The sequence below is a fragment of the Thalassospira sp. A3_1 genome, from assembly GCF_017744215.1.
Lineage (GTDB): Bacteria > Pseudomonadota > Alphaproteobacteria > Rhodospirillales > Thalassospiraceae > Thalassospira > Thalassospira lucentensis_A.
The window spans coordinates 230,686-316,350 of record NZ_JAGHQQ010000004.1 but is presented as its reverse complement, the minus strand read 5'-3'; the positions used below and the strand labels follow the sequence as shown (position 1 = coordinate 316,350).

79 protein-coding genes and 1 pseudogene (1 of these 80 only partly in view) are annotated in these 85,665 nt (G+C 54.7%); 34 read left to right on the top strand and 46 right to left on the bottom strand.

The window, feature by feature from the left end:
• Positions 1–260 precede the first annotated feature (260 nt).
• The 8 genes from J7395_RS18105 to J7395_RS18070 form a co-directional block, all read right to left on the bottom strand.
• Positions 261–1,196, bottom strand: a complete 936-nt coding sequence (locus J7395_RS18105; RefSeq protein ID WP_209222951.1) for an FAD:protein FMN transferase — start codon at positions 1,194–1,196, stop codon at positions 261–263.
• 8 nt (positions 1,197–1,204) lie between these two features.
• Positions 1,205–1,807 (bottom strand): nitrous oxide reductase accessory protein NosL, encoded by a 603-nt coding sequence (locus J7395_RS18100; protein ID WP_209222949.1) that lies wholly within the window; start codon positions 1,805–1,807, stop codon positions 1,205–1,207.
• Positions 1,804–2,625 (bottom strand): ABC transporter permease subunit, encoded by an 822-nt coding sequence (locus J7395_RS18095; protein ID WP_209222947.1) that lies wholly within the window; start codon positions 2,623–2,625, stop codon positions 1,804–1,806. Before J7395_RS18095 ends, J7395_RS18100 begins: the two co-directional genes overlap by 4 nt.
• The gene (locus J7395_RS18090; RefSeq protein WP_209222945.1) at positions 2,622–3,512 is read right to left on the bottom strand and encodes an ABC transporter ATP-binding protein; all 891 of its coding nucleotides are present in this window, start codon (positions 3,510–3,512) and stop codon (positions 2,622–2,624) included. Before J7395_RS18090 ends, J7395_RS18095 begins: the two co-directional genes overlap by 4 nt.
• Positions 3,484–4,821 (bottom strand): nitrous oxide reductase family maturation protein NosD, encoded by a 1,338-nt coding sequence (locus J7395_RS18085; RefSeq protein ID WP_209222943.1) that lies wholly within the window; start codon positions 4,819–4,821, stop codon positions 3,484–3,486. Before J7395_RS18085 ends, J7395_RS18090 begins: the two co-directional genes overlap by 29 nt.
• A 5-nt stretch (positions 4,822–4,826) precedes the next feature.
• The gene (gene nosZ, locus J7395_RS18080) at positions 4,827–6,773 is read right to left on the bottom strand and encodes a TAT-dependent nitrous-oxide reductase (RefSeq protein WP_209222941.1); all 1,947 of its coding nucleotides are present in this window, start codon (positions 6,771–6,773) and stop codon (positions 4,827–4,829) included.
• Complete coding sequence (locus J7395_RS18075; protein WP_209222939.1) at positions 6,773–8,965, bottom strand: NosR/NirI family protein; 2,193 nt, start codon at positions 8,963–8,965, stop codon at positions 6,773–6,775. The genes nosZ and J7395_RS18075 overlap by 1 nt, the downstream gene beginning before the upstream one ends.
• A gap of 79 nt (positions 8,966–9,044) precedes the next feature.
• The gene (locus tag J7395_RS18070) at positions 9,045–9,425 is read right to left on the bottom strand and encodes a hypothetical protein (protein WP_209222937.1); all 381 of its coding nucleotides are present in this window, start codon (positions 9,423–9,425) and stop codon (positions 9,045–9,047) included.
• Positions 9,426–9,533: 108 nt separating this feature from the next.
• On the opposite strand from J7395_RS18070, the gene J7395_RS18065 reads away from it, so the two are divergent.
• On the top strand, positions 9,534–10,022 hold the full coding sequence (locus tag J7395_RS18065; protein ID WP_209222935.1) for a hypothetical protein: 489 nt from the start codon (positions 9,534–9,536) through the stop codon (positions 10,020–10,022).
• 406 nt (positions 10,023–10,428) lie between these two features.
• On the opposite strand, the gene J7395_RS18060 is transcribed toward J7395_RS18065, so the two are convergent.
• The 3 genes from J7395_RS18060 to J7395_RS18050 are packed head-to-tail and all read right to left on the bottom strand — an operon-like array spanning position 10,429 to position 13,049.
• Positions 10,429–11,346 (bottom strand): U32 family peptidase, encoded by a 918-nt coding sequence (locus tag J7395_RS18060; protein WP_209222933.1) that lies wholly within the window; start codon positions 11,344–11,346, stop codon positions 10,429–10,431.
• A complete protein-coding gene (locus J7395_RS18055; protein ID WP_209222931.1) occupies positions 11,343–12,320 on the bottom strand; it encodes a peptidase U32 family protein in 978 nt (325 codons plus the stop codon). Before J7395_RS18055 ends, J7395_RS18060 begins: the two co-directional genes overlap by 4 nt.
• A 24-nt stretch (positions 12,321–12,344) precedes the next feature.
• Positions 12,345–13,049, bottom strand: a complete 705-nt coding sequence (locus J7395_RS18050; RefSeq protein ID WP_348541245.1) for an SCP2 sterol-binding domain-containing protein — start codon at positions 13,047–13,049, stop codon at positions 12,345–12,347.
• A gap of 255 nt (positions 13,050–13,304) precedes the next feature.
• Between J7395_RS18050 and J7395_RS18045 the strand changes: the two genes are divergently transcribed.
• The 7 genes from J7395_RS18045 (at position 13,305) to J7395_RS18015 (ending at position 19,951) form a co-directional block, all read left to right on the top strand.
• Positions 13,305–14,012, top strand: coding sequence for a DUF542 domain-containing protein (locus J7395_RS18045; protein WP_209222929.1), 708 nt, complete (start codon positions 13,305–13,307; stop codon positions 14,010–14,012).
• A gap of 185 nt (positions 14,013–14,197) precedes the next feature.
• Complete coding sequence (locus J7395_RS18040; RefSeq protein ID WP_209222927.1) at positions 14,198–14,650, top strand: cytochrome c; 453 nt, start codon at positions 14,198–14,200, stop codon at positions 14,648–14,650.
• A gap of 27 nt (positions 14,651–14,677) precedes the next feature.
• The gene (locus tag J7395_RS18035; RefSeq protein WP_209222925.1) at positions 14,678–16,021 is read left to right on the top strand and encodes a cbb3-type cytochrome c oxidase subunit I; all 1,344 of its coding nucleotides are present in this window, start codon (positions 14,678–14,680) and stop codon (positions 16,019–16,021) included.
• Between the two features lie 128 nt (positions 16,022–16,149).
• Positions 16,150–16,959, top strand: a complete 810-nt coding sequence (locus tag J7395_RS18030) for a CbbQ/NirQ/NorQ/GpvN family protein (RefSeq protein ID WP_209222923.1) — start codon at positions 16,150–16,152, stop codon at positions 16,957–16,959.
• A 13-nt stretch (positions 16,960–16,972) separates the two neighbouring features.
• On the top strand, positions 16,973–18,943 hold the full coding sequence (locus tag J7395_RS18025) for a VWA domain-containing protein (protein WP_209222921.1): 1,971 nt from the start codon (positions 16,973–16,975) through the stop codon (positions 18,941–18,943).
• A 14-nt stretch (positions 18,944–18,957) separates the two neighbouring features.
• A complete protein-coding gene (locus J7395_RS18020; protein WP_247742263.1) occupies positions 18,958–19,578 on the top strand; it encodes a cytochrome c oxidase subunit 3 family protein in 621 nt (206 codons plus the stop codon).
• A gap of 7 nt (positions 19,579–19,585) precedes the next feature.
• On the top strand, positions 19,586–19,951 hold the full coding sequence (locus J7395_RS18015) for a cytochrome C oxidase subunit IV family protein (protein ID WP_209222919.1): 366 nt from the start codon (positions 19,586–19,588) through the stop codon (positions 19,949–19,951).
• Between the two features lie 16 nt (positions 19,952–19,967).
• On the opposite strand, the gene J7395_RS18010 is transcribed toward J7395_RS18015, so the two are convergent.
• The 10 genes from J7395_RS18010 to J7395_RS17965 all read right to left on the bottom strand — a co-directional run bounded on the left by J7395_RS18010 (position 19,968) and on the right by J7395_RS17965 (position 28,984).
• Positions 19,968–21,578: a nitrite reductase gene (locus J7395_RS18010; protein ID WP_209222917.1), complete on the bottom strand. Its 1,611-nt coding sequence runs from the start codon at positions 21,576–21,578 to the stop codon at positions 19,968–19,970.
• A complete protein-coding gene (nirJ, locus tag J7395_RS18005) occupies positions 21,575–22,819 on the bottom strand; it encodes a heme d1 biosynthesis radical SAM protein NirJ (protein ID WP_209222915.1) in 1,245 nt (414 codons plus the stop codon). Before nirJ ends, J7395_RS18010 begins: the two co-directional genes overlap by 4 nt.
• Complete coding sequence (locus J7395_RS18000) at positions 22,807–23,340, bottom strand: Lrp/AsnC family transcriptional regulator (RefSeq protein WP_209222913.1); 534 nt, start codon at positions 23,338–23,340, stop codon at positions 22,807–22,809. Before J7395_RS18000 ends, nirJ begins: the two co-directional genes overlap by 13 nt.
• On the bottom strand, positions 23,337–23,789 hold the full coding sequence (locus J7395_RS17995) for an Lrp/AsnC family transcriptional regulator (protein ID WP_209222911.1): 453 nt from the start codon (positions 23,787–23,789) through the stop codon (positions 23,337–23,339). Before J7395_RS17995 ends, J7395_RS18000 begins: the two co-directional genes overlap by 4 nt.
• Positions 23,776–24,348 carry an Lrp/AsnC family transcriptional regulator gene (locus J7395_RS17990; RefSeq protein ID WP_209222909.1) on the bottom strand — a complete coding sequence of 191 codons (573 nt, stop codon included), beginning with the start codon at positions 24,346–24,348 and terminating at the stop codon, positions 23,776–23,778. The genes J7395_RS17995 and J7395_RS17990 overlap by 14 nt, the downstream gene beginning before the upstream one ends.
• A complete protein-coding gene (locus J7395_RS17985) occupies positions 24,339–24,800 on the bottom strand; it encodes a helix-turn-helix domain-containing protein (RefSeq protein ID WP_209222907.1) in 462 nt (153 codons plus the stop codon). Before J7395_RS17985 ends, J7395_RS17990 begins: the two co-directional genes overlap by 10 nt.
• A 9-nt stretch (positions 24,801–24,809) precedes the next feature.
• Positions 24,810–26,033 carry a cytochrome D1 domain-containing protein gene (locus J7395_RS17980; RefSeq protein WP_247742262.1) on the bottom strand — a complete coding sequence of 408 codons (1,224 nt, stop codon included), beginning with the start codon at positions 26,031–26,033 and terminating at the stop codon, positions 24,810–24,812.
• On the bottom strand, positions 26,030–26,368 hold the full coding sequence (locus tag J7395_RS17975) for a cytochrome c (protein ID WP_209222905.1): 339 nt from the start codon (positions 26,366–26,368) through the stop codon (positions 26,030–26,032). Before J7395_RS17975 ends, J7395_RS17980 begins: the two co-directional genes overlap by 4 nt.
• Positions 26,352–27,182 carry a uroporphyrinogen-III C-methyltransferase gene (cobA, locus tag J7395_RS17970; RefSeq protein ID WP_209222903.1) on the bottom strand — a complete coding sequence of 277 codons (831 nt, stop codon included), beginning with the start codon at positions 27,180–27,182 and terminating at the stop codon, positions 26,352–26,354. The genes J7395_RS17975 and cobA overlap by 17 nt, the downstream gene beginning before the upstream one ends.
• A gap of 74 nt (positions 27,183–27,256) precedes the next feature.
• A complete protein-coding gene (locus tag J7395_RS17965; RefSeq protein ID WP_209222901.1) occupies positions 27,257–28,984 on the bottom strand; it encodes a nitrite reductase in 1,728 nt (575 codons plus the stop codon).
• A 223-nt stretch (positions 28,985–29,207) separates the two neighbouring features.
• Here J7395_RS17965 and J7395_RS17960 point away from each other — a divergent pair, with 223 nt between their 5' ends.
• The 5 genes from J7395_RS17960 (at position 29,208) to J7395_RS20935 (ending at position 32,488) form a co-directional block, all read left to right on the top strand.
• Entirely contained in the window at positions 29,208–29,975 is a 768-nt protein-coding gene (locus J7395_RS17960) for a hypothetical protein (RefSeq protein ID WP_209222899.1), read from the top strand.
• Positions 29,962–30,630 carry a Crp/Fnr family transcriptional regulator gene (locus J7395_RS17955; protein ID WP_209222897.1) on the top strand — a complete coding sequence of 223 codons (669 nt, stop codon included), beginning with the start codon at positions 29,962–29,964 and terminating at the stop codon, positions 30,628–30,630. The genes J7395_RS17960 and J7395_RS17955 overlap by 14 nt, the downstream gene beginning before the upstream one ends.
• Before the next feature lie 108 nt (positions 30,631–30,738).
• Complete coding sequence (locus J7395_RS17950; protein WP_181850583.1) at positions 30,739–31,476, top strand: Crp/Fnr family transcriptional regulator; 738 nt, start codon at positions 30,739–30,741, stop codon at positions 31,474–31,476.
• On the top strand, positions 31,454–32,149 hold the full coding sequence (locus tag J7395_RS17945) for a Crp/Fnr family transcriptional regulator (RefSeq protein ID WP_209222894.1): 696 nt from the start codon (positions 31,454–31,456) through the stop codon (positions 32,147–32,149). Before J7395_RS17950 ends, J7395_RS17945 begins: the two co-directional genes overlap by 23 nt.
• A gap of 192 nt (positions 32,150–32,341) precedes the next feature.
• Positions 32,342–32,488 carry a hypothetical protein gene (locus J7395_RS20935; protein ID WP_247742273.1) on the top strand — a complete coding sequence of 49 codons (147 nt, stop codon included), beginning with the start codon at positions 32,342–32,344 and terminating at the stop codon, positions 32,486–32,488.
• Between the two features lie 83 nt (positions 32,489–32,571).
• Here the strand turns inward: J7395_RS20935 and J7395_RS21030 are convergent.
• A pseudogene (locus tag J7395_RS21030) lies at positions 32,572–32,670 on the bottom strand (alcohol dehydrogenase catalytic domain-containing protein); the annotation flags it as partial.
• A gap of 299 nt (positions 32,671–32,969) precedes the next feature.
• On the opposite strand from J7395_RS21030, the gene J7395_RS17935 reads away from it, so the two are divergent.
• The 5 genes from J7395_RS17935 (at position 32,970) to J7395_RS17915 (ending at position 39,501) form a co-directional block, all read left to right on the top strand.
• Positions 32,970–33,488 (top strand): RNA polymerase sigma factor, encoded by a 519-nt coding sequence (locus tag J7395_RS17935; RefSeq protein WP_209222892.1) that lies wholly within the window; start codon positions 32,970–32,972, stop codon positions 33,486–33,488.
• A gap of 124 nt (positions 33,489–33,612) precedes the next feature.
• Entirely contained in the window at positions 33,613–34,572 is a 960-nt protein-coding gene (locus J7395_RS17930; protein WP_209222890.1) for a FecR domain-containing protein, read from the top strand.
• Between the two features lie 120 nt (positions 34,573–34,692).
• The gene (locus J7395_RS17925) at positions 34,693–37,140 is read left to right on the top strand and encodes a TonB-dependent receptor (protein WP_209222888.1); all 2,448 of its coding nucleotides are present in this window, start codon (positions 34,693–34,695) and stop codon (positions 37,138–37,140) included.
• Positions 37,141–37,144: 4 nt separating this feature from the next.
• On the top strand, positions 37,145–38,362 hold the full coding sequence (locus tag J7395_RS17920) for an MFS transporter (RefSeq protein WP_209222885.1): 1,218 nt from the start codon (positions 37,145–37,147) through the stop codon (positions 38,360–38,362).
• Positions 38,363–38,364: 2 nt separating this feature from the next.
• A complete protein-coding gene (locus J7395_RS17915; protein WP_209222883.1) occupies positions 38,365–39,501 on the top strand; it encodes an ABC transporter substrate-binding protein in 1,137 nt (378 codons plus the stop codon).
• A 183-nt stretch (positions 39,502–39,684) separates the two neighbouring features.
• On the opposite strand, the gene J7395_RS17910 is transcribed toward J7395_RS17915, so the two are convergent.
• The 6 genes from J7395_RS17910 to J7395_RS17885 form a co-directional block, all read right to left on the bottom strand.
• Complete coding sequence (locus J7395_RS17910; protein ID WP_209222881.1) at positions 39,685–40,542, bottom strand: fumarylacetoacetate hydrolase family protein; 858 nt, start codon at positions 40,540–40,542, stop codon at positions 39,685–39,687.
• 38 nt (positions 40,543–40,580) lie between these two features.
• The gene (locus J7395_RS17905; RefSeq protein WP_209222879.1) at positions 40,581–42,188 is read right to left on the bottom strand and encodes a GMC family oxidoreductase N-terminal domain-containing protein; all 1,608 of its coding nucleotides are present in this window, start codon (positions 42,186–42,188) and stop codon (positions 40,581–40,583) included.
• A gap of 22 nt (positions 42,189–42,210) precedes the next feature.
• A complete protein-coding gene (locus J7395_RS17900; protein ID WP_209222877.1) occupies positions 42,211–43,539 on the bottom strand; it encodes a TRAP transporter large permease subunit in 1,329 nt (442 codons plus the stop codon).
• Positions 43,532–44,131, bottom strand: a complete 600-nt coding sequence (locus J7395_RS17895; RefSeq protein WP_209222875.1) for a TRAP transporter small permease — start codon at positions 44,129–44,131, stop codon at positions 43,532–43,534. The genes J7395_RS17900 and J7395_RS17895 overlap by 8 nt, the downstream gene beginning before the upstream one ends.
• 73 nt (positions 44,132–44,204) lie before the next feature.
• A complete protein-coding gene (locus J7395_RS17890) occupies positions 44,205–45,221 on the bottom strand; it encodes a TRAP transporter substrate-binding protein (protein WP_209222873.1) in 1,017 nt (338 codons plus the stop codon).
• Between the two features lie 86 nt (positions 45,222–45,307).
• Complete coding sequence (locus J7395_RS17885; RefSeq protein ID WP_209222871.1) at positions 45,308–46,345, bottom strand: C-terminal binding protein; 1,038 nt, start codon at positions 46,343–46,345, stop codon at positions 45,308–45,310.
• Between the two features lie 175 nt (positions 46,346–46,520).
• On the opposite strand from J7395_RS17885, the gene J7395_RS17880 reads away from it, so the two are divergent.
• Positions 46,521–47,216, top strand: coding sequence for a GntR family transcriptional regulator (locus J7395_RS17880; protein WP_062951909.1), 696 nt, complete (start codon positions 46,521–46,523; stop codon positions 47,214–47,216).
• Positions 47,217–47,468: 252 nt separating this feature from the next.
• On the opposite strand, the gene J7395_RS17875 is transcribed toward J7395_RS17880, so the two are convergent.
• The 5 genes from J7395_RS17875 to J7395_RS17855 all read right to left on the bottom strand — a co-directional run bounded on the left by J7395_RS17875 (position 47,469) and on the right by J7395_RS17855 (position 51,771).
• The gene (locus J7395_RS17875) at positions 47,469–47,798 is read right to left on the bottom strand and encodes an NIPSNAP family protein (RefSeq protein WP_209222869.1); all 330 of its coding nucleotides are present in this window, start codon (positions 47,796–47,798) and stop codon (positions 47,469–47,471) included.
• Between the two features lie 27 nt (positions 47,799–47,825).
• Positions 47,826–48,248, bottom strand: a complete 423-nt coding sequence (locus J7395_RS17870; protein ID WP_209222867.1) for a TRAP transporter small permease — start codon at positions 48,246–48,248, stop codon at positions 47,826–47,828.
• A 77-nt stretch (positions 48,249–48,325) separates the two neighbouring features.
• Complete coding sequence (locus J7395_RS17865; RefSeq protein ID WP_062947850.1) at positions 48,326–49,618, bottom strand: TRAP transporter large permease; 1,293 nt, start codon at positions 49,616–49,618, stop codon at positions 48,326–48,328.
• 99 nt (positions 49,619–49,717) lie between these two features.
• Positions 49,718–50,719 (bottom strand): TRAP transporter substrate-binding protein, encoded by a 1,002-nt coding sequence (locus J7395_RS17860; protein ID WP_209222865.1) that lies wholly within the window; start codon positions 50,717–50,719, stop codon positions 49,718–49,720.
• Between the two features lie 95 nt (positions 50,720–50,814).
• The gene (locus J7395_RS17855) at positions 50,815–51,771 is read right to left on the bottom strand and encodes an NAD(P)-dependent oxidoreductase (protein ID WP_280634668.1); all 957 of its coding nucleotides are present in this window, start codon (positions 51,769–51,771) and stop codon (positions 50,815–50,817) included.
• A gap of 188 nt (positions 51,772–51,959) precedes the next feature.
• Here J7395_RS17855 and J7395_RS17850 point away from each other — a divergent pair, with 188 nt between their 5' ends.
• The 3 genes from J7395_RS17850 (at position 51,960) to J7395_RS17840 (ending at position 55,965) form a co-directional block, all read left to right on the top strand.
• Positions 51,960–52,658, top strand: a complete 699-nt coding sequence (locus J7395_RS17850; RefSeq protein WP_209222861.1) for a FadR/GntR family transcriptional regulator — start codon at positions 51,960–51,962, stop codon at positions 52,656–52,658.
• 60 nt (positions 52,659–52,718) lie between these two features.
• Complete coding sequence (locus J7395_RS17845) at positions 52,719–54,383, top strand: thiamine pyrophosphate-binding protein (protein WP_209222859.1); 1,665 nt, start codon at positions 52,719–52,721, stop codon at positions 54,381–54,383.
• A gap of 67 nt (positions 54,384–54,450) precedes the next feature.
• The gene (locus J7395_RS17840) at positions 54,451–55,965 is read left to right on the top strand and encodes an aldehyde dehydrogenase (NADP(+)) (protein WP_209222856.1); all 1,515 of its coding nucleotides are present in this window, start codon (positions 54,451–54,453) and stop codon (positions 55,963–55,965) included.
• 594 nt (positions 55,966–56,559) lie between these two features.
• Here J7395_RS17840 and J7395_RS17835 read toward each other — a convergent pair.
• Both J7395_RS17835 and J7395_RS17830 read right to left on the bottom strand, forming a co-directional pair.
• A complete protein-coding gene (locus tag J7395_RS17835) occupies positions 56,560–57,657 on the bottom strand; it encodes a glycoside hydrolase family 88 protein (protein WP_209222854.1) in 1,098 nt (365 codons plus the stop codon).
• Between the two features lie 50 nt (positions 57,658–57,707).
• On the bottom strand, positions 57,708–58,682 hold the full coding sequence (locus tag J7395_RS17830; RefSeq protein WP_209222852.1) for a TRAP transporter substrate-binding protein: 975 nt from the start codon (positions 58,680–58,682) through the stop codon (positions 57,708–57,710).
• Between the two features lie 443 nt (positions 58,683–59,125).
• On the opposite strand from J7395_RS17830, the gene J7395_RS17825 reads away from it, so the two are divergent.
• From J7395_RS17825 to kduD, 3 genes are read left to right on the top strand one after another with little or no spacing between them, the layout of a single operon-like run.
• Positions 59,126–59,629, top strand: a complete 504-nt coding sequence (locus tag J7395_RS17825) for a TRAP transporter small permease (protein WP_062959114.1) — start codon at positions 59,126–59,128, stop codon at positions 59,627–59,629.
• 1 nt (position 59,630) lies between these two features.
• The gene (locus J7395_RS17820) at positions 59,631–60,953 is read left to right on the top strand and encodes a TRAP transporter large permease (protein ID WP_247742261.1); all 1,323 of its coding nucleotides are present in this window, start codon (positions 59,631–59,633) and stop codon (positions 60,951–60,953) included.
• Positions 60,954–60,993: 40 nt separating this feature from the next.
• On the top strand, positions 60,994–61,734 hold the full coding sequence (kduD, locus tag J7395_RS17815; protein WP_209222850.1) for a 2-dehydro-3-deoxy-D-gluconate 5-dehydrogenase KduD: 741 nt from the start codon (positions 60,994–60,996) through the stop codon (positions 61,732–61,734).
• Between the two features lie 37 nt (positions 61,735–61,771).
• Here kduD and J7395_RS17810 read toward each other — a convergent pair whose 3' ends face one another.
• Positions 61,772–62,794, bottom strand: a complete 1,023-nt coding sequence (locus J7395_RS17810) for a LacI family DNA-binding transcriptional regulator (RefSeq protein ID WP_209222848.1) — start codon at positions 62,792–62,794, stop codon at positions 61,772–61,774.
• A 192-nt stretch (positions 62,795–62,986) separates the two neighbouring features.
• Between J7395_RS17810 and kduI the strand changes: the two genes are divergently transcribed.
• A complete protein-coding gene (kduI, locus tag J7395_RS17805) occupies positions 62,987–63,817 on the top strand; it encodes a 5-dehydro-4-deoxy-D-glucuronate isomerase (protein ID WP_209222964.1) in 831 nt (276 codons plus the stop codon).
• Between the two features lie 3 nt (positions 63,818–63,820).
• Entirely contained in the window at positions 63,821–66,289 is a 2,469-nt protein-coding gene (locus J7395_RS17800) for a hypothetical protein (protein WP_209222846.1), read from the top strand.
• Positions 66,290–66,406: 117 nt separating this feature from the next.
• On the opposite strand, the gene J7395_RS17795 is transcribed toward J7395_RS17800, so the two are convergent.
• Both J7395_RS17795 and J7395_RS17790 read right to left on the bottom strand, forming a co-directional pair.
• A complete protein-coding gene (locus J7395_RS17795) occupies positions 66,407–66,880 on the bottom strand; it encodes a DUF6644 family protein (RefSeq protein ID WP_209222844.1) in 474 nt (157 codons plus the stop codon).
• A gap of 3 nt (positions 66,881–66,883) precedes the next feature.
• Positions 66,884–67,273: a DUF6152 family protein gene (locus J7395_RS17790; protein WP_247742260.1), complete on the bottom strand. Its 390-nt coding sequence runs from the start codon at positions 67,271–67,273 to the stop codon at positions 66,884–66,886.
• Between the two features lie 241 nt (positions 67,274–67,514).
• Here J7395_RS17790 and J7395_RS17785 point away from each other — a divergent pair, with 241 nt between their 5' ends.
• Together J7395_RS17785 and J7395_RS17780 are read left to right on the top strand one after the other, a co-directional pair.
• Positions 67,515–68,492 carry a 2-dehydro-3-deoxygalactonokinase gene (locus J7395_RS17785; RefSeq protein WP_348541244.1) on the top strand — a complete coding sequence of 326 codons (978 nt, stop codon included), beginning with the start codon at positions 67,515–67,517 and terminating at the stop codon, positions 68,490–68,492.
• Between the two features lie 32 nt (positions 68,493–68,524).
• Positions 68,525–69,184, top strand: a complete 660-nt coding sequence (locus J7395_RS17780) for a 2-dehydro-3-deoxy-6-phosphogalactonate aldolase (RefSeq protein WP_209222840.1) — start codon at positions 68,525–68,527, stop codon at positions 69,182–69,184.
• 28 nt (positions 69,185–69,212) lie between these two features.
• Here the strand turns inward: J7395_RS17780 and J7395_RS17775 are convergent, their stop codons facing one another.
• Complete coding sequence (locus J7395_RS17775; RefSeq protein WP_209222838.1) at positions 69,213–70,832, bottom strand: inverse autotransporter beta domain-containing protein; 1,620 nt, start codon at positions 70,830–70,832, stop codon at positions 69,213–69,215.
• A 196-nt stretch (positions 70,833–71,028) separates the two neighbouring features.
• Entirely contained in the window at positions 71,029–71,964 is a 936-nt protein-coding gene (locus J7395_RS17770; protein WP_209222836.1) for an AraC family transcriptional regulator, read from the bottom strand.
• Positions 71,965–72,320: 356 nt separating this feature from the next.
• On the opposite strand from J7395_RS17770, the gene J7395_RS17765 reads away from it, so the two are divergent.
• The 3 genes from J7395_RS17765 (at position 72,321) to J7395_RS17755 (ending at position 73,864) form a co-directional block, all read left to right on the top strand.
• Positions 72,321–73,103, top strand: a complete 783-nt coding sequence (locus J7395_RS17765; protein WP_209222835.1) for an SDR family oxidoreductase — start codon at positions 72,321–72,323, stop codon at positions 73,101–73,103.
• Between the two features lie 80 nt (positions 73,104–73,183).
• Positions 73,184–73,438, top strand: coding sequence for a GIY-YIG nuclease family protein (locus J7395_RS17760; protein WP_209222833.1), 255 nt, complete (start codon positions 73,184–73,186; stop codon positions 73,436–73,438).
• Between the two features lie 78 nt (positions 73,439–73,516).
• Positions 73,517–73,864 (top strand): hypothetical protein, encoded by a 348-nt coding sequence (locus J7395_RS17755; protein ID WP_007091369.1) that lies wholly within the window; start codon positions 73,517–73,519, stop codon positions 73,862–73,864.
• Between the two features lie 47 nt (positions 73,865–73,911).
• Here the strand turns inward: J7395_RS17755 and J7395_RS17750 are convergent, their stop codons facing one another.
• Both J7395_RS17750 and J7395_RS17745 read right to left on the bottom strand, forming a co-directional pair.
• Positions 73,912–75,006: an ABC transporter substrate-binding protein gene (locus J7395_RS17750; RefSeq protein WP_247742259.1), complete on the bottom strand. Its 1,095-nt coding sequence runs from the start codon at positions 75,004–75,006 to the stop codon at positions 73,912–73,914.
• Between the two features lie 156 nt (positions 75,007–75,162).
• Positions 75,163–75,798 (bottom strand): CDP-alcohol phosphatidyltransferase family protein, encoded by a 636-nt coding sequence (locus tag J7395_RS17745; RefSeq protein ID WP_209222829.1) that lies wholly within the window; start codon positions 75,796–75,798, stop codon positions 75,163–75,165.
• Positions 75,799–75,966: 168 nt separating this feature from the next.
• Between J7395_RS17745 and J7395_RS17740 the strand changes: the two genes are divergently transcribed.
• A complete protein-coding gene (locus tag J7395_RS17740) occupies positions 75,967–77,163 on the top strand; it encodes a pyridoxal phosphate-dependent aminotransferase (protein ID WP_209222827.1) in 1,197 nt (398 codons plus the stop codon).
• Here the strand turns inward: J7395_RS17740 and J7395_RS17735 are convergent.
• From J7395_RS17735 to nirB, 4 genes are read right to left on the bottom strand one after another with little or no spacing between them, the layout of a single operon-like run.
• Entirely contained in the window at positions 77,160–78,179 is a 1,020-nt protein-coding gene (locus J7395_RS17735) for an NAD(P)-dependent oxidoreductase (protein ID WP_209222825.1), read from the bottom strand. The genes J7395_RS17740 and J7395_RS17735 overlap by 4 nt on opposite strands.
• Positions 78,151–80,886 (bottom strand): nitrate reductase, encoded by a 2,736-nt coding sequence (locus J7395_RS17730; protein ID WP_209222823.1) that lies wholly within the window; start codon positions 80,884–80,886, stop codon positions 78,151–78,153. The genes J7395_RS17735 and J7395_RS17730 overlap by 29 nt, the downstream gene beginning before the upstream one ends.
• Entirely contained in the window at positions 80,876–81,226 is a 351-nt protein-coding gene (nirD, locus tag J7395_RS17725) for a nitrite reductase small subunit NirD (RefSeq protein ID WP_071240479.1), read from the bottom strand. Before nirD ends, J7395_RS17730 begins: the two co-directional genes overlap by 11 nt.
• Before the next feature lie 5 nt (positions 81,227–81,231).
• Entirely contained in the window at positions 81,232–83,700 is a 2,469-nt protein-coding gene (nirB, locus tag J7395_RS17720; RefSeq protein WP_209222821.1) for a nitrite reductase large subunit NirB, read from the bottom strand.
• Positions 83,701–84,393: 693 nt separating this feature from the next.
• On the opposite strand from nirB, the gene J7395_RS17715 reads away from it, so the two are divergent.
• On the top strand, positions 84,394–85,665 hold the 5' portion of the coding sequence (locus J7395_RS17715; RefSeq protein ID WP_231858269.1) for an MFS transporter. Its footprint extends 120 nt past the window's final position; only the first 1,272 of its 1,392 coding nucleotides appear in the window; its start codon is at positions 84,394–84,396; its stop codon lies off the right edge, out of view.

The window sequence follows — 85,665 nt, the reverse complement described above, 5'->3', positions numbered from 1 at the left end:
TAACCTGAAGGTCGTAGGTTCAAATCCTGCCCCCGCAACCAACTTTAAAAAAGCCTGCCCTCGTGGCGGGCTTTTTTAATGTTCGTTTGCCAGGTGGATGTGGATTGGAAGATCGCAAACAGGCCAAGCCTGTTGGCTAAGGTTCTTTGCGGAGCCCACAAGGGCGGAGCTGAGCGAACAAAGTGAGCGCTAATCCTGTCCCCGAAACCTGTAAAAAGATCCTCTCGCTTATCATTCCGGACGCATCAGGGTGTCCCGTATCAAACCAGTCGTGCGCTCGGAAACTGTTTGAGCAACATCTCGCATTCTAAGTCATTCATCAGGCACATTGCGGTCGTCAGGCCATCCGCCAGGGCGGCTTTCGGGGCCGTGACACTGATGCTGTCACGGCGGCTTTTTGCCGGAAGCCCTGTTCGCGGATTGAGGATATGTCCGATCAGGCCATCCTGATCAAAGAATGTCCCGTTTGGCAATGAGGTTGCCAATGCGTTGTCCCGCAACATCACAGCATCTTTTTTGATCTGTGACCCGGTATTGATGGCAACAGCCCATGGCTTGTCGTCGGGGTGACCGCCAATTGCAGAAAACTCGCCGGTATTGATCAGAACATTCGTCAGTCCTGCGCCGCGCAAAAGGGTGGCGATCCGGTCCGCAATATAGCCCTGCGCAACGCCGTTCAGGGTAATTGCCATGCCCGATTGCGTAAATGATATCTGGTTCGAGGTTATCGAAATCCTGTGCCATCCGGTCTGATTCAGGACCTGTTTGATCAAAGCGGGGGCCGGGGCATGCCCGTTGGCATAGCTTTCGGCATATAGTTGCCAGATCGGCTGAATGGTTGGATCAAAAAGGCCGTTGCTGGCCTGATGGATAAGGCCGCACATGCCAAGACATTCCAGCAGCTCGAACGGTGGGGTATCGACCCTTCCGGTGGAGTTTAACCGAAACAGGGCTGAGTGGGGCCGATACAGGCTGAATATATTCTCCAGCCTGTCAAGTTCGCTTCGCGCACGGTCAAGGATACTGTCTGCATTCGGGTGTGATAGCGTGATCGAGGCCGCAGCCCCCATTGCGACCCCCGTCCAGCTTTGGAGAGGGTGTTTTGCCGGTGTGGCCCACGCGGCAAGGGGAACACTGCCAAGAACACCGGCAGCCGCAGAAATACTTAAAAACCGACGTCGTGAAATGGTGGGCATGGCGAACCTCATTCTGTGCGAAGTTTTTCAAGGCGGGAGCGATAATCTTCGTCATCTGGCAGGGTCGCTGTTTCATTGACCCGCGCAGATGGTGCGGCCGACGCATTGCCCAGAACCAGTGCATCGCTGATATCGGTCAGCATCATGACCCGGCCGCCATGCTGGCGGGCAAATGTCATGGCATCTTCCTGCCCTGAGAACGGGACGAGTTCGGCGGACCCCATGCCGCCCGATTTGTTCGATCCCACCACATAATAGGCCGATATCGCCGGTATCCAGTTATCCGGACCGACATTGTTCCATTCCGACGCCTTGGACATATCGGTTACGTAAACGGCGCGGATTTTATAATTCTGTTCGGGCATGCGTTCATAAGCCACACCATCACGCACCTGACTGAAAAACAGTGGATAGGGCAGCCCATCCAGATGGATCTGTGCCTTGGGACCGGCATGTTCCAGAATATTCATCTGGCAAAAATGTCCAACGGCTTCTTCTGTCAGGGCGACCGGTGGCGGCATGTCATCCGTGATCTGATCCTGACAGCCAGTCAGGATCAAAAGACTACCTGCAATCAGCAGCCACGATGCGTGCTTTGATCGGGTTATCATGGCGTTACCTTCCGGAATGTCAGCCAGGCAATGGTTGTTGCGACGATGGGCCAGACAAGGATGGAGATCAGGGCGTGAACAGGCGGGATGCTGTTGGCTGCGCCTGTCAGGCCGGTGGCGGCGGCAGCGGCGTCCGATACGGCAAGATTATAAATCCGGAAGGCATCAGCCGGATTGCCGAGCAACAGCAAGGGGAAATAATCGGTGGTGAATTTCCCGCCGTCATCCGCAACAATTGCCGTCAGAAGACCGAGGTCATAAAGTACAATCAGCACCAGCCACAGACCGATCACCAGACCTGCGGCAGCACCCGGACGACGGGCAAAGGCCGATATGCCATATCCAATGCCGATGAACGTCGCGCCCAAAAGGATGGATGTCCAGAAAAGACGCAGCAATGCCGGTACGCCCCTGATTGCATCGGGGTCGGCGGCCATTGCCGTAATGGCGGCAATACCGTACCCGGCAGCAACCGCGATGGCGAGGATCGCCAGATGGGCCGTGAATTTTCCAAGGATAAGGGCCGCGCGCGACACGGGATAGGTCAGAACAAGTGACAGGGTGCCACGTTCGATTTCCCCGGCAATCGCATCAAAGGACAGCAAAAGTGCGACCAACGGGACAAGATACACCGTAAGCGAGGTCAGGCTGGCGACTGTCACCGAAAGTTTGTCTACCCCGAGTGCCCCGGTTGGCGCACTTCCGGCAGCAGACAGAACAAGCGAGAACAGCACCATCATTGCCACGGCAATCGTGATCCAGCGGTTGCGGAAGGCAATGACAAATTCGGTTCGGGCCGATGCCATAATACGGTTCATGCGCCACCCCCTTTACTGAAATGGCTGTAAATGTCTTCCAGACTTGGCGGGATAATGTCGACATCATCCACCAGTGACCCAAGTGCGGAAATATCCCCCAGCCGGGCAAGCTTTTCATCGGAACGACAGACCAGATCGACCATGACGCCGTTGCGCCGTCCTGCCGAAAGTTTCCGGGCAACCTCATCGGCCTTGCCGTTTTGTACTGATATCTGCAGGCGGATAGGCAGGGATGCCCGCCGTCGCAGACTTGCCAGCGTATCGTTGGCCACCATGACCCCAGATGAGAGGATCACAATCCGGTCGGTTCGGGCTTCAACTTCGGTCAGGGCATGGGAGGAAAGCAGGATCGCGGTTCCCTGAGCGGCAAGATCATCCAGAATGGTATAGAAATCCCGCCTCGAAACCGGGTCCAGCCCGCTTGTCGGTTCATCAAGGACCAAAAGCCGCGGTGTTCCGATCAAGGCCTGTGCCAGGCCGACGCGTTGGCGCATGCCTTTGGAATATGTTCCGATCCGTCGTTTTGCCGCGGCCCCCAAGCCGACACGCTCCAGAAGGGGCATCGCCTGGCTGGTGCTTTCACCGCGTAAACGAAGGTAGTGACAAAGTTGCTCCTGCCCGGTCAGGGCCGGATGAAACGCAGCGTTTTCGGGCAAATAGGCGGCGCCGGTTCTGGCTGTGTGGCTGCCCGGGGCTGCGCCAAGGACAGATGCAGACCCCAGATCGGCCGGGATCAGTCCGAGGATGATCTTCATCAATGTCGATTTGCCGGCCCCGTTATGGCCGAGCAATGCAACACGTTCTCCGGCGTTTACATCAAAGCCGACCGCATCAAGAACGGTATGGTTCCCGTAACGTTTAGTGACCTGCGAGAGTGTCAGACACATTTTCAGTCCTTTCAGGCAGCCATATGGGGGTGGTGCGGGCAGCAGCTTCTAGTGTGACGATATTGTCGGGAACGGGAATGCTGATCGGTTCCATCAGCGGGAAGCTATCGATAACCCCGCCGGGCAGAATGGCCGGGAAGTGTGCCTGGCTCCAGCGGATCAGTTGAACCGCCGGTGAGCCCAGCAGCATTCCGGCAGCCGGTTGTGACCACAGGATATGGTCCATAAGGTCATTGGGACGGAACCGGCTATCGGTGATGCCATTGCCATCAAGATCGAATGCCGGATGATCCGACCAGAAATTGCCCCGGCCATCGAAGCTCCACTCCACATTACGGGTACCGACATACTTGACCTGGGTCTGGTTGGCGATGAAGGCATTACCGGTCATTGCATTGCTTTCCGAACCGGCGGTGAAATGAATGCCGATACCACAGCCTTCAAACCGGTTGTCGCCGATCAGGTTGTGATGCGCGTTATAGATAAACAGGCATTTCCCGCCGGTTCCACGCACCATGTTCCCGACCAGATCGGATTTGTTGGTGTAATTCAGCATCAATCCCTGATCGCGGTCGGCGAGTGAAAGGTTGTCGCGCACTATAATGCGGTTGGAATACATCAGGGCAAAACCAAGATGATTGCCTACCGATACATTCCCCGAGATTTCTGAGTCATGGGCATACATGTAATGCACGGCAAATCGCAGATCGTGCATCAGGTTATTGCGGAAAATTCCGCGTTTGGATGTGTTTACGAAAATACCGTCACGGCCATATTGGATATCGTTTTTTTCGACCAGCGTGCCGGGCGCGTTCCAGACATAAATACCATTGCCCCGGGAGTTGATTCTGTGATCACGCCGCCCGACGATGATATTGTTGCGAACCGTGGCATCCGTGGCACCGTGAATATCAACACCATACAGGTTGCCGAGGAGTGTGTTCCCCTCGATCAGGATGCGTGCGGCGGTGCGGTGCAACTGAATACCGGAATCAATGGTTTCGTGCGATGACCCCGACCCGGTGATTTCAAGGTTGCGAATGGTAATGTCCGAGCCGGTTATGGTGATGACACTTCCGGTCCCGTTGCCGATAATTGTTGCCTGGTTTCGGCCATCAATCGTAATTGGTTTGTTCAGTTCAACCGGCCCCTGATGGTAGCCGGAATCAAGAAAAAGCACATCGCCGGGGGCCGCCCCGGCGATGGCTGCGGCGAGCGCGCCGTCTGTTGACGGCACGGATTGCGTCGCGGCAAAAACCTGCAGCGGCAAAACAATCAGGGCCAGAATCATCAGGACGGAGCGCATCATGATCATCAGCTCCGCGGTTCGACAAACATGCGCCCGCGCATTTCCATGTGCAGGGCATGGCAGAACCACTGGCAGTAATACCAGTAGACACCGGGTTTGGACGCAACAAAGGTTGCCGATGCCGTGGCTTGTGGCGCGATTTCAAAGGCCACACCGTGATCACCCATGGTGAAGCCGTGAGTCAGATCGTCGATGTCATCCATGTTGGTCACGATTACCGTGACCTCATCCCCTTCCTTGACGGTAAAGGATTCAAGGCTGAATGTCGGTGCGCTACTGGTCATGTAGACACGCACCTTGTTGCCATCGCGGATAACCGTTTCGGCCCATTCGTCGATATTGACGCCATCGGCCTCGGCCTGTGCGCGGGTTTTTGCCCACATCGGGTCCTGACGGTTCCATACACTGACCGGATTGACCACAGAACGGTGCACAATGATCGAATCATGGGGTTCAGCGAAGGTCGGGCCGTCATGAACCAGAACAAGGTCGTCACCCTGCATCGAGAAAAGCTGTTCGTTTTCCGGTTTCAGCGGACCGACATTCAGGAACCGGTCCTTCGAGAACTTGTTCATCGAAATGAACCATTTCCCGTCTGCTTCCAGGGTTTCACCCATCGAGGTGGAGTTGTGACCTGGCTGATAATGCACATCGACCTTCTTGATGATTGGGTCGACCTGCTCGCCAGCATAGGCACGCACGGCATTTTCGATGTTCCATTTGACCACCTGGCTGTCAAGGAACAGGGTGGTCAGCGCGTTGCCCTTGCCGTCAAATGCGGTATGAAGCGGACCAAGGCCAAGTTCCGGTTCGGCAACAACAGCAGAGCGGGGTTCCGCACCGTCATAGAACACGGCATCAAGCTTGGTGACATCGATCACCGACACCGTCGGGGACAGCTTGCCTGCGATACACAGGTGTTTCCTGTCTGGTGCCATGTTACAGCCATGCGGGCTGTTGGGGATCGGGATGTAACGGGTATAGTTCTTGTTCTTGCCCTTACGACCGTCGATGACTTTGACGCCATTGAGCTCGATGTAGTCGCCGGCGGCGATACCTTTTTCGATCTCCTTGAGGTTAAAGACGACGACGTGATCAAGCTCGGATGCGGTCATTTCCGCAAGGTTCATGCCCATTTCCGAGTTGTAGCTGGTGGAAAACGCGTATTTCCCGTCGTAGTCGGCATCGGTGTTATCCAGGTTGCCCGATACCATGACCTGCCAGGCAACCTGCATTTCATCTGCATCGATTGCCGTATAGAAGTTCACATATTGTGATGGATCATTCAGTACCTTGCCGTCATTGACCATCGGGGTTTCGTCCTCGCCATTGGCAAAGACATAGTTGGTGCGCGGCCATTTTTGCGGACGGAGGCCATGAATGGCCTTGGCGTTCGGGATTTCAAGGATTTTGTCGGTTTTCATGACGTCGCAACGGACACGTGCTACACGTGTGTTTGCCTTGTCATTCATGAACAGGTACCGCCCGTCATATTTTCCTTCGGTAAAGGACATATGCACGTGGTGAAGATCACCGTTATCATGGACTTTCTTGCCGTTTGCGGCCAGATAATCCCTGGTTTTGGGCAACATGTTTTCGGTCAGGACATTCAGGCTTTCATTGGTTTGCCCCCAACCGGTTGCCGAACAGCGGTTAAAGACAGGAACGCGCATCAGTTCGCGCATGGACGGGATGCCCAGAATGCGCATTTCACCTGTCTGGCCCGATGACCAGAAGCCGTAATACTCGTCAAGCTGTCCGGGGGCGAGGCTTGCCCCGGCAACGGTGGAGGCCTGCGCACTTCCAGCAGAAAGTGCGGTTGCGGCACCCGTCACCCCGCCAACCATGGCCAGGCGTGCAGCGCCAGCAGCACCGGCAAAGGCAGCGCCACCAGCTGCTGCAGTCAGCAGACCACGACGGGTAACACCGGTTTTTTCGGTATTGTCAGACATCACGATTTCTCCTTGGGATTGTGCTTTGTTGTCTGGGTCCGGTTCAGCGCTTTTTGTGCGCCTTCCATGCTTGCCAAAAGGCTTTCCTGCCGCTTGAGCTTCTTAATCACGACCGGACAGATTTTTTTGCTTTGATACAGCACTTGGCAGTGAAGACAGTTGTGACACTCGTTCGGGTTGATTTCTCCTGTTGGGTGGATGGCCTGGACCATGCATTCATGCGCACAGGTCTGGCACGGGCTCCCGCATTCCTTGTAGCGTTTGAGCCAATCAAACATGCGGATACGCGCCGGGATCGCCAAAGCTGCGCCCAGCGGGCACAGATACCGGCAATAGAATCGTTCGACGAAAAGTCCGGCGCCAAGAAGGGCAAGGGCATAGAGAATAAACGGCCAAGCCCGGTCGAATTTAAGGATGATGGCGGTCTTGAAAGGTTCGACTTCGGCCAGTTTTTCGGCTTGGTCAATGCTGGCCAGCATGGTGCCGAAAAGACCAAGGAAGATGATGTATTTCACCGCCCACAGCCGTTCATGCAGCCCCCAAGGCAAAGTCCATTGCGGAATGTGGAAAAGCTTTGCAATTCGGTTGGTCAATTCCTGCAGGGCGCCGAATGGGCAAAGCCAGCCGCAATATGCCCCGCGACCCCAGAAGATCAGGGCGGCTGCGACCGAGAACCACAAGATAAAGGTCAGCGGATCAAGCAGGAAAGCTTCCCATGTAAATCCGGTCACGAGTGAATTGGTCAGCGCCATCAGGTTCACGACTGAAAGCTGAGCATTGGCGTACCAGCCCAGGAACACCAGTGTCACGGTCAGGAATGATATACGGAACCAGAAGGTGAATTTTGCCGAACGTGTCAGGATGTTCTGGAAGAAGAATGCGAGCGTCAGGGTAAAGAGCATGATGCTGAGCACCACGATCTCGATCGTTTTGTCGTGCCAGATGCGTTGCCACAGTGCGGTTTTTGCTGCCTGTTCATCCGTTTCAAGTGTTGACGGGGCTTGAGAGGCGGCCTTCTGTTCCGGTTTCACCACCTTTTTCAGGTATGTTGCAGGCGGTTGCCAGCCCATATCAAACGTGGTGTAAAGACGTTCAACCGCACCGATATCGCGATGGACCAGAAGTTCCAGACGCCATGGCTGTGTCGGATCGAAATCGTTCGACGCCGGAATCTTGAACAGATCCATTTCTGTCAGTTCCGGGGCTCCGCCGACCATGATATCGCCAACGCGCCGGTGGTTCCGGTCGCGGAAACGCACGGACATGTCGCCCTGAATCAACTGAATGCGGTCGAACAACCCGCCACGGACATAGCCCGATCCCTTGAAGGAATATTGCCCCCGTCCAGCGACAAGAATGGCTTCTTCACCTTCCTTGAGCCATGATTTGAGGTTGTTGTAGCCGCGCTCACCAAGTGTTGCCCTGCCAATTGCCGGAATGCTGACAAGGGTGGCATACATGTCGATGAAGGTTTCTGCAGGGTCGGCTGTGATCGGGCGTTCGGTAGCCCGCGGGTCATCCATGGCGGCAAAGGCATCATTGACCTGCCCGACATCAAGCGACATGCGCCGCAACGTTCCGTCCCCGACCATTGTCTGCCAGTCGGCCGGGGCCGAAGCGTCCGGATTAATCTTGAACTGCGGTCCGGTTGTTGCCGTCGGGGTGCTCAACCCGCCAAGGCCAAGGGCCCGCGCCACCTTGATACCCGATCTGAGGATCGAGTCATCAATAACCATAATGGTCACGGTGGCACCGGAAATAATGTTCAGCTCATGGTCCGCGCCCTTGGCTGCCTGGACCAAATCAAAACCGATATACCCCTCGGTCAGTGCGGCGATACGCTCTTCGGGAATACCGATCAGGACAATCGGTTCTGAATGTTTGACCAGTTTGACGCCGATGACCTTGGCATCGTCGTCAACCGCAGCCATCACATGGATTGGTTTCCCGGAATAGCCGGTGGTGCCGACAAAATCGGATGTGATAAAGGCCCAGCCGATCCTGGTGCCGTTCTTAAGTACCGGGGCGACCGGATTGTGTGCATCAATCGGACCATAGCCATCTGCCCCATCAACCAGCGATGCGGCGGGAACCTTGCCAATGAATTGTGCCAGAACCGGGTTGTTCTGGGCGTGTGCGTCAGATGGCGCGAACAGAACCGGAAACAGGATGCCCATTGCAAAAAGCAACATGCCAGACAGGATGTACCGGATTTGCAAGAAGTGCCGAGCTGACAGAAAAGACACTGGAACAGATGGCGTTTTCATGATGTCAAACCTTGTGCGGGGGCGCGCGTGCCGACGCAGGCGCCCGGATGGTGGCGTCTGCAACGTCGAATGATTGCGGGATGTCGGTCAGGATGATTGCGCGCTCATGCCCGATGGAGCGTATCGCATCGGGAAGGCTGAAAAACGTGCTGTTGATGCAGTTCGGGCAGGCGGGGCAATCGCATTTATCCGGTGCGGGGACCTGATTGCCATTCTGGTCGATCAAGATCGTTTCTGGTTGCTGACCGGCAACACATATCGTGATTTCAATAATGTCGCTGCTGATCGAATGCTTCGTCGTCTGTGCAAAAGTTTGACCGGCATTTGTCCCGATCAGGGAAAATGCGATCCAGAATGACAGGAATATACGAAGCATATTTTTCATAATGCTTCTTTATTCCATGTCGGGCAGACCTTGCTTGATAGAGGTCAAGTGCCCGAAATGAATGGGATTTAAATGAGCAGTCGGCCATGAAAAAATCACGAGGCGTTCATGATTTGGTTGCGCATGGTCGGCGCCGTTTATCTTGATGGCACAATAGATTGGGCAGCTTCTACAACAAGCGGGGCAATTTCTGCTTCTGCACGTTCGATGGGCCAGCGGATCGACGGCAGAGAACAGTGGATGGCGCCAACCGGTATTCCGTCAAAGGCCGGTAACCCGGAAAAACCGGTCAATGCGATCTCTCCAGAAGCCATTGCGCATTGCCAGTTGCGTTATGTGGTCGGCACGGATGCGGATGGCATTCTGCCGGCTTTGCGCCGCCAACTTGATAAGCATGGCTTTACTGACGTTGAAATCATTCCCTCGGCAAAGGGGTTCTTCCGGGCAACGCGGCTTGATCCGTCCCATCCGTGGGTCACGCGTGTGCGCGATTCAATCATCCAGACCACCGGAACCAAACCGGCAATCCTGCCCAATCTTGGCGGGTCGCTGCCCAATGATACATTTGCCTATATCCTTGATTTACCGACCGTCTGAGTGCCGCACTCCTATGCGTCATGCTCTCAGCATGCGCCCAACGAACACATCTTGCAAAGCCTCAGCCGACAGGCCCTGCAAATGATGGCCGGTGTGTTCTGGGATATCGGCGATACGGCTTGAAGCCGATTATGACGGGGGTTATCCAGTGCAACCCGATCTTACCGACGCGAGGATGAGCAATATGGCACGATATCGTTCCATCAGAACGGTGTCGTATCCGCTGAAGGCAGTCCTGATTGACGACCGTCAAGGAGTAGCAAGGCAAATCAGGTATACTCCAGCCATCGTCAATACATTGAGCTGTCCACTCCCCTGCACAATGTATCGAAGGGCCACAGTTCATCAGGCTGTGGCCCTTTTCATATCTGTATTCCGGATATGGATATTTGCGCGGTGGGGAAAATTATTCAGCCCGGGAACCAAGCGTTTCCCGGAGGTCCGCACCCGGAAGGCTGTGCAGGAAGCCATCCGCGAAGGCCAGATCGTTTTGCATTTCCTGCAATGATTGCCTGACCTCGTCAGACGAGGTTTCACCATCGATCAGACGACGGTAGAGATTGGCAACGCGCACCATATCAAGAGTGTGCGGTGAAATCCGGAAGGCGTTAACACCGGCATCTTTCAGATCATCAATAGCGGTTGATAATTCCAGATAGTGACTGGACAGGGTTTGCAGACCATTGACGGCAAGAAACGGTGTGTGATCCAGCGTTTCGACATCCATGCCATCAAGTGCCTCGCCACAGACATATCGGCAGCCGTCCTTGTGCAAGCCATGTGCGCGTGCAGAGTAACACCGGGCTGATATGGCAAGCGGGACACGACCGAATATCTGGACTTCGATCTCGGCCGTTTTACGCGCGCTGCAAAGGGCGTTAATCGATGGCATCGGCAATTCCCACGGAAGGGAGACGCGATGTGCACCATTGGCAATCAGATAGTCCAGGGTGCTTTCGTTATATGTATTGATATACGGCCCGACGACATGGGGGCGGCCGGAAAGCAGGCCGATGGAAGATATGTCGTTGGCTTCGATCAGAAGATCCGGCATCTCGGCAATTTCACGAAGCTGGGCGATCTCGCGTTCATTCATGACGAGGGCCAGTGTCGAGAAGACGACTTCCTTTCCGGCATTCTGAAGCCGTTCGATGATGTCGGGCAGATGTTTGTCAAAGAACGGCATGCGTTTGGCACAGACGACTTCACCAACATGGACTGTATCAACATCGATTTCATCGGCAATGCGGGCATAGAAATCCCGTTTGCGGTTTTCATCCCAGTGAAAAAGAATGGGCCCCATGACCAGTCTTGATTTCGTCATTGCCAGCTTCTCCGATAGGCACCTGTTGTATCTGCCTGACCTTCGCTAAGGGCGGCCAGATTGCCGCGTGCGCCGGTTTGCCCGTTTGCAATGCGGTCAAGGGACGCGCGGAACGCGCCGACTACCTGCGAGATATAGGCCTTGCCGCGCTGTCGCCCTTCGATCTTAAGCGCCGTTACACCGGCATCGGCGAGTTCGGGCAGGATGGCCGTGACGTCAAGGCTGGTGGGTTCTTCGAACAGATAACCGGCCTTGTCCATAGCGCGGAACCGGCCCTTGCACAGGGTGGGATATCCGACCTTTTCATCATTGCCGTAAACATTGATTGTAAAATTGCCAAGGCGGGAAACGGTGCTGTCGCCGCGTTCCTCGTAATGGACGTGGGCTGCTGGTGAACAAACGCCATTCATATTGGGGCTTTCCCCCGTGGCATAGGACGATAGTGAACAGCGGCCTTCGGCCATGACACACATGCCGCCAAAGGCGAAAACTTCGGTTTCCACCGAAATGCGCCGGTTCAACATCCGGATTTCTTCAAGCGACAGGACACGCGGCAGAACCACACGACGCACGCCAAATTCGCGGTGGTAAAAACGAATGGCTTCCTCGTTCGAGGCCGATGCCTGTACGGACAGATGCAGGCGCGCATCGGGATGTTTATCGCGCGCATAGCGCAGCAATCCGATATCAGCCAGAATGACTGCATCAACACCAATTGCAACCGCATCATCGACAGCCTTGTGCCAGATATCCTCGGAACCGGCATGCGGATAGGTGTTGCAGGCCAGATAGACATGCACGCCATGTTTATGCGCGAATGTAACGGCCTCGGCCAGCTCGGGTCGGGAAAAATTCAACCCCGGAAAGTTGCGGGCATTGGTCGCATCGCGGAAACCGCAATATACAACATCCGCACCGGCCTCGACGGCGGCACGCAGACTGGCGGGGGTTCCTGCCGGGCAAACTAGTTCCATGAAATCCCTGTATGTGTTTGTCGGTTATGAAGGATCAGGCAGGGCGAAATCATCACCCGCCAGCGCGATCTGAGCGGTGCGGTGCGTGCGACGTTTGATGGATTTCTGAAGCCCTGAAATGTTTTCCGCATGTCCGCTCAGACGCCGGTCAAGTCCGCCCAGACGTTTTTCAATCGGGGAAATCAGGGTATCGGCCACGCGGTCCATGTCCGATTGCATCTGGCGATATGCCGCTTCGGCGGCGCGCAGTGCCAGACGTGCAGCAGGTCCCAAGGCGCCGAAACTTTCAATGACGGCTGAACGCAGGTCTATTTCTTCGCCGTCCAGGGCATTGCGAAGGGCAACGACAAGGTCGGTCCGGCCCTCTATTCGTAATGCGCGCGAGAAAAACAGCGCGTCCCCGTCGGATTTTCCTTCGAGCAGTTCCAGAAGGGCCGGAAGCGGGCCGATGATCCGTGCCGCGATGATATTGTCATCCCCTTCATGGGCCGGGCGCAGGACGGGGAGCTCTGGATCAAGGGCAAGGAAAAGGTCGAGATCAAGATCCGTCGGGCATACGAGCAGGGCAAATGTTTCACGTTCGGTGACCCGTTCAAAAACGGGTTTGTGTCGGCGATACATGGTTGCCATGGCGTGCTGGCACAGGCGTTCAAGCGCGAATGCCGGAACATTTCGAACGATGGGGTTCATTAGCAGAAAGGGCGTAAATGACGGGCGTTTGATTGACACGGCGGACTCCGGACCACATTGGTGCCGGAAGTATTGTCCTGTTTGGGTTTTAAGGTGTTGATGTCCGTCAAATCACTGAAAGATTTGAATTTTTACGGTTCTTGATAAGGTGGAAAGGTTCTGCTTTTCCAAGACAGTATCGGGCAAGGGGAATTGCAAAATTCCGGGCAGGGCTACTTGACCATCGTCAACGTGACTTTTGGGAAGGTGCCTAAACTTGGTTGGATCAATATCCGGGGATGGAGGTCCGCCAGCATGCAATCCGATTTCACTCATGATCAGGAAGCTGCCAATTCAGCAAATCTGATCCATCGCAAGATCGGCGATCTGGTCGCAAGTTTTCCGGGGGCAACCCTGGTTTTACGACGTCATAAAATCGGATTTTGCTGTTCAAGCAACAAGTCGCTTGACGAGGTCACCAGTGCGAAAGGACTGGATGCCGGTCTGATTGCCCGTGAATTGTGCGATTTGCCCAAGGGGCCACTGACCTTGCCGGATCCAAATGATATCGATGCGTTCATCGATTTTATTCTGGATCGGTATCATCAGACCCATCGCGATGAACTGGCCGAGCTTATCCTGCTTGCCCGCAAGGTCGAGGCGGTTCACGGAGATCATCCGGAAGCCCCGGCGGGATTGGCCGACGCGCTGTTTGAAATGACGGAGAAGCTTGATTCCCATATGGCGAAAGAGGAAATGGTTCTGTTCCCGGCGATGCGCGAAATGCAACGCAACAGTGCCAGCACAATTCCCCTGATCATGCCGATCCATTGCATGCGCGAAGAACATGACGAGCATGCCGAAGCCATCCATAAGCTGCAAAAGCTGACCAACAATTTCACGTTGCCCGACGGTGTCTGTGGTTCATGGCGGGCGCTTTATTCCGGTACGGCCAAGCTGGTCGAAGACCTGGTGGCGCATATCCATCTTGAGAATGAAATATTGTTTCCGTGTTTTGAATAGCCTGACGCGGTTTGCCTTATCCTTCCTGCCGTGCATTTCCGACCCCACCTGCCCCGCCATCGTGCGGGGCTTTTTTCGTTTGACGGTAGTCAAGGTGGGAAACGTCCAGTCGGGAAATGATTGCCTGACGCCGTTTTGGGGACAGAGCGGCATAGAACTGCCAATCGGAGTGAGGATCCGTTCAAATGTCGGAACGACTGACAAAATCTGCCGCCCGAAACATCTTCTACGGCGGAACGATCTTCTTTCTGGTCATCTTTATCGGACTGACCTTGCACAGCCACAACTATATCGTCAACGAGTCCAGCAATCAGGATCAGCTGACGCCATCGGTTGTCGCCGGCAAGCATGTCTGGGAACGCAATTCATGCATCAACTGCCATACGCTTTTGGGAGAGGGTGCCTATTTCGCACCTGAACTTGGCAATGTCTGGGTGCGGTATGGCGGTAAAGATGATCCGGAAGGTGCGCGCGATATGCTTAAGGCATGGATGGCCGCACAGCCCACAGGCATCGAAGGCCGCCGCCAGATGCCGCAATTCAACCTTACAGATCAGGAGCTCGACGAGCTTGTCGACTTCCTGAAATGGACCAGTGAAATCGACACCCAGAGCTGGCCGCCAAACGAGGCGGGATAATCCGGTGCTGATGGAAACGAGGCTAGAATGAAATATCAATCGCAAAAGGTTGCGCTGTATTACATATACGGCGCGCTGACATTGTTCGCAGCCCAGATTCTGTTCGGCGTGGTGGCGGGCACTGTCTATGTTTTTCCAAACGTCTTGTCCGAACTGCTGCCGTTCAACGTCATTCGCATGATCCACACCAACGCCCTGATCGTCTGGTTGTTGATGGGCTATTTCGGGGCGGCTTATTATTTGCTGCCTGAAGAATGCGAAACCGAACTGCACAGCCCGAAAATGGCGATTATCCAGTTCTGGCTGTTCATGGCGGCAACCGCTGCCGCAGTTGTCGGATACATCCTTGGCTATCACGAAGGACGCGAGTTCCTTGAACAGCCATTGCCGATCAAGGTCGGTATCGTCGTGGTGGCGCTGATGTTCCTTTACAACACCACGCTGACACTGCTTAAGGGGCGGAAAACCGCAGTATCAAACGTACTGATGGTTGCCCTTTGGTTCGTCGCGTTGCTGTTCCTGTTTGCGTTCTATAACCCGTCCAACCTTGCGGTGGACAAGATGTACTGGTGGTATGTCGTGCATCTTTGGGTCGAAGGTGTGTGGGAACTGATCATGGCGTCGATCCTGGCGTTTCTGATGATCAAGATGACGGGTGTTGATCGCGAAGTCGTTGAAAAATGGCTTTATGTCATGGTTTCACTTTCGCTGTTTACCGGCATTCTGGGTACCGGCCATCACTATTACTGGATCGGAACCCCGGGATATTGGCAGTGGATCGGTAACGTGTTTTCGACGCTGGAAGTCGTTCCTTTCTTTGCCATGGTTGTTTTCTGCTTCTACATGGTTTGGAAAGGTGGTCGGGATCATCCGAACAAGGCGGCCCTACTTTGGTCGCTTGGCTGTTCGGTCATGGCGTTTTTTGGCGCGGGCGTATGGGGCTTCATGCATACCCTGTCGTCGATCAATTACTACACCCACGGAACACAGATTACCGCAGCACATGGCCATCTGGCTTTCTACGGGGCCTATGTGATGCTTAATCTGGCAATCTTCACCTATGCGCTGCCTTATCTTCGCGGGCGTGAACCTTATAACCAGCAGCTCAATATGTGGGGCTTCTGGATCACGACCAGTGCGATGGCATTCATGACCTTTACCCTGACATTTGCGGGTGTCGTTCAGACCCATCTGCAACGTGTTCTGGGGATGAATTACATGGAGGTGCAGGATCAGGTTGCCCTGTTCTACTGGATGCGTTTGGGAGCGGGGGTAGTCGTGCTGATCGGTGTCACCATGATCATCTGGTCGCTTGTGGTCGCACCGCGAGGTGGACGCGTAACCGCAGGGGCACGTCAGCCCGCCGAATGACGGCAATCAAGTCTGTGTGTTCGATTTCATGCTCTCTTCCATGACGACACATGGCGGACAACGACCGGTTGGTTCCCGCGACCGGTCGTTGTCATTTTCGGCCTTTCTATTTTCCAAGGAGCATTCACATGCAGACCGCTCTTAAAGACGTACTCCCAGATCAGGACGTTCCTTATTATCAGTCTACCGGCAATGAACAGCAGTTGTTTGAAACGGCTTGGCAGCAGCATCTGCCCTTGTTGCTGAAGGGACCGACCGGTTGCGGGAAAACGCGTTTTGTATCGCATATGGCGGCAAAGCTTGGTGTTCCGCTTTATACCGTTTCCTGCCATGACGATTTGACGGCGGCGGATCTGACGGGGCGCTATCTGATCAAGGGCGGGGAAACCGTTTGGGTGGATGGCCCGTTGACGCGCGCGGTCCGCCACGGTGGGATCTGCTATCTCGATGAGGTGGTGGAGGCGCGCAAGGACGTGACGGTGGTCCTGCACCCATTGACCGATGATCGGCGTCTTTTGCCGCTGGACCGGACGGGCGAGCTTCTGGAAGCGCCGGCCAATTTCATGCTGGTGGTGTCCTATAACCCCGGTTACCAGAACCTTCTGAAGCAACTGAAACCATCGACCCGGCAACGGTTTCTGGCGGTCGAGTTCGATTTCCCGGACGCGAAAACCGAAAAAGCGGTGATCATGCGTGAAACCGGGATCGATGTTGAACGCGCAGCCCTTCTGGTGCGTATCGCTGGCAATATTCGCAAGCTTACCGGGATTGATCTTGAAGAAGCGGTTTCAACCCGGTTGCTGGTTTATTGCGCGACACTTTTGATGGCCAATGTTGCATTTGATGACGCCATCAATGCCGCCATCATCGAACCTCTGTCGGATGATGCGGATATCAAGGCGGGCCTTCGCGAGGCCATCGGGATTATCCGGGGCTGACAGCCGGGAGGCGATGATGAGTTTCGATTTTCTGGAATTCGAAGAACAGGTCGGCATGATCTGGCACCGGATTGCGTCGCGCAATCAGGAAAGCTATCGCGATCATGCTGAGCACGCGATCACGTTTGCCGAATTGCGCAGCCATTTACCGGTGATCTTTCGCACCCTTGGTGGCGATCCGGCGCTGGAATTTGCCCAGATCGATAAACGGGTTTCGGGGCATCGGTTACGCTGGCGGCAGCGGATCGGTCTGGTGGATGAACAGATCACGATGGCCGAAATGAACGAGGCATCGGTAAAGCTGCCCGCGTCCATTTCACTGTTTCCGTCGCGTGACCTTAACCGTGATTTTTATATCTGGCTGATGGCATGGTTCGCGGTTTCGGAGCCGCAAACCATTTCGGCGGACATTGTGCAAAGCCCGTTATTGGCCGATATCATGCGGCTTTCCCGGGCACGACAAACCGATCGGGATGTGTGCCACAATTTCCCCGGTATCATTGGTTTGCGGCAACGCCTGTATGATGCGTTTCTGGCGTTGCGACCGGTTCGTCCCTTACCCCGACGCGAACAGCATATCGAAGAATGTGTTCTGAAGATTCTTGGGGTCACAGGGCAGCCGCATGAAAACGATTTGTGGCCCGTTGTTAACGCTGTCGGCACAGGTGTTGATATTGCGGGAATGATCAATATTGCGGGTTTGCAACCGCATCGTTATGCGCCGTTTCTTCCCGTTCCGCTTTGGGGCGAGGCCATTTGTTCGGGAACGGCCGGTCGTGTTGCCGATACCGACATGGACGAGGATGGAAATTCGTCAGATGGCAGTCAGGAACGCAAAAAGCGCGCCCGCCGGCGCAAGAATGATCAGGCTGGTCGCAATGATCCCCTCGCATTAAACCGGTTTGAAAAAATCCTTTCGATTGCCGAGATGGTCAATGTCAATCGACCGATGGATGACGAGGACGAGCAGGACGCAAAGAAAGCGGCTGACGAGCTTGACGAAATGGAAATTTCCGACTGCAAACGCAAAGCGGCAACCAAATTGCGTTTCGATCTGGATCTGCCGCCCCGCGAAGCCGATGAAGGACGCGTGATTGGTGAATGGACCTATCCGGAATGGGATTACCGTCATCAATCGTATCGCCCGGATTTCTGCAAAGTCATCATGCAATCCGGTGATGAAAAAGTCAGTGAGTGTGATGTTTGGCATCCGGGTGAAACCGAACGACGCCAAATCCGTCAGGTTCGCCGTCAATTCGAAGCGTTTCGGCCGCGCCATGAAACGCTGCGCGCGCAATGTGACGGAAGCGAGCTTGACCTTGAGGCATTGGTGCGCGCCCGCTGTGACCAGAAAGGCAGTGGAGAACTCAGCGACAGGCTGTATCTGAACACGGTTCGACGGGCACGCGATTTGTCGGTTGCGGTACTGGTCGATGTATCATTGTCGACCGATGCCTGGATACAGGATCAACGGGTTCTCGATGTTGAAAAGCAGGCGCTTTCGGTGCTGGCTGGTGGGCTGGATGCCTGCGGGGACGAATTTGGTGTCTTCAGCTTTACATCCCGTCGGCGCGACTGGGTGCGGATCAATGCGATCAAGAATTTCGACGAAGATTGGTCGCCCCGTACCCAGGAACGGATACAGAAGCTTCGGCCCGGTTATTACACCCGGTTGGGGGCTGCCATCCGCCATGTTGGAAAGCTGTTGGGAGATCGACCGCACCAACACCGGTTGATGCTGGTAATCACGGATGGCAAGCCAAATGATATCGACCATTACGAAGGTCGCTACGGCATAGAGGATAGCCGCCGTGCGGTACGTGAATGCCGAAAGGCAGGGCTTGGCCTTTTCGGTGTAACGGTCGATCAAAGGGCACAGGATTACTTCCCCTATATCTTTGGGGCAGGCGGGCACGCAATTGTCAGCAAGCTGGAAAACCTTCCTGCGGCCTTACCACGTATCTATCGCCAACTTGTACGTTGAAAACGGGGTGTCAGATGGGACACGATCAGGACACGGTTACGCAGCATGACGGTTTCGGCCTGAAGGATCATGACCCGCAATCTGCTTCGGATGCTTGGGGTGGGCTTGAAGCCTTGCCCGGGCATCCGTTGATGTGGGTTCTGATCCTGTCGGAACTGGTTGTCTTTGGGGCGTTTCTGTTGACATTTTCGGCGGCAAGAATTGGTGACCCGGCGGGATTTGCCAATGATCAGCTTCACCTTGATCGCGTTATGGGCGGGATCAATACGCTTATTCTTTTGACAAGCGGCCTTTTGGCTGTTTTTGCTGTGCGTGCCATTAAAAAGGATGCAGTTTTGCAATGCCGGGTCTGGCTGGCGGGGACGGCAGCTTTGGGTATCGTTTTTCTGATCGTGAAGCTTATTGAATATGGCACCAAAATCGATGCCGGGATCGGTTTGGAAACCAGCACGTTTTTCACGCTTTATTACCTGATCACCGGCTTTCACGCCCTGCATGTGGTGATGGGGCTTGGGGTGCTGGGCGTTGTTGCCATATGGCCGAACCTGACAAATATCGAAACCGGAACGGCATTCTGGCACATGATCGATATGGTCTGGGTATTGGTGTTTCCTGTGATCTATCTTTTGCGGTGAGGAAACCATGGACCGACATCTTCCAGTCGCGACAGAAACCGACGATATTTCAGCCTCGTCCACGATGCCAAGCGACGGGCATGGGCTTTCGTCGCGCACGGCCATTTTTGTCTGGTTGCTCGCCAGTGGCACGACCGTCATGTCGATGGTTCTTGCCCTGATCGGTGATGATCGTACAGGTGCGATGCTTGGCATTGTGCCCGCCATGACGATCATGATGGTCGGGAGCCTCAAGGCGTGGCTGATTTTGCGATATTATCTTGGACTTGGTCCATCTGCGGGCGGATGGCGGGGATTGTTCATCGCGTTTCTGATCGTGATTTTCGCAGGGGTTCTGGCCGCACAGGCAGCCGTGATTTTAATGAACCGCTAAGCCGTTTGAACCGGTTTTAATGGCTGGTGCCGGCGGAATAAGTGATTTTGTTGAACACGTTATATTTCCCAACCGGTTTTTTCATCGGGATGCGTTTGATTTCTTCGAATGTTTGGGCATCGTAAACAATGATTGCGCCGTCATCGTCCCAGATCGAGAGCAGCGCGTGTTTGCCGCTGCGATCAAATTCGACATGGGCCGCGACCTTACCGGGTTCGGGGCGGAGCGTTTTGACGATTTCGAGTGTGCGTTTATCGATGATATGGACCACGTCCTTGTCCGGGCCAAAGAATACATCGACCCAGGCATAAGGCGTGTTGTCATGGCTGCGGGTGAAAAATCCGGGGCCTTTTGTTGCGATGGTTTTGATGGTTTTCCAGCTTTCCATGTCGATGACGCTGATTTTGGAATCTTTCAGGTGCGGTGTCGCCAGCACCGAATGGCCCTGATAGTCAAAGGTGATGCCTGAACCAAGATGGGGCATGCCTTCCAGTGCGATATCGGCAACCTTTCGGCCGACATTCAGATTGATTACCTGCCCATCGCGGCCATTGCGCGCCGCCCCGATCAGGTGGCGATAATCCTGATCGAAGAAGAAATCATCCAGACCATCATCAAGATGAATACGCCTTACCGGAAAAGGGCCGTTCTGAACATCCAGTGCTTCGACCATATTGGCTTCGTAGTTGTGAACGAAACCGGGATAGACCGGACGTGGATCATCGGCATAGGAAATTTCCCAAACTTCGGGCAGGTCTTTCAGGGCGACGATAAAGCTATGGCGCGGTGGTGCGGTATATACCGCCGAAACACGCGATGATTTGCCATCATCACCGATAACGGCGAACTCGCGTATTGGTGTCAGATCCCGTGCATCCAGCAGAACCAGATTGTGCGGCAGCATGTTGCCCGCCATCACATATCGGCCGTCATCGGATACCGCCACATTTCGCGTATTCAGGCCGACCCGGATTTCAGCAACGGTTTGCAGGGAATAAAGGTCATACATCTGAACCCAGCCATCGCGCGACGCCAGATAGACAAAACGACCGTCCGGAGAATATTTCGCCCCGCCATGCAGGGCAAAGCGGGTCGGGAAACGATCAAGCGGTTCAAACGTGTCACCATTAAGTATCGTGACGTGATGATCGCCCGCCTCGACAATTGTGAACAGGTTTAAAGGATCACCTTCGAATTTTGGTTTGTCGGGCAGTTCCGCCGGATCGATGAAAACATCGTGACTTTGGACGATTTCGGACATGCCCCATTCTGGCGACCTGTCCATCGGTTGTCGCAACCAGTCTGCCAGAAGGGTGATTTCCGTTGCGGCAAGGGTTTCGCCAAAGGCCGGCATCTGCGTTGCCGCGCGGCCATCGCGAATGACATCCGAAATGCCGTTGCCGCGCAGTTTTTCGAGGCTTTCGGGCAAAAGGGCCGGACCCATTCCACCCAGCCGGTCGCCATTGTGACAGGCGGCACAATGCGTTGCATAGAGCGCGTTGGCATCGGCAATCTGGGCAGATGAAAGGGCGGTTTGGCCAAAGGCGTTTGTGGTGCTGATCAAACCGGATACCAATACCGTGCCAAGGCAAATCCGCGCCAAGGCAGCCTTGACGATGGTGGTCATGATGTGACCTCCACCTGACCGTGGCGTTTGGTTGCGGAAAACGGAACGGTTTCAAGACGGTTATGGTCGCCAGTAATGCCAAGTTCGGCATCATCAAGATAACAGCCGGGATCCTCGGCCCATGGATCACCGGTTAGTTGATAGGCGCGCGTTCGCGTGTTGCCGCCGCAAATATCGCGATATTGGCATTCGCCGCAGCGACCATGCACAAGACGGGGGCGTTGCTTTAGACCGGCCATCAAAGGATCGCTGACATCCTGCCAGATTTCCGAGAACGGCCGTTTCAGGACATTGCCCAATGTGTGTTGCCACCACATGGTATCGGGATGGACATTGCCCAGATTGTCGATATTGGCAACATTCACACCCGATGCGTTCCCGCCCCAGCGTTGCAGCATTTTCCCGATCTGGTTGGATGCCGCCGGGTAATGTTCGTCAATCCAGAGTTTCAGGAAAACCCCGTCAGCATCGTTGTTGCCCGTCACATAGTCGCGCGCGATGCCTGCCTTGACGTCTGCCTCGCAACGGGCAAACATCATCAAAAGTGCCTCGCGGGTCATATTGTAGAATGCATGGTCCTTGCGGTTGTGGTTTCCGCGACCGGCATAGTTCAGATGTGAAAAATAGAACTTGTCGATCTTTTCCTGTTCAACAAGGTCAAGAAGGCCGGGTAGGTCCTGATAATTTTCGCGGGTCATGGTGAAACGGATGCCAACCGGCAATCCGGCATCACGGCATAGTTTTGCTCCGCGAAGGGCAAGATCAAACCCGCCTTCAAGACGGCGGAAATAATCATGTGTTGCGCCAAGCCCGTCCAGACTGATGCCAACATAGTCATAATTGGCGGCTGCGATCTGATTGATGTTTTTATCATCGATCAGGGTTCCGTTGCTTGACAGTGCGACATAGAAACCAAGTTCCTTGGCATAGGCCGAAATATCAAAAATATCGGGCCGCATAAGCGGTTCGCCACCCGACAGGATCAGCACCGGAACATTGAAATCGCGCAGATTTTCCATGGTACTGAAAACCTGTTTTGTCGTCAGCTCGCCCGGGAAATCCTTATCAACGGCGGAGGCATAACAATGCCTGCAGGTCAGGTTGCACCGCCGGATCAGGTTCCAGATAACGACAGGCCCACGATTGGAAAGCGGGGCATGTTTGCGCGGGTTAGCAACGGGGATCGCGCCATTTTCGGCAATGTCGATGGCAGCACGGATATACTGGCTTAACCGCAACATTTCTTTTCTCCGCTTTTGCGCCAACGCAGGCCGGTTTTTTTAAGAATTCGGTTGCTGTAAAGAATGCGGTGGTCGCGGACATTCTCGCCCAAACGGTTGCGGATATCCTGAACCTTGGCCTCGACCGTTTCACGTGTCGTACCGTGGACCATGGCAAACAGGTTGAATGGCCAATCGGGCAGGTGGCGCGGCCTGCGATAGCAGTGCGATACGAAATCCAGCTTTCCGATCATCTCGCCCATGGCATCAACGGCTTCATCATTGATGTCCCAGACGCTCATGCCGTTGGCGCGATAGCCCAGCCGGTAATGGTTGGGAATGATGCCGATCCGCCGGATGACACCGACATCGTGCAACCGTTGCAGACGCTGTTCGACTTCATCCGGGCCAAGACCAAGACCCAGCGCGATATCCCCGTAAGGTGACGGCGTTAACGGCAATCCGGTTTGCGTCGCACGGATCAGGGCATGATCGATTTCATCAAGTTCCGGCAGTTCTGGTTGGTTCAGAAAGGAAATCATTGATCGGGAACCTCCAGATGCAATTCAAGGAAATATTCCCGTTCCTTTGGGAAACTCAGCACCCGAAGGCCGGTTGCGTTTTCGATCCGGGTGATGACGTGCTGAAGTTTTTTTTCATCCTCGGCAAGGATCACGAACCACATATTCAGCGCATCTTCACGGGCGTAATTGTGAGCGACTTCGTCAAACGCGTTGACCTGTTCCGCGACCTCGTCAAAGCGATCGGATGGTACGGCAATCGCGGCAAGGGTCACGGCACCACCCAGTCTTTCGGTGTTGTAAAGCGGGCCGAACCGGCTGACATATCCATCCGCGATCAGGTTTTTCACGCCGTCAATAATCGTTTCCTCGTCATAGCCAAGACGGTCGGCCAGAACCTGAAACGGGTGGGCGCAGATCGGGAAACCACCCTGAAGATTATTGATCAGATCGCGTTCAAGCTTGTTCATGGTACTTCCCTGATTTTATCGGGAACGGGATCGTCTGCGTCGATGCAGGTCCGGATGCGGATAGGGATGCTGACGCCGTCGGGGCACCATATTTTCCGGCCCGCTGGGTGAAGCATTGCTTGCTGAACAGAACCTTATGAGGGGTGTCGTAAAGTTCCAGACGTGCCATCAGATGGCGGATTTGTGCCCGGACGGTCAGCCGGTCACGACCATGGATCATGCAATAAAGATTGTATGGCCAGACCCCGGCAACCCGTTCCCGACGATAACACAAGGTGACATAGGGCAGTGTCGCCATGGCCTTGCCAATGTCGGATGCCGCATCATCACCGATATCGAAAACGCACATCGCATTGGCCTGATAACCAAGTGCGCGATGACGGATGATCATGCCAAAACGGTTGATAACCTTGTGGGCGATAAGCTGTTCAAGCGTTTCGATCACCGTTTCCTCGGTCGTGCCGAGGTCATTGGCAATATTTGCGTAGGGACGTTTGCCGATTGGCAAGCCGTCGCGCAGTCTTTTGATCAGCTGGTGTTGAAGCTCGCTCAGTTCCATTTCAACGCAAATCCCAAATCGAGACGGTAATGTTCGATCATCGGCATCCGATATACCGGGAAGCCTGTCTTGGCTTCGATTGCCTTGATTGTCGTGTCCAGACTGGCCTGATCGGCGGTGGTCACGACGAACCATAGATTGAGTTTATCTTCGCGTTCGTAATTGTGATTGATTTCGGTAAAGTGGCTGACTTGGGCGGCAATTTTTTCAAGCTGATCATCTGGAACTTCCATCGCCGCAAGGCTTGATGCCCCTGCGCGCCCGGTCGCATAGGTCGCGCCAATCCGGTCGAGATAACCTTTGTCCTTCAAATCGGAAATGGCGGAAATCACCGTGTCTTCGTTGGTGCCCAGTTCTTTGGCGATGGTTTCAAACGGGCGTGGTGTCGTCGGGAAACCGCGCTGAAAATGTTCGATCAGCAGGGTTTGTAGGCGGGTGAGTTCGGTGCTCATGATGGCCTCCTACAACCCGATCCGACCGGCACGGTCAGACATGAAAATACCACTGGGACTGGGGAGCGGAAGTTCGGCAATCGGCTGGAGCGTGTAGGGATTGTATCCAACGACCTTGTTGTCATCACGAACGGACAGCCAGACCTGATCGCCACGTGGACTGAATTCCATATGCAGGACACCGGTGCCGGGTTTCAGTTCCCCCACGATTGCCAGACTTTCCGTGTCGATTATCTGGACCGTGTCGTAATCCGGGACCGAGAAATTGACCCAGACATGCCTGTTATCGGGATGGGCCATGACGAAAACGGGCTGTCCATGGACGGGAATACGTCCGATCTGCTGCCAGTTTTCGGTGTCAATCACGAGAACTTCGTGGCGACCGATGGCCGGTACAAATGCGCGTTTCCCCGCAATCGCCCAGCCTTCAAGATGGGGCATTTTGTAAACGGGTAAGCGTTCTTCACCCATGCCATAATGATCAAGGATGCGGCGCACGCCATTTTCCGGATGCCAAAGATCAAGCAATGCCATGCCGTCTTCGCCAAACAGACCGGCAATGTAATAACGACCGTCGGATGTGATCAGCGCATCATAGGGCTGTGTTCCGATATCTTTGTAGCGGCTGATCTTTGGTTCGTTGCCGGTTGAGAAGTCGGCTATCCAGATTTCGCCGGAATCCCAAAGGCTGAAAACAAACCGGTTCCCTGGCGCATCAACCAGCCCGATGACTTTTGAACGATCCGAACTGCCGTCAATGCTTGCAGGAATATCGGCCAACAGTTCGAGGGTTTCACTATCGAAAACGCGGACACCGCCGGGTTCGTAATTGGCAACCGCCACCAGTCTGCCGTCCTGGCTGATGGCTCCGCCAATACTGTTGCCCGCTTGCAAGGTTCTAACGACAACTTCATGTTTGAGAATGTCTACCTTGGTCAATCCCCCGTCGCGGCCAAAGACGAATGCGAACCGTCCGTCCCGGGAATAGACGATCGACGCATGTGATAGATCACCAAGGCCTTCAACGATACCGATAAATTGCCGGGTACTGGTGTCAAGGATGACAACTTCGCCAGTGGCCCGGGCAACGACGGTTGCCAGATCAGCCGTCCCGCGAACGGATGAGATATTTGCGCAGCCCGCCAAAAGCAAAATGCCCCCAACAACCAAAAGGTTGCGGGTTGCCTGTAACGCGGTGGAAGGAATGCGGGCCGAAAATGCAATGCGCATCATTCGGGTTCTCCTGTTTTCAGATAGCGGGCCATCCACGTGGCCTCATCGGGTGTCACGATTGCGCGCCAGGGCGGCATGGCTGTTCCTGGCAATCCGTCGAGGATGATGGTTGTCAAATCCTCGACGCTGTAAGCCGCAAGGTTTTCCGGTAAAAGGGGCGATCCCAGACCTCCCTTAAACGTTAGGCCATGACAGGAACCGCAATCCTGACGCACCATTTGCTCCAGCGCATGGGGGCTTCGGGAAGAAGTCGCGTTTTCCGCACTTACTGAATAGGTCCCTGCCAAAGTGAGCGTGGTGATCAGGATCACGAGGGAACTACGCAGTATGGGCATAACGTAGACCCCCATCGGGAAAGTCGGGTGCTGCGTTTTGGTCAAACCGGCTTTCGGATAGAAGTTCGGCCTCGGGCAGTGATAGTCGATCAGCCAGTGAAATGACGCGGCCAATGACGATCATGCAGGGCGGATCAAAATCCAGCCGGTTCAGGTCGTCACAGACATTGCCCAATGTGCTGCGGAAATGTCTTTGATCCGGTGTTGAACCATTTTCGATAATCATCACCGGCGTATCGGTGGGCAACCCATGTTCAAGCAGTTTGCCCGCGATTACCGGCATGGTTTTTACGCCCATGTAAATCGCAAGCGTCGTGTCCGGATCGGCAAGGGAACGCCAGTCATGATGCGGTTCGACATCTGCCTGCATATGGCCGGTGACAAAGCGCACACTGGTTGCCAGACCGCGATGGGTCAGCGGTAGATTAAGTTGTGCCATGCATCCTGCGGCGGCTGTAATTCCGGGAACAACTTCAAACGGAACATCATGCAGGCTGAGCCATTCGGCCTCTTCACCCCCGCGTCCGAAAATATACGGATCCCCGCCCTTCAGACGAACGATGTGGCAATGTTTTCTGGCCATATGAACCAGAAGCGTATTGATTTCGGACTGCTTCAGGCTGTGGGATCCTGTGGATTTTCCGACATAAACGCGTTCTGCAAACGGGTTGGCCAGTTCAAGTATTTCATCGGAGACAAGCCGGTCATAGATAACGGCATCCGCGCGGTCGAGAAGACGTGCTGCCTTTATGGTCAGCAATTCAGGATCGCCTGGCCCGGCTCCGACAAGATAAATACGCCCGGATTTTTGCATGACTTTTCCCCTGTTTTGGCAAGGTTTCAAATGCGGGAAGTCCGGAGGCCGTGAATGGCCTCCGGCTCAGCAGATCAGTAGATGTCGTGTTGGGTGTTGTAGATGTTGAATTTGCCCGTCGGGGTCACAAGGCGATCATCTTTGATGACCTTCTTGAGCTTCCGGGTTTTGTCATCAACAATCACAATGGCTGACTTTTCAGCTTTGCCGTTCCAGACAGAGAACCAGATTTCGGTACCCTGTTTGTTGTATTCACCCTGAACAACGCGCTGGGCACCTTCGTCGCCAAGATCAGCCCATTCGGCAATCGGCAGTGTTTCAACACCGGTATCAAGATTATTAATATCGAGTACACCAACCGAATGATAAATCTCGGCATCCGAGTTCAGCGGTGCATCAACCCACAGATTGGTCGATTTCGGGTGGGTTTTGATAAACAGCGACCCGCCGCCGAGCCCGTCAATGGATGCCGCCATTTTCCACGCATTTTCCGGATGTTTTTCCGGATCGGTACCGATCAATGCAATGGTGTCATCGCCAAGATGGCTGGTTGCCCAGACCGGGCCGAGTTCCGGATGAATAAAGTTCGCCCCGCGACCCGGATGCGGTTTGATACCAACATCGACAATCCCGCTTAGCTTGCGTTCCTTGGTATCAATGACGGCAACGCGGTCCCGTGCGTTGGCCGCGACAAGGAAATACCGGCCCGTTGCGTCAAAACCACCGTCATGCAGGAACCGTTCCGCACTGATCGAGGTGACCTGAAGGGCGTCAAGATCCTGATAGTTGACCAGAAGAACTTGACCCGTTTCCTTGACGTTAACCACGAATTCCGGGTTGTAGTGCGATGCCACGATGGACGCGACACGGGGTTCCGGATGGTATTCCTGTTCGTCATAGGTCATGCCGCGGGTCGAAACGATCTTGAGCGGTTCAAGAGTTTCCCCATCCATGATCGTATATTGCGGCGGCCAGTACGAACCGGCGATGGCGTATTTGTCTTCCCATCCCTTCATTTTGGATGTTTCGACAGACCGTGCTTCGAGACCGACTTTAAGCGATGCGACGACCTGAGGGTCTTTCATCCACAAATCAATCATGTCGATTTTGGCATCACGACCGATAACCAGCAGATATCGACCCGAAGCAGATACACGAGAAATGTGAACAGCATATCCGGTATCGATCACATATTTGATCTTGTAGTCATGACCGTCGATAAGGGCGATCTGACCTGCATCACGAAGTGTTACCGAGAACAAGTTTTCGATATCAAGATCGTTCATCTTCTTGGTCGGACGCTGGTCAACCGGAACGACGACTTTCCAGCTTTCCTTCATGGCTTCCATACCCCATTCCGGCGGCTGGGGCGGGTCCTGCAGGACATAGCGGGCCATGATGTCGACCTGTTCTTCGGACAGTTCGCCCGACGTTCCCCAGTTCGGCATCCCCCCAGGGGATCCATAGGTAATGAAATCATGCAGATATTCGTAACCAAGATCGCGGGTGCGGTCCGTTGTCAGGGCAGGGCCGGTTGCACCATTGCGCAAAACGCCGTGGCAACCTGCGCAACGTTCAAAGAAAATCTTGCGGCCCTGGTTGAATTCATCGGCCGTCATCGTTGGCACACCTTCGTGTGTACCGGGTTGCGACCCATCGGTCGGAAGTGACTCGAGGCTGGGTTCATAGGTGCTTTCGCTTTCAGGATGTTTTTCCTGGGCGATTGCCACCGAGGCAAAGATAAGGCCGAAACCAAGTGCAAGCGGCGCTGCCGACCGTCTCAGCCGAGTTGTGAGTTTCATGCGTCCCTCCATTAGGAAAATGAAAGCCTTCGCTCCCGGTTGCGGAGATTTGATCTTTCGACGCGAGCCAGCCTTGATGATGATCAAATAACCATAAGAACATTATGGTTTTGAGCCGTTCCACTCTTGACGGGAGTCAATACGCTTGGGGGAAAAGCCCGCAAAATGCGTTCAGAGAGAGTGAAACAGGGGAATGGTTATGTCCGTCTGCGATCCGGTTTTGATGATTGTCGCGCATGGAACGCTACGAACTGGTGCCGTGCCCGGCGGGATGTTTTCCGCGCATCTGCAACATCTGTTACCGCATTTCGACATCCGCCTTTCATTTTTGCGATCAACACCATCAGCGGGGAATGTGTTGAAGGTCATGACGCGGAATTCGGCGTCTGACGTGCTTGTCTTTCCCCTGTTCTTTACGCCGGGCGCCGGTTTGGTGGCTGAACTGTCCGCACTTGTTGCCGATGCCCGGTTGGAACAGAAGGCACTTCTGCCGTTTGCTGGGCACTTGCCCGGATATGACCGGATGCTGGCAGCTCGAATTGCTACCCGGTTAAAGGCGGGGGGAAATCAAAAGGATAAAACGGCAATTTTTCTGGTGTCACACGGGCAGAAGAGTGACATCTGCCCGTCGCCCGAAATGCAGCAGTTGCGAGCGATACTTTCGCACCATCTTGATCACGACGAAATCTACAATGTCCAGATTGATGGCCAACCGTCTCTCGCCAACTGGCGAAACATGACAAGGTGCAGAAATGCCCTTTTTGTTCCCCTTATGACGGGGGATGGGGCGCATTGCCGCATTGATATTCCGGCTTCTGTTAATTCCCGGTCTGATGAGAAAGTCGGCATGCTCGCACCGGTTGGCACGTGGTGGGAGTTGTCTTCGCTGTTGGCCGATCATGTGAATTGCGGTCGACATCATCGCAGAATCAGTTTTCAACCATTGCAGTCAGCTCGGACAGAGTTTGGAGCCGATCATGTCACGCCGTAACCTGAATGATGCGGATTTCAGTCTGATGTCGAAGGTAGCAGTTCTTTCTGCCTTCTCGCGCGATGAAATCGTATCGATGACAAATGGTGCGGCCGTTGTGATTTATAACGGCCGCGAATTGCTGTTTAGCGAAGGGGAGCCCGCCGAACAGTTCTTTATTGTCATCAAGGGGCAGGTGCGTCTGTTTCGAATTCTGGGCGATGGGCGGGTAACGCTTTTCCATCTTGTCTCAGCAGGTGAGTCCTTTGCCGAGGCGGTTGTTCTTTCCGGGCAACGTTATCCGGTTTCTGCCGAATGCGATCCCGGCAGCGAGATTATCGCCATCAGCAGGATGCAGCTTGTCAATCGCCTTAGGAATGACAAGGCGATGATTGGTCGGATGATGCAGTCATTGATCGAGAGGGAACGGTTTTTCTACAGGGAGCTCAATGATTTGCGTCAGCGTAGCCCATCGCAGCGCCTTGCGGGCTTTTTGCTGTCGCAGACTGATGATGCCGAAATCGTCCCCAAGCATGTCATCGCAAACCGGATCGGGGTAACGCCGGAAACATTCTCACGCGCATTGCGCAAACTTGAAGACGACGGATTTATTGCCCGGGATACAAGGATGAGCATCCTTGATGTCGAAGGGCTAAGGCAGTTCTCGCGTCGATAAGCGTTTTCCGATCAAAATTGATCTGGAACAAACGTGATCATCTGGGCTGATGTTAGAGTTGTTCCAGTAAATGCATTCTTCCCTTTATCTGTAATGGACGATGCCGTGATGAATGATATCGAACGCATTTCCGGTGTTCTTCGCTTTGCGAATTATTTCCGAACTTGGCCGCAGGAAGATATCCTTGAACTGGCATCCTTGTGCCAATGGGTCAGATTTGACACCGATACAATGATGATTTCGGCAGATGAACCGGCGTCAGCGCTTTATCTGATTGTGAATGGGCATGTCGAATTGTCTTTCAAGGATCAGGACGGTAAAGACGGGGTCATTGATCTTCTGGGGAATGGCCAGCTTGTCGGGGAATGCGCATTGGTGCCCGATGGCTGTTATGCGGTTTCGGTTCGTACCTTGGAGGCAACGACAGCGGTTCGTATTGATGGTGCGGGCTTTGCCGATTTTCTTGCGGCCCATTTCGACCGTGCACTGACCATGATGTCGGCCATGACAGAACGGTTGTGTCAGATGTTGCGACAGGCCGAAGAACTTAAATGCCGGTCTGCGGCACAACGTCTGGCGATCTATTTCCTGGCAGATGCGGTGCCAATTGACGGTGTGCATGAAACACCCCTGACCATTGAAAAGTCTGCCTTGGCCCGCAAGTTGGGAATGACCAGCGAAACGATCTCTCGTGCGCTTAAGAAACTTTCTGAAATTGGTGTTTCGCAACATGCCAATGGTCACATTATCCGGATTGCAGATGCGGAAATGCTGGCCGATTGGTGCGGGTTGTCTGGGAATGATGCCAAGGAAGGGGGCGAAGATGCGTTCAAGACCGCTGTCTGAAATCGATTACGATATCGTCCGACAGGTCCCGTTTCTGTCTGCTCTTGGCGGGGCGCGGCTTGATAATCTGATGGCAAAATGTCGTGTTGAATGCCATTCGCGCGGCGAACATCTGTTTCGTGCCGGTGATGTTGCCAGTAACTTCTATGTTCTGCTTTCCGGACACTTGCGCCTTGTAAAGGTTTCCCCGCAGGGCGAAGAAACCGTCATGCATTTCCTGACCCAATCAGGGGCATTCGCCGAAGCCGTTTCGTTGGCCGGTCGGGCATATCCGGTGGAATGCGAGGTCATGGAAGATTGCGAGATCATCGCCATTCCGCGCGATACCTATCTTTCCGTTTTACGCAGTGCGCCCGATGTCATGGCCGAAGTCCTTGCCGGACTTCTGCGGTGGGAACGATTCTTCCTTGAAGAAATTTTCAAAATTCGCCACACCAAACCGATCCAGAGAATTGCTTCATTTCTGATCGATTTCGAAGAACGCAGTGGTGAGAATCTGGGTGGCGAGGACGAGACGAACTTTCCTGAAAAACGTCAGATCGCAAGCCGGATCGGCATTACGCCAGAAACATTCTCGCGTTCGCTTCGAAAGCTAGAGGCAACAGGCGCAATTGCCGCCGGACCGAAACTGCGCATCCTTGACCGGGCGGTTCTGTACGAGCTTTCGCGATAGAATATGACGGTAGGCCTGATCTCTCGTGACGTAAAAATGTCTGCGAATGGGTTTGCCGCGTCGTAAACAAAAAGGCTGCGGTCCATATGAAGCCACAGCCTTTTTGATGCCGGTTCCGTCGGACTCAATTGGCGAAAGACAATTGAACCTTAACCGATTGACTTCGATCCCGTGCCAGATCAAAGGCTTCCGATGCTGCTTCAAGCGGGAAGGTCGGGTGATGATCGGGTTTACATCAATATCGCCAAAGTCAATCAGGCGCACAGCATCGGCAAATTCCGCATGGAACCGGAAGGTGCTGGTGATCCTGATTTCCTTGGCGACCAGCGGATTGAATAGGACCGGGATTTCGCCGGCAACGCCGGCCCAAAGAACTTCATGTTCAGGCAATGCTGCTGCAGGTTCTGCGGGCAATAACGGCACGTGCCACACGGGTGGCTTGGGTTGATTGCAACCTTTTGCCCGACGCCCAGACTGGTTGCATCCGGGCCAAGTGCAACGATGGTACCCCGCGGCTTCATGTCCAAGGATGATGGGTTCGCGCACGCGGATTTGACCAATCCCGCCTTCGAAATAGTAATGCATGTCCGAACCGCACACACCACCGGCACCAACACGGATAAGGACTTCATCACCAACAGGGGCGGTGGTTGCTTCGGTGTCGAACCGAAGATCGTCTTGGCCATAAAACGTATCAATAATATTGAAAGTGATTATCATTACTGATACGGTCCGCTCGTCACCGTTGTGGGGGCTGTCTGTCGGGGCTCGTAAAACGGGCCGTTTGGCAGGGTTTCATAGGCAATGATAGAACCTGCGCATGAGTTTCTGGAGGAACACACTTGCAAAGCTGTTCGAAGACCATCGGCGTCAGCTTGTCGCGATGGTGGTTCGGCGGATACGTGATCGTGAAGTTGCGGCCGAACTTGTGCAGGATGTCTATGCGCGCCTGATGCAGTCCGGTGATTGCGGGGAACCGGAAGCCAATACAAAGATGCTTTATGCATCCGTACGCAATGCGGTCATCGATCATCACCGCAGCAGCTTTGGCCGTGCGCAGGCAATGAACGGGGTTCTCCCGGCTCAGCTCTGGCTGTGCGAAACGTCATCTCCTTACGATCATGCCGAAGCCCGTCAGGCGCTTTCCGCGCTTGACCGTGCCTTGCTGGAACTTTCGCCAAAGGCGCGCGAGATGTTCATCCTCCATCGTGTCGATGGCATATCCAACGCGAAATTGGCGAAAAAGTATGGCATTTCCGTCAGTGCGGTGGAAAAACAGCTGGCCCGGACCATGCGCCATTGCCAGGAACGGCTGGCAGACTATCGCGACGACGTCTGATAAATCCCATACGCGCTATGAGGATATTTTATCGTCATCCGTTATTGTTTATAGAAAGGGAATTTGGCGGATCACATCATTTACTGATATGAACGCCAGATCATGACGGGCGAACCGGGAACCTATGCAAGGCGCTTTTGAACCGACTGAACAGCAAAAGGACGAAGCTGCACTCTGGCACGCAAGACGGGCAGGTGGTTCGCTGTCGGCTGAGCAGGAATACGAGTTTGAACAATGGCTGAATGCGGACCGTAATAACCGACTGGCATTCGATCAGATGCGCGTGCTTTGGGCACGGATCGAAGAACCGGCAAAACGCCTTTCCGAAACCCAAAGGAAGCCAGCACTTTCCGGTTTTCTGTCATGGTTCCGCCCGCGGCGTGGCTTTGCTGCACTCGCCGGAATGGCGTTTGTTGCTGGCGCGATCTTTTTCCTGCATCCCGATTTTATTGATAATATTCAGGCCGATATCGTTAGTGGTCAGTCAAATGTCACGGCAGTTGAATTGCCCGATGGTTCGGTTGTGCGGCTTGCCGCAAACAGTGCCCTATCGACCAACTTTGGTGGTGGTCGCCGGGAGATACAATTATTGCGCGGGCAGGCATTTTTTGAAGTTGTTCATCGCAACGGCGATCCGTTCAGAGTCCATACCGGTGACGTGACAGTGCAGGTCGTTGGCACCCGGTTCAATGTGGATCGTCTTTCACAACAGACTGTTGTGATTGTCGAGGACGGGGCTGTTCGTGTGTCAAGCGCGCAGGATGAAAACGGTGTTCTGCTGGGACCGGGGCAGCAGGTTGTTGTCAATGACGGAACACTTTTACCATCCGAAATCGGTGATGTCGGACTTGCGCTATCCTGGATGAAGGGGCGTCTTAGTGTGCACAACATGCCCGTCTTAGAGCTGACCGCCCGGTTGGAAAACTTTGACGAAGGTCGCATCGTTGTGATTGGCGATGTAGGAACGCGCAGTATTTCCGGTAGTTTTCCGACGACCGATATCCCCGGATCGCTTGAAACTGTTGCCGATGCAATTGGCGCAAAGGTCGTTAGAACCTCGCCATGGTTGACAGTTATTTATTGAGATTGCGAAAAATTCGCAAAAAATCATCCTCCGATGTGAGGACTCTTATTTCCCGTTCGTTTGTCTTTTTAGATGCAGGGGGGACCTGCCTGAAAGAAAAGACGTTTATGGAGCGGGAAGTTGGAATTCAAACAAGCAAGAACAAGAACATACTCTCTGATTTCGGCATTGCTGGTTTCAACGGCAATGGTGGTTCCAGCGACAACGGGGGCGCTGGCGGCAAATGTGCAGACCGAAATTGCACAGGCGACCTATTCATTTGATATCTCGGTTTCTTCCCTTGCTGAAGGGATCGCTGAAATCGGCGCCGCTTCGGGATGGCGGATTGCCTATACGATTGATCTGCCGTCTATCGAAGGCGCGCGCGCAATCCGCGGCGATATGACAGTTCCCGCTGCAATTGATTCATTGCTGCGCGGTACCGGACTTTCCTATCGTGAAACCGGCGAAAATTCATTGATCCTGATTAACCCTGCGGCAGAAGCCGGGCAAAGCGGTGCCGCGGTTGTTGATCCGATCCGCGTTGAAGCCAACAGCACGCAATCCGATCTACCGCCCGCCTATGCTGGTGGCCAGGTTGCGACCGGTGGGCGTCTTGGCATGCTAGGTAACACGGACATCATGGACGCGCCGGTCAGCATCACGAGTTATACCAGCGAAAAGATTGCCGATCAGCAGGCCGAAACCATTGCGGATGTTCTGCAATATGACCCATCCGTTCGTGCACCGAATGCTGAAACATCCAATTTGGATACCTACCAAATTCGTGGTTTTGGTATGAACCTTGGCAACGCAGGTGAAGTGTCCTTTAACGGTGCTTATGGCGTTGCACCAACCTTTCGTGTTGATTCGAATGTTGCCGAACGTATTGAGGTTATCAAGGGCCCCAACGCTTTGTTGAACGGTATGTCGCCAACCGGTGCCGTTGGCGGTGCGATTAATATCGTGCCGAAGCGTGCCGGGGATGTGGACCTGAATCGTGTGACGGCCGACTATGGTCGAGGAGAACAAGCAGGCGGCAATGTTGACTTCAGCCGTCGGTTCGGGGCCGACGAGGAATTCGGTGTCCGCTTTAACGGTGGATATCATAACGGCGATACTTTTTTGGACCATCAAACTCGCGAACGGTCACTGGGAGCCTTGGCCCTTGATTACAAAGGGGATAAATTCCGTGCTTCGATTGATCTGATTGATCAGCGCGAAAAACTCAATGCGCCAGCACGAGAATTTTTCATTCCTGCAACGAGCACTTTTGCGGTGCCAGATGCACCTGATGGTTCAACAAATCCGGTTCAGGAATGGGAATGGTCAGATGCCATTGATCAATCCGGCTTGGTTCAGGCGGAATATGATGCGTTTGACAATCTTACTGTTTTCGGCGGTTTCGGTGGTGGGCGTACAGAACTGGATCGTTTGTTTGGAACGCCAACACTTCAGAATTCTGCGGGTGACTATGCCGAAACTGGTCTCTCCTATCGCCGCTTCCTGACGGATCGCTGGTCGGTTAATGGCGGTGTTCGCGGGGAATTCGAAACTCTCGAAGTGAAGCATAAGGCAACCTTTGAAGCTACCCGGTATGAAAATACCTTACGGCAGGGTGTTAATAGCACAGGTGTCGGAACAGCTCCCAGCGGGAACATATATGCAATTAGTTCGGCTGCGCCGGTTATTTTTAGAGCTCCGGCCAGTAGGGGAAAGACATCAGAATCTCAGTTAACCGGCTATGCGTTGGCTGACACGATGGCATTCTGGGATGAACAGGTTTTGTTCACCATAGGCGCTCGCCATCAGAGCATTTCTGCCGATAACTACACCAATGGTGTGATTAGCAGCAGTTATGATGATAGTGCTATCTCACCTATGGTCGGCTTGGTGGTAAAGCCCGTTGAGACAGTTTCCCTTTATGCAAACTATGTTGAAGGTCTCAATCAAGGGGAAATCGCGGGTAACGATACGGCAAACGAGGGGCAGGCAATGTCCCCTTATGTTACCGAGCAGATTGAGAGTGGCGTGAAGCTTGATTTTGGAACCATCGGTGGATCCATCTCCGTATTTCAAATTACCAAACCGGACGGTGATGTTGATCCTGATACAAATGTCTTCCGTGCGGATAATGAACAGAGAAACAGAGGTCTTGAATTCAATGTCTTTGGGCGGGTGACTGAGAATGTTCGATTGTTGGGTGGCGTCATGTTCCTTGATTCCGAAATTACCAAGGCTGTTGATCCGGCAATCAAGGGCAAGCGGCCTGTGGGTACACCGGACATGCAGGTTAATCTTGTCGGCGAATGGGACACACCATTTGTAGACGGACTGACATTAAGTGGAACAATTACGCATACCTCCGAACAGTTCGTTGACACAAATAACCGCCAAGGCATTCCAGACTGGACAACCCTTGATCTTGGGGCGCGCTACAAGACCGAACTGTATGGAACGCCTATGACTGTGCGTGCCAGCATCCAAAACATAACGGATGAGAAATACTGGTCTGGTGTCAACGACTATCGATTGCTTTCGCTTGGAGCACCGAGAACGGCATTTGTTTCTGTTACTGCAGATTTCTAAGTGGATGTCCATTCGCTGGCAGATACATCTTCTGTTTATCATCCAGCTGGTCTCTATGGGCGCGATGGAGATGAGCGGGCCGTTCTGGCCCGTTCATTTGCGTTCATTAAGCCAATCAGACGACCTGTTCACATTTGCCAGTATTGCGGTCTATGTCGGGCCGATGCTGGGCATCATGCTGACCAGCACGTTCTGGGGGCGGCTTGGGGATCGGTTCGGTCACAAGGCGATGATGATGCGCGCCCTTTTCGGGCTTGCGATTACCCAGCTTGCGCTGGCCTATGCCAATGACGTGTGGCTGATCCTGATGTTGCGGTTCCTGCAAGGGGCGTGTGCGGGCTATATTGCGCCGGCACAGGCTTATGGCGTCAGCATCGAAAGTCCGGCACGGCGGGCAAAGCTTTTTGCCTATCTTCAGGTTTCAACCAATGTCGGGTCGCTTGGCGGCGCATTGGTCGGTGGTGTGATCCTTGATCATGCGGCTTTCTTCTGGATCAACTTTTCAGCAGCCATTCTGTGCGCCGTTTGTCTGGGTTCGGTCTGGGCATTGCTGCCGGTTGTGGTGCCAAAAGATGCAGGGCGTGGTGCCGTTGTCAATGTCGCACCCACGGAAAAGATTAGCATTTTGCGATCACCACAGATCGTATCTCTTCTGACCATTCTGGGTGTTTTGTTGCTGGGCCGGATGGTGACACAATCGCCGTTTTCGATTTATGTGCTGAACATCTTTGATGTCGGCAACTGGATTGTCGGTCTTTGCTATGGCTTGCTGGCACTTGGTTTTGTCGTTTCAGCATCCCTTTGGGCACGCCATTTCGAAGGGCGTGCCGCGCGCGATGTTCTGGGCGGCATGTGTCTGGTGATTGCCGGATGTGTTGTGGTGACCTTGCTGGCCGGCGCCACCCGGTCGATCTTTGTTTTTACCGCGATGTATTTCATCTGGGGGGTGTTGCTTGGCGCGACGACGCCGGTATTGACCGCCCTTGTGTCACGCGCGGCGGGTGATTACCGTCAGGGGCATGTGCTCGGCCTTGCACAAAGTACGGCGCAATTTGCATCCATCGCGGGCATCGCCCTTGGCGGCTGGTTCAGTCAGGCCGCCGGTCTTTCAAATATCTATTTTCTTGTCGGTCTTGTCTACGCCATCGGGTTTGTCCTGACCGTTTTTGCACGTGCGCGTGCATTCACGAGTGCCCGACCATCAGAAATTCCCGGAGAATAATAATGATCGTAAAAACGATATCGCGCCTGATTGCCGCCGCAGGTTTAAGCCTGCTGTTCATCCAGGTGGCACAGGCCGAAATGATCACCGTCACCGACATTGCTGGACGAGAGGTCAGGGTCAATGTGCCGATCCAAAGGGCTGTCTTGGGTGAAGGGCGGCAGCTTTATATCATCGCCGCACTGGATCGTGAAAATCCGGCAAAGCGGATTGTCGGCTGGCGCAAGGATTTGATCGAGGCCGACCCGGCCACCTATCAGGCCTATCTGGCGAAGTTCCCGGTCTTTGGCGATATACCGGCATTTTCTGGGCTGGAACAAAGCCTGATTGATATCGAAACCACGATTGCGCAAAAGCCTGATGTTGTGTTCCTGAACCTTGAAACACAACAGGCCGTGGACGAGGTGAACTATGTTGAAAAGCTTGGTGCGCTTGGCATTCCGGTGATCTATATCGATTTCCGGCATGATCCGGAACACAATACCGAGCCATCAATCAGGCTGTTTGGCAAACTGTTCGATCAGGAAGTTCGCGCAGAAGAGTTCATCAAATTCCGCGCCGCCGAAATTGCCCGCGTGACCGATAAACTGGCGGAAGCCAACCCGTCGCGACCAAAGGTATTCATCGACCGGGCTGCCGGTTTTTACGAGGATTGCTGCCATTCATTCGGGGATGGCAATTTCGGAGCGATGGTCGAAATGGCGGGGGGCGACAATATCGCCAAGGACCTGATCCCGGGAACATTCGGGCAAATCAATGCTGAACAGGTTCTGGTTTCAAACCCTGATCATGTGATTATCACCAGTGCCGCGTGGGATGCCTATGTGCCGGGCGGAAAATGGGTGCCGGTCGGGCCGGGAGCGGATGCGCAATTGGTCGAGAAAAAGCTGGAATATTATCCGACACGTTCAGCCTATCTTGGAATTGCGGCGCAAAAAACGCATGCGTTCCACGCTGTCTGGCATCAGTTCTATAACAGTCCCTATCAGTTCGTCGCGATCCAGCAGATGGCAAAATGGTTCCATCCGGACCTGTTTTCCGAGCTTGATCCCGACGAAACATTCAGGACGCTGCATGATCACTTTCTGCCGATCAATTATCAGCCGGGGTATTTTGGCAGTCTCGCCAATAATATGTGATCATCGATTGCTGAGTTATTTGCTCGATCGCACTTACAGTTTAAATGAAGGTTTTGTAGAACTCATATCGCATTTTATGCTGGTTGCGGGGACATGTGGGGCAGACAATAAAAAACCCGCTGTTGGCGCAGCGGGTTCCTGGAAAGGCTTAAACTTGACCCCTCTAGAAATCTGAGGACGAGTTTAGGCGACGGGATCGCTTTCACTGACAACGATTTGGCGCTGTGTGCCGAGACCCTCGACCGACAGTTCGACGATATCACCCGTGCTCAGAAAGCGAGGTGGCGTCAGGCCTAGGCCCACCCCTTCCGGCGTTCCGGTTGCAATGATATCGCCCGGCATAAGGCGCATGAAACCGGACATATAGGATATGATTTCGGCCACAGGGAAAATCATGTCGGAGGTCGAGCTGTTTTGCACGGTCTCGCCGTTAACAGAAAGCTTCAAGGTCAGGTTTTGAGGGTCGCCTGCCTCGTCGGGTGTTACCAGCCACGGGCCGATCGGTCCGAAATTCGGTGCTGATTTTCCTTTGATCCATTGTCCGCCGCGCTCGATCTGATAGGCGCGTTCGCTGACATCGTTGATCGTGCAAAAGCCTGCGACATAATCAAGCGCGTCGTCCTTGCTGACATAGCTGCACGGGCGGCCGATAATGATGCCAAGTTCAACCTCCCAATCTGTTTTGACAGAGCCGCGCGGCAAGATAATGGGATCGTTCGGCCCGCAGATGCACGATGTGGATTTTGAAAACAGCACCGGTTCTTTGGGTTCGGGGTTGTTGGTTTCGCGGGCATGACGGGCATAGTTCAAACCGACCGCATAAAAGTTACGTGCCGCCCCAACACACGGGCCGATCCGTGTACCGGGATTGACAATCGGCAAATCAGACAGGTCGCGAGCAGCCAGGGCAGCCAGTTGTTCGCAATTCACGGTTTCGGGCGTGAAATCGACAATCAAACGACTAAGGTCGCGGATGTTTCCTTCCTGATCAAGGTATCCTGGCTTTTCGTCACCAATCGGTCCGTGGCGGAGAAACTTCATAATCCAGTCCTTTCAAAAATGTTCTTTCAAATGCGCTATCAGGCTGAGCGCAAGATCATGTCAGCGGCTTTTTCCGCAATCATCACCACCGGTGTCGCGGTGTTTCCCGATACAATCCGCGGCATGATGGATGCATCGACCACCCGCAAGCCTTCCACGCCGCGTACCCGCAATTGCGGGTCAACCACCGCACCGTCATCAACGCCCATGCGGCACGTTCCAACGGGATGGAAAATGGTTGTACCGATGTCACCGGCGGCACGGGCCAGACTGGCATCATCTGTTTTGTCCGTGCCGGGCACGTCTTCGGACGGGGCATATTTTTTCAAAGCAGGCATGGTCATCAAGTGCCGTGCCTGGCGCAGTGCGCGCACAGCGACATCAATGTCACTGTCTGTGCTTAGATAGCGTGGTGAAATGTCGGGATGGGCGGACAGGTCCGCGTTCGATATGTGGGTGGAGCCCCGACTGTCCGGGCGCAGGTTGCAGACCGATACCGTCACAGCCGGATAGGGATGCAATGGTTCTCCCAGCTTGTCGGTTGACAGAGGTTGAATGTGATATTCAAGGTCCGGCGTTGCCATTTCGGGACTGCTTTTGGTGAAAATCCCGAACTGGCTGGGGGCCATGGACAAGGGGCCGGAGCGGTTCCACAAATAGCGTGCCGCCATGCCGATCTTTCCTGACCAGGAATTGGCGATCTGATTAAGCGTGCGGGCATTTTCAACGCGGAAAACCATCCTTAGCTGAAGATGATCCTGAAGGTTTTCGCCGACATCTTGCATATCGCGATACACATCGATACCCGCATCTTTAAGACGTTCGCCCTGACCAATACCCGATGCTTCAAGCAGTAAGGGCGAATGGATCGCACCGGCGGCGAGAAGGATCTCTGCCTTGGCCGAGGCATGAAGCATCATGCCGTCACGAAGGATGTTCACCGCCTTTGCACGGCCGTCCTCAAACGTGATTTTTTGAACATGGGCATGGGTTAAAAGCCGTAGATTGGGGCGATTGAGAGCCGGTTTAAGAAAAGCCCGCGCGGCACTACAGCGACGGCCGCCATTCTGGTTGACCTCGAAATAGCCGGCCCCTTCGTTGTTTCCAGCGTTAAAGTCATCGGTTGGTGGTATTCCCATTTCTTCGGCGGCGCGCTGAAAATCATCGAGCAAATCCCATTTAAGACGCTGGCGGGCGACTTTCCATTCACCGCCCTGCCCGTGGATTTGGCCATCACCACCGGGGCGGTCCTGGGAACGGATGAAGTAGGGAAGCACATCATCCCAACCCCAGCCGGTATTGCCCATCTGTGCCCAACCGTCATAGTCCGCAGCCTGACCGCGCATGTAAATCATGCCGTTGATCGAGCTGCATCCCCCCAGAACCTTGCCGCGCGGATAGGCCAGTTGGCGCCCGTTCAAGCCTGCTTCGCTTGTGGTTTTCATCATCCAGTCGGTGCGCGGATTGCCCATGCAGTATAGATAACCAACCGGAATATGGATCCAGGGATAGGTATCTTTGCCGCCCGCCTCGATAAGAAGAACTCGGTTGGCGGGATTGTCGCTGAGCCGGTTCGCAAGCACACATCCGGCCGTCCCGGCGCCAATGATGATGTAGTCGTACTCGCCGTCTAAATTGCGTGTCATGTCGGTACCTGGAAATATTGTGCTAGTAAATTGCGATTGCCGGGAAGAGGACCAGCAGACCAACGGCCAGCACCTGCAGGCAAATGAATGGCACAAGTGATCTGAATATCTCGCCAAGGGTGATGTCGGGCGGGGTCACGCTTTTGAGGTAAAACGCGGCGGGCCCGAAAGGCGGCGTCAGGAAAGAGACCTGCATATTCATGGCAAACAGCACACCAAACCAGACCGGGTCATAACCAAGATGAAGAATGATCGGCACGAAAATGGGCATGGTCAAAAGTGCGATGCCAACCCAGTCCAGAAACATGCCGAGGATAAACAGGATCAGCATCATGAACAGGATAATCACCATCGGCTCCTCTGAAATGCCGGTAATCATCTGTGATATGAAGCGGATACCACCCATCAGGTTATAAACACCGACCAGTGCGCTTGCGCCGATGCCAATCCACATGATCATGCCGACTGTTGCCAATGTATGCAGGGCCGCATCAAGCAACATGCCAAAGGAGAATTCCCGGCGCAAAATCGTAGACAGGATCACACCCGCGACGCCGATGGCAGAAGCCTCTGTGACCGAAGCGATGCCGCCATAAATTGATCCCAGTACGGAAAACACGACCAAAAACGGCATAACAAGACCACGGAGCAGCGGCAAGTTATTGCGGAGCGCGACGCGTTCGACAGGGGGCGGCGGGGCGGCGTTCGGATCAAGATAGGAGCGCAGCAGAATGTAGGCGATATAGAGCCCGGCCAGCATGAAGCCTGGCAGGAAAGCCGCGGTAAAAAGATCCCCGACCGAAACATTCGCGGTCAAACCGTAAATGATCAAGACGATGGAGGGCGGCACCATTGTGCCCAGTGAACCGCCAGCGCACACAACACCGATGGCCAGGCGCCGGTTATAGCCAAGGCGCAGCATCTGTGGCAGGGCGACAAGACCAAGCAACACGATTTCACCGCCGATAATACCGCTCATTGCGGCAAGGATGACGGCGACGAAAATCGTCTGAACGGCAACCCCGCCGCGCAGGCGGCCACCGATAAGCTTCATTGCATCAAACAGGTCGCGGGCAATGCCAGACCGGTCAAGTATGGCTGCCATCAGTACGAACATTGGTACAGAGACAAACACAAAAGATGACACGAAACTGTATACGCGGCTTGTGATCAAGGGCACCGAGCTTGGCCCAAACCAGCCCACCGCAAAGACCAGGGCAACAAGCAGGGTCACCATGGCAAGCGGGGCGCCGGTCAAGAGCAGCGCAACCAGCAGGGCGAACATCAGCAATGTTCCCCAGCCGATCCCCAGCGCCTTGAGGTTCAGTCCAAGATCAATAAGGTCAAACATCGTCGTGCCCTTGTGGCGCTTTGCTGCCACGTGCGTAATTGAAAGTGAGGATGAGAAACTGGACGCTCATGACAACGAGCACGCAGAGCAGGAATATTTTCAGAACTGCGGGCGTGGGTGAGTTCCAGGCACTGCCGGTGGTTTCCAGAAAGAAACTGCCATCGGGGCGAAACATCGCCTTTTTCACCATCAGCCACGCGGCCCACGCGAAAAACAGACTGACACCAAGGCAGGCAATTGAAATGACCACATCAAGCGCACGGCGTGCAGACGACCTGACCACATCATAGATCAGGACGACGCGGATGTGCGTGTTGCGTGCAACACAGTAAAGTCCGCCAAAGATAAAGGTCACGGCACTTAGGAATATGGTTGTTTCATGTGCCCACACGGTCGGACGGTTGAACACGTAGCGCAGGAAAACCTCCATCACGAGGATTGCCATGGCTGCGATGATACAAATCGCAAAGGGACGTGCGGCAAGGGTGATGGCGCGCCCAAGCCAACCGGCTTGTGGCAAATATTCCAATTGGGGTGTCACGGATTGCGGTGTATCGGACGTGGCAGGGGTATGATCGGGGGGCACTGACATGGCTGACCAATCGTTTCGAGCGGAGTGATGATCGGGGAGTCCGGGCGCATTGACTGCGCCCGGAGGCATCCTGTCAGTTCAAGAGACCTTGGGATTTCAGATATTCGGTCAGCAAGGCGTAGACCTTTTGCGCATTTTCAGAGCTTGCAGCGACTTTTGACCATTGGTCCATGGCAATGGTGCGGAACTTTGCACGTTCTTCTGCCGACCAGTTGTGCACGGTGATCGAAGGATCTGCTTTGGCTTCTGCCACCGCCTTGAGATCATTGATCGACAGTCTGGCAACGGCATCCTGGGCAAAGTCGCGTACAGAAACGGTCATGATTTCCTGCAGGTCTTCGGGCATCGAGTTCCATTTTTCAAGGTTCATGGCGACCTCGACCAGTGGCATGGAATGGAAGCCCGGATAGACAGGGTGAACCGCGACCTTGTGCAGGCCCTGCTGGTGGTTGGTTGAGAACACCGTGGAATCGGCGGCATCAATAACGCCCTTGTCGAGGGATGTGTAAACCTCGGAATAAGGCAGGTTCACCGGTACTGCGCCCGCTGCAGCAAAGACTTCCTGAATGAGGCCTTCCGGCGCACGGACTTTCAGACCTTTAAGATCGGCAACACCGTCAAGCGGACGGTCAGAAACAAAGCCTTCAAGGCCGGTTGTTGTCGCGCCGACAAAACGCAAGCCATAGGGCCCTTCAAGTTCGTTCATCAACTCGTAACCGCCACCATAGTTGATAAAGCGGAACATTTCGTCGGGCGACGCCCATGCGCCGATCGGGTTGGCGATCAGACCGAATGCCGGATCCTTGCCGGAAAAATAGCTTACATCGGTAATGTGACCATCCAGAATACCGGAACCGACAGCTTCCTGAGTTTCGTTATATTCCACGACCGAGCCCACGGGCAGCAGTTCGATGGCAATGCGCCCGCCCGACATTTTATGAACGCGTTCAGTCCATTCTTTTTGAATGGCGAAGTTGGGGTTTCCTGCCGGATCAACCGACTGGAATGTGAGATCAAATTCCTGTGCTGTGGCGGTCGTGCCACTAAGTATAAAGACAGCAAGTGCGACTTTCAGATGAGTGCGTTTCATTGTGTTTTCCTCCCTGTTTGCGGCATGTTTTGGTGATCCCATGCCTTTGGACCGTATCGTACGCGAGACTGTGCCGTGCGCCAAAGTCAGGCAGCGCCACTAAACCGTTTCTGAGCCGGTGCATTAACGAGATTACGCAGGGAACCGTCGCGTAAATATTGCATCGCGGTTTCCACCGAAAGGCGGCGGGCATCGGCCACACTTTCCGGGCTCGACCATGCGGCATGGGGAGTCAGGAATAGGCGTTCACCAACAATCGGATCCTTGCCATTGGCATAAGCCAAGGCAATGGCATCTTCAGGTGCGGGCGGCTCTGCGGGCAGGACATCAATACCAGCACCGGCAATCGTGCCGTTTCGCAAGGCATCAAGCAAAGCATCAATATCGATGATCGCGCCGCGTGCGGTGTTGATCAGCAGTGCATGGGGCTGCATCATCGCCAGCCTTTCTGCATTGATCATCTTGTGACTTTCGGTCGTGAGCGGGCAATGCAAGCTGACCACATCACTTTGTGAAAGCAGGTCTTCAAGCCGGTCACAGCGGTCAACCCCGACAGCAATTTCCGTGCCCCGGGACACTAGGGGATCGTAAGCCAGAACACGCATGCCAAATGCCTTTGCCCGCAATGCGGCGGCAATGCCAATGCGGCCAAGCCCGACAACCCCGAATGTTTTACCGCGAAGGCGGGCCAGCAGCGGGGCACGGGCATGGTCAAAGCCAGCGCGGGGGGAGTCCATCAGGTTCCTGTGATAGGAGTTGATGCCGCGACGCATGGTAAGCATCAAGGCGATGGCATGGTCGGCGACCTCGCTTGTACCATAATCCGGGGTGTTGCAGACCGGAATGCCCGCTTCGGCGGCGGCATTCAGATCGATGTGGTCAAACCCCACACCGGCACGCACGATGATCTGGCAGCGATCAAGCTTTGCAATCACGTCACGCGTGACCGGCATTTCATGCCACACCACCATCGCATCACACTTGCCCAGCACATCGGCCGGAATGTTTTCAGGCGAACGTTCCCGGTAAATATCCCAGTCGACCTGGTCGCCAGACGTGCGACGCTCGATCTGCGCATCGTCCGGATATTGAGCATCGGGTGTGAGTAGGCGGAAGCGAGACATATGGACCTCTTTGGGGTTCGTCGGCATCGGATATCATGAATTGTCATTCTAGAATTCTAGAATTTTAATCCCTTGTCAATATTGTTTTTTTGGTGTTTGATAGGCGAACAAAATCATGGGATTGATGGCAAATGGTGCCATCACGGAACTGATCTGAATTTCGAAGGAGACTGCTGTGTCGCTCACTCAAGAGGCTTGTGAACGACTTCGCGATGCAATCGTGTCGGGCAAATTTGAATTTGGCGAACGATTGTCCGAGGAGCAGATTGCCCGCGCGCTTGGCATGAGCAAAGCGCCGGTACGGGCAGCATTCACGGACCTACGCGATATGGGACTGGTCAGCATCGTACCCCAGGCCGGTACTTATGTGTTCACACCGACACCGCAGGAAGTAAACGAAATGAGCCACTTCCGTGCTATGCTGGAGCGTGAGGCGCTTGGCAGTGCGCTGGCGCGTGATCCCGATAGCCTTGTGCAGGGGCTTTCGGCGGCAATCGTGCAAATGAAGCACGCCATTGATGTTGATGAATTCGCTCTTTATAGCCGTGCCGATAGTGCCTATCACCGTGTGATCCTGCATCATGCGGGCAACCGCTATCTGGAAAAAGCGTATGATCTGACCGCCACCGCGCTGGAAGCTCTGCGCGCCCATTTGCAATCGGGCGAAGGAGATTTCTGGCAACGCTCGTTTGCCGAACATACGCAGATGCGTGATTTGATGGCGAACCGCCAGTTTGATGAGGCGCAGGCTTTGCTGGAAGAGCATATTCTGGTGATCAATCGATCGATTTCACTGCCGTCTGCGAACATTAACCAGCGTACCAAAAGCCGCCGTCGCACTGATGAAGAGTATGCAATATTGCTTTCGTAATCACTTTTGTCGTGTTCTTAGATTATGTGGATACAAGTCTTGCGACAGAACATATCCGACGGGCTTTAATACTTAGCAGTTTTTAAGAAATTTTATCTGATAACGTTAAAGAAAATCCCCGGCCTGAGCCGGGGATTGTGGGGTTGTTAGTTCGGGTGCTGCATTCGAAGGCTATGCCATTCCCGGGAACGAATAGCATGTCGTCTTCTTGACCATATAAAGCCGTTTTATGAATGTCAGGCACATATCTCGTTACTTGTTCACCAGATCAGAGAAGAAGCCTGTCGGAGTAAGAATCTTGTTGACCTGGCTGACGAGATAACCGGCGTCGGCCGATTTTTTCAGGTATTCCTGCCATTCCGGATCGGCTTTCAGCTTGGCACGTTTCGCTGCGCGGTCCGCGGCACTTTCATACTGCCAGATATGGACATAGGAATTGACATCACCCGTTTCAGTTGCCGCATAAACGACCGGATCACCCAGATGTTTTTTCTGAATCTGCCAGCCTTCTGCTTCATAAAGCTTCAGGTGCTTGGCAATGGTGCCCGGGCGGCAGGTGTAGGTGCGGTGATCGTAAATCATGTTCAATTTCCTTGATTTTATGTGGGGTTACATATCGTCGATGACTTCAACCTCGGCGGCATGCCGGGGGGAATGTCTGAAAAGATCTGCAATGGCATAGGCCAGCATGATGGCTGCACTGATCGGGATGCAGGCATAGAGCAGTGCGACGGGGAACCCGATGATTGGCGTTAATGCCGAGCTTTTCTGCGCAAGGGTGCTTCCTTCCACCATCAGAAAGGCAAGGAAGACAATGTTGATTAGGGATACGAGTATCGTGTGGATGCGTCGTTTCGCCTTTGGCAGCGAGTAATAAAGCCAGTCGATCCGAAAATGCTGGTTTTCCCGCCAAAGTTCGGCAGCACCGAAAAAGATCATCCAGGCAAAGCACAGTTCGATGATCTCATCATACCAGCCCAGCGAAAACCAGCCGGTCATGCGCGAGATGACGTTGCCACCCAGGATAAGCATCAAGATAGCCAAACAAGCGATGGCAATCGTCCGCAAGATGAGGCCGAGGGAACGGTCAATAAGCGTCAGTGATTTCATCATCTGCCGCCTCCCATGACCAGTTCGGGAAGCCAGGTTGATACTTGCGGGATGCAAATCACCAGAACCAGAACGGCAACGATGCCAAGCAGATAGGGCCAAAGTTCACGAACAAGCGGCGAGATCGGGACCTGTGTTACGCTTGATATCGCAAACAGCACCATGCCGACGGGTGGTGTCAGCAAGCCGATCATCGAGCACATGATCATGATGACGCCAAATTGAACCGGATCAACGCCAAGCGTGGTCATGATCGGCATGAAAATCGGAACGGTGATGACAATCACCGCAATTCCTTCAAGGAACATGCCAAGCACCAGCAAGATCACCACGATCAGCGACATGATGACAGCCGGATTATCGGACAGGGACAAAAGGCCCGTAATCACGCTGTTAGGGACCCGCTGATGGATCAAGAGCCAGCCAAAGAAACCGGCGGCGGCGATTACAAACAACACGCGGATGGTATGAAGCAGTGTATTCCACAGAATGCTTGGCAAATCGGCAATGCGGATTTCGCGATAAACGAAAAGGCCAAGGAATGCGGCATAAAAGCTTGCTGTAACACCGGCTTCGGTTGGGGTGAAAATCCCGGTTAGAATGCCGGCGATAATAATGACAGGGGTACCAAGTGGAAGGAATGCCGCCTTGAACGATGCCCAAAGTTCACGGTAGCTTGCGCGCATTTCACGCGGGAATTTGCGAATAACCGCAACCACATAAACGGCTGCCATCAACGCAACGGCCATCAAAAGCCCAGGCACGACACCCGCCAGGAAGAGTTTGACGACGGAAACACCGGTCAGGCTGGCAAAAATCACAAACGGAATACTGGGTGGAAAGACCGGCCCGATGGTCGAAGATGCAGCGGTGATCGCGGCGGAAAACCGTTCGTCATATCCGCGATCGCGCATTGCCTTGAATTCAACCTGGCCAAGGCCTGCGGCATCGGCAACAGCGGCACCCGACATGCCGGAGAAAATCAGACTGGCGACGACATTGACCTGTCCAAGACCGCCGCGAATATGCCCGACCAGGGCCGATGCAAACCGGAAAATGCGTTCTGTCACGCCACCTGTATTCATCAGGTTGCCAGCCAGAATGAAAAACGGGATAGCAAGAAGGGTAAAAGATGTGGTCGCCGAATACATGCGTTGCGGCAACATCGTCAGAATTGCGGTTTCACCAAGCGCCACATAGGTGCCGATCGCGGTGACAGCCAGTGCGACGGCAATTGGCACGCCAAAAACGATCAACCCTACAAGTGCAAGAAGCACAATGAGTGCGAGCATGATCTTAGACTTTCAGAAAAGACAGGGTGCGAGAGGAGGGGGTACGGAACACCCCCTCCGAAGAAAGCTTATCGGGAAAACGCCGATGAGATTTCTGGTTTAGTTTTCGAGAAAACCAAGGAATGTTTTCATGTTTTCCTCGCCGGAATATTCGCTCACACGCTCATATGCCGGACCCATCTTTGCCTTGAACTTGGCAAGATCTGGCTCTGTGACCTGAACGCCGCTTTCCTTGATCGCGGCAAGTTCTTTTTCTTCCTGCTCCTGGACAAGTTTGCGCATCAGGTTACCCGCAGCGACGCTTTCTTCACGAACAATCGTCTGTTCCTCGCCCGAAAGCGCATCCCATTTTGCCTTGTTCATGACATGCACCATGGAATTGTAAACGTGGCGTGTAAGCGCCAGATGGTCCTGCAATTCATAAAGCTTGTTGTGATAAATCACGCCAATCGGGTTTTCCTGTCCGTCGACAACACCGGCTGTAAGGGCGCCGGGCAATTCAGGGAAGGCAATTTGTGTGGTCTGTGCCCCTGCGGCTTCAAGGGCCGCGACGATTTGCAGTTCTGGCGGAGTGCGCAACTTCAGGCCCGCAAGGTCATCTGGTGAATTGATCGGCCTGACCGAGTTGGTCACATTGCGGAAGCCGTATTCCCAGTTCGACAGCATGACCAGCCCCTGCTTTTCAAGCTTGGGGGCCGCCCATTCCATAAACGGTCCGTCAAGAACCCGATGTGCTTCGTCATAGCTGCTAAAGGCAAACGGCGTCATAACCGTACCGAATGCCTTTTCATATTTATCAAGCGCTCCCTGCGTCGGGAGGTTCATGTCAATGATGCCCAGAACGGTCTGTTCAAGCTGCTCTGGCGGCGCGCCCAGTTCGTTTGCAGGATACAGTTCAACGACGACTTCGCCGTTGGTGCGCTTTTCAACGTTTTCCTTGAACTGCTTGGCGGCAATATGCCCCGGGTGCGTTTCGGCCGCGAAATGGGACATGCGTAAAACGGTTTCAGCCTGTGCGGACTGGATTGACGAGATTGCTGAAACGGAAAGCAGCGTTGCCAGAACCGACAAGGCAGCCTTGGTCATTCTTTGTTTTTTCAAGATGTTTCCTCCGGTGAATATAAATGCGCTTCGCACGCTTATTCTTGTTGGGGGATGGCATTTTAAATGATCCCCAAAGAGGCTTCAGGAAGGCTTCAGGAATCTTTGGGGAAGGCGGCTTCAACGCCTGAAAGCTTTTCGTATGCCTTGATCACGGCCGTGCAGCCTTCCTGACCAAAGCCCATGATGGAAGCCAGCGAATAGGTCTGATGGACAGAACTTGCCATAAAGCCCGGCAGCCCAGCTTTTTCGAGCCAGCGCACGTAATAGCCGACATCTTTCTCGGCCCATTCAAGGGCCATATACGGGGTGAAATCGCGTTCCAGAGTCTTGCGACCATACAGGTCCATCATGCCGCTTTTGCCGCCAGCGGCCGAAATGATGTCGATGACCTTGGTCATATCCAGTCCCTCTTTCGCCGCTAGGGCAAAGCCCTCGCAGAACGAGGCCACATTGGCAAAGGCGATGAAGTTGTGGATCAGCTTCAAACGAATGGCATGGCCGCTTGGCCCGACATGGAAAATATTTTCGGCATAGGTATCAAACAGTGGACGAAGATCTTCCAGTAGTTCCGTGTCCCCGCCATAAAGGACATTCACACATCCCTGTTCGGCATGGATTGGTGTGCGGGTCATCGGCGCTTCGCAATAGCGCACGCCGATTTTTGTGCAGGCGGCACTCATCAGATCAACGTGATCCGGGCTGGTCGTTGTGTGATCCAGCAGGATTTGCCCCGGTTTCATGTCCTGAAGGCAGCCGGTATCACCATTGATGGTCAGCTTTTGAACATCTTCTGCCTTGCCGATGCAAAAGGCCAGAACGTCACAATCACGCGCCATGTCTCGTACGGATTTGGCAACAATCGCACCCCGGCTTTCGGCGAGCTTGATCTTCTCCCGGTCCAGATCAAGCACATGCACTTTCACGCCCTTAAGCAGCATGTTCTTGACCAGACCACTGCCCATTCCACCCAGGCCGACAAAGCCGACGGTTTTTTCAAAAGTCACGTTTTCCTCCGTTTTCCGATGTTTGCCGCTGCATTTTCGGTGCATGGCCATTCTTCATTGAAATCGGGCATAACATGTCTTCTTGTTGTCTGACAACCTGTTTTTATGTTGACAAAATAAATCTTGTCCATGCATAAGGTCCGCATCATAAGGATCAGTCACGGCTGATCGATCCTCACCAGAAAAGGGCATTTTCGGTGGACTCTTTTACGCGACTAAGTAGACGTCCAAGCTTGACCGATGACATCTCGCAGAAGCTTTCCCGCATGATTCTTGACGGTAAGCTTGTCGCTGGCGAACAATTGCCGACCGAGCAAAGCCTTGCGGAAAGTTTCGGTGTTGCGCGTACCGTGGTCCGCGAAGCCATTTCACGTCTCAAGCATGATGGTCTGGTTGACTCACGACAAGGCGTTGGCGCTTTCGTCGCAGAGCCAAGTGCACGCAGCGCATTTCGCATCAGCCCGGCCTGCTTTGAAAAACGCCAAAAGCTGCTTGAAATCCTTCAGTTGCGTACCGGTATTACGTCAGAGGCGGCAGGCCTTGCCGCCGTTCATCGGACGGATGCAGACCTGCAGTTCATGGATACGGCATATGACAGCATGGAACGCTCGCTGTCGGGGGGGGATGCCGCAGCAGAAAAGCATGTACTGGCAGAGCGCAGCTTTTATCAGCGGATCGCAGAGGCATCTGGCAACCAGTATATTCTGGAATTCCTCTCGATGCTCGACACCCGGATCGATATGGAATTGCGGTCTGTTGCGATGAAGAACGCGCGTGTCACGGAATGGAGTGCGGAAGTTCTAGCCGAACACAAGGCTGTGCTTGAGGCCATTCGCGCGCAGGATGAAACCGCAGCCTCGCAGGCTGTGCGGTATCACTATTCGTTTGCAGCACAACGTCTGGCGGATCGCGCAGACCTGGCAGACACATAAAATCAGGGGCACCAGGCCCCTGTAAAAATTTACATCAATAACAGTCTAGTGGAGGCACCGATGCAACGCACGGGAGGTCAACTGATCGCTGATGTCTTGGTTCAGCAGGGCGTCGATCGTATTTTTGGGGTGCCGGGGGAGAGTTTCCTAGCGGTTCTGGATGCACTGGTCGATACCCCGGAAATCGAATTTGTCGCGACCAAGCATGAAGGTGCGGCATCGATCATGGCGGACGCGGATGGCAAACTGACCGGGCGTCCGGGCATTGTTCTGGTCACCCGCGGCCCCGGCGCGTCAAATGCATATGCTGGTGTGCATGTTGCTTATCAGGACTCAACGCCGCTCATCATGCTGGTCGGCCTGATCGGGCGGGATGACGAAGAACGCGAAGCTTTCCAGGAGTTTGATCTCAAGGCAATTTTCGGAACCCAGACGAAATGGACAGCGGTAATTGATAATGCGGCGCGCATTCCCGAATTGTTGACCCGTGCCTTTCAGGTTGCAACCTCTGGCCGTCCGGGCCCGGTTGTTCTTGGCTTGCCCGAAGACATGCTGCGGGATGTGGTCGAAATGGGCGTGCTTCCTGCAAAAGTTACACCGATACAGGCCGCGCCGTCGGATGGGCAGGTTGTGGAAATTGTCGAAATCCTTTCTAAGGCAAAATCACCTTTGATCATCGCTGGTGGTGAAACCTGGGATGAACAGGCCTGTGCCGATCTTGCTGATTTTGCGGCGGCATGGAACTTGCCGGTTACATGCAGTTTCCGTAGTCAGGATCGAATGTCGGCTTTGCATTCCTCTTATGTCGGAGATGCCGGTTTGGGTATTAACCCGGCGCTAGCCAAGCGGATCCGCGATGCCGATGTCTTGCTGGTTCTGGGCGCACGCCTAGGGGATTGTACAACATCGGGTTACACCTTGCTTGATGTCCCGGTCGCCAGACAGAAAATCCTTCACATCCATCCGGATGCAAATGAAATCGGGCGTGTTTATGCACCGGAGTTTGGCGTCTGCAGCGGCATGAAACAGGCGCTTTCTGTACTGGTGAAATGCAATGCCCCAATCGCCAAAACGGTATGGGCCGACTGGACAAAGGCCGCGCGTGAAGATTATCTGATCTGGTCGAGGCCAAACCATACGTCACATGGCCCGGTCAATCTGGCAGCAATCATTCAGCATCTGAATGAAAATCTGCCCGAAGATGCAATTCTGACCAATGGTGCAGGCAACTATACCGTTTGGGTGCATCGTTTCTATCAGCATCGCCGTTTCAGAACCCAGGTTGCCCCGACATCCGGTACAATGGGGTACGGTCTGCCTGCCGCCATTGCGGCCAGCCTGCGTCATCCCGACCGGCTCAGCATCTGTTTTGCAGGCGATGGCTGTTTCCAGATGACGCTTCAGGAGCTGGCAACCGCACAGCAATTCGGTGCGCGCGTGATCGTCATTCTGTGCAACAACGGCATGTATGGCACCATCCGAATGCATCAGGAGAAAAGCTATCCGGGCCGGGTCAGTGGGACTGATATCGTCAATCCGGACTTTGGCAAACTGGCCGAGGCCTATGGTATTGCAACTGCTAGGGTCGAGAAAACAGAACAGTTTGCAGCCGCCTTTGACGCGGTGGCAGCATCGGGCAAGTCGGCTGTGATTGAAGTGATCACCTACCCCGAAGACCTTACCCCGAGGTTCTCCTTGTCCGAACTTCGAGCAAACGCCCAGTAAATCAACATTCGCGGGTTCTTCCCATAGAAAAATTCATCGGATGATTTGAGAAAAACAGGAGGTACCAATGTCCTATAATCTGACAGGAAAACATCTGATTGCCGGCCAGTGGGTGGCGGGCGAGCAGACCTTCCAGTCCGAACCGGCCCATGGTCCGGCCAATACCTTCCCGGTCGGCACCCCGGCCATGGTCGATCAGGCCGCCAGGGCCGCCGAGGAAGCATTCTGGTCCTATGGCTATTCGACCCGTGAAGAGCGTGCCAGGTTCCTGAATAAAATTGCCGATGAGATTGATGCGCGCGGTGCGGAAATCACCGAAATCGGTACCCAGGAAACCGGCCTGCCCGAAGCACGCCTGAATGGCGAACGTGGCCGTACCGTCGGCCAGCTTCGCCTGTTTGCCAGCCATATCCTTGCCGGTGATTATCTTGACCGCCGTCATGACGAGGCGCTTCCGGATCGCGCACCCCTGCCGCGCCCGGACCTGCGTTTGATGCAGCGCCCGATTGGCCCGGTGGCGGTGTTCGGTGCGTCCAACTTCCCGCTGGCCTTCTCGGTTGCTGGTGGTGATACCGCCGCCGCCCTTGCGGCTGGCTGCTCGGTTGTCGTCAAGGGGCATTCGGCCCATCCGGGAACCGGTGAGATTGTCGCACAGGCGATTGATGTTGCGGTCAAGGCATGTGGCATTCATCCCGGCGTGTTCAGCCTTATTCAGGGTGGCAAGCGCGATGTCGGCCAGAGCCTTGTGCAGCATCCGCTGATCAAGGCGGTCGGCTTTACTGGGTCGCTGGGCGGTGGTCGTGCGTTGTTCGATCTGTGCGCGCAGCGTCCGGAGCCGATCCCGTTCTTTGGCGAGTTGGGCTCGGTCAACCCGATGTTCCTGCTGCCCAAGGCCATGAGTGCCCGCACCGAAGAACTCGCCAAGGGCTGGGTCGGGTCGCTGACCATGGGGGCAGGGCAGTTCTGCACCAATCCGGGGATTGCGGTTGTTCTGGATGGTCCGGATGCCGATGCATTTGTCGAAACCGCCAGGGCGGGCCTTGGCGACGTGGCAGCGCAGACCATGCTGACCGATGGCATGGCCGATGCCTATCGTAGTGGGGCGAAACGCATTGCCGCGACATCGGGTGTCAAGGAAGTCCTGACCACGTCATGTGATCTTCGCAATGCGACGCCGTATCTGTTTGAAACGACCGGTGAAAACTGGCTGGCCAATCATGTGCTGGGTGAGGAAGTCTTTGGCCCGCTTGGCCTGATCGTCCGGGTCAGGGACATTGCCGAAATGCAGGCAATTGCCAAGGCGCTTGAAGGTCAACTGACCTGCACGATCCATATGGATGGCGGGGATGCGGCGGATGCGCGTTCGTTGCTGCCGATTTTGGAACGCAAGGCGGGGCGTATTCTGGCCAACGGCTTCCCGACCGGGGTCGAGGTTTCCGACACCATGGTGCATGGCGGACCATATCCGGCATCGACGAATTTCGGGGCGACATCGGTTGGTACCCTGTCGATCCGTCGCTTCCTGCGTCCGGTCTGCTATCAGAACATCCCCACCGATGTCCTGCCGACTGATCTGGCCTGATCGTATGTCATCTTAGCTAGAGTTGCTCACTATTTGGTTGCGCGACTGGCAAAAGGATGTTGGCAGGTGGGGTGAGGAAAATTCGTTTAGAGGTTTGGAGTAAGAGAGCGTAGTTAATTGCATGCCCCCGCAACCAAAATGTCAAAGGCTCGCCATTCGGCGGGCCTTTTGCATTTTTGCTTGTCTGGACGGGTTTTGAGCCTGTGCCCATGAAGGGGATGGCTGCAACCACCGGGAGCCGCTCATAACTTGAAGGCTGAAGACGTATAGAAAACGTGCCCGTGGCACGTTTTTAGTCTGAAGGTTGAGCACGGGCGACTGCCCGCGCGCAGACTGCGGAAGTTCAAGTCCTGCCCCCGTGGCGGGCTTTTTTAATGGTCGATTGCCGGGTGGATGTGGATTGGAAGATCGCAAACAGGCCAGGCCTGTTGGCTAAGGTTCTTTGCGAAGATGGCGAAGCCCCAAGGGCGGAGACTGATCCTGCCCACGTAACCTTTTCTGTTATAAATTGCTTCTTTGCAATATATAACAAAGCCCTCAACCAAAACCCCCGCTTGGCGAAAACCAAGCGGGGGTTTCTTTCTCATACAGGCTTTATTCGTTTATGTGATTGAGGGCTTCGACAAGGCATAGAAGCGCCATGGATTGGCCATAGCCGGTCGGGTGCAGCGGGATGTTCTTGTAGAATTCAAGATCATGTCCCATGCGGGTGCCGTAGGAAACCTGTTGCACGACACCATTACTGTCGATGTTGCCGAGCACCGCATGCAAAGCTTTCTGGCCGGCCGTTTTCCAGCTTTCCGGTCCAAGGCCCAGGCGATATCCTTTGAGCAGGGCATAGCCAATTGCAGAGGTTGCCGAGATTTCCTCGTAAGAGGTCGGGTCATCGACCAGTGTGTGCCATGTGCCGTTTTTGGTCTGATAGTCGATCAGGCTTGATAGCTGTGCCTTGACAACCCATAGCAGATAGCGGCGTGTGGCGGCATCAAGATCGGCAAGATCAATCAGATCGAGTATTCCGGCCGAGATCCATGAATTGCCGCGCGCCCAGCGCGCACGCGCGAAATTGTGATTTCCATCGAAGGTCCAGCCATGAAACCACAGGCCGGTTTCGGGTTCGCAAAGATAGTGGGTGTGGACCAGAAACTGGAATTTGGCTTCTTCGATCAGGTCTTTTCGGCCGGAAGCCTGACCGTAGGATGCCAGAAACAGGGCGAGCATGAACAGGGTATCGTCCCACAGTTCATCGTTGTTGATCTTGTCGGAAACATCATGCTGGAAACCACCAGACGTGGTGCGCGGGGCGTCTGCGATCAGGCGGTTTGCCCAATCGTCAAGAACAGGTTCCCATCGAGGATCCCGGGTCTGCTGCCACAGAATGGAAAGCGCCAGCATGGGGGCTGTCGTGTTCACATTCTGGGACGGTAGACCCAGGGAAAATTGTTTTTCGTACCAGTTTTCCAGAATGCTCCGCGCTTCCGCGTCTCCGGTCTGGAGCCAGAGTTGCGCAATTCCGTATAGACCGACACCCTGTGGCCATTCCCAACTATCGAAACTGACATAATCACCGGCTGTTCCATCAAGGTTCGGCTCGTTGAACTGTCCTTCGTCTCGCAGGTTACGTAAGCCTGTCACTATCTGAGAGATTTTCTCTTTCAATTCGTCGCGAAGGCTGACGGTATCGGTTCCCATTATTGTGTCTCGCTGTTTTTTGAGGAATTTGGTCGGCGCGGAGCGGAAAATTATTCGGTTTCGAGAATCTGGGTCAGAAGACCGCCGAAATCCGGATCGTTACGATACTCGTCAAGCAGCGGCATGACTTTTTCGCGGAAGGGGGCCTGATCCGGGGAGACAAAGGTCACGCCCATCTTTTCTGCTTCGGTGGTCGAATCCTTGACGGCCTGATCCCAAAGTGCGCGGAAAGATTCCGTCGCATGCAGGGCAGCTTCCTTGAGAATGGTGTTCTGTTCGGCGGTCAGTTTTTCAGTGGCTGCGTTGGAGATCACCAGGAAGTCCGGAATGCGAAGATGTTCGTCCTGCGAATAGAATTTGGCGACTTCGCCGTGACGGCCGATGGTCAAGGCCGTGACGTTGTTTTCCGCACCATCAATCACGCCCATTTGCAGGGCCGTATAGATTTCGGCGTAGGGCATCGGTGTCGGGGAGCCCCCCATCATTTCGACCATGCGGATCGAGCTGTTGGAGTTCAGAACCCGGATTTTCTGGCCTGCAAGATCTTCTGGCGTATTGATCGGTTTATCGGTGGTATAGAACGAACGTGCGCCGCTGTCGAAGAAGGTCAGGCCGACGAAGCCGCTGCCTTCTGTGGCGTTATAGACCTCGTCTGCGACCGGTCCGGTCATGACGCGATAGAAATGGTCTTCGCCCTTGAAGATATAAGGCAGGGTGAATGCCTTGAATACCGGATCAAAGTTTTCGAGGTTGCCTGCGCTCACACGGGTCATGTCAACCGCACCGTTCTGAAGCTGTTCGAGGACTTCGCGCTCGGACCCCAGAACCGCATTTAAGAACAGCTGAATGGTAACTTCGCCGTCTGTACGTTCTTTGACTTCATCAGCAAATTGTTGCAGGGCGGTGCTGGTCGGGTGGTCTGCTGATAGCGAATTGGCAAGAGTCAAACGTGTTTTCGCCTCTGCCTGGCCGACCGCAAGAGTGGCGATTGCAGTTAAGGTCAAGGCAAGTTTCTGATATTTCATTGTTTTCCTCCCTTGGATTTCTTTCCGCCCGAATGGCGGTGACGAAAATGTCACCGCATTTCATCGATGACATGTGGATAAAACTGTCATTGTGAAAATAAAATTTCCATATGTAATAAATTTTCATTCTCGAGTATCGAAGCGAGCATGTTGAAGCCACCTGCAAGGGCCGCCTGCATCTGACTTTGGGACAATTGTACGCCGATATCTTTGAGGCTACAGCTTCGGGCAGGTTCCATAATATTTTGAATGTGCTGGAGCACGGTTTGGTTTCGTGGAACCGGTTGCATCAGCCGGTTTTAATGTGTGAGGCCGGCTGTGAATTGTTTGTGAAAATAATTTTCAGATTGCAGATATTGTTTGCACATCGCATGGTCTGGGAACAATCGACATAAAAATAATGCCTGAATTTGGCCGGGCGACTTCGACGGAGGAAACGCGAAGTGTTGCAATCTCTCAAGCATGGTATTGAGCGCCTGCTGCTGGTGATTATTTCAATCACTTTGTGCGGTATGGTGGTCCTGATGCTGTGGCAGGTTTTTACCCGCTATGTGCTGGCAACGCCTGCCTTGTTCACGGAAGAAACGCTTCGATTCACGATGATCTGGATGGCGCTTCTGGGGTCGGCCTACTGTTTTGGCAGCCGTAAACATCTGTCGCTTGACCTGCTGGTTTTTCTGGGTCCGATGTGGTGGCGCAAAGGGCTGGCAATGCTGAACGGGATTATTTCCATCGCATTTGCCAGCTTTACGATGCTGATCGGTGGCTGGGGGGCGAGCATGTCGGCAATGGCGCAGCTTTCGCCGATCATGCAGATCCCGATGGGGATGGTTTACCTTGCGGTTCCGGTGGCTGCGGGGCTGATCATTCTGTTACAGGCTCTTAATATTATCCTGATTGGTCTGGGGCAGTTGGCACCGGTTGAAGAAGTGCAGGAGACAGCCTGAAATGGATGTGATTATTGATTTCATGCTTGATCCTGCCGGTGCGGCAGTAGTGCTTTTTGCACTGTTTTTCGGCCTTCTGGCCCTGGGGACGCCGATTTCGATTGCGATTGGTGTTTCTTCGGTTGTGACGGGCTTTGCCTATCTGCCTTCACAGGTTATCAGTTTTGTCAGCGCCCAAAAGATGTTTTCGGGCATCGACAGTTTTACACTTTTGGCCATCCCGTTTTTTGTCCTGGCGGGGAACATCATGAACAAGGGCGGCATCGCAATCCGCCTGATCAATCTGGCGAAATTGCTGGGCGGGCGTATGCCCGGTGCCTTGGCGCATACCAATGTGCTGGCCAATATGCTGTTTGGATCGATTTCCGGGTCATCAATTGCCGCCGCCGCTGCTGTTGGTGGTGTTATGGGCCCGTTGCAGCGCAAAGAGGGGTATGATCCCGCATTTTCAGCGGCGGTGAATATTGCATCGGCACCAACTGGTATTCTGATCCCGCCGAGCGGACCGTTAATCCTGTTTTCGCTGGTATCGGGTGGGACGTCGATTTCGGCCCTGTTCCTTGGCGGGTATCTTCCGGGCATCCTGATGGGGCTATCGGTCATGATGGTCATTACCTTTTTTGCCGTGCGCCGCGGCTATCGCACCGAAGGTAGTGTCGGCTGGTCGGAAGTGCTGCATGTGATATGGCAGGCTTTGCCGCCGTTATTGATGATTATTCTGGTTATCGGCGGCATTGCGATCGGGGCGTTTACCGCAACAGAAGGCGCGGCGGTTGCTGTTCTGTATTCATTTGTTCTGTCGTTGATGTACCGGATGGCGAGCTTGCAGGAATATCTGGAAGCTTTGAAATCCTCGGCGGTTACCAGTTGTTCGATCCTGTTTCTGATCGCGGCATCGGGCATCATGTCCTATGTCATGACGATTGCCGGTATTCCCGATGTCATTGCCGAGGCCATTCTGACCTTTGACAATCCCATTGTGATTTTGCTGGTGATGAATGTCTGCCTGCTGATCATCGGGTTTTTCATGGATCTGACGCCGGCGGTGTTGATTTTCACCCCGATCTTTTTGCCGATTGCGACCGAGATTGGCATTCATCCGGTGCATTTGGGGATCATCATGATCTTTAACCTTGGGGTCGGGTCGATGACACCACCGGTCGGGAGCGTCCTTTTTGTCGGGTGTGCGGTTGCCAATCTGCGCATTGATCAGGTGGTAAGGCCGATCCTGCCGTTCTTCTTTGCGACATCGGTGGCCTTGCTTCTGACCACATATGTCCCGTGGATCACGCTGGCATTGCCACGTATCCTCGGACTGATGTGACATTCACCCATACCTAATCCTATCCAAGCGGAGTTATATCATGAATGCGTTCTCGCTGAGCGGTCGAAAAGCTTTGGTAACCGGTGCCAATGCCGGAATAGGGCAGGCTATTGCCGTCGCCATGGCACGCGCAGGTGCGGAAGTTGTCTGTGCCGGACGGCGAAGCTGCGGCGAAACGGTTGCAATGATCGGTGATGCGGGCGGTGTCGCAGGCGAGGTCATTGTTGATTTTGCTGATCCGATGGCGGGGGCGTCCCTGTTTGAAGGGCGCAATGTCGACATTCTGGTCAATAATGCGGGGATTATCCGCCGCGCCGATTGTATCGATTTTACCGAGGAAGACTGGGACGCTGTCATGGATGTGAATGCCAAGGCGGTGTTCTTTACCTCGCAGGCATTCGCCAAGGAGGTCTTTGCGCGCGGCGGGCAGGGCAAGATTGTGAATATCGCGTCGCTTTTATCGTTTCAGGGCGGCATCCGGGTTCCGTCCTATACCACATCCAAGCATGGTGTGGCCGGTTTGACCCGTATTCTGGCAAACGAGTGGACGGCACGCGGCATCAATGTGAATGCGATTGCGCCGGGTTATATCGCGACAAGCAATACGCAGGCATTACGTGATGATCCAGATCGGTCTGCTGCCATTCTGGATCGTATTCCGGCGGGTCGTTGGGGACGGCCAGATGATATTGCGGAAACGGCGGTTTATCTGTCAGCGCCCGCATCTGATTATGTTTCGGGTGCAATCCTGAATGTCGATGGCGGCTGGCTTGCACGATAGGGCCGGTGCGGGACCTGTGATGAAGGTTCCCCATCCATCAGCGTAGCTTTTTCGGTGGCGGACAGACGCTTTCACGACTAATCAGCTCGCACGCCAATTCGATCCGGCGTGCGGGCATTTCAATATCGGCATTGGTCAGTCGGCAGGTTTCAATCAGCAGATCCAGCGACAGCGCGCCGACTGTTTGCATCGGGATTTTGACCGATGTAAGCGCTGGCGACATGTATTGGCCCTGGGGCAGACCATCAATGCCGACCACAGAAACATCTTTCGGGACGTTATAGCCCTTAGATTGCAGGGCGGAAACAGCGCCGACGGCCAGGATATCGCCAGCAGCGACAATGGCGCTGAAAGAAAGGTTGCTTTCGATGACCTCGGTAATGCGCTGGCTGGCGGCTTCGGCGGTCCAGTCGTCGATATCAATCACATAGTCGGGATTGTAATGTTCGTCCATCGCGTCACGCCATCCTTCGAGGCGGCGCTTAATTGTGCGCCTGCCGGGGCGATTGAGAAACAGGATATGGCGGTGTCCCTGATTGATCAGATGTTTGGTCGCCAAGGAGGCCGCCGATCGATTGCACGGCGTGACCGAGCTTAGCTGCATTTCCGGATCGTCACCATTGACCAGGACGGCAGGCATATCCGAGGTGCGCACAAAATCAAGTGTCGCATCATCGACGGAAACAAGCAGCAGCCCAATCAAGTCGGGTGTCTGTGCTGCTTTATAGAGGTCTTCGAAGGGCTGATTGGGTTGATAGATGTAAGACTCTATCCGTATGTCACGGCTTTCGGCGCGTTCGCGAACCCCTTCAAGAACATACATGGTGAACTGGCTGCGTTTGAAATCGATCATGGCCTCTTGCGAGGAAACAATCAGGACCTTTTGCCCGGCAGTGGTGCTTGAAACGGCATAGTTCATTTCAATGGCAGCAGCCCGGATTCTGGAGGCGAGATGTTCCCGGACATAACCATTGCCGCTTAGGGCGCGTGATACCGTTGCCGTGGAAACCCCAAGACGCGAGGCGATGTCGCTTATCTTCGTGCGTCCGCTAAGTGCCATGTTTTGCCCTTTCCTGATTCTCACCAGTTTGTGGAATTTATTTACATATTGCACGAAAAATTTCTTGGTGTGATGTTTTTTCTTGTGCGGAAGGGGAGGCGATCTTCCTGCTTCTGCGAATTTATAAAGTGTGTCACCGGCAAAAACGGTGGCGGAACGTGCAGGAAAATCCTTAGGAGATATCCCGTGGCTATGGAACAACGCTATGGTGCCGGTCCCGATCAGATCGATGGAATGAACACGTCGCAGTTGCGCGAGAATTTTATGGTCGAAGGGCTATTTACGCCGGGCCAGATCAGCTTTGCGTACACTCATTTTGATCGCATGATTGTCGGTGGTGCCGTACCCGGAGAAAAGGCGCTTGGCTTCGGCGATGGCAAAGATGTCGGGACGAACCTGTTCTTTGATGCACGTGAAATGGGCATTGCGAACCTTGGCGGTGCGGGCTGGATCGAGGTGGACGGAACGCGGTATGAGCTTGCAAACCGTGATGTTCTCTATATCGGCCGTGGTGCTGAAACCGTTTCGCTGGGCAGTGATGATACCAATAACCCCGCGCGTTTTTATATGAATTCGGTTCCGGCGGGGCATTCCGTGCCAACGCGTCTGATTACGCGTGCAGAATCCAAAATCCTTGAGATGGGGGATGCCGAGAAAAGCAACCGCCGTTCCCTGGCGATGTATATTCATCCAGAGGTCGCGCCATCCTGTCTGTTGCTGATGGGCATTACCGATCCGGCGAAAGGTTCTGTCTGGAACACCATGCCGCCGCACCTGCATGAGCGCCGCATGGAGGCCTATTGCTATTTCGATCTTTCGGATGAAGACCGGGTTATGCATTTCATGGGGCGCCCGGACAATACCCGCCATCTGGTTGTGGCAAATGGCGATGTCGTCCTTTCGCCAGCCTGGTCCATTCATATGGGGGCCGGTACCGGGCCGTATGGTTTCGTTTGGGGCATGACCGGGGAAAATCAGGAATATACCGATGTTTCGCCGGTTGCCATTAAGGAGCTGCGTTAAGTCATGCTGCTTAAATCCGGAGCATCCGTTCCTTATTGGCAGGTCACGTCGCTTGAAGAACGGGCATATGATGTGGCGGATATGCCGATGGAAGGCGAGATGGATTCAACCTTTTTCCTGACAAAGGAAAAGAATTTCATCCCGCATACCTATCCTTGCCGGACCGTCTATATTGCCGAACGCCGGGGCAAAGAAATTGCCGAACTGCCGTTCCCTGACTGGTGGAAGGCAAGAAATATTTTGCCAGGCGGATCACCGTTTCTTGATCTTTCGGGGTTCTGGTTCCGGGCAACCCATATTCAGGGATGGGCGAGAACGGCGATCAATGCCATGGATGCAGGCCCAGCGCGGTTGCGATTGGGTATTTGTGGGGCCGCGCGTGTGTATGTGAACGGGCGGGCGGTTGCGTGGCTTTCGCCCGCGACCCGTAACGCCATGGACGAGGTCGAGTTTGAGGCCGATCTGAAACAGGGCCACAACGAGGTTGCCGTCCAGTTTGAAGATCTGTGCGAGCGCGATGCGGTTATCCGTATTGCGCTTACCTGGATTGATGGACCAAAGGCAGAGGCGGGGAATTGTTTTCCGGCGGAACCTGAGAGCGTATATGCGGTCGAGGCGGCTGTTGATGCCATGCATCTTGATCGTAAATTCTATGACAGTGATGATATCTGGCTTGTCATGCCTGTGCCGTTTCCGGACAAGGTTAGCGGCCGGGTCAGGGTTGCCGGTCATTTCATGTCGCATGATCATGATGATGTGACGTTTGAAATTCCCGCGGGGGCAGATCGTGTGCGTCTGGCATCGTCGAACGATTTTCCGGCAGATTACCGGTATTTCGGATTTGCGTTCCAGTGCGGCGATTTTGCATCCGAAGCCCGGCTTGGCGCGGAAGTCAGTTGGCGCTCTGTAACCGGGCCAGCACCGGAAAGTCTTGAGGCGCGCATTGCCGAAAGCCTTGCATGGATTGCAAAGAACGGTGAAACCGATACCGAAACCGCACTTGCCTGTGCGGCCGTCGGGGATGAGGTGGCGTTGGCGCGTGCCGAGGCAATCATCAACACGGCTTTGCCGGGGATCGAGCAGTGTTTTGACTGTGCTGATTTTGCGCTGGTTCCGCTGTTGTGGACACGCATTGTGTTTGCGGATCGGCTACCTGCATCTTTGGTCGCGCGCATCGATGCCGCCATTCTGGAATTCCGTTACTGGATGGATGAGCCGGGCAACGATGTTCAGTGGTATTTCTCGGAAAACCATGCATTGTTGTTCCATACTTCTGCCTATCTGGCAGGGAATCTTTTGCCGCAGTCGCATTTTCGGCGCGCAGATCGCAATGGCATCGCACAGAAACAGGCCGGTTATGAGCGCCTGATGGCGTGGTTCGATCATTTCGAAGCAGCCGAAATGGCGGAATTCAATTCCGGAACCTATTTCCCGATTGATCTTAAAGGGCTGGCGGCCCTGTTTGCGCTTGCACCCGACGAAGTCATTCGGAAACGGGCATCTGGTGCCATTGCCCGACTGATCACCATGATTGCCAATTCGGCGCATCACGGCGTCATTACCGGGGCGCAGGGCCGTAGCTACGAACATTCACTTTGCGTCGCCGATACTTTGGAACTAAACGGTCTTGCCAGATTGTTGTGGGGCAAAGGGCAGTTTGGGGCGCATGTGAATTGCCTGGCCCAGATGGCTTTGGCGTTGCGTGATCATGGGCTTGAATTGCCTGATCTTGCCGACATTGCCTGCTGGGGGAAACGCGATACCGCGCAGGAATGGACTTTCTGGCAGGGCGAAAATGCGTTTTGCCGATTGTATCATTACAAAACCAGTGAAACCGCGATGGGAAGTGCCGCACTTTATCGTTGGGGGGACTGGGGATATCAGGAAACGCTTCTTCAGGCGCGGATCGGTCGCGAACCGGGCGCACAGATATTTGTCAACCATCCCGGCGAAATTGTTCAATCCGGTTTTGGTCGCCCGTCCTTCTGGGGCGGATCGGCAAGTGTTCCGCGCGTTCAGCAATATCGCGATCTTGCGATTGTCCGGTTTGAGGGTGTGGAGCCGCAACCTGATTTTACCCATGCATGGTTCCCGACATTGGCGTTTGATGAATGGCATGTCGATGGACATCGGGCGTGGGCACGTTCGGGCGAGGGGGCGTTGATTGTATCAGCTTCCGGTCCGCTGGAGCTTGTGCAAACAGGCGGCTCAGCCGGGCATGAATTGCGTCTTTCCGGACGTGATAGCATCTGGGTTGTCCGGCTGGGCCATAGCCGTGATTTGGCGAAATTTGCAGCCGATCATGAGCTCAAGGTTCATGTCGATACGGATGGCACATATCGTATCGAAGATACGCAATATGGCACGGTGTCGTTCCATCAGAGCGGCGTCGTATCGGCCGAGGGCCGTGCTCTTAATCCAATGGAATGGACGCTTGAGGGCGACCGCAAGGAATTGCCGCTGGTTCAGTGAGGGAGCCGAGACCTCCCGTCGGCTCCTGAATGATGAAGGCCGGAATAGCAGAAGTGCTGTTCCGGCCTTTTGAATTTTGAACTCGCAAACAGGCCAATGCCTGGTGTCACAAGGAGATCAGAGAAACCCGATCCATCGCCCCGCGAGAAGGGCGGAGGGCCAGATCAGCAGCGATAATGCGGCCATGATACGGGTTGGGCGCGTTATCCTGCCGGTCGTGATGGCATGGCGCCAGCCAGGTGCGACATGCTGTATTACAATGGTGGCGATACCCAGTGCGACAAGCAGCATCTTCCATCGGAAAGCCGTGTTGTCGAGATACTCGACCGCGTTGACCGACCAGAGTGCCGGACCGGTCAGAAGAACAAGCAAAAAACCGCATCCTGCCGAACGCGACAGGAACGGTCCGATCACCCGGATATCGGGCCTGCGAATGATCCCGACAAGTCGCAAATCCAGCGGAACGATTGCACCGATCAGCAATGAAAGCCCGAGAATATGCGCGGCATTGACCAGCATATAAAGCGGCCCCGGGCTACGTAATGCGGTGGCAAGGGGGCTTGCCTCCAGCCAGGTCGCAAGTTCCTGCAAACGTCAGTTTCCCTGAATGCGTTCGGGATACAGATCGTAATTCTGGCCGTCGATGATGATGCGGACGGCTTTCATATGTGCTTCTGCCGGGTCCTTGTTCCGGTTTCCGATCACGGTAATCGCATCACCGGGCCGGGCGCTATCGCCGGTAAAGCCCGACCTTGCCGTCTGATTGGGGTTGCTGAGGTCGATCTTCCAGGCCGTGCCCTCGGCATCCTTGACCGTTAATGACGGATGGGGCGGGTTCATCGAAATGCTTTCGATTGTGCCTTCAAGGGTCATCTGGGTGCTTTCTGCCCAGGACCAGCCGTGATGGGCGAAGGCGGGCAGGGACGGGGTGATCAGTATGACCGTCACGGCAAGCATGAAAGCCTTGCAGATACGAGTGGGCATGTTTCTGTATCTCCTGTCTGGATTGAGCATATGCCGCCCCCTCAAACCCGGAGAGAATGACACAAATTTATCGCCTTATGATTTCACAAGCGTGTGAGACTTCAATTAAGACGCAAGCGATGATGATAAGTGCGGTGGATTTCCTGTTACCCCGTCGGCGATTGATCCGGATGATGATTGACCGGGTTCTGTTCAAATTGTATGAGGATATAGCGCCGATAACAATAATATGAGGATCAATGTGGCCGTATCTCCGTCTTTGCATTCCCCGTCATCGCAGCCTGCACATCCGGCATGGATTGCAGTGGATTGGGGGACGTCAAATGTTCGCGCATGGGCGATGGATGATGGCAACAACATCCTTGATCAGGCTTCAAGCCCGCTTGGCATGAATGCCATTGCCGCCGATGATGCGCTTAGTTTCGAGGGCGTGCTGATTGGCCTGATTGATCGGTGGTTGCCGCGTGATGCGACTGTGCGGGTGCAGGTTGTTATCTGCGGCATGGCCGGGGCAAAGCAGGGGTGGCTTGAAGCGCCTTATTGTTCCGTGCCGGTGCGCCCCGAAGAACTGGCATCGGGGGCTGTTCGGCCCGATATTTCCGATCCGCGGATCGATGTTGCGATCTTGCCGGGCCTTAAACAGATTGATGATCCCGATGTGATGCGCGGCGAGGAAACCCAGCTTGTCGGGTTCCTGGCGGCCCACCCGGCATTTGATGGCTGGGTCTGTTTGCCCGGCACCCATTCGAAATGGGCGCGGGTTTCCGGCGGTGCGATCCGCGGATTTAAAACCTATATGACGGGCGAGGTCTTTGCCCTGCTGTCAAAGCAATCGATCCTGCGTCATTCGATGGATGACCGGTGGGATGATGCCGTGTTCGAGCAAACCGTGTGCGAGGCGGCAAGCGCGCCAACCGGCTTCCTGCACAGGTTATTTACCGTGCGCGCCAGCGGATTGGTCGGCAATGCCGATGCCACAAGCCAGCCGGGGGCTTCCGTCCTTTCCGGTGCGGTCATCGGATCGGAAATTGCCGATGTGGTTCGTGATCTTGGCAGGGATAGCCAGATTACCCAGATTGCATTGATCGGCGATGGCAAACTGGCGGGACTATATCGCAAGGCACTGGCAGCCCATGGGTTTGATGCCGATGCAGTGGATGGCGAGGCGATCACGATCGCTGGTCTGGCAAGTGCCTATCGCGTGATAAACATATCGTAACAGTATCTTTTTTCAGGTTTTGCAGGTGTAAAATGGCATATCCGACTTCGGTCAATTCGCAGATCACGGACGCGGCAACCCCCGTGTCGCATCGCCGATTGATTGCCATCCTGCGCGGTGTGAAACCCGACGAGGCGGCATCAATGGCGCGTGCCCTTGTCGATGCCGGGATCACGATGATCGAAGTGCCGCTGAATTCGCCAGAACCGCTTGAAAGCATTGTGGCGATGAAGACAGAAGTTGGTGATGCGGCCCTGATTGGTGCCGGTACGGTCTTGACCGAGGATGACGTCGAACGGGTCAAGGCGGCACGGGGTGGGTTCATCGTGTCGCCCAATTGCGATAGCGCGGTCATCACCAAAACCAGGGAACTTGGCATGGGATCATGGCCAGGTGTTCTGACACCGAGCGAATGTTTTGCCGCGATCAGGGCCGGTGCAAGCGGGCTTAAAATCTTTCCGGCCAGCATCATCGGTGCGGAGGGCATCAAGGCAATGCGCGCCGTATTGCCAAAAGACATGCCGGTCTATGCGGTTGGCGGGGTCGGGCCGGATGATTTTGTGACCTATGCCAAGGCCGGTTGTGACGGCTTTGGTCTTGGGTCCGGCATCTATAAGCCCGGTATGGCGGCCAGTGACGTTTCAAAGGCCGCCATTGCCTATGTCAGAGCGCATGATGCGGTGTTTGGCTAGGCTTTTGATCAATTCACAAACGTTTGTTCTATTGGCAGGTGATGGTGCTAAAGCCCACAGAGCCTATCGTCGCGCCAGAAAGGCCGCAACTGCCATCGTTTGTCGTGTTCCCGGTAGAGGCAGCGTTGAAGCTTGTTGTTCCTGCGCCACTAGAAGAAATAACAGTTTTAAGGGTACCTGTTGAAAACGAAAACGTGTTGTTGGCAATGGTGGGATTGTTGGAACTTGAAATGATAATTCCGACCGCACCGGCGGTATTGGATGATGGCGATATGGCGTTATTGCGGACCACCAGATTGGTTGAACTACGCGCATCAATGCCGACGCCGCCCCCCGTCGCACCGAAGGCCGTGAGCGTACTGTTTTCGATTGTGACGCCGGTTGTATGGTCAGCGCGAACGGCAAAAATGCCAGTCCCGCCATTATCCGAATTGCTGACGGTCATTCCGATCAGTTTGGTATTGTCCCTCATAAGCAGTGCATAGGGGCTACCGGTGTTCGTCGCCGCGATTTTGCCGCCAGAGACAGTCAGGATCGCTTCGCGACCGGAAGGGGATTTGACAGTGATATTGCCGGACCCGACCAGCGTTTGACCGGCAACCATATTTACCTGGGTCGTTACATCAATTGTTCCGTCAATGATAACCGTATTGGCCCCTGCTGTTCCCAGGTCAGTATTGAATTCACCTGTATCGGCCACCGATGAGGCGTTGATAACCGTCAAAGTTTGGCCATCGGCTGTTTCTGTGGCGGTTTCAACCGGGCCGAAGGCGCCAGCTTGGCTGACAATATCAATGTCACGGACCACCGGATCAGTCATGCGCCGTTCCATCGGTGTCAGGCGTTTACGGCCTGAACCAAAGAATTGCAGCGGAATACGAAGGCGTGCCGTCACGAAACCTTGTGAACCGCGCGGATTGTCATGTTGCCATTCGCTGCCGATGGAAAAGCGTGATCCGTCCCAAAGCCAGGGGACCTCGTCGAATGTCATTTCAGCCCGCAGTCGTGGGCCGGTTATGTCCGCGACCTCGTCGGCAAAGAAATGATATCCACCGGCGAACAGTCTGATTTGCTGGGGGGCTTCTGGTTCATAGACCGGTAGACGCCAACCGATTTCGCCATCAAAGCCAGCCATGCTGCGTTCTTCGCCGCCACGGAAGCTGATGGTTGTGCCCGACAGGCTGACCTCGTTCAAGGCGTCCACGTTACGAACACGACTGCCCTGCGGCACATAGGCATTGGTACGAAAATCCCAGTCGGTTGAAAGCGCCTCAAGCCCCAGCGTGATCTGATTGTAATAATTATCCCATTCGCTTTTGCGCCGGTCAAAATAAGCAATGCCGCCAACATTCCAGCCACTGCCAAGCATATGCCGTAGTCCAACGCCAAAATTGCCTTCAACACTGCTGCCATCATCCATGCGCGTACGTAAATTAGTAAAGAACAGCGTATCTTCATTCTGAAGAAGCGGCATGAAAAGATCGACTTCACCCAGATTACGGTTTGTGCCTGCCTTGTCTTCAAGGTCAAGATGCGGTCCCCATTTGGGAGTGTCGCCTTCTTCTGCCTTGGCCTCTTCCATTGGACAGGCAAGTGCCATCAGCACCAGCCACGCGGAAAACCGGGGGCGTATATAAGCGATCTTCATGGGGTGACCTTGCAGAAGCCTTTCAGAAAATGACAAAGCTTGTCCGACATCCTGTTGAATTGTTTTTGCGCTGTTTTCCCAGCACCTGTTACCACGTGGTGTAGGTAACAACCACGCGTCATACAATCGCGGATTTCTGCGACGATTACTTTTTGTCGTGAAGTGGATAGTGGTGTCCGAAATCGGATATTTTGGCCTACGCTTCGCGTGCTGTTTTGGTCGGACGTTCGCCAAATTCTTGTATATATTCCTGTGCGAAACGTCCCATATGGCCAAAGCCCCATCGCCGGGCGATGGTCGCAACTGGGTCCGTGACGTCAGTTGACATCAGATCATTGCGAACAAGCTGTAGACGAACCTTGCGAATATACTGTCGCGGCGTCAGCCCAAAGGCATCAATGAAGCCGCGTTGCAAAGTGCGGTAACTGCACTCGGCAGTTTCTGACAATGACACCATGTCAAGAGTTTCAGACGGGTTCGCATGGATATAGTCCTGAGCGCGCTTGACATGGCGAGGAACGACACGCGAAACTTCCTGACCGGTGAGGATATCCTGCACATTGCTTTTCAGTTGGGTCAGTATATGTGTCAGCAAAAGATCGCAGGCCTGTGAAGTCACTAATTTATTTGGCTTATCCATCAGCCCGTGATTAAGGGAACTTGCCAGAAATTGCATATAGTGCCGGATCATTTGCCCACCGGAGGTCGTAAGATTGGCAACCGGATCAAATTCTATCGGGTAAAGTCCCATAAGCTCCCCACCAAGGTTTCTTGCATGTTCCCTGATCCGGGTTTTAGAGATCGGCAGGACATAGGAATGAAACTGTTCCTGATAGGCTGTTGTCTCGATACTTAGATCGCGCATCATGCCTTGGTTGGGTGTCAGATCCCACGTGCGGCCAAGGTGGGTGATTTCGCCCCAACCATCGGTCGGGACAAACAGCATCATTGTATCGCTGCCTTCCCCGGCAGACTGCCAGTCGACACGTGCAGTCCCGAACGTTCCATGCAAAAACGGTTGGTTCCCGATCATGGCAAGCGCCATATCGGCATCAATCTCGTCCCCTTTTCGATTGATCCTGAGTCGCAGTGGTGAAGAAAAATCAGAAACGAATTCCTGTAGCTCAGCCAAATCTTTTGACCGAATTACTGTGAATTTCGAATGCAATACCATGCGCTATGCTGTGTCCCTAGCAAGCAACCGAGACGATCTAAGCCTTTGATTCAGGCTGCCTGTTTATTACCTATACGGTAAGATACAAACCAATAGCCTGCAACAGAAGACAGCACTTTGTGGCTCGGAAACGTCCGATACGTTACAAAATGCTTCCTTTCCCAAGCTGCAGAACACAATGATTGTGCGCATTGCTCGTGTGTTTTGGAATATTCGGTTTTTAAATCATTCCAAATTGTGGAAGTGCGTTTGACCCTTGAAGGCGCGCGGTCTAAATTCCTGCCATTGCAAGAACTCCAGAATGGGAGGATCCATTGGATCTGGGAATCAAGGGCCGCAAGGCGATTGTCTGCGCGTCATCAAAGGGACTTGGGCGTGGTTGCGCGATCAAACTGGCCGAGGCGGGCGTTGATCTGACGCTGAATGCGCGTTCCGAAGGGCCGTTAAACGAAACGGCGGAATATATCCGCGATACGTTTGGTGTGAAAGTCACCACGGTTGCGTGTGACATCACCACCGAAGAGGGCCGCAACAAGGTTCTGGCGGCCGAAGGCATGCCCGATATTCTGGTCAATAATGCCGGTGGCCCGCCGCCCGGTGTCTGGTCGGACTGGGGGCAGGCCGAATGGGAAGCGGCGGTTCAGTCCAATATGCTGACCCCGATCCTGCTGGCGACCGCGGTTTTGCCGGGCATGATTTCGCGCAAATGGGGCCGGATCGTCAATATCACGTCGGGTTCGGTCAAATCGCCGATCCCGCATCTGGGGCTTTCCAATGCGGCACGTGCAGGCCTTACCGGCTTTGTGGCCGGGACCGCACGCCAGGTGGCCAAGGATGGCGTGATCATGAACAATCTGCTGCCGGGGCAACATGATACCGACCGTATCAATGCATTGATGACCAATCGGGCGAAGAGCGAGGATATCAGCCTTGACGAGGCGCGCGCCAAAACACAGGCGGGTCTTCCGACCGGGCGTTTTGGTGACCCGATTGATTTCGGGGCGACCTGTGCCTTCATGTGCAGTGAACACGCAAAATTCATGGTCGGTCAAAACATTCTGCTTGATGGTGGGGCCTTCAACTCGACCATGGGCTGATATGTCTTCTTACGCTACAGGGCGGTCTGCAACGAAATCCAGCATATCACCAAATGCCTGGCGTAAAGGGTGGTGCTAGCATGGCGTCATTCACCTTTGTCTATGTGTTGCGCGAGCGGGAGGTTCCTCGCCCGCGCACCTATGTCGGCTGGTCAACCGATGTCGAGGCCCGGCTTGCCACGCACAATAGCGGGAAGGGAGCCAAGACGACACGCGGGCGGCAATGGGAGCTTGTTTATGTTGAACGGTTCCGCACCTTTGGCGAGGCGATGAGCCGCGAATGGCATTTAAAGCGTGACCGGAAATTGCGCAAAATGCTGGCAGGTGGTGCGTGATAAACAAATCAGGGCTTGAATATTTGCGCGCACTCGCAGATATGTGGGCCAACAGTTTCAAATCATCAGGACGACATCATGCCGGTACAACGCAAAAATCCGCTGAAGCTCAATAACCTGCAGCTGCGCACGCTTGTGCTGGCGCAGATTATCGCCAAGGACCCGAATTCGGGTTCGATTGACGAGGCCACCGGTGATGCGACCCTTTTGCGTATTCCGCATGCGCATGGCGATCATGTTCATGTCGGCAAGTTTGTGGTTGCCGCGCGCGACGCCAGCGGCTTTGCCAACCCGGCGGTCTGGGTTGCCCTGGCGCGCAAGGGACTGGTGCGTGAAGGTTACCCGGCCAGCATCGTCCTGACCCGCGAGGGCATGGAATACAATACCGGCCTTGCCGAGAATTTTGTCGAAGAGTCAGATCACTGATCTGTCAATCCGGACCAACGAAAAGCCCCGATCCGCCGGGGCTTTTTTTATTCCAGAATGAACTGCCCGTTTTTGATTTTCACGAAATAGGCATTGCGTTTTCCATCGCCGAACTGATCAAACATCAATTCCTGATGCAGGCCCTGTTGCGGTGGCAGGGTTGCAAGGGCATCGGAAAGCGGTTGATCCGGGTTCCGGGTTTCCATGGCGGCGGTCAGGACCGTCATTGCGTCATAGGCCAGGACACTGGTGTAGCCGGGCTGTTCATTGAATTTCTGACGGTAATCGGCAACAAATTTCTGATAGCGCGGATTGGTGGCATAACGATCATAGGTTTGCAGCAGTTCCATGCCTTCGACAGCGTCCCCGCCAAGGGTGATCAATTGCTCTGTTCCGGCCCACTCGGCCGTCAAAAGCGGGATATCTTGATCTGTTTTGCGGATTTCCTTTGCCAGTTCGGCACTGTCGACACCGTTGGCAACAAAGATGATCGCATCGGGATTATCGGCCAGAAGTTGTCGGGCGACATCCGGTTTGGTGGTATTGGCGGTGTTGAACCAGACTTTCGAGACAACCCGACCGCCAAGCTTGTCAAAGGTCAGCAGGAATTCGCGGTACCAGCTTTCGGTGAAGGCTTCGTTTTCACCGTCCAGGGCAAGGGAAATGCGCATGCGCCCCTTGTCGATATTGCGTCTGGCGTAGGCATCGGCATTTTCCCGCGTGGTTGAATTCATGCGGAAAAAGTTATCGCGAAGGCCGGTGAATTCTGCGGCGGAGGCGGTCGGTGAAATGGTCACGATATCAAGTTCGTTGACCACCGGCAGCATTGCCATGCCGACCGAGCTTATGATTGGTCCGATAATGGCGGTCACGCCAAGTTCCTTGAATTCGCGAACCGCTGCCTTTGCCGTTTCGGGATTTTTCTGATCATCGCGTGCGATGATTTCAAGTTTGCGACCGTGAATGCCACCTTGCTGGTTGACCTGTTCGACGGCAAGTTCAAGCGCATGAAGTGCCGCAATTCCGGTATCGGCACCGTCACCGGAAATACCGGCAATGAAACCAATTTTGATCGGGCCGCTTTCCCCGCAGCCAAACAGCATCATCGCAGCCGCGGCGATGGCACAAAAACGGATGGACAATCCGGGCTTCTTTACCGGTCTTGATGCGCGATCTTCGTGCTTGTTCATATTTTGCCGAACCGGTTGAAAAAGAAGATTATTGTTTGTGTTATCAGACTGTTTGATATGGCGCGCGCCGATCACGACTTCAAGTTTCCCGAACGCGGGGTGTTTGCCTTATCCGAAGTCCCGACGTGCCTGCATTACGCGGCCCGCCGTCGTCAGTAGACATAACGCCCCGAAAATCCCGGAAATCTGATTAAACCATTGCGGGAAAACGCATATTAGCACAAGGGCCAGGATGGTTTCGCTGCCCTCTGTAATGCCGGTCAGGTAATAGAAGCTTTTCTTGCCCTGTTTTTCATGGTTGCGGCCGGTTTTGGCCGCGATGATCGCATAGGCGAGAAAACTTGATCCGGTGCCGACAAAACAGAAAATCAGAAACGCCGCCATCAGGGCGTGTTCGGGCCGTCCGATGGCAAAGGCCAGAATGATACCAGCATAAAACAGGAAATCGGCGACAATATCGTAATAACCGCCAAGGTCGCTTTCCTGTGACTTTGATCCGGCATGGCGGGACCGGGGTTGGGTATGGCGGGCAACGGCGCCGTCAAGACCATCCATGATGCGGCTGAGTAAAATCAGTCCAAGCGCGATGTGATCAAGCCGGAAGGCGAGTGCGGCGGCAGCCAGAAGACCAAAGACAAAACCAAGGCCAGTCACCATGTTGGGCGTGATGCCGCTTCCCGATAGCTGGCGGGCAACGGCATTGAGCGGTTTGTCGATCAGGGGGCGCAGGCGGGCATCAAACATTTTGGTTTCCGGTTAAATCATTGCAGGCACATCATAATCCTATCACGGTCTTCGGGGAAATCATGCACGCGTGATGATGCCGGTTGGAAATTGTCCGATTGACGGGGCGTTGAAAACGGGATTGGCTATCGGTTGGAAAACCTTTGATCCCTTATCGGTGCGCCCCAGATGTCCGTTTCAGATAGCCTGCCTGTTTCCCCGTTTGCCGCAAACGGCATTCGACATGACGTGCGTGACATTGGCGCGTCGCTGATCCGCGAGGTTGCCCATCTGGGCATGGGACGCGAAAATATCGTGCCGCTATGGTTTGGCGAACCCGATCAGCCGACCCCGGAATTCATTCGCAAGGCGGCGATTTCGGCCCTTGAGGCGGGCGATACTTTTTATCAGCCCAACCGGGGGATCACGCCGCTTCGCGATGCGCTGGCGGTTTATGGCAATCGTCTTTATGGCACGTCGCTGGATCGTGAAAACATCACCGTGACGGTATCGGGGCTAAATGCCCTGATGATTGCGATGCAGTCGATCCTGAAGGCGGGCGACAGGATGGTGACCACAGCCCCAATCTGGCCCAACATTGTTGCCATGCCAAAGGTTCTGGGTGCGCAGGTGACAACCGTGCCGTTGCGGTCCGGGAATGATGGCTGGCAGCTTGATATCGATGAATTCATTACCGCCTGTGCGCCCGATACGCGCGCCATCCTGATCAATTCGCCGAATAATCCGACCGGCTGGGTGATGCCCGCGGAGGACCAGAAAAAGCTGGTCGAATTTGCCACCGAACGGGGCATTTGGCTGATCGCGGATGAGGTTTATGCGCGCCTGATCTATGACGGATCGGATGTGGCCCCGTCATTTGTTCCCTATGTCAACGACGATACGCGGATCATGGTGATCAACAGTTTTTCCAAAAGCTGGGCGATGACGGGCTGGCGGCTGGGCTGGATCACTGCGCCCAAGGGTGTTGGCGGGGAGCTTGAAAAGCTGATGGAATTCAATGTGTCCTGCCCGGCGGGGTTCATTCAGCAGGCGGGGATTGTCGCCCTTGAACAGGGCGAGGAATTTGTTGCGGGCTCTCGCGCCAGATATAGCCGTGCACGCGCGGCAATCATTGAACGGTTACGCGACATGAACCGCATCCACCTTCCCGAAGCCGACGGCGCGTTTTATGCGTTTTTCCGGGTTGATGGGGTTGAGGATACGCTTTCCTTTGCCAAGGATCTTTTGCTGTCCGAGGGCATCGGCCTTGCGCCCGGCGAGGCATTCGGGCCAGAGGGGGCAGGCCATATCCGCGCCTGTTACGCGGTATCGGAAGACCGCATTCACAAGGCGATGGACGGACTGGCGCGGTTTTTGAAGCGTTAGTTTCGATACAGGCAGGTGATATTGCTGCCTTGGCGAGCGAAAAAGGCGGCCTGGTGTTTCAGGCGTTCGCGGGCGTCGTCATTGATGTTTCCGTCATCGCCGGTGCTTTCGAGTTCGATCACGGTGGCGTCGCGGCGGGCGAGGCCCAGGATGTCGAGCGAGATGCCGGGCATGTGGAAGATGATGTCCGATGTTTCAATCGCGCGTGCAATGCCATGGGCAAGGTCAAAGGCATTGTCGGCCGTGACATCGGCATGCAGGATCTGACCGCCCGGAACGGTGGCGGAACTGCCTTCGGGGACGAAGCGGGTCAGGGCGGCGTCAAGATCCTGCGGGGTGCTTTGCGTCAGGTGGGTGTCCTGCAAACCGTTCTGGAAAAAATGTGTCCAGAACCGTTGTCTTGCGACATTGTCGGGCAGGTGGGCGGCAACGCGACGGCGTGCGCTACGGGCAAGGCTTGCCAGTTGTGACATCGAGGCGGGCAGGGTGGTTTCAAGCCGTTGGCGGATGATGCGGGCCAGTGCCGGGGCGCAGCCGCCCGTCGAGATCGTAACCATCACCGGTGCCCGGTCAAGGATTGCAGGGACGATGAAATCGCAATGTTCGGTCTTGTCGACGACATTCAAAAGGATGTTGCGCCGTTTGGCCGCGATCTTGACCCGGCGGGTCATGTGCATGTCATCGGCGGCGTCAAAGATCATCACCGCACCGTTTAGCATGGTATCGACAAACGGGGCTGCTTCCCAACGGATCGCGCCGGTATCGACCATCGTTGCGATGTCGGTGCACAGTTCCGGGGCGATGACGGTGATCTCGGCCTGACTGCGTAGCAAAAGCCGGAGTTTGCCCGCCGCGACCTCACCCCCGCCCAGCACCACCACCTTTTTGCCGGTGACATGGACGAAGGCCGGAAAGAAGGGGAAGGTTTCCCGGTTTTCCGTTTCAGGGCCATACAGGTTTTCGGGTTTGGCCGTTTTATACTGCTGCTTATTCTGCGGCGCGCGGTAATGCGTCATCAAGAATCTCCTTGAGTTCGGGCAGGCAGGAGCCGCATCCGGTTCCGGCTTGCAACAGGCGGCCGATATCGGCGGTGCTGACCGCATTCTGGTCATGGATGGCGCGTGTGATGGCCGCCAGCCCGACCGAGAAGCACGAACAGATCAAACGATCATTGATGGCGCCTGCATCGGGCATACGCCCGGCAAGCAGGGCATTGCGTTCCGGCCCGCTGATGGCATCATTGCCCAGCAGTGCCGATATCCAGTCCCGGCCAAGGGCGGGGCGATCCGGGCCGACAAAAAGTGCACCCGTGATGCGGTTGCCATTCAGGCGGGCATAGCGATGAACGCCTTTTTTGCCGTCGTTATATTCAATGATGTGTTCGATGGCGTTTTCATCACCAATATTGTTGGCCGCCATCGGCAACATGGATTTGAACAGGCAGGGCCTGTCGCCGGCGATTTCGTAAATCATGCAGCCGGGACCGGTTGCCGCCACCCAATAGGGCAGGTCTGAAAGATCAACCGGCGTGTTGGAGAACAGCAATCCCTGCCAGAGCGGTTCAAACGGTTCGATGGAAACCGGGATATGTTTGGTTTCCGGTTGCCCGGAAAAGGGATCAACATGCGCGGTTGGCAAACGCCCGATACCGCCCGCCGATGAATAAACATCGTTCCAGTGCATCGGCATGAAGACTTCGCCGGGCATCTGGGCGTCTGATACAGACACGCGCATCAATGCGGTGCCGCGTTTGCTTCTGATCCGGGCAAGGCCGCCATCGGTCAGCTTGTAACGCTTGGCATCAAGGATGTTGACTTCGAGCAGCGGTTCGGGCCGATGGGCCGAAAGGCGCGCGGCGGTGCCAGTACGGGTCATGGTGTGCCATTGGTCGCGATACCGGCCACTATTGGCGATCAGCGGGAATTCCTTGCCGGGTTGCGACATGGGCAGTTTATGCGCGACCGCCAGCATACGGGCCCGCCCGTTTGAGGTGGTGAAAATGCCATTGCCATACAGGCGTTCGGCCCCGCCAGCGGGTTGATGTTTGCGCGATGCGGGCCATTGGAAGGGTTCCATGGCGTCATAGGCGGATTTTTTTGCCTTGTGCCACTGGCCGATATCAAAGGCGCGCATGCCGTCATTTTCAAATTCCGACAGGGCGGCATGTTCGGCGAAAATATCGGCAGGATCGCGGTATTTGAACGCCTTGCCATATCCCATGGCGCGTGCGACCTGCGTCATGATCCACCAGTCGGGTTTGGCGTCGCCCTGTAGTTCGCGGAACTGACGTTGGCGGGAAATGCGGCGTTCGGAATTGGTGACAGTGCCGGATTTTTCAGCCCACCCGGCGGCGGGAAGTTTGATGTGGGCATAACGCAGCGTGTCGGTGTCATTCACCGTGTCCGATACGATCACCAGCGGGCAGCGCGACAGGGCAAGACGGACGCGGTCCGCATCGGGCAGGCTGACGGCAGGGTTGGTTGCCATGACCCAGACGGCCTTGATTTCACCGCGTTCGATGGCGCGGAACATATCAACCGCCTTGTATCCCTCGCCCGGTTCCAGAATGTCGGATTTCCAGAACCGGCGGACCCGGTCAACGTCGTTAACATCGTTCGGGTCCATATGGGCGGCAAGCTGGTTGGCAAGACCGCCAACCTCGCGCCCGCCCATGGCGTTGGGCTGGCCGGTGACGGAAAACGGGCTTGATCCCGGTTTGCCGACCCGTCCGGTCGCCAGATGGGTATTGATGATCGCATTGACCTTGTCAGAGCCGCTGCTGGACTGGTTCACACCTTGTGAAAACACGGTGACCGTGCGGTCAAAGGCGGCAAACCAGTTAAAGAACGTTTCCAGTTTCCCCAGACCCGAGCCGTCATGATCGGCGTACTCACTGATCTCGGAGGGATAATCGAGGCCGCATTTTTTGGCTGTACTCTCGATATCGGGGCAGTCCGCGCGTGCCTCGGCGATGGCGGTTTCATAGCCGCTGACATGGCGAGCGACATATTGAAGGTCGCAATGACCGTTCTGGTCAAGCCATGCCAACAGCCCGTTAAACAGGGCAACGTCGCTGCCCGGTTTGATTGGCAGATGCAGATCGGCGATGTCGCAGCTTGCGGTTTTGCGCGGGTCGATCACGACGATCTTGGTGCCGTGTTTTTCCCTGGCTGCGCGCAAACGCTGGTTCAGGACCGGATGGCACCATGCCAGGTTCGATCCGGTCAGGACGACCAGATCGGCAATTTCGAGGTCTTCGTAGCATCCCGGTACGACGTCTGCGCCAAAGGCGCGTTTGTGCCCGACCACGGTTGATGCCATGCAAAGCCGGGAATTGGTATCGATATGCGGCGACCCGATGAAGCCCTTGATCAGCTTGTTGGCGATATAATAATCCTCGGTCAGAAGTTGACCGGAAACATAGAACGCCACCGATTTCGGGCCATGTTTCTGGATGGTCGCGCGCAGCCGATCCGCGGTTTCCTGTGTTGCCGTTGGCCAGTCGACGGTTTTGCCGTCGATTTCGGGTTTCAGCAGGCGGAAATCGCGCTTCATCTCGGCGGTGATCGTATCGATCAGGGCGGCACCCTTTGAGCACAACCGGCCCCGGTTGGCCGGGTGATCGGGGTCGCCCCCGACCGCCCAGCCGTCCCGGGTGGGGGAGACGATCAGGCCGCAGCCAACGCCGCAATAAGGACAGGTGGTTTTAACCTCACCCCGCATGGCGCAGACCGATTTGTTCCGCCGTCAGGCCGATATGGACCGTGCCGTCAATGACGCGCAGTTCCACCTTGGCAGCACAGCCGTCATCGGGGCCCTGTGCCTCGCCGGTTTCAAGCGAAAAGACCATGTTATGCAGCGGGCAGGTGACGAAATGACCATGCACGATCCCCTGTGCCAGCGGCCCGTCCTTGTGAGGGCAGCGGTCCAGAAGGGCGTAGACCTGATCATCAAGGGTTCTGAAAATCGCGATGCGGTCGGTTTCGGTTTGGAAGGTGCGGGCCCCCTGAAGCGGGATATTGGCGACCGGTCCGACATTTACCCAGTTTACGATATCCGTCATTGCCGTTACTCCGCTGCGATCAGGGAAAGGGATTTGAATTCGTGCGCATCCACGCCCTGGCTGGCGCGTTCGGCCCACGGATCAACCTGTGCCGTTTTCTGGCTTTCCATGAAACGTTCAAACAGGGCGGCGCGATTTTTGGCATCATCGACCACACGTTCCTGAACATGTTTCAGGCCAACACGTTCGATCCACGGTGCGGTGCGTTCCAGATAGCGGGCTTCTTCGCGGTAAAGCTGGATGAAGGCACCGCAATATTCTTTTACTTCCTGATCGGTTGTGACCTTGCACAGAAGTTCGGTCGCACGCACATGAATGCCGCCATTGCCGCCGACATGAAGGTCCCAGCCGCCATCGGTTGCGACAACGCCAAAATCCTTGATCGTGGCTTCGGCACAGTTACGCGGGCAACCTGATACCGCCATCTTGAATTTGTGGGGCATCCACGAACCCCAGGTCATTTTTTCAAGGTCGACGGCCATGCTCATGGACATCTGGGTGCCAAAACGACACCATTCCTGTCCGACACAGCTTTTGACCGTGCGAAGGGACTTGCCGTATGCATGACCCGAAACCATCCCGGCAGCATTCAGATCGGCCCAGACGGCAGGCAGGTCTTCCTTTTTCACACCCAGAAGATCAATGCGCTGCCCACCGGTGACCTTGACGGTCGGGATATTGAATTTGTCGGCGACATCGGCAATGGCGCGCAATTCGCGCGGGTTGGTCAGACCGCCCCACATGCGGGGCACCACAGAATAGGTGCCGTCTTTCTGAATGTTGGCGTGAACGCGTTCATTGATGAAGCGCGACGCACCATGATCGACATATTCACCCGGCCATGCGGCGAGCAGGTAATAGTTGAGTGCCGGGCGGCAGACATGGCAGCCGTCCGATGATTTCCATTCCAGTTCCTGCATGACGGCAGGCATGGATTTCAGTTCCTTGGCCTTGATCAGGCGGCGGACATTGTCATGGTCATGATCGGTACAGGTGCAGATCGGCTTGATGGCGGCGGCCTGATAATCACCGCCAAGGGTTGCCGCCAGAAGGTTTTCGACAAGGCCGCTGCATGAACCACAGGATGCGGATGCCTTGGTGTGGCCTTTGACTTCGTCAAGCGTTGTCAGGCCCTTTTCGGTGATGGCGGAAACGATGGTTCCCTTGCAAATGCCGTTGCAGCCACAAATCTCTGCGTCGTCTGGCAGGGCGGCAACGGCATCAAGAGGGTTTCCGGCGGATCCCCCGGCGAAGGCCTGACCAAAGGCGAGGGTATCGCGAAGCTCGGTCACGTCCTGAGCATCTTTCATCAGCTGGAAATACCAGCCGCCATCGGATGTATCGCCATAAAGGACGGCCCCCTTGATCCTGCCGTCTTCCAGAACGATGCGTTTGTAAACGCCGCGTCCGGCATCGCGGAAGACGATTTCTTCGGTTTCGCCGCCGCCGGAAAAATCACCGGCGGAAAAGACATCAACCCCGGTGACTTTCAGCTTGGTCGAGGTGACCGAACCGGCATAGCCATCGGTTGCGATTTCGGCAAGATGATCGGCACAGGATTTTGCCATTTCAAACAGCGGTGCAACAAGGCCATAGCACTGGCCGCGATGCTGCACGCATTCGCCAACGGCAAAGATATCCGGATCACTGGTGGTCATGACATCGTCAACGACAATGCCGCGTTCGACGGTCAGTCCCGCGTCTGCGGCAAGGCGCCCGTTGGGGCGGATGCCAACAGCCATGACCACCAGATCAGCCGGGATCATGCGCCCGTCCTTAAGCCGGACGCCGGTTACGCAATCGGTGCCGACGATTTCGGCGGTGTCGGCCTCGGTAATGACATTGATGCCCCGACGGCCAAGTTCCTGCGCGAGAAGGTAACCGGCCGACGGATCAAGCTGGCGTTCCATCACATGGCCCGCCAGATGCAGGACCGTGACCGACATGCCGCGCGCCTGCAGGCCGACGGCGGCCTCAAGACCCAGAAGGCCACCACCGATGACAACAGCCGGGCCGCCATTCGCCGCGGTTTTCAGCATGGTATCGACATCATCGACATCGCGGAAGGTGACAACGCCCGAAAGCTTGTGGCCGGGGACCGGGATCATGATCGGGTCGGAACCGGTGGCCAGCAGAAGCTGGTCATAGGCGGTTTCGGTGCCGCTTTTCGAAATGACGACCTTGCGGGTGCGGTCGATTTCAATCACCGGATCGCCGGAAAACAGATGGATGCGGTTTTCCTGATACCATTCGGCGGTATTGATGACGATATCGTCGAATTCCTTTTCGCCCGACAGAAGCGGGGAGAGCATGATGCGGTTATAGTTCACGCGTGGCTCGGCCCCGAAAACGGTGATTTCGTATTTGTCAGGGGCGCGACCGAGGATTTCCTCGACGGTGCGCATGCCGGCCATGCCGTTGCCGATGACGACAAGGCGGGGTTTCTTGGTAAGTGCTGCAGGGACGTGGTTCATTTGTCTCTGGCTCCTGATCGCGGGAAGCGAATTGGCAAAAAAAAACGCCCGGTGCGCACTGCCTGTCAAAAAGGCAATCTCGCAACGGACGTCGTTATCCGGGTGAACCCGCCATTGGATTCTATATATGGGGTTGGCATTTCTGCCGTGGCAGCAGGCGACCTTGCCCGCGCTCTTGTCCCTTACTATACAAGTTGCGTGCCAGAACTGCAGATTGCGCCGAAAAACTTGCAATATACTGATTTAAAATAAGATTTTTGATGCCTGCGGGATAAGCAAAAATTGCACGAAACCTGTGATTGTTTAAAAAATAACCACACGCAAAATGATGAGATTAAAAAATGTGCAAGTATGCTGCTTTCAGGCGGGGTGAGTTTTTCGTCTGTGCAGTTGCGGTGGATAAATTGTATTGAATTTCAGGGAATTATTTGAAAACTTCCGCGTTGCGAAAAAATTGGCGCACGGTTTGCACAACTTGTTTCATGTGAGCCGCTTCGACGGAAGCTGGCCCAATGACGGGTGACTCACAGTTCTTCGTCCAATGGCGGGCGATCAGACGTTTGATTTTGGCGCGCAACGATGGCGCAGCCGCAGTCGAAACGAATGACGGGCCGCCAGCGGAATCCATCTGATGAAGCGTGCGGCCCTTGGGGAAATAACCGTCGGTCGCGACAACCGGGAAACCGGTTCGGAGTGACCCAAACGAAGGGCTTCATTGTTATGGAAATCAAAAACAAGGCTCCGCGGATCAATCTCTTCAGTCTCAAGACTGTCCAGATGCGGACTTTCCACCTGACCTGGCTTGCGTTCTTCCTGTGTTTCTTTGGCTGGTTCGGTATCGCGCCGCTGATGCCGCTTGTGCGCGATGATCTTGGCCTGACCAAGGGTGAAATCGGCAATACCATCATCGCGTCTGTCGCGATTACCGTTCTTGTACGACTTCTGATCGGGCCGCTTTGCGATAAAATCGGCCCGCGCAAGACCTATACGGCGTTGCTGGTTCTGGGGTCTTTGCCGGTCATGCTGATCGGGCTTGCCGACAGCTATGAAACTTTCCTGCTGGCGCGTCTTGCCATCGGTTCGATCGGGGCATCGTTCGTGATCACGCAGTATCATACCTCGACCATGTTTGCGCCGAACGTTGTCGGTACCGCAAATGCGACCACGGCGGGCTGGGGCAACCTTGGCGGGGGTGTGACACAGATGGTCATGCCGCTGATCCTTGCCATGGTGCTTGGCTTTGGCGTTTCGGAAACCATGGGCTGGCGTCTGGCGATGGTCTTCCCGGGTGTGATCATGCTGGTGGTTGCGGCACTTTACTGGTTCTTCACCACCGATGCGCCGGATGGCAACTATGCCGACATGCGCAAAAGCGGTGCCCTGTCACCGGAAGATGATCATGCCGGTGCGACCAAGGGCATGCTGGCCGCGGCCAAGGATTACCGGGTCTGGGCGCTGTTTCTGGTTTACGGGGCGTGTTTCGGTGTCGAGCTTACGATCAACAACATTGCCGCGATCTATTTCTTTGACCGGTTTGAACTTAGCCTTCAGACAGCCGGTCTGATTGCCGGTCTGTTTGGCCTGATGAACATCTTTGCCCGCACGCTGGGCGGGGTGTTTTCCGACAAATTTGCCGCCAAGGGCGGGCTTTCGGGCCGCGTCAAGTTCCTGTTCCTGGCGCTGTTCATCGAAGGGGTTGCACTTGTTGCGTTTTCGATGATGGATGCGCTGGTCATCGCGGTGTCGATGATGGTGGTCTTCTCGCTTTTCGTGCAGATGTCCGAAGGTGCGACATTCGGGATTGTTCCGTTTGTTAATCGCAAGGCGCTTGGCTCGGTTGCCGGTATTGTCGGTGCGGGCGGGAATGCCGGGGCGGTTGCCGCGGGCTTCCTGTTCAAATCCGAAGCACTGACCTATCAGCAGGGCCTGATGTATCTTGGCATTGCCGTGATTATCTGTTCCTTT

Excerpts from the sequence above, each read along its gene's own strand:
- J7395_RS18105 (WP_209222951.1), bottom strand. The coding sequence starts at position 1,196 with ATGCCCACCATTTCACGACGTCGGTTTTTAAGTATTTCTGCGGCTGCC.
- J7395_RS18100 (WP_209222949.1), bottom strand. The coding sequence starts at position 1,807 with ATGATAACCCGATCAAAGCACGCATCGTGGCTGCTGATTGCAGGTAGT.
- J7395_RS18095 (WP_209222947.1), bottom strand. The coding sequence starts at position 2,625 with ATGAACCGTATTATGGCATCGGCCCGAACCGAATTTGTCATTGCCTTC.
- J7395_RS18090 (WP_209222945.1), bottom strand. The coding sequence starts at position 3,512 with ATGTGTCTGACACTCTCGCAGGTCACTAAACGTTACGGGAACCATACC.
- J7395_RS18085 (WP_209222943.1), bottom strand. The coding sequence starts at position 4,821 with ATGATGCGCTCCGTCCTGATGATTCTGGCCCTGATTGTTTTGCCGCTG.
- nosZ (WP_209222941.1), bottom strand. The coding sequence starts at position 6,773 with ATGTCTGACAATACCGAAAAAACCGGTGTTACCCGTCGTGGTCTGCTG.
- J7395_RS18075 (WP_209222939.1), bottom strand. The coding sequence starts at position 8,965 with ATGTTGCTTTTTGCAATGGGCATCCTGTTTCCGGTTCTGTTCGCGCCA.
- J7395_RS18070 (WP_209222937.1), bottom strand. The coding sequence starts at position 9,425 with ATGAAAAATATGCTTCGTATATTCCTGTCATTCTGGATCGCATTTTCC.
- J7395_RS18065 (WP_209222935.1), top strand. The coding sequence starts at position 9,534 with ATGATTTGGTTGCGCATGGTCGGCGCCGTTTATCTTGATGGCACAATA.
- J7395_RS18060 (WP_209222933.1), bottom strand. The coding sequence starts at position 11,346 with ATGACGAAATCAAGACTGGTCATGGGGCCCATTCTTTTTCACTGGGAT.
- J7395_RS18055 (WP_209222931.1), bottom strand. The coding sequence starts at position 12,320 with ATGGAACTAGTTTGCCCGGCAGGAACCCCCGCCAGTCTGCGTGCCGCC.
- J7395_RS18045 (WP_209222929.1), top strand. The coding sequence starts at position 13,305 with ATGCAATCCGATTTCACTCATGATCAGGAAGCTGCCAATTCAGCAAAT.
- J7395_RS18040 (WP_209222927.1), top strand. The coding sequence starts at position 14,198 with ATGTCGGAACGACTGACAAAATCTGCCGCCCGAAACATCTTCTACGGC.
- J7395_RS18035 (WP_209222925.1), top strand. The coding sequence starts at position 14,678 with ATGAAATATCAATCGCAAAAGGTTGCGCTGTATTACATATACGGCGCG.
- J7395_RS18030 (WP_209222923.1), top strand. The coding sequence starts at position 16,150 with ATGCAGACCGCTCTTAAAGACGTACTCCCAGATCAGGACGTTCCTTAT.
- J7395_RS18025 (WP_209222921.1), top strand. The coding sequence starts at position 16,973 with ATGATGAGTTTCGATTTTCTGGAATTCGAAGAACAGGTCGGCATGATC.
- J7395_RS18020 (WP_247742263.1), top strand. The coding sequence starts at position 18,958 with ATGGGACACGATCAGGACACGGTTACGCAGCATGACGGTTTCGGCCTG.
- J7395_RS18015 (WP_209222919.1), top strand. The coding sequence starts at position 19,586 with ATGGACCGACATCTTCCAGTCGCGACAGAAACCGACGATATTTCAGCC.
- J7395_RS18010 (WP_209222917.1), bottom strand. The coding sequence starts at position 21,578 with ATGACCACCATCGTCAAGGCTGCCTTGGCGCGGATTTGCCTTGGCACG.
- nirJ (WP_209222915.1), bottom strand. The coding sequence starts at position 22,819 with ATGTTGCGGTTAAGCCAGTATATCCGTGCTGCCATCGACATTGCCGAA.
- J7395_RS18000 (WP_209222913.1), bottom strand. The coding sequence starts at position 23,340 with ATGATTTCCTTTCTGAACCAACCAGAACTGCCGGAACTTGATGAAATC.
- J7395_RS17995 (WP_209222911.1), bottom strand. The coding sequence starts at position 23,789 with ATGAACAAGCTTGAACGCGATCTGATCAATAATCTTCAGGGTGGTTTC.
- J7395_RS17990 (WP_209222909.1), bottom strand. The coding sequence starts at position 24,348 with ATGGAACTGAGCGAGCTTCAACACCAGCTGATCAAAAGACTGCGCGAC.
- J7395_RS17985 (WP_209222907.1), bottom strand. The coding sequence starts at position 24,800 with ATGAGCACCGAACTCACCCGCCTACAAACCCTGCTGATCGAACATTTT.
- J7395_RS17980 (WP_247742262.1), bottom strand. The coding sequence starts at position 26,033 with ATGATGCGCATTGCATTTTCGGCCCGCATTCCTTCCACCGCGTTACAG.
- J7395_RS17975 (WP_209222905.1), bottom strand. The coding sequence starts at position 26,368 with ATGCCCATACTGCGTAGTTCCCTCGTGATCCTGATCACCACGCTCACT.
- cobA (WP_209222903.1), bottom strand. The coding sequence starts at position 27,182 with ATGCAAAAATCCGGGCGTATTTATCTTGTCGGAGCCGGGCCAGGCGAT.
- J7395_RS17965 (WP_209222901.1), bottom strand. The coding sequence starts at position 28,984 with ATGAAACTCACAACTCGGCTGAGACGGTCGGCAGCGCCGCTTGCACTT.
- J7395_RS17960 (WP_209222899.1), top strand. The coding sequence starts at position 29,208 with ATGATTGTCGCGCATGGAACGCTACGAACTGGTGCCGTGCCCGGCGGG.
- J7395_RS17955 (WP_209222897.1), top strand. The coding sequence starts at position 29,962 with ATGTCACGCCGTAACCTGAATGATGCGGATTTCAGTCTGATGTCGAAG.
- J7395_RS17950 (WP_181850583.1), top strand. The coding sequence starts at position 30,739 with ATGAATGATATCGAACGCATTTCCGGTGTTCTTCGCTTTGCGAATTAT.
- J7395_RS17945 (WP_209222894.1), top strand. The coding sequence starts at position 31,454 with ATGCGTTCAAGACCGCTGTCTGAAATCGATTACGATATCGTCCGACAG.
- J7395_RS20935 (WP_247742273.1), top strand. The coding sequence starts at position 32,342 with ATGCTGCTTCAAGCGGGAAGGTCGGGTGATGATCGGGTTTACATCAAT.
- J7395_RS17935 (WP_209222892.1), top strand. The coding sequence starts at position 32,970 with ATGAGTTTCTGGAGGAACACACTTGCAAAGCTGTTCGAAGACCATCGG.
- J7395_RS17930 (WP_209222890.1), top strand. The coding sequence starts at position 33,613 with ATGCAAGGCGCTTTTGAACCGACTGAACAGCAAAAGGACGAAGCTGCA.
- J7395_RS17920 (WP_209222885.1), top strand. The coding sequence starts at position 37,145 with ATGTCCATTCGCTGGCAGATACATCTTCTGTTTATCATCCAGCTGGTC.
- J7395_RS17915 (WP_209222883.1), top strand. The coding sequence starts at position 38,365 with ATGATCGTAAAAACGATATCGCGCCTGATTGCCGCCGCAGGTTTAAGC.
- J7395_RS17910 (WP_209222881.1), bottom strand. The coding sequence starts at position 40,542 with ATGAAGTTTCTCCGCCACGGACCGATTGGTGACGAAAAGCCAGGATAC.
- J7395_RS17905 (WP_209222879.1), bottom strand. The coding sequence starts at position 42,188 with ATGACACGCAATTTAGACGGCGAGTACGACTACATCATCATTGGCGCC.
- J7395_RS17900 (WP_209222877.1), bottom strand. The coding sequence starts at position 43,539 with ATGTTTGACCTTATTGATCTTGGACTGAACCTCAAGGCGCTGGGGATC.
- J7395_RS17895 (WP_209222875.1), bottom strand. The coding sequence starts at position 44,131 with ATGTCAGTGCCCCCCGATCATACCCCTGCCACGTCCGATACACCGCAA.
- J7395_RS17890 (WP_209222873.1), bottom strand. The coding sequence starts at position 45,221 with ATGAAACGCACTCATCTGAAAGTCGCACTTGCTGTCTTTATACTTAGT.
- J7395_RS17885 (WP_209222871.1), bottom strand. The coding sequence starts at position 46,345 with ATGTCTCGCTTCCGCCTACTCACACCCGATGCTCAATATCCGGACGAT.
- J7395_RS17875 (WP_209222869.1), bottom strand. The coding sequence starts at position 47,798 with ATGATTTACGATCACCGCACCTACACCTGCCGCCCGGGCACCATTGCC.
- J7395_RS17870 (WP_209222867.1), bottom strand. The coding sequence starts at position 48,248 with ATGCTTATCCTGGGTGGCAACGTCATCTCGCGCATGACCGGCTGGTTT.
- J7395_RS17865 (WP_062947850.1), bottom strand. The coding sequence starts at position 49,618 with ATGCTCGCACTCATTGTGCTTCTTGCACTTGTAGGGTTGATCGTTTTT.
- J7395_RS17855 (WP_280634668.1), bottom strand. The coding sequence starts at position 51,771 with ATGCACCGAAAATGCAGCGGCAAACATCGGAAAACGGAGGAAAACGTG.
- J7395_RS17845 (WP_209222859.1), top strand. The coding sequence starts at position 52,719 with ATGCAACGCACGGGAGGTCAACTGATCGCTGATGTCTTGGTTCAGCAG.
- J7395_RS17840 (WP_209222856.1), top strand. The coding sequence starts at position 54,451 with ATGTCCTATAATCTGACAGGAAAACATCTGATTGCCGGCCAGTGGGTG.
- J7395_RS17835 (WP_209222854.1), bottom strand. The coding sequence starts at position 57,657 with ATGGGAACCGATACCGTCAGCCTTCGCGACGAATTGAAAGAGAAAATC.
- J7395_RS17830 (WP_209222852.1), bottom strand. The coding sequence starts at position 58,682 with ATGAAATATCAGAAACTTGCCTTGACCTTAACTGCAATCGCCACTCTT.
- J7395_RS17820 (WP_247742261.1), top strand. The coding sequence starts at position 59,631 with ATGGATGTGATTATTGATTTCATGCTTGATCCTGCCGGTGCGGCAGTA.
- kduD (WP_209222850.1), top strand. The coding sequence starts at position 60,994 with ATGAATGCGTTCTCGCTGAGCGGTCGAAAAGCTTTGGTAACCGGTGCC.
- J7395_RS17810 (WP_209222848.1), bottom strand. The coding sequence starts at position 62,794 with ATGGCACTTAGCGGACGCACGAAGATAAGCGACATCGCCTCGCGTCTT.
- kduI (WP_209222964.1), top strand. The coding sequence starts at position 62,987 with ATGGAACAACGCTATGGTGCCGGTCCCGATCAGATCGATGGAATGAAC.
- J7395_RS17800 (WP_209222846.1), top strand. The coding sequence starts at position 63,821 with ATGCTGCTTAAATCCGGAGCATCCGTTCCTTATTGGCAGGTCACGTCG.
- J7395_RS17790 (WP_247742260.1), bottom strand. The coding sequence starts at position 67,273 with ATGCCCACTCGTATCTGCAAGGCTTTCATGCTTGCCGTGACGGTCATA.
- J7395_RS17780 (WP_209222840.1), top strand. The coding sequence starts at position 68,525 with ATGGCATATCCGACTTCGGTCAATTCGCAGATCACGGACGCGGCAACC.
- J7395_RS17775 (WP_209222838.1), bottom strand. The coding sequence starts at position 70,832 with ATGAAGATCGCTTATATACGCCCCCGGTTTTCCGCGTGGCTGGTGCTG.
- J7395_RS17760 (WP_209222833.1), top strand. The coding sequence starts at position 73,184 with ATGGCGTCATTCACCTTTGTCTATGTGTTGCGCGAGCGGGAGGTTCCT.
- J7395_RS17755 (WP_007091369.1), top strand. The coding sequence starts at position 73,517 with ATGCCGGTACAACGCAAAAATCCGCTGAAGCTCAATAACCTGCAGCTG.
- J7395_RS17745 (WP_209222829.1), bottom strand. The coding sequence starts at position 75,798 with ATGTTTGATGCCCGCCTGCGCCCCCTGATCGACAAACCGCTCAATGCC.
- J7395_RS17740 (WP_209222827.1), top strand. The coding sequence starts at position 75,967 with ATGTCCGTTTCAGATAGCCTGCCTGTTTCCCCGTTTGCCGCAAACGGC.
- J7395_RS17735 (WP_209222825.1), bottom strand. The coding sequence starts at position 78,179 with ATGACGCATTACCGCGCGCCGCAGAATAAGCAGCAGTATAAAACGGCC.
- J7395_RS17730 (WP_209222823.1), bottom strand. The coding sequence starts at position 80,886 with ATGCGGGGTGAGGTTAAAACCACCTGTCCTTATTGCGGCGTTGGCTGC.
- nirD (WP_071240479.1), bottom strand. The coding sequence starts at position 81,226 with ATGACGGATATCGTAAACTGGGTAAATGTCGGACCGGTCGCCAATATC.
- nirB (WP_209222821.1), bottom strand. The coding sequence starts at position 83,700 with ATGAACCACGTCCCTGCAGCACTTACCAAGAAACCCCGCCTTGTCGTC.